Source organism: Enterobacter sp. SGAir0187, from assembly GCF_002952735.2.
GTDB classification, from domain to species: Bacteria; Pseudomonadota; Gammaproteobacteria; order Enterobacterales; family Enterobacteriaceae; genus Enterobacter; species Enterobacter quasiroggenkampii.
The window spans coordinates 3649241-3764583 of sequence record NZ_CP025034.2 but is presented as its reverse complement, the minus strand read 5'-3'; the positions used below and the strand labels follow the sequence as shown (position 1 = coordinate 3764583).

Below are 115343 nucleotides of genomic sequence, written 5' to 3'. Positions count from 1 at the left end.
CCGCCACCGTGCATCTGCGCTTCGATGCGGATACGTGGCTTACGACGCACGTACAGCGCGCCAATCCCTTTCGGGCCATAGATTTTGTGGCCGGAGAAGGACATCAGGTCCACTTTCAGCTGGCTCAGGTCGATAGGCAGTTTGCCCACGCTCTGGGTCGCGTCCACGTGGTAGATGATGCCGCGCGCGCGGCACATTTCGCCGATGGTCGCGATGTCCTGTACCACGCCGATTTCGTTGTTGACGTGCATGATGGAGACCAGAATGGTGTCATCACGCATGGCCGCTTCGAGCTCTTTCAGATCGATAATGCCGTTGCTCTGTGGCGCCAGGTAGGTGACTTCATACCCTTCACGCTCCAGCTGACGGCAGGTGTCCAGCACGGCTTTGTGTTCGGTTTTGCTGGTGATGATGTGCTTGCCTTTTTTCTGATAAAAGTTGGCTGCACCTTTGATCGCCAGGTTGTCGGATTCGGTCGCACCGGAGGTGAAAACAATCTCACGCGGGTCGGCACCCACCAGGTCAGCAATCTGATTACGGGCGATATCGACCGCCTCTTCAGCATGCCAGCCAAAACGGTGTGAACGGGAAGCTGGGTTACCAAAGTTTCCGTCCAGGGTCAGACACTGCATCATTTTCTCGGCAACACGCGGGTCCACCGGCGTGGTTGCGGAGTAGTCGAGATAAATCGGTAATTTCATTGCTCTATAAACTCCGTACATCGCTTCAATGCAAGGAATCAGGCAACCGGCTGGATGTACGACCGAGTACACGGGGCGAGTCTTCGCCCCGGCCTGATTCTGAAATACTTATCGTTTTATTACGCGCGTAATTTGACGTCGATAGCGTCCTGCGCGCGGGTGCTGCGTTGGGAATCATGGCCGTGTTGACGGCCCGATACGTCCAGAACTTCCTGGTTATTCACCAGCTCACCGAGGGTGATGTTGTTCAGGAAGCCGGTCAGACGGTCGCTCAGATCGCGCCACAGCGCGTGGGTCAGGCACTTATCGCCGCCCTGGCAGCCGCCTTTACCCTGGCAACGGGTCGCGTCAACGGATTCGTCAACGGCGCTGATCACTTCGCCAACTGCAATACTGCCCGCGTCTTTACCCAGCAGATAACCGCCGCCTGGGCCACGAACGCTGGAAACCAGTCCATTTTTACGCAGTCTGGAGAACAGCTGTTCCAGATAAGAGAGGGAGATCCCTTGTCGTTCAGAAATATCAGCCAACGGAACCGGGCCCGCTTCGGAGTTGAGCGCAACGTCCAGCATCGCGGTCACGGCATAACGCCCTTTAGATGTCAGTCTCATGTCTTACTTAACCTCAAACTCGCCCCTGCCCGGGGTTTTTTATTGTAAAATGGGGTATTGCATAGCAGGGCCAAGTCTGACATTCCTGACTAAAATGGTCAACTATTTACTTGACTGTTTTAGTCAGGTATTTAACCTTCTGTGCCTTCATAACATAGGTGAGGCCTGATGCCCTCACCCCGACCCTCTCCCACAGGGAGAGGGGGAAATCGGCACTACTCTTTATTCTTCTGCTCAATCGACGCCAGGATCCCGCGCAGGATGTTCAGCTCCTGGCTTTCCGGACGCGCGCGGGTGAACAGACGGCGCAGCTTATTCATCACCTGACCCGGGTGGCCTTCGCGGATAAAGCCGGTTGAGAGCAGCGTCTGCTCCAGGTGACCGTAGAAACGCTCAAGGTCGTCCACCAGCGGGTAAGCCGTCTCTTCTTTAGGCTCAACCGCTTTTTCCTGCGTTGCCAGCCACGCCATACGCACTTCATAGGCGATAACCTGCACCGCCATCGCCAGGTTCAGCGAGCTGTACTCCGGGTTGGCGGCAATCGCCACGTGGTAGTGGCACTTCTGCAGTTCGTCGTTGGTCAGGCCAACGCGCTCGCGGCCAAATACCAGCGCAACCGGTGCCTGTTCTGCTTCCGAGACACTTTTCAGGCCGCATTCACGCGGATCGAGCATTGGCCACGGCAGCGTGCGCGAACGCGCGCTGGTACCGACAACGAGGCTGCAGCCGGCCAGCGCTTCGTCAAGGGTATCGACGATTTGGGCATTGCCGATCACGTCGCTGGCCCCGGCCGCCAGGGCGATGGCCTGCGAGTCTGGCTTCACCAGCGGGTTAACCAGCCACAGGTTCGTTAAGCCCATGGTTTTCATAGCGCGGGCAACGGAGCCCATGTTGCCGGTATGCGATGTTTCGACCAGCACAATTCGAATGTTTTGCAGCATAATTTTTAATGTCTGAATTCAGTGTCTGAAGAATATTCGGGCATATTATCATAAACGGGAGACATAATCCGATCCCGCTGCTATACTCTGCGCCGATTTTCCTGTTCTTTAACATCCAGTGAGAGAGACCGATGCATCCGATGCTGACCATCGCCGTGCGCGCAGCGCGCAAGGCGGGTAATGTAATTGCCAAACACTACGAAACGCCAGACTCCGTAGAAACCAGCCAGAAAGGCAGCAATGATTTCGTGACAAACGTCGATAAAGCCGCAGAAGCGATTATTATCGAAACGATCCGCAAATCTTACCCACAGCACACCATCATCACCGAAGAAAGCGGTGAACATGAAGGTACCGATCAGGATGTTCAATGGGTTATCGATCCACTGGATGGCACCACCAACTTCGTTAAACGCCTGCCACACTTCTCTGTGTCTATCGCAGTACGCATTAAAGGCCGTACTGAAGTCGCCGTTGTGTACGATCCAATGCGTAACGAACTGTTCACCGCGACCCGCGGTCAGGGCGCGCAGCTGAACGGCTACCGTCTGCGCTGCAGCAACGCACGCGATCTGGACGGCACCATCCTGGCGACCGGTTTCCCGTTCAAGGCGAAACAGCACGCGACCACCTATATGAATATCCTGGGCAAACTGTTCACCGAATGCGCAGACTTCCGTCGCACCGGTTCTGCTGCGCTGGATCTGGCCTACGTTGCCACCGGCCGCGTTGACGGTTACTTCGAACTTTCACTGAAGCCATGGGATTTTGCTGCGGGCGAGCTGATCGCGCGTGAAGCAGGCGCCATTGTGTGCGACTTCACCGGCGGCCATAACTATATGTCTACCGGCAACATTGTTGCGGGTAACCCACGCGTTGTTAAAGCCATGCTGGCCAACATGCGTGATGAACTGAGCGATGCGCTGAAGCGTTAATCCAGTTTGTTAAGCCCGGTGGCGCTACGCTTACCGGGCCTACAAAATCCCTCAGTACGCTAGAAAGGTCGCAATCCCCTTCCCACCGGTACCGCACTCATCCACATCGTCACCGCCGCCACCAGCAGAATCACTCCCCCCGCCAGCGCAAGCGTTGTCCACCCTATCTGTCGCCACAGCACCGGCGTTTTACTGCCGCTGAGTTTGACCGCCAGCTGACGGAAGCTGTGAACCAGCAGCGCTAAAGACGAAATGGTGAGGGAGGTTCCTGCCGCCATCGCCAGCGCGGACAGCATGCCCCAGCCGAACACGCCAATCACCTTACTGAACAGCAGCACCATGATGGCACCCGAGCAAGGGCGCATCCCCATCGAGAGAATAATCATCAGCCGGGCGCGCCAGTCGTCGCCGTTTTGTAATTGTTCCTGCGTGGGCAGATGCTGATGACCGCAGCCGCAGTGTTCATCATGAACGTGGTGCGGCGTAAAGGATTTGAACGTGGGCTTTTTCAGCAGCGTGCGCAGTTTTTTCAGCGCCCGCCAGCAGAGGATCAGCCCCAGCACGCCCACCAGCGCATAGCTGCCCTTCTCCAGCCAGAAGCTGCTCATGTGCAGCTGGCGCGCCGGAAGCTGCAAAAGTGAAAGCACAACAGCGACCAGCGCAATCGCCACGCCGCCCTGCAGCAGCGAGGAGGCCAGCGTCAGGCCGATGCTCGATTTCAGCTTTGACGGATGGGTGGCGAGCCAGGTCGTAATCACGATTTTGCCGTGCCCCGGCCCCAGCGCGTGCAGAACGCCATAGACAAAACTGAACGCCAGCAGGGATCCGCCCGCTTTGGTCGGGTTCTCCGCCACCGCCTTCAGCAGTCCGCTCATCTGCTGGTTGACCTCACGCTGCCAGATAATGCTTTTCATCATGACCTGCGGCCAGGCCTGCCATAGCCACAGCGCGCCGCAAACCGCTAACAGCAAAAAGAGCGCCAGCGGCCAGAGATGCAGCCAGCGGCGAGGTTTCCGAAACGGAGAGGAGATCACTGACATTGTAACGTCACCTCCTGTGCGAACTGTTTACCCAATTCCATATCCTCGGGTGGGGCATCGTCCTTGTCGAGTGAGACCGCAAAGTTCAGCATCTCTTCGCTGGGCTTCGGGGTATGAACGCCAATTTTGCAGCTTTTTTGCAGCGCGTCCGGCAGCCGTACGTCGCTGTCTTTGTCATAGCGCATATCAACATAGTAAGTGGGATCAAAAGTGGAAAACGTGTACGTTTGCCCGGCCAGCGGCTGGGGATGCGCCAGCGGAAGCACGAACGTCAGCACCGCCTGGTGCCCTTCACGCGTCATCCCGTATTCCGTTGGTCGGTTCAGAAATTTGACCTTTTGGCCGTTATGCCAGAACTCGGTGAAGTAGTGCTGGCCGAGCACGTTGGCCATCACTTCCGCTGCCAGCTTTTTCCAGATTTCGTCACCGGGCTTCGCGTTTCCCGCGTCATAGAGCAGGTCAGACGAGGTGATTTCATCCATCGTCCAGCGCATTTTCAGGCCGCTCAATTGCGTACCGTCGGTGACCAGCTCGGTTTTGAGGTCAATAAAGCTGTGAGGATGTGCGCTGGCAGCTAAGCTGATAACCGCCAAAAATAACGCCATCGCACATTGTTTAACTGTTTGCATCAATTCCTCACGTCAAAAATTCTGTGATGTTCCCCAGCAATCCTGAGTGAAAGGCCTGCCGGCGCGCTTTTCAGCGCTCATCCTTTAGCTATTCTTATCAAACATTCACACTGGATACCCGACAGATGATGACGACGCTTGAAATTCCATCTGTGCTTTCCAGTTCGCAGCGCCGCTGCCAGGTGCTTTTGATGCTTTACCTGCCCGATGCTGCCGTCACCGCACAGAGCATAATCGCTGCCAACGGCGTGGACGACGCGATGGCACGGCAAGATATAGCCGAGACGCGCGATGAAATCCAGCGCTATCACCGGCTGGATATCGTTACGCACCACGACGGCTGCTACCGGATTGAAGGCACAGCCCTGAATCAGCGTTTATGCCTGCTGCACTGGCTGCGCCGGGCGCTACGGCTTTGCCCGCAGTTCGTCTCGCACCAGTTTACCCCCGCATTAAAAACCGCGCTTAAACAACACGGCATCGCGCGCCCGCTTTACGACGATGCGAACCTGCGGGCGCTGATCGGCTTCTGCTCACGCAAGCTCCAGCGCCAGTTTGAATGCCGCGACGTCCAGTTTTTACAGCTCTATCTGCAATACTGCCTTATTCAGCACCAGCTCGGGAATACGCCGCAGTTTTCCCACGTTCAGCGCAGCTGGACCCAGTCAAGAGGGGAGTATTTTACGGCGCAGGAGATCGTGCGCCACTGGAGACGGCGCGTCCCGCAGGGTGCTCACGGAGATGAACAGCTGTTTCTGGCGCTGCTGTTTATGATGCTCCGCACGCCCGATCCGGTGCTTGATAAGCACCAGCAGGATCAGCGTCTACGCCGGGCCATCGTGCGCATGGTGGCCCGTTTTCGTTCCCAGACGGGGATGAACTTCAGCGATGAGCAAGGGCTGACCGATCAGCTGTATATCCATCTGGCTCAGGCGCTGGACCGTTCGCTGTTTGAGATCGGCATCGACAACAGCCTGCCGGAGGAGATCCACCGCCTTTATCCCCGACTGTTACGCACTACGAAAGAGGCGCTGTTTGAGCTGGAGGCGGAATTTGGGCTACGTTTTTCCGATGAAGAGATGAGCCTCGTGGCGGTGATTTTTGGGGCCTGGCTGATGCAGGAGACCGACCTGCATGAAAAACAGGTGATCCTGCTGACGGGAGAAGACAAAGCCAGTGAGGAGCAGATCGAACAGCAGCTTCGCGAGCTGACGCTGCTGCCGCTCAACATTCGCTATCTGACGCTACAGGCTTTTCAGAAAGAGGGAGCGCCGCGCGAAGCCGCGCTGGTTATCACCCCCTATCCGACTGCCCTGCCGCTGTTCTCGCCGCCGTTGATCCATGCCGTTGAGACACTGAACGCGCAGCAGCAAGAACATATTCGCGCCATGCTGGAATCGTAGTTACGCGCGTGCGGCCACTTTCGGTCGAACAAACATTGCCGGTAGCGCCACCAGAGCCATTACCCAGAACACGCCATGCCCCAGATGCTGGTAGAGGAACCCTGCAAAGACCGTCATGATCGCGATACTGCCCCCCATTGCCACTGCCGAATAGACGGCCTGCAGGCGAATCACGTCCCCGCCCTCGCGCGCAGCGATATAGCGCATGGCCGCCAGATGGCACACGGTAAAGGTGCCGCAGTGAAGAATTTGCGCCACAATCAGCCACGGCAGATCGGTCGTCCAGCCCATAATCCCCCAGCGCGCCACGCCGCACACGGCGGAAAGCAGCAGCAGGTCACGCGCGCCAAAGCGACGGAACAGTTTTTTGCTCAGGGCAAAGATAATGACTTCGGCCACCACGCCCAGCGACCACAGATAGCCCACGGCGGAAGCGGAATATCCAGCGCCTTGCCAGTAGATGGCGCTGAAACCATAGTACGCCGCATGAGCCCCCTGAAGGAGGCACACGCACGCCAGAAAACGCCAGCTCTGTGCGACCAGGCTACGCCATGCGGGCCAGCCAGCGCTCTCCTGATGGCGGCTTTCTCCTTGCGGCATCACCGACGGTCGCAGCAGCATGCCCAGCAGCATCGAGGCAATACCGATGCTCAGCAGGGCAAGAATGGCGCGGTAATCGTAAAGACTGACCAGTTTCCCCACCAGCGCCGAGCCAATCACAAAGGCGATAGAACCCCACAGGCGCACGCGACCGTAGTCCATGGTGATCTGCTTTTGCCAGGTGTTCGCCAGGGCATCCGTCAGCGGCACCAGCGGTGAGAAGAACAGGTTAAAACCAACCATCACCACCATCAGCCAGGCAAACTGGTGGCTGACCCAGAAGCAGACCACAAAGACCAGCGTCAACAGAGCCAGAATACGCACGGCCTTGATCAGTAAGGAGGGATCGCTGACGCGTGGGGCGATCAGCAGGCTGCCGAGGAAACGCGCCACCAGCCCGGCCCCCAGCAGGACGCCGATGGTCTCGGGCGTCAGGCCGATACCCTTGAGCCAGACGCTCCAGAAGGGCAGAAAAATGCCGTAGCTAAAGAAATAGGTGAAATAACTGAGCGCCAGCCAGCGCGTGGAATGCAAGACCATGAATCCCTCCCGAAATCGAGGCCATAGTCTGGCGAGAATATAAAAATTAAGCAAGTAGATAGCCTGCTATAAATTAACGAAAAATTAACATCTTGTGCAGTCGCCTGGCTTATGGCAGGGAATGGAAATATGTATTACGTTTAAATTACTCCACTTGCAGAGGTTTTTCTGCCATGAACTCACTACGTTATCTCGATTTCGGCCAGTCACGTCACCTGCTGCTGCTCATTGGCCGCATCGCACTTGTCGTGCTGTTTATTATCTTTGGTTATCCAAAACTGACGGGGTTTAGCGGCACCGTACAATACATGACCTCGCTGGGAACGCCGATGCCCATGCTGGCGGCCATTATTGCGGTAGTCATGGAAGTGCCTGCCGCTATTCTGATCGTACTGGGGTTTTTCACCCGTCCTCTCGCGGTACTGTTTGTGTTCTACACTCTCGGAACGGCGGTGATTGGGCATCATTACTGGGATATGACCGGTGATGCGGTCGTACCGAATATGATTAACTTCTACAAGAATATCAGTATTGCTGGCGCCTTTATTTTGCTGGCGATTGTGGGGCCAGGCGCCATCTCCCTTGACCGGCGTTAAGTCATAAAAAAAGGCCGCATGCGCGGCCTTTTTTATTTCTGCGAAGCAGAGGAATTATGCGTAAACCGGGAAGCGTGCGCAGATATCCAGAACTTTACCTTTGACGCGCTCGATAACCGCTTCGTCATTGATGTTGTCCAGAACGTCACACATCCAGCCAGCCAGCTCTTTCACTTCTGCTTCTTTGAAGCCGCGGCGCGTCACGGCCGGAGAACCGATACGGATACCGGACGTCACGAACGGGCTCTTCGGATCGTTTGGCACGCTGTTTTTGTTCACGGTGATGTTAGCGCGGCCCAGGGCTGCGTCAGCTTCTTTACCGGTCAGGTTCTTATCAACCAGATCCAGCAGGAAGAGGTGGTTTTCAGTCCCGCCGGAAACCACTTTGTAGCCACGGTTCAGGAACACTTCCACCATCGCTTTGGCGTTCTTAGCCACCTGCTGCTGGTAAACCTTGAACTCTGGCTCCATCGCTTCTTTCAGCGCGACGGCTTTTGCCGCGATAACGTGCATCAGCGGGCCACCCTGCGCGCTTGGGAACACCGCGGAGTTCAGTTTTTTGTACAGCTCTTCGTCACCGCCTTTCGCCAGGATCAGGCCACCGCGTGGACCCGCCAGGGTTTTGTGGGTGGTGGTGGTCACAACGTGAGCGTGTGGAACCGGGTTCGGGTAAACGCCTGCAGCGATCAGACCCGCAACGTGCGCCATGTCAACGAACAGGTAAGCACCGATGCTGTCTGCGATTTCACGCATTTTTGCCCAGTCAACGATACCGGAGTAAGCAGAGAAGCCACCGATGATCATCTTCGGCTTGTGCTCTTTAGCCTGCTTCGCCATGTCTTCGTAATCAATTTTACCGGACTCATCAATACCGTAAGGGATGATGTTGTACAGTTTACCGGAGAAGTTAACCGGGGAGCCGTGAGTCAGGTGGCCGCCCTGCGCCAGGTTCATACCCAGAACGGTATCGCCCGGCTGCAGCAGCGCGGTGTAGACCGCGAAGTTAGCCTGAGAGCCAGAGTGCGGCTGCACGTTTGCGTAGTCAGCGCCAAAGAGTGCTTTCGCACGATCGATAGCCAGCTGCTCAACGATATCAACGTACTCGCAACCGCCGTAATAGCGTTTGCCCGGGTAACCTTCAGCGTATTTGTTGGTCAGCTGAGAACCCTGCGCCTGCATGACGCGCGGGCTGGTGTAGTTTTCGGAGGCGATCAGTTCGATGTGCTCTTCCTGACGTACTTTTTCCTGCTCCATAGCCTGCCACAGTTCGGCATCATAATCGGCAATGTTCATTTCACGCTTTAACATCCGCATCTCCTGACTCAGCTAACAAGTAAATTTTGGCCTGAAAAGGCAGTCCTGTTGGACGACGGGCAACAGTATAACTGATTAGTTCTGTGATAACAGGTCTTGACAAACGATTTTACGCAAACGTTTTCCTACCCGCCACGCAAGGGTTTGAGGAATAAAGCTCTCGCCCTTTCCAGCGGATTTCTTTTCAGGTTTGTGATGCATATTTTTCATCTTGCAAAGAACCATTTACAACGCAGGGGTATTTTTTATAAGATGCATTTAAAATACATCATTAAAGTCACATCAGAAGGATGCGCTCATGCTCGACGCTCAAACCATCGCTACCGTAAAAGCCACCATTCCCCTGCTGGTGCAAACCGGCCCTAAACTCACCGCCCATTTCTACGATCGCATGTTCACGCACAACCCGGAGCTCAAAGAAATTTTCAACATGAGCAACCAGCGTAACGGCGATCAGCGTGAAGCGCTGTTCAACGCCATCGCGGCGTACGCCAGCAATATTGAAAACCTGGCAGCGTTGCTGCCCGCGGTGGAAAAAATCGCGCAGAAACATACCAGCTTCCAGATCCAACCCGAGCAGTACGCCATCGTCGGCACTCACCTGCTGGCAACCCTGGACGAAATGTTCAGCCCGGGCCAGGAGGTGCTGGACGCGTGGGGTAAAGCCTACGGGGTGCTGGCAAACGTGTTTATCAACCGTGAAGCACAGATTTACAGCGAAAACGCCAGCAAGAACGGCGGCTGGGAAGGCACCCGCGCGTTCCGCATCGTTGAGAAAACCCCGCGCAGCGCGTTAATCACCAGCTTCGAGTTTGAGCCGGTGGACGGTCAACCGGTGGCCGGTTACCAGCCAGGGCAGTATCTGGGCGTGTGGCTGAAGCCTGAAGGTTTCCCGCATCAGGAGATCCGTCAGTATTCTCTTACCCGCAAGCCAAACGGTAAAGGCTATCGCATTGCGGTGAAGCGTGAGGACGGCGGTCAGGTTTCCAGCTGGCTGCACAACGAAGCGAACGTGGGCGACGTGGTCCATCTGGCCGCGCCGGCGGGCGACTTCTTCATGGCCGTTGACACGAATACCCCGGTGACGCTGATCTCTGCGGGCGTCGGCCAGACGCCAATGCTGGCGATGCTTGATACGCTGGCAAAATCTCGCCACGGTGCACAGGTTAACTGGTTCCATGCCGCCGAGAACGGCAACGTGCACGCTTTTGCGGATGAGGTGAAAACGCTCGGGGCCTCCCTGCCGCGTTTCACCGCGCACACCTGGTATCGCCTGCCGACGGATGCAGACCGCGCAGCCGCACGGTTTGACAGCGAAGGTCTGATGAATTTAAGCCAGATGGAAGGAGCGTTTAGCGCGCCGGACATGCAGTTCTACGTCTGCGGGCCGGTGGCGTTTATGCAGTATGCCGCGCAGCAGCTGGTGGGGCTGGGTGTGAACAAAGACAGCATTCATTACGAGTGCTTCGGCCCGCATAAGGTACTGTAATCGCCCGGCGGCGCTTCGCTTGCGCGGGCCTACGAAGAGTTTTGTAGGCCGGGTAAGCGCAGCGCCACCCGGCAAGAACGTTAAATCGCGGCGTCGTCTTCTTCGCCGGTACGGATACGGATCACGCGCGCCACGTCAAAGACGAAGATTTTACCGTCGCCAATTTTGCCGGTTTGCGCCGTGCGGATAATGGTGTCCACACAGGTGTCCACGATATCGTCGCTGACCACGATTTCAATTTTCACTTTCGGCAGAAAGTCGACCATGTATTCTGCGCCACGGTAAAGCTCGGTGTGACCTTTCTGACGACCAAAACCTTTCACTTCCGTCACGGTCATCCCGGTGATGCCGACTTCCGCCAGCGCTTCACGCACATCATCCAGTTTGAAAGGTTTAATAATCGCATCAATCTTTTTCATGGTGGGTCCTTAAACTCTTGCCTGTAAGCTGCCTCGTAATCGATTGCTCACAGTACCATATTCAGGCGAATTTTGCGGTACTACTCTTTAAAATCGTTCGCTTCCAGCTCGTGACGCGAGAGCAGCTTGTAAAACTCGGTGCGGTTGCGCCCGGCCATCCGTGCCGCGTGGGTCACGTTGCCTTTGGTGATCTGCAGCAGCTTGCGCAGATAGTTCAGCTCGAACTGGTTACGCGCTTCCGCAAACGTCGGCAAGGCCGTGTTCTCCCCTTCCAGCGCCTGTTCCACCAGCGCGTCGCTGATGACCGGTGAGGAGGTCAGCGCCACGCACTGCTCAATCACGTTGACCAGCTGACGCACGTTACCCGGCCAGCTTGCGGCCATCAGCCGCTTCATCGCATCGGTGGAAAACGCGCGCACGAACGGTTTATGGCGATCGGCAGCCTGACGCAAAAGATGATTCGCCAGCAGCGGGATGTCTTCCGCACGTTCGGCCAGCGCCGGGATCTTCAGGTTGACCACGTTCAGACGGTAGTAGAGATCTTCGCGGAACTCGTTGCGGGCCATCACTTTTGGCAGATCGCGGTGGGTAGCGGAGATAATGCGCACGTTAATATCGATATCGCGGTTGCTGCCCAGCGGGCGCACTTTGCGCTCCTGCAGCACGCGCAGCAGCTTGACCTGCAGCGGCGCGGGCATGTCGCCAATCTCGTCCAGGAACAGCGTGCCGCCTTCCGCCGCCTGGAACAGCCCTTCACGGCTGCTTACCGCGCCGGTGAATGCGCCGCGGGCATGACCAAACAGTTCAGATTCAAGCAGTTGCTCCGGGAGCGCGCCGCAGTTAATCGCAATAAAGGCGTTCTTGCTGCGCGGGCTGGCGTTATGAATTGCCTGCGCGAGGATCTCTTTCCCGGTTCCGCTCTGGCCGTTGATGAGCACGCTGACGTCAGACTGCGCCACCATCCTCGCCTGTTCCAGCAGGCGCAGCATCACGGGGCTACGGGTGACGATAGGCTCCCGCCACGCTTCATCCCCCGCCGGAGCGGCATGTTCCAGCGCGCTGTCGATTGCCTTATACAGCGCGTCTTTATCTACCGGCTTGGTCAGGAAGCTGAATACCCCCTGCTGCGTCGCGGCAACCGCATCCGGGATCGACCCGTGCGCGGTCAGGATAATCACGGGCATCCCCGGCTGCTGCTTCTGGATCTCCGCAAACAGCTGCAGGCCGTCCATTTCATCCATCCGCAGGTCGCTTATCACCAGATCGATTTTCTCGCGGCTGAGAATTTTCAGCCCCTCCAGCCCGCTTTCCGCGGTCACGACGCTGTAGCCTTCACTCACCAGACGCATCCCCAGCAGCTTTAACAGACCGGGATCGTCATCCACCAGTAAGAGATGGGCTGGTTTACGGCTCGTCATGCTTTACATCCTCTTGTTTCGGCGTATCGCTGTCCGGCGCAGCGGATGAACTCCCCGGCTGATATTTACGCGACGAGAGCTGTCTTTCGATATCGGTCAGGTTCTCCAGCTTACGCGTCGTGGTATCCAGCTGCGTACGTAAATGTTGCTGCTGTTGGCGCAGTGTATCCAGCTCGCTATCGGTTGACTGTTGCAGCTTGCTGTAGCGGGAGCGCTCTTCAGAAAGCTGAAGCTGTAGCGTCTGTCCCTCGCGCCAGAGCTGGTATACCGGGCGGATCTGTACCGGAAGGTTGACCACAAACGTGTCCAGTCGGGTCACGTTGGCGCGGCGTTCGACGGGAGTGATTTTCGCATCCGCCAGTAAAATCCCACGCTTGAACGCGTCCTGCCAGGTATCATCATCCAGCATCGCCGCTTTCGCGCGGGCGTCAACCGGCGCCAGACGCTGGGCGCAATCTATCCCGCGCAGCCAGAACAGCGGGTTACTTTCGACGTCATGCCCTGACAGGTTCCAGATGTCGTCACAGCGGGTTGAGAGGAAATCGGCCAGTTGGTTATCGGGCCATTTATCTTCTTGTTTATCGCTAATCGCACTTTGCGGCACATGGGAAACACACCCAGCCAGAAATAAACAGGGCAGGCTCAGGCGAAGCGTGCTGCGGGAAAACACCGCGCGTACGGCGCGGGAAAAGACGTGTGACATACTCACCAGACATAGATTCATTTTATTGATTTTTCCGGCTCAGGGGCAGTTCAATACGGAAGCAAACATCCGAACGTTCGTCCGTGGCAATGTTTAGCTCACCCTGCATGCGTCGTATGCAGTCCCGGGCGATGCTTAAGCCCAGACCACTGCCTTTCACCGCACCTTTCCGCTGATGACTCCCCTGGAAAAAGGGCTCGAAGATCATGGTTTTTTCGTCATCGGGGATCGGGGTGCCGGTGTTAGCGACGTCTATAAACACCCGGGAACCCTTCGTATAGCTTCGGATATAAATGTTACCGGATTCAGTACCATAGTGCACCGCATTGGAATAAAGATTATCCAGCACGCTCATTAGCAGCATGGGTTCAGCGAGACAGGTCGGCGCATTCAGCTCTACACCGGTATGCATCATTTTAGCTCTTGCTGGCAAGCTATGGGCGGAGATCACCATATCCACCAGCGGTTCAATGTCGACGTTTTCCAGTACAACCGCCCCGTCAGCCAGCTTGCGGTTGTAATCCAGCAGTTGCTCAATCAGCTTCTGCAGATTGCGGCTGCTGTTATCCAGGATCTCGACAATTTCTTTCTGTTCGGGCGTAAGCGGCCCTGCCACTTCGTCCGCCAGCAGTTCCGTCCCTTCGCGCATGCTGGCGAGCGGCGTTTTAAGCTCATGGGAGATATGGCGCAGGAACTGATGACGCTGTGATTCAAGCCACGCCAGGCGCTCGGACAGCCAGATAATGCGCTGGCCTACGGATCGCAGCTCGCGCGGACCTTTAAAGGCGACCGTATCCCCGAGCGATTTCCCCTCCCCCAGGCGGTTGATCATCCTCTGGATCCCCTTCACCGGACCGATGATCATGCGGGTAAAGAGCAGAACCAGCCCGAGGCTCACGAGGAACAGCACCAGCGCCTGCCAGCCGAAGAACTGGCCGCGCTCGGCGATCTCCTGCTGAAGCTGCTGGCCGCGAGAGAAAATCACCGTACGGGTTGACTGCACCATCTCGGTGTTAGCGTTGGCGAAGGCTTCCAGGCGCGCGGCGGCGGCGGCATCGGGTCCACTATTGTGGCACTGCAGCTGCGCAAGATCGTTCAGATCCTGACGTAACGCCTGATACAGCTTGTCGTCAGGCAATACGCCCGCGTGGGCGTCCAGCATTTCGCTGTAGCGCTTGCGCTGACTCTGGTACACCTTTTCCAGCGTGCGATCGTCAAGCACGCAATACTGACGATAGCTGCGCTCCATCTCCAGGGCGGCGTTGGTCATGGCCTCACTGCGCCGGGCGTCAATGAGCGTCGTACGGTTGGTTAAAGCCGCCTGCGCGCTCAGCGCGTTCAGGCTTTGCCACGCCTGCCAGGCAAGGATCAGCAACGGCAGCAGGATCAGCAGGAAGGCCATCATGACGAGCTGTCGCAGGGAGCGGGGAAAAACGGGCCAGCGTTTCAACGCATTACTCTCTTAATGGGGGTTTACGCAGAGCGTAACTGAGTCTGCCCTTCAGATACAACAAAGCCGGGTAAAAACCCGGCTTTGTCATGGAATGAGGCGGTGCCTAACTCGACGTTTCGCCCTGGCCTGATAAAGCATCGCTATGATCAGTAGTTGGACGGCAGGCACCTTTTTGTGCGTCATTCGAAGTTTATGTAGCACGTCCCGAAGGGGCTGACATAAGAAGGTGAATGAGCCACTGGTTAATATTATGCAACAGGCGTGCCAGAATGCAAAACAATAAATTAACATGATGAATTAAAAAGGTTTTATATATTCAACCTATTACTTGTTGGCAGAATGATTTCCAGGCTAAGTGTCGCTATTTAACAACACCTTTAGACCACGATTTTTCTACCTATATAAATCAACACGTTAAGTGTCACCTTTTGGAGACACCCGCGAGGCGGGATTGTCGCAATTTTGCGACACGCATAAAAAAGCCCGGTGGCGCTAACGCTTACCGGGCCTACAAGGGTTAGGGTGCTAAAACTTAACCCAGCTGCTTACGCGCGTTGCGGAAGATACGCATCCACGGGCTGTCCTCGCCCCAGTTTTCCGGGTGCCAGGAGTTGCTCACGGTGCGGAACACGCGTTCCGGGTGCGGCATCATGATGGTCGCACGACCGCTTTCGCTGGTCACTGCCGTAATACCGTTGGCGGAGCCGTTCGGGTTGGCCGGATAGGTTTCGGTGACCTTGCCGAAGTTATCGACAAAGCGCAGCGCCACCAGACCTTTGCTCTCCAGCTGAGCCAGATGCGCGGCATCACGCACTTCGACCTGACCTTCACCGTGGGAAACGGCGATTGGCATCTGTGAACCCACCATCCCCTGCAGCAGCAGAGACGGGCTCTGGGTCACTTCCACCAGGCTAAAGCGCGCTTCGAAGCGATCGGACTGGTTACGCACAAAGCGCGGCCAGGCTTCGCTGCCCGGGATCAGCTCGCGCAGGTTAGACATCATCTGACAGCCGTTGCACACGCCCAGTGCCAGGGTCTGCGGACGATGGAAGAAGGTTTCGAACTCGTCACGCACGCGGCTGTTGAACAGGATGGACTTCGCCCAGCCTTCGCCCGCTCCCAGCACGTCACCGTAGGAGAAACCACCGCACGCCACCAGCGCCTGGAAATCTTCCAGACCGGTACGTCCGGCCAGCAGGTCGCTCATGTGAACGTCGATAGCGTCAAAGCCCGCGCGGTGGAAGGCGGCAGCCATCTCAACGTGGGAGTTAACGCCCTGCTCGCGCAGCACGGCCACTTTCGGACGCGCACCGGTCGCAATGTACGGCGCGGCGATGTCGTCGTTGATGTCGAAGGAGAGCTTCACGTTCAGGCCTGGATCCTGGTCATTGGCCTTCGCGTTGTGCTCCTGATCGGCACATTCCGGGTTATCACGCAGGCGCTGCATCTGCCAGGTGGTTTCTGCCCACCACATGCGAAGCCGTGAGCGGCTTTCGCTGAACACGGCGTGACCGTCAGCTTCAATGACGAAGCGATCGCCCTGAACGGCTTTCCCCAGATAGTGCACGCAGTCAGCCAGTCCGTGCTGCGCCAGAATCGCTTCAACCGCGTCGCGATCTGCCGCACGCACCTGAATCACGGCGCCCAGCTCTTCGTTAAACAGCGCCGCCAGACGGTCTTCGCCCAGCGTTGCAATGTTGGCTTCAACCCCACAGTGGCCGGTGAAGGCCATCTCTGCCAGCGTCACCAGCAGGCCGCCGTCGGAACGGTCATGGTAGGCCAGCAGCTTACGCTGCGCCACCAGCGCCTGGATGGCGTCGTAGAAGCCTTTCAGTTGCGCCACGTCGCGCACGTCGGCTGGCTTATCGCCGAGCTGACGGTAAACCTGCGCCAGCGCGGTAGCGCCCAGCGCGTTGTGGCCTTTACCCAGGTCAATCAGCAGCAGGGCGTTATCTTCGGTCGCCAGCTGCGGCGTAACGGTGTGACGCACGTCTTCCACGCGGGCAAACGCGGTGATCACCAGCGACAGCGGGGAGGTCATCTCGCGCTGCTCGTTACCTTCCTGCCAGCGGGTTTTCATCGACATGGAGTCTTTGCCCACCGGAATGGTCAGGCCGAGGGCAGGACACAGCTCCTCACCCACCGCCTTCACGGCTTCATACAGGCCCGCATCTTCGCCTGGGTGACCGGCAGCGGCCATCCAGTTTGCGGAGAGCTTGATACGTTTGATGTCGCCAATCTGCGTGGCGGCGATGTTGGTCAGCGCTTCACCGACCGCCAGACGGGCAGAGGCCGCGAAGTCCAGCAGCGCGACCGGGGTGCGTTCCCCCAGCGCCATCGCTTCGCCGTAATAGCTGTTGAGGCTCGCGGTGGTCACGGCGCAGTTCGCCACCGGGATCTGCCACGGGCCAACCATCTGATCGCGGGATACCATACCGGTCACGGTACGGTCGCCGATGGTCACCAGGAAGGTTTTCTCAGCAACAGCTGGCAGGTGCAGCACGCGATTAACGGCTTCAGCTACGGTAATGCCCTGGCGATCCAGCGCTTTGCCCGCCGCTTTACGGGTCTGCACGTCGCGGGTCATCTTCGGCGTTTTACCGAGCAGGACGTCGAGCGGCAGATCGATCGGCTGGTTGTCGAAATGGGTGTCGCTCAGAGTCAGGTGCTGCTCTTCGGTCGCTTCACCGATGACGGCATACGGCGCGCGCTCGCGGCGGCACAGCTCGTCAAACAGCGGCAGCTGATCCGCCGCAACGGCCAGCACGTAGCGCTCCTGGGATTCGTTACACCAGATTTCCAGTGGGCTCATGCCCGGCTCATCGCTCAGGATATCGCGCAGGTTGAAACGGCCACCGCGGCCGCCGTCGCTCACCAGCTCCGGCATGGCGTTGGACAGACCGCCCGCGCCCACGTCGTGGATAAAGAGAATCGGGTTAGCATCGCCCAGCTGCCAGCAGCGGTCGATCACTTCCTGACAGCGACGCTCCATCTCCGGGTTGTCACGCTGCACGGACGCGAAGTCGAGATCCGCATCAGACTGGCCGGAGGCCATAGACGAGGCCGCGCCGCCGCCCAGACCGATATTCATCGCCGGGCCGCCGAGCACGATCAGCTTCGCGCCGACGACGATCTCGCCTTTTTGCACATGATCGGCACGGATGTTGCCGATCCCGCCCGCCAGCATGATCGGTTTGTGGTAGCCGCGCAGCTCTTCGCCGTTGTGGCTGTCCACTTTCTCTTCATAGGTACGGAAGTAACCGTTCAGCGCCGGACGACCAAATTCGTTGTTAAACGCCGCGCCGCCCAGCGGGCCTTCGGTCATGATATCCAGCGCGGTCACAATGCGCTCTGGCTTGCCGAAATCTTCTTCCCACGGCTGTTCAAAGCCCGGGATACGCAGGTTGGAGACGGAGAAACCGACCAGACCCGCTTTGGGTTTTGCACCACGACCGGTCGCCCCTTCGTCACGGATTTCACCGCCGGAGCCGGTCGCCGCACCCGGCCACGGGGAGATCGCGGTCGGGTGGTTGTGGGTTTCAACCTTCATCAGGATATGCGCGGGCTCCTGATGAAAGTCGTAGCGCCCTGCTTCGCGATCGGCGAAGAAGCGGCCCACCTCGGAACCTTCCATCACCGCGGCGTTGTCTTTATAGGCAGACAGCACGTGGTCAGGGGTTTGCTCCATGGTGTTTTTGATCATTTTGAACAGCGACTTTGGCTGCTGTTCGCCGTCAATAATCCAGTCGGCATTGAAAATCTTGTGGCGGCAGTGCTCAGAGTTCGCCTGCGCGAACATGTAGAGTTCGATGTCGTTCGGGTTACGGTTGAGCTTAACAAACGCATCCTGCAGGTAGTCAATTTCGTCTTCTGCCAGCGCCAGGCCGAGACGCAGGTTGGCGTCAATCAGTGCCTGACGGCCCTGCCCCAGCAGATCCACGCTCTGTACCGGCGCAGGCTGATGGTGGGAGAAAAGCTTCTGCGCGTCATCGAGAGAGGCAAACACGCTCTCCATCATGCGGTCGTGCAGTTCAGCCGCAACCGCCTGCCACTGCGCGTCGCTCAGGGTAGAGGCTTCCACGTAGTACGCCACGCCGCGCTCCAGACGGTTAATCTGGCTCAGGCCACAGTTGTGGGCGATGTCGGTGGCTTTGGAAGACCAGGGGGAGATGGTGCCCGGACGCGGCGTCGCAAGGATCAGTTTGCCGGTTGGCGTATGGCTGCTGAGGCTTGGGCCATACTTGAGCAGGCGTTCCAGCTGTACGCGCTCCTCTGCATTCAGGGGGGCATTCAGGTCAGCAAAATGGACATACTCAGCGTAAATATTGCTTACCGGAAGGTCGGCCGCCTGAAAACGTGCCAGCAGTTTGGTAATACGGAAGGCAGACAGTGCAGGCGAACCACGCAGAATTTCCATCATAAGTCTCTCGTCTTCGAAGCGCCGGGGCGCTTACAGTGTGCGCAAGGGGGGAAAACGGGCGTCATTATAGAGAATCCTGAGCGCCGACGAAACCGTTTGCGTCGAAATAAAATTGACGAAGAGATTTAACAATAGATGTGACCTGTCTCTCTAATTGGTTGCCAAGTGGCGCAAGTTTACGCAAAATGCCGCTCATTCAATGGCAAACCTTATTGTTAACATGGCTACAGCAGACTGAGGCAACCGGCGTCGCAGAGAATTAACTAATTGAAAAAATTAAAGATTAATTATCTGCTCATCGGCATTGTAACGTTGCTGCTGGCAGTGGCCCTCTGGCCTTCCCTCCCCTGGATCGGCAAAGCCGAAAACCGTATCGCCGCCATTCAGGAGCGGGGGGAATTGCGTGTCAGTACCCTTAACTCTCCGCTGATTTACAGCGACATTAACGGCAAAATCATTGGACTGGATTATGAACTGGCACAGCAGTTCGCCGATTACCTTGGCGTAAAGCTGAAAATCACCGTCCGCCAGAATATCAACCAGCTGTTTGATGACCTCGATAATGACGATGCCGATATGCTTGCCGCTGGGCTGGTGTATAACAGCGAGCGCAGCAAAAACTATCAGCCGGGCCCGACCTACTACTCCGTTTCGCAGCAACTGGTTTATCGCGTCGGGAGTCTGCGCCCGCGCTCGCTGGCCTCGATTAACGATCGGCAGCTGACGATTGCCCCCGGTCACGTGGTGATTGACGATCTGCGTGAGCTAAAGGAGAAGAAATATCCGGACCTGAGCTGGACGGTGGATGCGAAACTCGGCACGACGGAGCTGCTGGAGCAGGTAAAAGATCAGAAAGTCCCCTACACCATCGCCGATTCGGTCGCGATCAGCCTGTTCCAGCGGGTGCATCCTGAAATCGCCGTGGCGCTCGACGTCACTGACGAGCAGCCTGTGACCTGGTTTACTCAGCTCGATGACGATCAGACCCTCTCTGCCGCGATGCTTGATTTCTTCAACACCATCAATGAAGACGGTACGCTGGCACGCCTGGAGGAGAAGTACCTCGGGCACGGTGATGACTTTGACTACGTTGACACCCGCAGCTTCCTGCGTGCGGTTGACAGCGTCCTGCCGGACCTGCAGCCGCTGTTCGAAAAATACGCCCAGGAGATTGACTGGAAACTGCTGGCGGCTATTTCGTATCAGGAATCCCACTGGGATACCCAGGCCACGTCTCCGACTGGCGTACGTGGTTTGATGATGTTAACCAAAAATACCGCGCTGAGCTTGGGCGTCAATGACCGTACCGATGCGGAACAGAGCATCAGCGGCGGCGCGCGCTACCTGCAGGATATGATGGCCAAAGTCCCGGAAACGGTGCCGGAAGAGGAGCGGATCTGGTTCGCGCTGGCGGCCTACAATATGGGCTATGCGCATATGCTGGATGCGCGGGCGTTGACGGCCAAAACGAAAGGCAACCCGGACAGCTGGTCAGACGTTAAGCAGCGCCTGCCGCTGCTGAGCCAGAAGCCATGGTATAACAAGCTGACGTACGGCTACGCGCGCGGGCATGAAGCCTACGCCTACGTGGAAAATATCCGTAAATATCAGATTAGCCTGGTCGGGTATCTGCTGGAGAAAGAGAAAGAGGCGACAGAGGCCAAACAGCTGGCCCAAAGTTACCCGGTCGTGGCGCCGGACGAGCTTAATCGTCCGACAGCTTCAATTCTGCCTTTTGCTGCTTTTTCTGCTGACGGCGCATTCGAAAGAAATCGCTTAATAGCCCCGAACACTCTGGTGCAAGCACCCCGCCGATAGTCTTCACCTGGTGGTTCATCCCCGGGTGACCCAGCACGTCCATCAGCGAACCGGCCGCACCGGTTTTTTCATCCCGCGCACCGAAGACCAGAGTCCCGATCCGGCTGTGCACCATCGCCCCGGAGCACATCACGCACGGCTCCAGCGTTACATACAGCGTGGTATCAAGCAGGCGATAGTTTTGCAGCACCAGACCGCCCTGGCGAAGCGCCATGATTTCGGCATGTGCAGTAGGATCGTGGCGGCCAATCGGACGGTTCCATCCTTCACCAATCACCTGGTTATTGTGGACCAGCACGGCGCCCACGGGCACTTCGCCCTCGTCCCAGGCACGCTGAGCCAGCGTCAGCGCATGGCGCATCCAGTATTCATGGTCGAGTTCAGGATTGGACAACGGTTGATACTCCAGTCGAAAAGCGGGGCGCATTATACACGCCGATTATGGATAAGACTATTCGAGTTGCTGGAGTTCACCTGATGGCGTAACGCGCCAGCGATGCTGGCAAAAATAGAGCAGCGGGTTGTCCTGTTTACTGTCGCTGTAGCCGCTGTACAGGCGCAGCGGCGTACCGATGCGTTTCTCCAGCTGGACCACTTTTTCATGCCCCAGGCAGCGCATCGTCAGTACCCAACCGCCGTAGCCGCGGGCAATTTGCGTGGCAATAAGATTCACGCGCGGAAGCCAGGGGGTATCAAAATAGACTTGCTCCACCAGCGTCTGCGGGGAGCCGGTAATCAGCCAGATGTCCGCATCATTCGCATCGAGATAGCCGGTAAGGCGCGCCTGCACCACCGGAAAGGCGGCAACGTGGCCGCGAAACCAGTGCGCAAAATCCTGCTCCAGCTGTTTAAGCCGCGCTTCGCTGTGCCCAAACGTACATCCCCACAGCAGCAGGCTCATCGGCCATCGCGCCGCACGGCCTTTCACCAGCAGCGCGATACCGATCGCCGGTAAGAGCGGTAGCACGAGCAGCGCATTCAGAGGTAGACGCCGCAGCAGGTAACGCATAAACGTACCAAACATATCCTGCTGATGCAGCGTGCCATCCAGGTCGAAAAAGACAACGCGACGCGCGTGATTTGCCAAACCTTACTCCTCTGGGTCGTTGAATCCTAACAGCCAGGTAAACAGGAACCCGGCGATCACCGCTACTAAATAGCCTAACAGATAGAGCATCACTTTTCCGGTCACGATAGTTAATGCCAGCGGTAAACCCGAAATGCCAAAGGTAATAACGGTGGCGACTTTCCAGTAGCTGATCAGCGCCCCGCCTACCGCGCCGCCCAGACAGGCCGCGAGGAACGGTTTACCCAGCGGCAGCGTGACGCCAAAAATCAGCGGCTCGCCAATACCGAGCAGGCCGACCGGGAGTGCGCCTTTAATCACCTTTTTCAGACGCGCGTTGCGGGTTTTCATCAGTACCGCAATCGCCGCACCGACCTGCCCTACCCCCGCCATCGACAGAATTGGCAGAAGCGCGTTATAGCCGTGCGCTTGCACCAGCTCGACGTGGATCGGTACCAGCCCCTGATGCAGGCCGGTCAGCACCAGCGGCAGGAAAGTACCTGACAGCACCGCGCCCACTAACAGGCCTCCGCGGTCAATCGCCAGCGACGCACCGTGGGCGATGGCTTCAGAGATCCACCCGCCTAACGGCTGGAGTGCCACAATCGCTACGCTACCGGTAATCAGCGTAGTCAGTAGCGGGTTGAGAATCAGCTCAATAGAGCCTGGCAGAACCGCGCGCAGCCTTTTCTCGATCCAGCACATCAGGATGACCACCAGCAGCACCGCGATCACCCCGCCGCGGCCGGGCTGGAGCGCCTCACCAAACAGCGTGATCTGCGCCAGCTGCGGGCTGGACAAGATGCCCGCCATCACGCCGCCCATCGCCAGCGATCCGCCAAACACCTTCGCGGTATTGACCCCGACCAGAATGTTCATGATGGCGAACACCGCGCTGCCGAAGATCCCGAGAATCCCCAGCAGGTTCGGATACTGCGTGGCGAAATCCCCCACAATATCCGGGCGCTTGAGGATATTGATGATCCCGGTGATCAGGCCTGAGGCAATAAACGCCGGGATCAGCGGAATAAAGACGTTTGCCAGCTGTCGCAGCGCATCGCTCATGGGGGCTTTGTATTTCGCCTTTGCCTGGGCTTTGGTGCGCTCAGCATCGTCAATCGATACGCTCGCACTCACGCCCATCAGCGCCCGCATGGCATCGACAACCTGCGCCGCTTTCCCCGGGCCGACGATCAGCTGATGCTGCTGGCCCTGCTTCACGTAACCGCTGACGCCGGATAGCTGCTTCAGACGCGGCACGTCAAGCTGGTCGTCGTTATGCACCTCGACGCGCACGCGCGTCATGCAGTTTTCGAGACGCTGAATATTTTTTTCCCCACCGATCCCCTGCAGGATATCGCTGGCGAGCGCTGCTGTTTTGTCCATACACGCCTCTGTTAGTGTTCTAATGCCGCCCGTAAGAAGCCGTTATGCGCATCGAGTTTGGCTCTCGCGCTCGCCGCATCCAACCCGCTTAAGATCATCAGAATGGCCGGTTTAACATCGTGATCGGTCTGTTTGAGCACCGCTTCCGCCTCTTCACGGCCTGCGCCCGTTGCCTCCATCACCATGCGGCAGGCTCTGTCCACCAGCTTGACGTTGGTGGCCTGCATATCCACCATCAGGTTCTGATACACCTTGCCGAACTTCACCATCGCGCCGGTGGAGATCATATTGAGCACCAGCTTTTGCGCGGTCCCGGATTTCAGGCGCGTGGAGCCGGTGAGCGCTTCCGGCCCAACCACCGGAGAGATAGCGATAGCGGCCACCTGTGCAATCGGTGAGCCTGGGTTACAGGAGATGGCGACCGTCGTGCAGCCGGTCTGGTTAGCGTATTCAAGCCCGCCAATGACGTACGGCGTGCGCCCGGATGCCGCCAGCCCGACCACCAGATCCTTCGCCGTCAGATTCAGCGCCTTCAGGTCATCCTCGCCCAGCTGTTTGTTATCTTCCGCCCCTTCAACGGCTTTCAGCAGCGCGCCGGGACCACCGGCAATTAATCCGACGACCAGGCCGTGCGGAACACCAAAGGTGGGCGGACATTCGGAGGCGTCCAGAACCCCAAGACGCCCGCTGGTTCCCGCCCCCATGTAAATAATGCGTCCACCGGCCTTGAGGGATTCCGCCGCCGCATCGACCGCTTTCGCCACCTCAGGTAATGTCTCTTTCACTGCCTGCGCGACCAGCGTATCCTGTTGATTAAAGCGGTTAACCAGTTCCAGGGTGGAGAGCGCATCCAGATCCATGGTTTGCGGGTTACGCGTTTCAGAAACAAGTGAGCCAAGATTCATTTTTGTACCTCAAGAATTTTTAATTCATAATAATCACACTATAATGGAATATAAAATTCATTCAGGCGAGCAAAATCCGTATTTGCGCAGATAATCACATTTTCGCCAGGAGACCGTATGAACTGTTTAATTCGCATTCGCCAGCGCTACGCAGGCTTTGCCCAAAGCGACAAGAAGCTGGCGGATTTTCTGCTTTCTCAGCCCGACCACGCGCGCCATCTCAGCTCGCAGCAGCTGGCGAGTGAGGCCGGCGTGAGCCAGTCCAGCGTGGTGAAATTTGCGCAGAAGATTGGCTTTAAGGGATTCCCCGCCCTCAAGCTGGCGATCAGTGAAGCGCTGATCAGTAACCCCAATCCGCAGTCTATGCCGGTGCATAATCAGATCCGCGGAGACGATCCGATGCGGCTGGTGGGCGAAAAGCTGATCAAAGAGAACGTGGCGGCCATGCATGCGACGCTCGATGTAAATACGGAAGAGAAGCTGCTGGAGAGCGTGGCGATGCTGCGCGGCGCGCGGCGAATCATTCTGACCGGCATCGGCGCGTCCGGACTTGTGGCGCGTAACTTTGGCTGGAAGCTGACAAAAATTGGCCTTAACGCCATCGTCGAGCAGGATATGCACGCCCTGCTGGCGACCGTACAGGCGATGGATCCTGACGATCTGCTGCTGGCGATCTCCTATTCCGGCGAGCGCCGCGAGATCAACCTGGCCACCGATGAAGTGCTGCGCGTCGGCGGTAAAATTCTGGCGATCACCGGTTTTACGCCGAATGCCCTGCAGCAGCGAGCCACGCGCTGTTTATATACCATTGCCGAGGAGCAGGCCACGCGCAGTGCGGCTATTTCGTCCACCAGCGCACAAATGATGCTGACGGACCTGCTGTTTATGGCGCTGGTGCAGCAGGATCTGGAGCGTGCGCCCGAGCGCATTCGCCACAGCGAAGAACTGGTAAAGAAACTGGTTTGACGCGTATAATGCCCGCCCAGTTTGTGTTGTTTCTGAGAATTTCCTGATGGCGCTGTTAATTACCAAAAAATGCATTAATTGCGATATGTGCGAGCCCGAATGCCCGAACCAGGCCATTTCGATGGGCGACAGCATTTATGAGATTAACAGCGACCGCTGCACCGAATGCATCGGCCACTATGAAACACCTACCTGTCAGAAAGTGTGCCCGATCCCCAATACCATCCTGAAAGATCCGGCACACGTCGAGAGCGAAGAGCAGCTGTGGGATAAGTTTGTCCTGATGCACCACGCGGACAAACTTTAACTTTCGATGATCACCGTTGCGCTGGCATAGTGGCGCTCATCGGCGATCGTCACGTGCACGTGATTCACGCCCAGCTTCTCGGCCAGCTTTTCCGCCTCGCCCCATAAGCGCAGGCTTGGCTTACCCAGCTCATCGTTAAACACTTCAAACTGGTTGAACGCCAGACCGTTACGAATCCCGGTCCCGAAGGCTTTGGCGGCAGCCTCTTTTACCGCAAAACGCTTCGCCAGAAAACGCACCGGCTGCTGATGCGCTTCCCAGATGGCCCATTCGTTATCGCTCAGCACGCGTCTTGCGAGGCGATCGCCGCTGCGGGCGATCACCGCTTCAATGCGGGCTATTTCAACGATATCGGTGCCTAAGCCCAGAATGGCCATTACTGACGCGCTTCCTGCATCAGGCGTTTCATCTCTGAGACCGCCTCTTTCAGGCCGCTCATCACCGCGCGGCCAATGATCGCGTGACCGATGTTCAGCTCGTGCATTTCCGGGATGGCGGCAATAGCTTTCACGTTATGGTAGGTCAGGCCGTGACCGGCATTGACCTTCAGACCCAGGCTCGCCGCGTAGGTAGCCGCTTTGGCAATACGCTCCAGCTCTTTCGCCTGCTCTTCATCATTTTTGGCATCGGCATAGCAGCCGGTGTGAATTTCGATATACGGCGCGCCCACGTCGGCTGCCGCTTTAATCTGGGTGAAATCGGCGTCAATAAACAGCGAAACCAGGATACCGGCATCCGCCAGGCGCTTGCAGGCATCGCGCATTTTGTCGAGCTGACCGGCCACGTCCAGACCGCCTTCGGTCGTCACTTCCTGGCGTTTTTCCGGCACCAGGCAGCAGAAGTGCGGCTGGGTCTCGCAGGCAATCGCCAGCATCTCTTCGGTGACTGCCATCTCCAGATTCATTCGGGTATCCAGCGTCTGGCGCAGAATGCGCACGTCGCGGTCGGTGATGTGGCGACGGTCTTCACGCAGGTGAACGGTAATGCCGTCGGCGCCAGCCTGTTCAGCGATAAACGCCGCCTGAACCGGATCGGGATACGCCGTGCCGCGCGCATTACGCAGCGTGGCGATGTGATCGATGTTGACGCCTAACAGTAATTCAGCCATGACAATCCTCGGTTTTCTTTTCGATTCTGTGGTCTAACGTTTCGGCACAAACTGCCTGAATAATTCGCGGCTCTTTAAGGGCTTACCGCCAAGATACGGCTTGAGGGCAATCCGGGTAAAGCGTTTTGCTGCGCGCAGGGTATCCTGATCGGGAAACTCGCGCTCATACAGCGCCCGGAGCTGGCGCCCGGTAAAGGTGCTATTGTCGATCACGATGCTGGCAATAAAGCCCTTTTCTTCTCGGTAGCGGTAGGTCATGGTGTCTTCCACTTCGTCACCGCTGCCCGCACAGTGCAGGAAATCGACCCCGTACCCAAGATGGCCCAGCAGCGCCAGTTCAAAACGCCGCAGCGCAGGCTCGGGCGTGCCGGTTGCGCCAGCCAGCGCCTGGATACAGTGCAGATAATCAAAGAAAAGTTCAGAGAAGCGCGTCTCATGTTCAAGAACGCGTGAGATGAGTTCATTGACATACAGACCGCTGTAAAGCGTGATACCTGAGAGAGGAAGCGCCAGGGAGACGGCTTCGGCACTGCGCAGGGTTTTGACTTCCCCTCGCCCACCAAAACGTACCAGCAGCGGAGTGAAAGGCTGTAGGGCACCTTTCAGATTAGAACGTTTGGAACGTGCGCCTTTTGCAACAAGGCGCACGCGGCCCGACTCTTCCGTGAAGACGTCCAGCATCAGGCTGGTTTCGCTCCAGGGACGACTGTGCAGGACAAAGGCGCGCTGCCATCCATCCATATGCGCGTCGTCTTGAGTTACTGGTCTTCGCCGTAACCGAGGCTGCGCAGAGCACGCTCATCATCGGCCCAGCCAGATTTCACTTTCACCCACAGTTCGAGGTGAACCGGCGCTTCGAACATCTCCTGCATGTCCTTACGGGCTTCGATACCGATGGTTTTGATCTTGGCGCCTTTGTTGCCGATCACCATCTTCTTCTGCCCTTCGCGCTCAACGAGGATCAGGCCGTTGATGTCGTAGCCACCGCGCTCGTTGCTCTGGAAACGCTCGATCTCCACCGTCACAGAGTACGGCAGTTCAGCGCCCAGGAAACGCATCAGCTTTTCACGGATGATTTCAGACGCCATAAAGCGCTGAGAGCGATCGGTGATGTACTCTTCCGGGAAGTGATGAATCGCTTCCGGGAGGTGCTTACGCACGATGCCCGCGATGGTATCCACGTTCAGCCCCGTCTCCGCAGACAGCGGAACGATATCGAGGAAGTTCATCTGGCTGCCCAGCCACTGCAGGTGCGGCAGCAGGTCAGCTTTTTCCTGCACGTTGTCAACTTTGTTGACCGCGAGGATCACCGGCGTTTTGCCGTCACGCAGCTTGTTCAGTACCATTTCGTCGTCCGGCGTCCAGCGGGTGCCTTCCACAACGAAAATCACCAGCTCTACGTCGCCGATGGAGCTGCTCGCCGCCTTGTTCATCAGACGGTTAATGGCGCGCTTCTCTTCCATGTGCAGGCCAGGGGTATCGACGTAGATTGCCTGATACGCGCCTTCAGTATGGATGCCGACGATGCGGTGACGCGTGGTCTGCGCCTTACGCGAGGTGATGGAAATCTTCTGCCCAAGCAGATTATTCAGCAGGGTGGATTTGCCGACGTTCGGACGTCCGACGATGGCAATAAATCCGCAATAGGTCTTTTCTTCGCTCATTCCAGCTCCAGCATTTTTAACGCCTGTTCGGCGGCAGCCTGTTCAGCCTTACGACGGCTTGAACCTGTGCCCACCACCGGTTCACTCAGGCCACTGACCTGGCAATGGATGGTAAATTCCTGATCGTGCGCTTCGCCACGAACCTGCACCACCAGATAAGATGGCAGCGGCAGATGACGACCCTGCAAATATTCCTGCAGACGCGTTTTGGGATCTTTTTGTTTATCGCCCGGGCTGATTTCGTCCAGACGGGTCTGATACCAGTTAAGGATCAGCTTTTCGACGGTCTGGATATCGCTGTCCAGGAACACACCACCAATTAATGCTTCGACCGTATCGGCAAGAATAGATTCACGACGGAAGCCGCCGCTTTTCAGTTCACCCGGCCCAAGACGCAGACATTCGCCCAGCTCAAATTCGCGCGCGATTTCCGCAAGGGTATTACCCCGAACCAGCGTGGCACGCATACGGCTCATATCACCTTCATCCACACGCGGGAAACGATGATAAAGCGCATTCGCAATCACGAAACTTAAAATAGAGTCGCCTAAAAACTCGAGACGCTCATTATGTTTGCTGCTGGCACTGCGGTGGGTTAATGCCTGTTGCAACAACTCCTGATGATGAAAAGTGTAGCCCAGCTTCCGTTGAAGCCGATTAATTACGATGGGGTTCATGCGATACCAATAAATGAATGCGTCAAAAATGCAGCACACGAAACCGACCTGAGAAAACCAACGCGGTTTCGTGTGCCGTGGCACCCTTGCAGGGCCAACCTTAAACTTCGGGGGAATATTCTATACACAACGACAGGGGATGTCGTTAGTTCGAAGAGATTTATCGGTGAAATAATTCGTGTAGCCGCGTTAATTCGCGGCTACACGTTCATTTAGTGAGAATTAATGGATTCCGCCAATACGATTCAGGCGTACGCCGGTCGGCCATTCGCCTTCCTGCTTCTCAAAACTCATCCAGATCGCGGTCGCTTTACCCACCAGATTCGCTTCCGGCACAAAGCCCCAGTAACGGCTGTCCGCAGAATTATCGCGGTTGTCACCCATCATGAAGTAATGGCCCGGCGGTACAATCCAGCTTGCCAGCTGCTGGCCCGGCTGACGATAGTACATACCCAGCTGATCCTGCGCGATTGGCACGGTGAGGATCCGGTGCGTCACGTCGCCCAGCGTCTCTTTGCGCTCAACCAGACGGATACCGTTATCTTTGGTTTCGCCTTTTGGTACCTGGAAGAATCCGCTGGTCGCTTCACCGCCGTTGTGGCGGGCAAAGGTTTGCACAAAATCACTTGGCTCAACGTTTGAGTAGGTGATTGGCAGCGCGTTTTCACATGCGGTACCGGAGCTGCAGCCCGGCTGAACGGTGACTTCTTTCGCAACCGGATCGTAAGTCACTTTGTCACCCGGCAGACCTACCGCGCGCTTGATGTAGTCCAGGCGCGGATCTTCCGGATATTTGAACACCACGATGTCGCCACGTTTCGGATGACCGGTTTCGATCAGCGTTTTCTGGTAGATAGGATCTTTAATGCCGTAGGCAAACTTCTCTACCAGAATAAAATCACCAATCAGCAGCGTTGGCATCATTGAACCTGATGGGATCTGGAACGGTTCGTAAATAAACGAACGTACCACCAGCACAATCGCCAGCACCGGAAACACCGAGGCGCCCGTTTCCAGCCAGCCCGGTTTCGGACCGACTTTCTTCAGGGTTTTCGCATCAATACCATCGCCAGTGGCTGCCTGTGCGGCAGCCTGACGTTCACGACGTTTTGGGGCGAAGATAAACTTATCCAGACACCACAGCAGACCTGTCACCAGGGTAGCAATGACCAGGATCAGGGCAAACATGTTCGCCATGCCAACTCCTTAGGGTTATTTGCCGTCTTTACCAACATGAAGGATGGCAAGGAATGCTTCCTGCGGCAGCTCGACGTTACCGACCTGCTTCATACGCTTCTTACCTTCTTTCTGCTTCTGCAGCAGCTTTTTCTTACGGCTGACGTCACCGCCATAGCACTTCGCCAGAACGTTTTTACGCAGCTGTTTCACGGTGGAACGCGCGATAATGTGGTTGCCAATCGCCGCCTGAATCGCGATATCGAACTGCTGACGCGGGATCAGATCTTTCATCTTCTCAACCAGCTCGCGACCACGGTATGGCGCATTGTCGTTGTGGGTGATCAGCGCCAGCGCATCCACACGCTCGCCGTTGATCAGCACGTCCACACGCACCATGTTGGAGGCCTGGAAGCGTTTGAAGTTGTAATCCAGTGACGCATAGCCACGGGAGGTGGACTTCAGACGGTCGAAGAAGTCGAGTACCACTTCCGCCATCGGGATTTCGTAGGTCAGCGCGACCTGGTTACCGTGGTAAACCATGTTGGTCTGCACGCCGCGCTTCTCAATACACAGCGTAATGACGTTACCGAGGAATTCCTGCGGCAGCAGCATGTGACATTCGGCGATAGGCTCACGCAGTTCGTGAATATTGTTCAGCGGCGGCAGCTTGGACGGGCTGTCGACGTAGATCACTTCTTTCGAGGTGGTTTCAACTTCATACACTACCGTCGGCGCGGTGGTGATCAGGTCCAGATCGTATTCACGCTCCAGACGTTCCTGAATAATCTCCATGTGCAGCAGGCCGAGGAAGCCGCAGCGGAAGCCGAAGCCCAGCGCCGTTGAGCTTTCTGGCTCGTAGAACAGAGAGGCATCGTTCAGGCTCAGTTTGCCAAGCGCATCACGGAAGTTTTCGTAGTCGTCAGAGCTGACCGGGAACAGGCCCGCGTAAACCTGTGGTTTCACCTTTTTAAAGCCTGGCAGCGCTTTTTCTGCCGGGTTACGCGCACCGGTCAGGGTATCGCCCACCGGCGCACCGAGGATGTCTTTGATGGCGCACACCAGCCAGCCTACCTCGCCGCATGTCAGCTCGGTACGGTCAACCTGTTTTGGCGTGAAAATACCCAGACGGTCGGCGTTATAGACCTGTCCGGTACTCATAACCTTGATTTTGTCGCCTTTGCGCATGGTGCCGTTTTTAATACGCACCAGGGAAACAACGCCCAGATAGTTATCGAACCAGGAGTCGATAATCAGCGCCTGCAGCGGGGCATCCGGATCGCCTTCTGGGGCCGGAATATCACGCACCAGGCGTTCCAGCACGTCGGTCACGCCGACACCGGTTTTAGCAGAGCAGCGCACGGCATCGGTCGCGTCAATGCCGACAATATCTTCAATCTCTTCCGCGACGCGCTCAGGATCGGCGGCTGGCAGGTCAATCTTGTTCAGAACCGGCACAACTTCGAGGTCCATTTCCATCGCGGTGTAGCAGTTTGCCAGGGTCTGGGCTTCTACGCCCTGCCCGGCATCGACTACCAGCAGCGCGCCTTCACAGGCCGCGAGCGAGCGTGAAACCTCATAGGAGAAGTCAACGTGGCCTGGGGTGTCGATAAAGTTCAGCTGATAGGTTTCGCCATCAGCCGCCTTGTAATCCAGCGTGACGCTCTGCGCTTTGATGGTGATACCGCGTTCGCGTTCCAGGTCCATGGAGTCCAGAACCTGGGCTTCCATTTCACGATCAGACAGGCCACCGCAAATCTGGATAATACGGTCAGACAGCGTCGACTTACCGTGGTCAATGTGAGCAATGATCGAAAAGTTACGTATGTTCTTCATATAGTTAAATAATTATGCCTTACGAATTCCTGGAGGCCGCTGTTCTTAGCCTGACGTTTTTCAGTGCGAAAACGCAGCATTCTACACTACATCTCCGCTACCTGGAAATGGACTTAGCGCCGGGTATAGCGTGAAGAAAGGACGTTTTCTGTTTTAAGACGTAAAAATGATAAAGCCCGATGAATCACCGGGCCTCAGAAGAGAGCGTCTCGACGCGAAGCTGGTCTGGCGCCAGCCCAACGCTGAGAATGACAGGCTGCCACTCCTCGCGCGCGGCAAGCGTCGGGGAGAGGCCTTTGGCAAGCCAGAATCCCCCCAGCCCCCCTAATGCGGCACCGCACATGGCGGCTCCGTCGGTGCCAAACAGCATCTGGAAAACGCCGCCCATAATAAACAGCCCGATCAGCGGAGAGAGATAGACCAGCATGGCAGAGCTGAGCAGACTGCCTTCCGCGATGCCCAGTTCAACCTTCTGCCCGGCCATCAGCGGCTGTTCGCTTGGCACAGAAATCGTGTGCGATGTTTGCGGCCCGAGCTTATTCAGCACGCGGCTGCCGCAACCGGCTCGGGATGCGCAGCTATTGCACGAGGCTTTTACATCGCAACTCACCAGCGCAATGCCGTTTTGCCATGAGACAACTGTCGCCCACTCTTTGATCATTGTGCGGCCCTGAATTTAATGCTGTCGGAGATGCGCTTCGCCGTTTGCGGAGGAAGTTCCCCCACAATGGTGATCTCTGCGTTATCGCGTACCGTTGTGCTCACCGTACGGCGCCCGGTACGCAGCATTTGTTCGGCGCTGTTTGCCGTTGCGCGATTGATATTCACCGAGAAGCTAAACAAACCATCGGAATAGAGGCGCGATTCCACCGGCGTTTCAATCGTTGGCAGCTGACGACGGCTGCTGGACACTTCGCTAAACCCTTGTGGGATCCAGGCAGGTACCCAGTTGAAATTAACGGAATCGCCTGCCGGAACGGAAAGCAGCGGCGGCAGGCTGGCCTTAGCCAGATTCTGCATGCTGTTGCCAACCTGATTGTTCACGCTGAAGGAGATAACGCGGAACTGTTCCAGCGTTTCACCGTCACGATCAAGCAGGTCTACACGCATGGGGAGTTTGGTGTCCGCGTCGATCCAGACAATATAGCTGTAGCGCGTTCCATCCCGGGCGACAACGCGGATCACCTCACACAGTCTGTCCGCAATACGCGTACGCCCTACCGAGATAAAATCGTAGTAAGGGGCCAGCCGTTTGAAGTCGGTGTAAATGAGTGACGGCAGAGAATCAACGATATAGTCGCCATTCAGCGTGAAAGGCTCCAGGCCTGGCTCGAAATAGCTGATTTCGTTACCACGCTGGACAACTTCCCGACGCGGGCCATCCATCTGTAAAAGCTGGGCGAGCGGCTGGTTATCAAGACGGGCATGGCGATAGCGTAAAGACTCGACGCCCTGCTTATTGATGCTGATAAATGCCAACTCGTAATTGAGTGACTGGCTGGCCAGATTCATTTGCTGCAACAACGCCCCGGATGATACATCAGCCGAGGCGTTGGCAGAGAAGAACAGGCTACCCGCCATCAGAGACATGGCGAACCAAAGTTGCTTCATTACTGCGATTGCGTTCCTAAAGTTTGGTTTCCGGGCACCTGCACAGCAGCTTGCTGTGTCTGCGCCTGCTCAAACTGAAGCTGTTCAGAGTGCAGACGACGCTGCAACTCGTAATCCTGCAACATCGCATTAATGCGACGGCGCTGCTCCTGAACCTGCTGTTGCTGGCCGCCGTTGGCGGAAGCATCAGCCGGTACGCCCAGGCTTACCGGGCTGGCTTTGCCCATCATCGGCAGTGTGTTAAACACTGGCGCTTCTGGCTGCTGATTAGTTTCAGACTGAGTATTATAGTGCTGGACGCCAACGATAACTGCAAGCGATACGCATGCAGCCACACCCATTTGGGTAAGCTGGCTGGCCCACGGACGCACCTTTTGCCAGAATGGCATTTTCTGCCACTGGTGAGGCGCGGGTTGAGCTTCAGGAATCAGCGGAGTGGTCTGATGAACAGGCTCATTCTCAATCGCCGCCATGACGCGGGCTGAGATATCGAAATGGAGAACCTCGCCGGTGTCACCGCGAAGGGTATCACGGATGAGATGGTAACTCTCCCAGGTCTCTTGCATTTCGGGAGAATGAGACAGCTCGTTGAGCAGCTCACTATCCACCGTTTCACCATCCATTAAAGCGGAAAGTTTTTCTTTCTGCATGCCTAATACCTTTTCCAGTATCCCGCTATCGTCAACGCCTGATAAGCGGTTGAACTTTATTATCAATAGCTTCTCGCGCACGGAAAATTCGTGAACGTACCGTGCCGACCGGACAATCCATGATAGCGGCTATCTCTTCATAGCTCAGACCATCCAGCTCCCGTAACGTAATTGCCATGCGTAAATCTTCCGGGAGCGACTCGATCGTGCGAAAAACGATTTGTCTCAGTTCTTCTGACAACATTAAGTTCTCAGGGTTCGAAATTTCTTTCAATGCGCCGCCACTTTCGAAGTTTTCGGCGTCGATTGCGTCCACATCACTAGAAGGCGGACGACGGCCCTGAGCGACCAGATAATTCTTTGCCGTATTGACCGCAATACGGTACAGCCAGGTATAAAAAGCACTATCTCCCCGGAACGAATCCAGCGCGCGATAGGCCTTAATAAAAGACTCTTGCACCACATCAGGCACATCGCCTGACGGTACATAGCGGGAAACCAGGCTCGCCACCTTATGCTGGTAGCGCACCACCAGTAAGTTAAAGGCTTTCTGATCTCCCTTCTGGACCCGTTCAACCAGGACCTGGTCCGTTAACTGCTCGCTCATCCGAGGTAATGTCTCCCCAAACCTAAATTCCACGCGTTATCGAAACGCCACTCTAAAAATACCGCACTTTGAGCAAGCACCGAATTAGAGTGTCTGATCTTCAATAAGTTCCGTAACGCCTTTGTTTTTGTTCATCGCGCCGCAGACTGTTCATTTTCTCTCATTATAAGTCTGTTCACGATACGCACCACTTTCTGACAAGAAACATCTTTTTCCCGCCAGAAGAGTAACGCAACCCAGTCTTTATTTCATCACAAAATCTGACGCTAACGATCTGCTTCGCAAAATAATTTCACTCATTTACCCTCCGTTTACCGCTGCTTACGCGTTTAGTCATTGCAACAGCCATTAAAAAAAACGTGCGATAAATCGCATTCAGGTGCTATTCTGACCTGACACTGTTTAGTAAATTAAACAACAATCATGAACACAACACCTGAACTCCATTGTGATGTACTGATCATCGGCAGCGGCGCTGCCGGTCTCTCTCTGGCGCTACGCCTGGCCGAGCATCAAAACGTTATCGTTCTGAGTAAAGGGCCGATAAGCGAGGGTTCCACGTTTTATGCCCAGGGCGGGATTGCCGCCGTGTTTGATGAGACAGACAGCATTGCTTCCCACGTCGACGATACGCTGATTGCCGGGGCAGGGATCGTGGATGCGCACGCCGCAGAGTTTGTCGCCAGCAATGCCCGCCATTGCGTGCAGTGGCTCATCGACCAGGGCGTCTTATTCGATACGCAGGTTCAACCCAACGGTGAAGAGAGCTACCATCTGACGCGCGAAGGCGGCCATAGCCACCGCCGCATCCTGCACGCAGCGGATGCCACCGGGAAAGAAGTGGAGACCACGCTGGTCGGCAAGGCGCTGAGCCATCCTAATATTCGGGTGCTTGAACGAAGTAACGCCGTTGACCTGATTATCTCCGACAAGATTGGCCTGCCGGGCACGCGTCGCGTGGTGGGCGCCTGGGTCTGGAACCGCAATAAAGAGAAGGTGGAAACTTGCCAGGCGAAAGCTGTAGTGCTGGCCACGGGCGGTGCCTCTAAAGTGTATCAGTACACCACGAACCCGGACATTGCTTCCGGAGACGGTATCGCGATGGCCTGGCGCGCCGGCTGCCGGGTGGCGAACCTTGAGTTCAATCAGTTTCACCCAACCGCCCTGTTCCATCCTCAGGCACGCAACTTCCTGCTGACGGAAGCCCTGCGCGGCGAAGGTGCCTATCTGAAACGCCCTGACGGCACCCGCTTTATGCCGGACTTTGACTCTCGTGGCGAACTGGCCCCACGCGATATCGTTGCCCGCGCCATCGACCATGAAATGAAGCGTCTTGGCGTGGATTGCATGTATCTTGATATCAGCCACAAGCCTGCAGAGTTTATTCGCCAGCACTTCCCGATGATTTACGAAAAACTGCTCAACCTTGGCATCGATTTAACGCGCGATCCGGTGCCGATTGTGCCAGCCGCCCACTATACCTGTGGTGGGGTGATGGTTGACGATCATGGGCGTACCGATGTCGATGGCCTGTATGCTATCGGTGAGGTCAGCTATACCGGGCTTCATGGCGCGAACCGTATGGCGTCTAACTCGCTGCTTGAGTGCCTGGTCTACGGCTGGTCGGCCGCAGAAGACATCACCAAACGCATGCCCTACGCCCGCGAGACAGAGCGCCTGCCTGCCTGGGATGAAAGCCGCGTGGAAAATCCGGACGAGCTGGTCGTGATCCAGCATAACTGGCATGAGCTACGGCTGTTCATGTGGGATTACGTCGGGATTGTGCGCACCACGAAACGTCTTGAGCGCGCGCTGCGCCGCATCACGATGCTGCAGCAGGAAATTGATGAGTATTATGCCAATTTCCGCGTATCGAATAATCTGCTGGAGCTGCGCAATCTGGTGCAGGTTGCCGAGCTGATTGTTCGCTGCGCGATGATGCGTAAAGAGAGCCGCGGGTTGCACTATACGCTGGACTATCCGGATCAGCTTGCGGAATCCGGCCCGTCGATCCTCGCCCCGCAGGTTTACATAAACAGATAAAACGCCTGGGTCAGAGCAGTGTAATCTTCGGAATAACGCTGGTCTGGCCCACGGATCACCATTCGATCGTTAAAGCATTCCCCCTCTTTCGGCGAGAGCGCCAGCAGCACGCGGTGCGGTAGCCGTCCTTCCGTATCCGAAATATCGGTACGCAGACGTAACGTCCAGCCGATCTCCTGCGCGATACCGATGAACGTGTTGCCGGTACTCTCAGGCAGGACCACGCAGAAAAAACCTTCTTCGGAGATGAGTTCCGCCGCACTGGTGAGCAGCGCTTTATGATCGAGGGAGCCGGTATAACGCGCCTGTTCACGCTCGGGTGTCCCGCACTCAACGCCGGGCGCATAGTAGGGAGGGTTGCTGACGATCAGGTCGTAACGCGCGGTTTGTTCAGGCGCCCAGGCGAGCACATCGGCGCAGTCCACTTTCATGCGGGCAGCCCAGGGGGATTCGGCCACGTTTTCACTTGCCTGCTCTGCCGCCTGCGCATCCAGCTCGACGGCATCAATGGTGACATGTTCTTCCGTACGCTGCGCCAGCATTAACGCCACCAGCCCGCTGCCGGTACCGATATCAAGAATACGCTTAACCCCTGCGACAGGTGCCCACGCGCCCAGTAAAATACCGTCTGTACCGACTTTCATGGCACAGCGATCGTGAGCGACAAAAAATTGTTTAAACGTAAAACCATCGCGGCGCAGCTGCGCTTTGAGTTGAGACATGTCGGAGCAACCTTCTAAGTGAAACTGGAGTAGCATAGGGGAAAGCGAAGTGGCCGAAAAGCGATATCCATACAAACAGATGAAGATTACAGCCGTAACGTCTATAATCAGCGCCCCACACAGAGGTAGAACATGACTGTAACGACTTTTTCCGAACTTGAACTCGATGAAAGCCTGCTCAATGCACTTGAGAGCAAAGGCTTTACACGCCCGACCGCCATTCAGGCAGCGGCCATTCCGCCTGCGCTTGAGGGCCGCGATGTGCTCGGTTCTGCGCCAACCGGCACGGGGAAGACAGCAGCCTATTTGCTGCCTGTGTTGCAGCATCTGCTCGATTTTCCACGTAAAAAATCTGGCCCGCCGCGTATTTTAATCCTGACGCCGACGCGTGAACTGGCCATGCAGGTGGCCGATCACGCGCGTGAACTCGCGGCAAATACCCATCTGGATATCGCTACCATCACCGGCGGCGTTGCGTATATGAACCACGCCGAAGTGTTCAGCGAAAACCAGGACATCGTCGTTGCGACGACGGGCCGCCTGCTGCAGTACATTAAAGAAGAGAACTTCGACTGCCGCGCGGTTGAAACGCTGATCCTCGACGAAGCCGACCGTATGCTGGACATGGGCTTCGCACAGGATATCGAGCACATTGCCGGGGAAACGCGCTGGCGTGACCAGACGATGCTGTTCTCTGCCACCCTTGAAGGGGAAGCGATTAAAGACTTCGCAGAGCGTCTGCTGGAAGATCCGGTAGAAGTGTCGGCGACGCCGTCCACCCGTGAGCGTAAGAAGATCCACCAGTGGTACTACCGCGCGGACAACCTTGAGCACAAGGTCGAATTGCTCAAACACCTGCTGAAGCAGGAAGATGCGCTGCGCACAATCGTGTTTGTGCGTAAGCGCGAGCGCGTGCACGAGCTGGCAGAAATGCTGCGTAACGCCGGGATCAACAACTGCTATCTTGAAGGCGAGATGGCGCAGATCAAGCGTACCGAAGGCATTAAGCGCCTGACCGATGGCCGCGTTAACGTGCTGGTTGCCACAGACGTTGCCGCTCGCGGGATCGACATCCCTGACGTCAGCCACGTCATTAACTTCGATATGCCGCGCAGCGGCGATACCTATCTGCACCGTATTGGCCGTACCGGCCGCGCGGGCCGCAAAGGGATTGCTATCTCACTGGTCGAAGCGCATGACTACCTGCTGCTGCAGAAAATTGGCCGCTATGTTGACGAGCCGCTGAAAGCGCGGGTTATTGATGGCTTGCGCCCAACCACACGTGCGCCGAGTGAAAAAATGACGGGTAAACCGTCCAAGAAAGCGCTCGCGAAACGTGCTGAGAGAAAAGAGAAAGAAAAAGAGAAACCACGCGTGAAGCAGCGCCACCGCGACACCAAAAATATTGGTAAGCGCCGTAAGCCAAGCTCTGCCGCACCAGAGACAAAAACGGAAGAGTAAAAAAAAGCCGGGGAAATCCCCGGCTTTTTTATTCCCCCCGTAGCTGAAGCCTTACAGGCTTTCAGTAAAGGTACGCGCGATAACGTCGCGCTGCTGTTCTGGGGTCAGAGAGTTGAAGCGTACCGCATAGCCGGACACGCGAATGGTCAGCTGTGGGTATTTTTCTGGGTGTTCAACCGCGTCCATCAGCGTTTCGCGACGCAGTACGTTTACGTTCAGGTGCTGACCACCTTCCACGCGCACTTCCGGTTTCACTTCCATTGGAATTTCACGGTATTCGATTTCGCCCAGTTTGCTCACCGGCACGATTTCATCTTCAGCAAAACCCGCTTTCGCGACGACACAGCGCGCTTCGTTTTTCTCGCTGTCCAGCAGCCAGAAAGAGTTGAGCAGATCGTCATTTGCAGCTTTAGTAATCTGGATACCTGTAATCATGTGTTGCCTCCCTTAGGCTACATTAACTGATGTCGGCCTCTCGCGGCCAATTGGTAAAACCATTGTTTCTTGTGTGTATATATATCATTCACACCCCGGTGATTTATTGATTTAAATCAACAAAAACACCAACCACATAAAGAGTGTGGTTTGAATTTATTGCTTTAGATCAATTTCACGACCTTACCAATTCAATTTAACCTGCACATTTTCAACATAAATTTAGCCACTTAGCGCGCATTTCAGTGTGCTATTTTGCTCACCGGGCTTTAACAGGTAAGCTAGTCAGAGATTGAAATTCGCAGGAGAGCGAGATGACGACACCTTTAACCTGGCATGACGTGCTGGCAGAAGAAAAGCAGCAGCCCTATTTTATCAATACGCTCAGCACCGTTGCGGCTGAGCGCCAGTCCGGACAGACGATTTACCCGCCGCAGAAAGATGTGTTCAACGCCTTTCGCTACACCGAACTGAGCGATGTGAAAGTGGTCATTCTGGGCCAGGATCCCTATCACGGCCCGGGCCAGGCGCATGGGCTGGCGTTTTCCGTACGTCCCGGCGTGGCGATCCCCCCTTCTCTGCTCAATATGTATAAAGAGCTTGAGGGAACCGTGCCCGGGTTTACCCGGCCAAACCATGGCTACCTGGAAAGCTGGGCGCGTCAGGGCGTGCTGTTATTGAACACGGTACTCACCGTTCGGGCCGGCCAGGCGCACTCGCACGCCAGCCTGGGCTGGGAGACGTTCACCGATAAAGTCATCAGCCTGATCAACGAACACCGTGAAGGGGTCGTGTTTTTACTTTGGGGATCGCACGCGCAGAAGAAAGGGGCGATTATTGACCGTCAGCGTCATCACGTGTTGAAAGCGCCGCACCCGTCACCGCTGTCTGCACATCGCGGTTTCTTTGGCAGTAATCATTTTGTTCTGGCGAACGAATGGCTGGAAAAACGTGGCGAAACGCCCATTGACTGGATGCCTGTGTTACCGGCAGAGAGCGAATAGTATTTGAATGTGCCGGGTCGGCCCCGGCACATGAAGAGGCTTATGCCTTATTCTGACGCCACCACTCGGCCAGCAGTACACCGGTCGCAACGGATACGTTCAGACTTTCCACATTGCCTGTCCCATCAATAGAGACGCTCAGATCCGCACTGGAGAGCGCCGCATCAGACAGACCATCGCGTTCCTGACCCAGCACCAGCACCATTTTGCGTGGCAGCGTCGCTTTAAACAGCGGCGTACCGGCATGGCTCGAGGTGGTCACGATGGAATAACCCGCTTTACGGAACTGCTCAAGGGCATCCAGCACGCTGTCGCCGGTGATCGGCTGTACGTGTTCGGCTCCGCCTTCCGCAGTACGGATCGCGGCACCGGATTCCAGCAGCGCGGCATCCTGCAACAGCACGCCTTTCACGCCAAAGTGCGCGCAGCTGCGCATCATTGCGCCCAGGTTATGCGGGTTACCCACGTCCTCCAGCGCCAGCACGCAGTCATCGGCATCCGCCTGACTGACCCACTGCTGAACGGTCGTACCGTTACGTTTTTTGATCAGGAAGCAGACGCCGCCGTGGTGTTCGGTACCTGATGCTTTGGTCAGCTCGGCATCATCAACCACGTGGTAGGCTTTGCGGTTTGCCGCCATCCAGCGTAGCGCTTCTTTAAAGCGCGGGGTTACGCTCTGAATAAACCAGGCGCGGACGATACATTCAGGACGGCTCTGGAACAGCGCCTGGCAGGCGTTCTCACCATACACGCGAGTCTCTTCCGCACGCTGACGGCGCAGCACTTCCGGGTCGATAAAGCTTTTACCGCTAATACCGCCGTGATCGGCCTTTTCTGGCGTTTCGTCGCCAGGGGCACGAGAAACGGTGCGCCACGGGGAGGCGTTATCACGTGAGAAGTCATCCCGCGGACGGTCATCGCGTTTGCGATCGTCACGCTTGCGGTCATCACGTTTGCGGTCATCACGTTTGCGGTCATCACCGCGGTTGTTTCTGTCATCGCGGGCGGGGCGACGGCCACCGTCTGCACGAGAAGACGCCGGACGCCCGCCACCTTTTCCGGTACGCGGATTTTGGGTGCGTTTATCAGAGTCATCATCACTGCGGACATACATCACTTTGACCTTGCCGCTTTTATTTTTCATTTCGTCGTTCATGCTTTTCTCCACCAGCGCTGCGCGAAGCGCGCAGATTACCCGATGTGCCAGCGCATAGCCATAATTTCGTACAAAAGCCTGTGACTATTGTTCTTATTGAATAAAACGCATTGTTGTTTCAAACAGGCTCATTGATAATATGTAACATATTAGAAACATTATCGGCGTTTTGCCGCTGTCCCACGGCTCTATCAGAGGTTAGTTATGAATACCGTATGTGCCAACTGTCAGGCTCTTAACCGCATTCCGGACGATCGGATTGAAGATGGTGCGAAATGCGGACGCTGCGGCCATGAATTGTTTGATGGCGAGGTCATTAACGCGACGGGTGCTACGCTGGACAAACTCCTCAAGGACGATCTTCCTGTTGTGGTTGATTTCTGGGCGCCCTGGTGCGGCCCATGCCGGAGCTTCGCGCCGATCTTCGAAGACGTGGCCGAAGAGCGCAGCGGAAAAATACGTTTCGTGAAGGTCAATACAGAAGCTGAGCCCGAACTGAGCGCCCGTTTTCGCATTCGCAGCATCCCGACCATTATGATTTTCAAAAATGGTGAAGTGCTCGATATGCTCAACGGTGCGGTGCCTAAAGCGCCTTTTGAAAGCTGGTTAAACGAGTCGCTGTAACATTCTCAGGGCACATCTTGTGCCCCGTTCTCGCCTCTGCGAAAATAGGGTTTTTCCTGCATTTCGCCCATGACTGATAACGCTGTTCTTCAATTACGCGCCGAACGCCTTGCGCGCGCTACCCGCCCCTTCCTCGCGCGCGGAAACCGTATTCGCCGCTGTCAGCGCTGCCTGCTGCCGCTGAAGGTTTGCCTGTGCGAGACGCTGGCGCCGAGTACGGCCCAGAGCCGTTTTTGTCTGGTCATGTTTGATACCGAGCCAATGAAGCCCAGCAATACAGGTCGCCTCATTGCCGATATTCTGCCGGATACCGCGGCATTTCAGTGGTCCCGCACGGAGCCCCCTCAGGCGCTGCTCGACTTAGTGGCAAGCCCGGACTATCAGCCGATGGTCGTTTTCCCTGCGTCATACGCAGGTGTCGATCGCCAGGTGCTTTCGACGCCGCCAGCCGGTAAACCACCGCTGTTTATTATGCTGGACGGCACCTGGACCGAAGCGCGAAAAATGTTCCGTAAAAGCCCGTATCTCGACGCACTGCCGGTGATGTCTGTCGATCTTTCCCGCGTCTCCGCCTATCGCCTGCGTGAAGCGCATGCTGACGGGCAATACTGCACCGCCGAAGTGGCCATTGCGCTTCTGGATCTGGCGGGTGATACCGCTGCGGCTGGCGCCCTGGGCAACCATTTCTCCTGTTTCCGGGAACGCTATCTGGCAGGAAAAACCGTTCATAAGGGCAGCGTCACAGCAGCCGAGGCGGAAAGCGTTTAAAATCATCAGGTCGCTTGCATTCACAGGAGGCCTGCATGAGCCAGCGAGGGTTAGAAGCGCTACTTCGTCCTAAATCCATTGCCGTCATCGGCGCATCAATGAAACCGGATCGTGCTGGCTATCTGATGATGCGCAACCTGCTGGCCGGGGGATTTAATGGCCCCGTCATGCCCGTCACACCGGCGTATAAGGCGGTTCAGGGAGTGCTTGCATGGCCTGATGTACAGAGCCTGCCTTTCGTACCGGATCTGGCCGTACTGTGTACAAACGCGAAACGGAATCCGGAACTGCTGGAATCACTCGGCAAGAAAGGCTGTAAAACTTGCATTATTCTCTCGTCTCCGCCTGAACAGAAAGCCGAGCTTCTGGCCTGCGCCAGCCGCTATCAAATGCGCATTCTTGGGCCAAACAGTCTCGGCCTGCTCGCCCCCTGGCAGGGCTTAAATGCCAGCTTCTCTCCAGTTCCAATCCGCAAAGGCAAGCTCGCGTTTATCTCGCAGTCGGCTGCGGTATCGAACACCATCCTCGACTGGGCGCAGCAGCGTGAAATGGGATTCTCCTACTTCATTGCGCTCGGCGACAGTCTGGATATCGACGTTGATGAGCTGCTGGATTTTCTGGCGCGCGACGGTAAAACCAGTGCGATCCTGCTTTATCTTGAGCACCTCAGCGACGCGCGTCGTTTTGTCTCGGCGTCGCGAAGCGCGTCGCGCAATAAGCCGATCCTGGTGATCAAAAGCGGGCGCAGCCCTGCGGCTCAGCGTCTGCTGCAGTCGCATTCCGGCATGGATCCCGCCTGGGACGCCGCCATTCAGCGCGCGGGTTTGCTGCGGGTACAGGATACGCACGAGCTTTTTTCCGCCGTTGAGACGTTAAGCCATATGCGCCCGTTACGCGGTGAGAAGTTAATGATTGTCAGTAACGGTGCCGCCCCTGCGGCACTCGCCCTGGATGAGCTGTGGCGGCGTTTCGGCAAGCTGGCCACGCTGAGTGAAGAGACGCTGCAGCGCCTGAAAGACGCGCTTCCGACCAGCGTGACGCCCGGCAATCCACTTGATTTGCGCGATGACGCCAGCAGTGACCGCTATATCAGGGCAATTTCCATTTTGCTGGATAGCCAGGATTTCGATGCGCTGATGATTATCCACTCCCCCAGCGCGGTCGCGCCGGGCAGCGAAAGCGCGCGCGCACTCATTGAGGCCGTGCGCAATCATCCGCGAGGCAAATATGTCACCCTGCTGACCAACTGGTGCGGTGAGTTTTCTTCGCAGGAGGCCCGGCGCCTGTTCAGCGAAGCCGGACTGCCAACCTACCGCACGCCGGAAGGCACCATTACCGCGTTCATGCACATGGTGGAATATCGCCGCAACCAGAAACAGCTCCGCGAGACGCCGGCGTTGCCCGGTAATCTGACGGCCAATACCGTCGACGTTCACCGGCTGTTGCAGCAGGCAATCGAAGAAGGCGCAACGTCGCTGGATACGCATGAAGTCCAGCCCATTCTGGGCAGCTACGGGATGCAGACCCTGCCGACCTGGATCGCCAGCGACAGCGCTGAGGCCGTGCATATTGCCGAGCAGATTGGCTATCCGGTTGCCCTGAAGCTGCGCTCCCCGGATATCCCGCATAAGTCTGACGTTCAGGGGGTGATGCTCTACCTACGAACGGCGACAGAGGTGCAGCAGGCCGCAGATGCCATTTTTGATCGGGTCAAAATGGCGTGGCCACAGGCCAGGATCCACGGCTTGCTTGTACAAAGCATGGCTAACCGCGCAGGCGCTCAGGAGTTACGCGTGGTGGTTGAACACGATCCCGTCTTCGGCCCGCTCATCATGCTGGGTGAAGGTGGTGTGGAGTGGCGCCCGGAGGAACAGGCCGTGGTGGCGTTACCGCCGCTGAACATGAACCTGGCGCGTTATCTGATTATCCAGGCGATCAAAAGCAAAAAGATCCGCGGCCGGAGCGCGCTGCGTCCGCTTGATATTGCCGGGCTAAGTCAGTTCCTGGTGCAGGTCTCTAACCTGATTGTGGATTGTGCCGAGATCCAGCGGCTGGATATTCATCCGCTGCTCGCCTCGGGCAATGAGTTTACGGCGCTGGACGTGACCCTGGATATCGCGCCCTTTGAAGGAGACAGAGAGAGCCGTCTTGCGATCCGCCCGTATCCCCTGCAGCTGGAAGAGTGGGTTGAGATGAAAAATGGGGAACGGGCCTTGTTCCGCCCTATTCTGCCGGAAGATGAGCCCCAGTTGCGGGCCTTTATCTCTCAGGTCACGAAAGAGGATCTTTATTATCGCTATTTTAGCGAAATCAACGAATTTACCCACGATGATTTAGCCAATATGACCCAGATCGACTACGATCGAGAAATGGCGTTTGTTGCCGTTCGTCGCGCCGATAAGGGTGATGAGATCCTCGGCGTCACGCGTGCGATTTCTGACCCAGATAACGTCGATGCGGAGTTTGCCGTGCTGGTACGCTCCGATCTAAAAGGTCTGGGCCTGGGAAGACGACTGCTGGAAAAACTCATCAGTTATACGCGAGATCACGGATTGTTACGCCTTAATGGCATTACTATGCCTAACAATCGCGGTATGGTGACCCTGGCGCGAAAACTTGGTTTTGACGTTGATATTCAGCTGGACGAAGGTATTGTTGCCTTGTCCCTCAGTCTGACATCAGCAGACAAACGCGAGTAAGCTACTGGAAATGTTACCCACTTTGGACGGGACTGGTGGTATCATTGTCCGCTTATGTTGTTTGCATAGTACAGACAACCCTTCAATGAACAGAGAAGAAACGCACTGTGATGTTGTCAAAATTTAAGCGTAATAAACATCAACAACACCTTGCTCAACTACCGAAGATTTCTCAGTCAGTTGATGATGTAGAGTTCTTTTACGCTCCCGCTCATTTTCGGGAGACGCTTCTGGAAAAGATTGCCAGCGCCACGCGACGCATTTGCATTGTGGCACTGTATCTTGAACAGGATGAAGGCGGGCGCGCGATCCTGAACGCGCTCTATGAAGCCAAACGTCAGCGTCCGGAACTGGATGTTCGCGTGCTGGTAGACTGGCATCGCGCTCAGCGTGGCCGAATTGGCGCTGCAGCGTCAAACACCAATGCTGACTGGTATTGCCGCACGGCGCAGGAAAATCCTGGCGTTGACGTGCCTGTTTATGGCGTCCCGGTGAATACCCGTGAAGCACTCGGCGTTCTTCATTTCAAGGGGTTCATCATCGATGACAGCGTGCTTTACAGCGGCGCCAGTCTCAATGATGTCTACCTTCATCAGCTCGATAAATATCGCTACGACCGTTACCATCTGATCCGTAATCCGCAGATGGCCGATATCATGTTCAACTGGGTTGATAAAAATCTGGTTCATGGCCGTGGTGTTAATCGTCTTGACGATCCCGAGCGCCCTAAAAGCCCGGAAATCAAAAATGATGTTCGCGCCTTCCGCCAGGAGCTGCGCGATGCGGTCTATCATTTCCAGGGCGATGCGAACAACGAAGAGTTATCCGTTACCCCGCTGGTAGGGCTCGGCAAATCAAGCCTGCTGAACAAAACGATTTTCCATCTGATGCCGTGCGCGGAGCAGAAACTCACTATCTGCACGCCGTATTTCAACCTTCCTGCCGTGCTGGTGCGTAATATCATTCAGCTGCTGCGCGACGGTAAAAAGGTGGAAATCATCGTGGGTGATAAAACCGCAAACGACTTCTTCATACCTGAAGATCAGCCGTTCAAAATCATCGGTGCATTGCCTTATCTCTATGAGATTAACCTGCGCCGTTTCCTGAGCCGCTTACAGTATTACGTCAACACTGACCAGCTGGTTGTGCGTCTCTGGAAAGATGAAGACAATAGTTACCATCTGAAAGGCATGTGGGTCGACGATGAATGGATGCTGCTGACCGGTAACAACCTGAACCCGCGCGCGTGGCGACTGGATCTGGAAAACGCTATCCTGATCCATGATCCGCAGCATGAGTTAGCCGCCCAACGTGAACGCGAGCTGGAGCTGATTCGCACCCATACAACCGTGGTGAATCACTACCGCGAACTGCAGAGCATTGCCGATTATCCGGTGAAAGTTCGCAAGCTTATTCGCCGCTTACGTCGTATCCGTATCGACCGACTTATCAGCCGTATTCTGTAATGTCCAGGCCCTGTCACCCGCAGGGCTTTTTTATGGGGCCCGTTGATGCGTATTCCTCTGTTACTGAGTGTCATTTTCCTGAGTGGCTGTAGCCATATGGCCAACGATAGCTGGTCCGGACAGGATAAAGCACAGCATTTTCTCGCTTCCGCGATGTTGTCCGCAGCCGGGAATGAATATGCCCAGCATCAGGGATACAGCCGGGACCGTAGCGCGGCGATCGGGCTGATGTTCTCAGTAAGTCTTGGGGCATCAAAAGAACTGTGGGATAGCCGCCCCGCAGGGAGCGGCTGGAGCTGGAAAGATTTCGCCTGGGATGTTGCCGGTGCAACGACCGGCTATGCCGTATGGCAGATGGCGCGGTATTAAAGTCGAATGCCTTTCCCTTTGCGATGCAGCATCAGCGAGACAACAAACGCCAGTGCCCCCATTCCCGTTACGTACCAGAAGAATGTCGTTTCACTTCCCCATGATTTAAGCGACAGCGCTACGTACTCCGCCGATCCGCCAAACACCGCGTTGGCGACCGCATAAGAGAGCCCTACCCCTAACGCACGGACCTGCGCCGGGAACATCTCGGCTTTCAGTATCCCGCTGATGGAGGTGTAGAAACTGACAATCACCATCGCCACCATCACCAGCGCAAAGGCAGCATACGGTGAAGAGACATGCTGAAGCGCAGTCAGAATGGGGACGGTACATAATGCCGACAATCCGCCAAAAATGAGCATCGACGTACGTCGGCCAATTTTATCCGAGAGCGCGCCGACGATCGGCTGTATGAGCATAAAGACAAACAGCGCCACGGTCATGACCACGCTGGCGACGTTTGCGTGCATGCCGGTGGTGTTTACCAGGTATTTTTGCATATAGGTGGTGAACGTATAAAAACTGAGAGAGCCGCCTGCAGTGAAGCCCAGCACCATCAGGAAAGCTTTACGGTTACGCCATAACCCTTTGAATGTTCCCGCCTCCTTCAGCATCCTGACCTCTTTCTGAGAGGTTTCATCTAGCTGACGGCGTAGCCAAAGTGCAACGACCGCCAGTACAGCGCCCATTGCGAAAGGGATCCGCCATCCCCAGACGTGAAGTTGTTCGTCCGTCAGAATTTGCTGCAGGATCACCACCACAAGAATGGCCAGCAGTTGACCGCCAATCAGTGTGACGTACTGGAATGAGGCGTAAAAACCTTTACGGCCTTCCAGTGCAATTTCACTCATGTAGGTTGCACTGGTACCGTATTCACCACCCACCGATAATCCCTGGAATAAGCGGGCCAGCAAAAGTAGTGCCGGTGCCCAGGTACCAATCGATGCATATCCCGGTAAGCAGGCGATCACCAGCGAGCCAAAGCACATCATGCACACCGAGATCAGCATAGAGGCCTTACGCCCGCGACGATCCGCAATACGGCCGAACAGCCAGCCCCCGATGGGTCGCATCAAGAAGCCTGCGGCGAAGACGCCTGCCGTTTGTAGCAACTGCGTGGTGGTGTTGCCGGAGGGGAAAAAAATATGTGCGAAGTAGAGTGAACAGAATGAGTAGACGTAAAAGTCGAACCATTCAACCAGATTCCCTGAAGAGGCGCTGATGATTGCCCATACCCTTCTTCGGGTATCACTGTGAGCCAGCGTCCCGTTTGATGTCATGCTTTCTGTCATTGTAATTATGCTCCTGCCATAAACTGCGGCGTATTGAGCCAGGAGACTCAATAACCTCGTAAATGAAATGTTATAATTTTGTTATAAATGACATTGAGACCGAGATCACACATTCCATTAGCAGGATAAGGGATTAAGACAAAAGCCAGAGTGGGAAAACAAAAGCAAAAAACCCCGCACCTTACGGTACGGGGTTCTTCTAATTGATGCCTGGCAGTTCCCTACTCTCACATGGGGAGACCCCACACTACCATCGGCGCTACGGCGTTTCACTTCTGAGTTCGGCATGGGGTCAGGTGGGACCACCGCGCTAAAGCCGCCAGGCAAATTCTGTTTAATCTGTATCAGGCTGAAAATCGTGTCTGTCTCTTCGCCAAAACACCTTCGGCGTTGTAAGGTTAAGCCTCACGGTTCATTAGTATCGGTTAGCTCAACGCATCGCTGCGCTTACACACCCGACCTATCAACGTCGTCGTCTTCAACGTTCCTTCAGGACTCTCAAGGAGTCAGGGAGAACTCATCTCGGGGCAAGTTTCGTGCTTAGATGCTTTCAGCACTTATCTTTTCCGCATTTAGCTACCGGGCAGTGCCATTGGCATGACAACCCGAACACCAGTGATGCGTCCACTCCGGTCCTCTCGTACTAGGAGCAGCCCCCCTCAATTCTCCAGCGCCCACGGCAGATAGGGACCGAACTGTCTCACGACGTTCTAAACCCAGCTCGCGTACCACTTTAAATGGCGAACAGCCATACCCTTGGGACCTACTTCAGCCCCAGGATGTGATGAGCCGACATCGAGGTGCCAAACACCGCCGTCGATATGAACTCTTGGGCGGTATCAGCCTGTTATCCCCGGAGTACCTTTTATCCGTTGAGCGATGGCCCTTCCATTCAGAACCACCGGATCACTATGACCTGCTTTCGCACCTGCTCGAGCCGTCACTCTCGCAGTCAAGCTAGCTTATGCCATTGCACTAACCTCCTGATGTCCGACCAGGATTAGCTAACCTTCGTGCTCCTCCGTTACTCTTTGGGAGGAGACCGCCCCAGTCAAACTACCCACCAGACACTGTCCGCAACCCGGATCACGGGTCTACGTTAGAACACCAGCCATTAAAGGGTGGTATTTCAAGGACGGCTCCACGCAGACTGGCGTCCACGCTTCAAAGCCTCCCACCTATCCTACACATCAAGGACCAGTGTTCAGTGTCAAGCTATAGTAAAGGTTCACGGGGTCTTTCCGTCTTGCCGCGGGTACACTGCATCTTCACAGCGAGTTCAATTTCACTGAGTCTCGGGTGGAGACAGCCTGGCCATCATTACGCCATTCGTGCAGGTCGGAACTTACCCGACAAGGAATTTCGCTACCTTAGGACCGTTATAGTTACGGCCGCCGTTTACCGGGGCTTCGATCAAGAGCTTCGCGTTACCGCTAACCCCATCAATTAACCTTCCGGCACCGGGCAGGCGTCACACCGTATACGTCCACTTTCGTGTTTGCACAGTGCTGTGTTTTTAATAAACAGTTGCAGCCAGCTGGTATCTTCGACTGATTTCAGCTCCACCCGCAGGGGCTTCACCTACATATCAGCGTGCCTTCTCCCGAAGTTACGGCACCATTTTGCCTAGTTCCTTCACCCGAGTTCTCTCAAGCGCCTTGGTATTCTCTACCTGACCACCTGTGTCGGTTTGGGGTACGATTTGATGTTACCTGATGCTTAGAGGCTTTTCCTGGAAGCAGGGCATTTGTTACTTCAGCACCGTAGTGCCTCGTCATCACACCTCAGCGTTAAAAGGTACCGGATTTACCTGGAACCTCCGCCTACATGCTTAAACCGGGACAACCGTCGCCCGGCTAACATAGCCTTCTCCGTCCCCCCTTCGCAGTAACACCAAGTACAGGAATATTAACCTGTTTCCCATCGACTACGCCTTTCGGCCTCGCCTTAGGGGTCGACTCACCCTGCCCCGATTAACGTTGGACAGGAACCCTTGGTCTTCCGGCGAGCGGGCTTTTCACCCGCTTTATCGTTACTTATGTCAGCATTCGCACTTCTGATACCTCCAGCATGCCTCACAGCACACCTTCAACGGCTTACAGAACGCTCCCCTACCCAACAACACATAGTGTCGCTGCCGCAGCTTCGGTGCATGGTTTAGCCCCGTTACATCTTCCGCGCAGGCCGACTCGACCAGTGAGCTATTACGCTTTCTTTAAATGATGGCTGCTTCTAAGCCAACATCCTGGCTGTCTGTGCCTTCCCACATCGTTTCCCACTTAACCATGACTTTGGGACCTTAGCTGGCGGTCTGGGTTGTTTCCCTCTTCACGACGGACGTTAGCACCCGCCGTGTGTCTCCCGTGATAACATTCTTCGGTATTCGTAGTTTGCATCGGGTTGGTAAGCCGGGATGGCCCCCTAGCCGAAACAGTGCTCTACCCCGAAGATGAATTCACGAGGCGCTACCTAAATAGCTTTCGGGGAGAACCAGCTATCTCCCGGTTTGATTGGCCTTTCACCCCCAGCCACAAGTCATCCGCTAATTTTTCAACATTAGTCGGTTCGGTCCTCCAGTTAGTGTTACCCAACCTTCAACCTGCCCATGGCTAGATCACCGGGTTTCGGGTCTATACCCTGCAACTTAACGCCCAGTTAAGACTCGGTTTCCCTTCGGCTCCCCTATACGGTTAACCTTGCTACAGAATATAAGTCGCTGACCCATTATACAAAAGGTACGCAGTCACACCACGAAGGTGCTCCCACTGCTTGTACGTACACGGTTTCAGGTTCTTTTTCACTCCCCTCGCCGGGGTTCTTTTCGCCTTTCCCTCACGGTACTGGTTCACTATCGGTCAGTCAGGAGTATTTAGCCTTGGAGGATGGTCCCCCCATATTCAGACAGGATACCACGTGTCCCGCCCTACTCTTCGAGTTCACAGCAAGTGTGCTTTCGTGTACGGGACTGTCACCCTGTACCGTGCGACTTTCCAGACGCTTCCACTAACACACAAGCTGATTCAGACTCTGGGCTGCTCCCCGTTCGCTCGCCGCTACTGGGGGAATCTCGGTTGATTTCTTTTCCTCGGGGTACTTAGATGTTTCAGTTCCCCCGGTTCGCCTCGTTAACCTATGTATTCAGTTAACGATAGTGCAACGAATTGCACTGGGTTTCCCCATTCGGACATCGCCGGGTCAAAGGTTCATATCACCTCGCCGGCGCTTTTCGCAGATTAGCACGTCCTTCATCGCCTCTGACTGCCAGGGCATCCACCGTGTACGCTTAGTCGCTTAACCTCACAACCCGAAGATGTTTCACTTCTGATTGCGAAAATTTGAGAGACTCGAACACACCATTAAAGATGTGTCGTTTCAATTTTCAGCTTGATCCAGATTTTTAAAGAGCAAATATCTCAAACGTGACTCGCAAGTCAGTTTTGAGATATGACGGCAGGTGACTTTCACTCACGAACCAGCAAGTGGCGTCCCCTAGGGGATTCGAACCCCTGTTACCGCCGTGAAAGGGCGGTGTCCTGGGCCTCTAGACGAAGGGGACACTGAAGTCTCAATCGCAAGACGCCTTGCTATTTACTTTTCATCAGACAATCTGTGTGAGCACTGCAAAGGCAGGTTCTTTAAGGTAAGGAGGTGATCCAACCGCAGGTTCCCCTACGGTTACCTTGTTACGACTTCACCCCAGTCATGAATCACAAAGTGGTAAGCGCCCTCCCGAAGGTTAAGCTACCTACTTCTTTTGCAACCCACTCCCATGGTGTGACGGGCGGTGTGTACAAGGCCCGGGAACGTATTCACCGTAGCATTCTGATCTACGATTACTAGCGATTCCGACTTCATGGAGTCGAGTTGCAGACTCCAATCCGGACTACGACGCACTTTATGAGGTCCGCTTGCTCTCGCGAGGTCGCTTCTCTTTGTATGCGCCATTGTAGCACGTGTGTAGCCCTACTCGTAAGGGCCATGATGACTTGACGTCATCCCCACCTTCCTCCAGTTTATCACTGGCAGTCTCCTTTGAGTTCCCGGCCTAACCGCTGGCAACAAAGGATAAGGGTTGCGCTCGTTGCGGGACTTAACCCAACATTTCACAACACGAGCTGACGACAGCCATGCAGCACCTGTCTCAGAGTTCCCGAAGGCACCAATCCATCTCTGGAAAGTTCTCTGGATGTCAAGAGTAGGTAAGGTTCTTCGCGTTGCATCGAATTAAACCACATGCTCCACCGCTTGTGCGGGCCCCCGTCAATTCATTTGAGTTTTAACCTTGCGGCCGTACTCCCCAGGCGGTCGACTTAACGCGTTAGCTCCGGAAGCCACGCCTCAAGGGCACAACCTCCAAGTCGACATCGTTTACGGCGTGGACTACCAGGGTATCTAATCCTGTTTGCTCCCCACGCTTTCGCACCTGAGCGTCAGTCTTTGTCCAGGGGGCCGCCTTCGCCACCGGTATTCCTCCAGATCTCTACGCATTTCACCGCTACACCTGGAATTCTACCCCCCTCTACAAGACTCTAGCCTGCCAGTTTCGAATGCAGTTCCCAGGTTGAGCCCGGGGATTTCACATCCGACTTGACAGACCGCCTGCGTGCGCTTTACGCCCAGTAATTCCGATTAACGCTTGCACCCTCCGTATTACCGCGGCTGCTGGCACGGAGTTAGCCGGTGCTTCTTCTGCGGGTAACGTCAATCGGTGAGGTTATTAACCTCACCGCCTTCCTCCCCGCTGAAAGTACTTTACAACCCGAAGGCCTTCTTCATACACGCGGCATGGCTGCATCAGGCTTGCGCCCATTGTGCAATATTCCCCACTGCTGCCTCCCGTAGGAGTCTGGACCGTGTCTCAGTTCCAGTGTGGCTGGTCATCCTCTCAGACCAGCTAGGGATCGTCGCCTAGGTGAGCCGTTACCCCACCTACTAGCTAATCCCATCTGGGCACATCTGATGGCAAGAGGCCCGAAGGTCCCCCTCTTTGGTCTTGCGACGTTATGCGGTATTAGCTACCGTTTCCAGTAGTTATCCCCCTCCATCAGGCAGTTTCCCAGACATTACTCACCCGTCCGCCGCTCGCCGGCAAAGTAGCAAGCTACTTTCCGCTGCCGCTCGACTTGCATGTGTTAGGCCTGCCGCCAGCGTTCAATCTGAGCCATGATCAAACTCTTCAATTTAAGTTTGATGCTCGTGAATTAAACTTCGTAATGAATTACGCATGTTCACTCAGAGACTTGGTATTCATTTATTGTCCGAAGACATTAAGAATCCATGTCACTTTGAGTGCCCACACAGATTGTCTGATAAATTGTTAAAGAGCAGTGCCGCTTCGTTTTCGCTGCGGCGCGGGGTGTGCATATTACGCCTTCCCGCTTCAGAGTCAAGCGTTTATTTTCGCTTTTCTCTGCTGACCCGGCGGCGTGTGTGCCGTTGTTCCGTGTCAGTGGAGGCGCATTATAGGGAGTAATTCTGAACCTGCAAGGATAAAGTGAAATTTATTTACTGACTGTTCACTTTCCAGGCAAAACCAACTCCAGACCTCAATTTTCGCCTGGTTTTTAAACAAAAACGAGCCGCAAGCGGCTCGTTTTTGCGTTTTGTGACTTACTGCACTGCCACAATGCGGTCGTCGTTGGCTTCCAGACGGATAACTTTGCCAGGAACCAGCTCCCCGGAGAGGATCTGTTGCGCCAGCGGGTTTTCGATATGCTGCTGGATAGCGCGTTTCAATGGACGCGCACCGTACACCGGATCGTAACCATTCTTACTCAGCAGCTTCAGCGCATCGTCGGAGATGTGAATTTCATATCCACGCTCTTCCAGACGTTTGTACAGACGCTGCAGCTGGATCTGCGCAATCGACGCAATGTGTTTCTCACCCAGAGGATGGAATACCACCACTTCATCAATACGGTTGATGAACTCCGGACGGAAGTTATGGCTTACCACACCCAGCACCAAATCCTTCATATGGCTGTAGTCCAGTTCACCGAAACGTTCCTGAATCAAATCGGAACCCAGGTTCGAGGTCATAATGACAACCGTATTACGGAAGTCGACCGTTCTCCCCTGCCCGTCGGTCAGACGACCATCATCCAGCACCTGAAGCAGGATGTTGAACACATCCGGATGCGCTTTTTCCACCTCATCCAGCAGGATGACGGAATAAGGACGACGACGCACCGCTTCTGTCAGGTATCCACCTTCTTCATAGCCCACATATCCTGGAGGCGCCCCGACCAGACGCGAGACGGAGTGTTTCTCCATAAACTCGGACATGTCGATACGCACCATCGCATCGTCGCTGTCGAACATAAAGTTAGCCAGCGCTTTGCACAGCTCGGTTTTACCGACACCGGTCGGCCCCAGGAACAGGAACGAACCAATCGGACGGTTTGGATCAGACAGCCCTGCACGGCTACGACGAATAGCATTCGATACCGCTTCAACCGCTTCGTTTTGACCAATCACGCGATTGTGGAGATCGTTCTCCATGCGCAGCAGTTTTTCACGCTCGCCTTCCAGCATGCGCGCCACCGGAATACCGGTCCATCGGGCAAGCACTTCCGCGATCTCGGCATCCGTCACTTTATTACGCAACAGACGCATCGTTTTACCTTCTGACTGCGTCGCTATCTCAAGCTGTTTTTCCAGCTCAGGAATTTTGCCGTACTGCAGCTCTGACATTCGCGCCAGGTCGCCCACGCGTCGCGCCTGCTCAATGGCAATTTTTGCCTGTTCGAGTTCAGCTTTAATGGTCTGCGTACCAGAAAGGGAGGCTTTCTCGGCTTTCCACTCTTCTTCCAGCTCAGAGTACTGGCGCTCTTTATCGTCCAGTTCTTCATTGAGCATATCGAGACGTTTCTTACTGGCTTCATCAGACTCTTTCTTCAGCGCCTGCTGTTCCAGCTTGAGCTGAATGATGCGTCGGTCGAGTCGGTCCAGCTCTTCCGGCTTCGAGTCAATTTGCATACGAATGCTCGACGCCGCTTCATCAATCAGGTCGATCGCTTTATCCGGCAGCTGACGGTCAGCAATATAACGATGCGAAAGCGTCGCCGCCGCAACGATGGCCGGGTCAGTGATCTGCACATGATGGTGCAGTTCATAGCGCTCTTTCAGACCACGCAGGATCGCGATGGTATCTTCAACGCTTGGCTCGGCAACAAACACTTTCTGGAAACGACGTTCCAGCGCAGCATCTTTCTCAATGTACTGACGGTACTCATCCAGCGTGGTGGCACCGACGCAGTGAAGTTCACCGCGCGCCAGCGCAGGTTTCAGCATGTTCCCGGCATCCATCGCGCCGTCTGCCTTGCCGGCACCGACCATGGTGTGCAGCTCATCGATAAACAGGATAACGTTGCCTTCCTGCTTCGCCAGGTCGTTAAGCACGCCTTTAAGGCGCTCTTCGAACTCGCCGCGGTATTTCGCACCGGCCACCAGCGCGCCCATATCCAGCGCCAGTACGCGACGGCCTTTCAGCCCTTCCGGCACTTCCCCGTTGACAATACGCTGCGCCAGCCCTTCAACGATGGCGGTTTTACCGACCCCCGGTTCACCTATCAGTACCGGGTTGTTCTTGGTACGACGCTGCAGTACCTGAATGGTACGGCGGATTTCTTCATCACGGCCGATCACCGGGTCAAGTTTGCCCTGTTCAGCACGCTCGGTCAGATCGACCGTAAATTTCTTCAAAGCCTGACGTTGGTCTTCGGCTCCCTGATCGTTCACGCTTTCACCTCCGCGCATATTCTCAATCGCCTGAGTCACATTGGCGGTGGTCGCACCGGCAGATTTCAGCAGGTCGGTCAAGGTACCGCGTGATTCAAGCGCCGCCAGAACAAACAGCTCTGACGAAATAAAATTGTCCCCACGTTTTTGCGCCAGCTTGTCGCAAAGGTTCAGGACGCGCACCAGATCCTGCGACGGCTGAACGTCGCCGCCGGTCCCTTCAACCTGCGGTAAACGGCTCAGCGCCTGATCGATAGCGGTGCGTAACTGGCCAGCATTAATGCCAGCGGACGTTAATAAAGGACGTACCGATCCCCCTTCCTGATTCAGCAAGGCGCTCATTAAATGAAGAGGTTCGATAAATTGGTTGTCGTGCCCCAGTGCGAGGGACTGGGCATCGGCGAGAGCAAGCTGGAATTTATTAGTAAGACGATCCAGACGCATAACTCCTCCCATAACAGGTCAAATTTGCTACTGGAGATTAAATGAGGTCATCCCTCAATTATTCAAGGTTAATGACCTGAATTATGTGAAAAGAAAACGGCACGTGCCGGATCGTCTTGATTCTTTAGGTTATATCAGCCAAATGAAACTTGCCATACGCCCCGTCGTCTTGTCGCGGCGATAAGAGAAAAAATCACCCTTTTCGCTGAATGTACAGCGATCGCCGCCGAAGATCTGCGTTATGCCGACGCTGTTCAGGCGCTGACGAGCAAGCTGGTAAATATCGGCCAGATATTTATCACCAGAAGGCAGGAAGGCATCCACCGCTTGCGGATCTTTATCCATAAAGGCTTCGCGGACCTCTGGACCCACTTCAAAAGCGCGAGGACCAATGGCCGGGCCAAGCCAGGCCATGATATTGGCGGGCGCATCGCTAAAGCAGGCGACGGTTTCTTCCAGCACGCCTTCACACAGTCCACGCCAGCCCGCGTGTGCTGCAGCCACCTCGGTGCCTGCGCGGTTGCAGAATAGCACCGGCAGACAATCGGCGGCCATTACGGCACAAACGGTTCCCGGAGTATTGCTGTAAGAGGCATCAGCACGTTTAGAAGCATAGGGTTCCCCCGTCAGCTTCAGCACCGCGTTACCGTGAACCTGTTCCAGCCAGACCGGCTTCGACGGCAAGTTCCCCGCAGCAAACAGACGCCTGCGGTTCTCTTCCACGTGTTCCAGGTTATCGCCACAGTGTGCGCCGAGGTTCAACGACGCCCACGCGCCCTGGCTAACACCGCCAGTGCGGGTTGAACTGCAGGCAGCCACGCCGGCAGGCAATGGCCACTCCGGGACAATCAGTTTGGTCATAACCAGTCCACTTGATCCTTATGTTCTTCGAAATCAGCACGCATGGCGTCAATAAGGTCCACCATATCCTGCGGGATAGGCGCATGCCACTCCATCTGAATGCCGGTGATAGGATGGTAAAGACGCAGCATGGTCGCGTGCAGCGCCTGACGATCGAATTTACGCAATACGCTGATGAACTCATCCGATGCGCCTTTAGGCGGACGCGGACGGCCACCGTAGACCTGATCGCCGACCAGCGGATGGGTAATGTGGGCCATATGCACGCGGATCTGGTGAGTACGCCCGGTTTCCAGACGCAGACGCAGGCGCGTATGAATACGGAAGTGTTCCATAATACGATAGTGCGTCACCGCCGGTTTACCCATCGGATGCACCGACATATGGGTACGCTTGGTCGGGTGACGGCTGATGGGCTCTTCCACCGTTCCGCCAGAGGTCATATGCCCAATGGCTACCGCCTCATACTCACGGGTGATTTCGCGCAGCTGCAGCGACTCCACCAGACGGGTCTGAGCAGGAACGGTCTTCGCCACCACCATCAGACCGGTAGTGTCTTTATCCAGACGGTGCACGATGCCCGCGCGCGGAACATCCGCGATCGGCGGATAATAATGGAGAAGTGCGTTAAGTACCGTTCCGTCAGGGTTTCCCGCACCCGGGTGAACAACCAGGTCGCGCGGCTTGTTGATCACCAGAATGTCATCATCTTCATAGACGATGTCCAGTGGGATATCCTGCGGCTCGAAGCGGATTTCCTCTTCGATTTCAGCATTGATGGCGACAGCTTCCCCACCTAACACTTTCTCTTTTGGTTTGTCCCAGATCTTGCCGTTTACCATCACGCGCTGGTCAAGGATCCATTCTTTTATGCGTGAACGCGAATAATCAGGGAACAATTCGGCCAAAGCCTGATCTAAGCGTTGACCGAGCTGATTTTCGGAGACTGTTGCGGTGAGTTCTACTCGTTGTGCCATAAACTGCTTCTTCGTTTAACGTTGGGTTTTACGGCTTTGCCGTTTAATATAGTGTGCTATTGTAGCTGGTCTTAATCGGGAGCAGGAACAGAGTTTCTCCCGGACAAACATTTGAGGAAAGTCAAAACGTCATGACGCGCATGAAATATCTGGTGGCAGCGGCCACGTTGAGCCTGGCTTTGGTGGGCTGCTCCGGTTCAAATGAACAGGTCCCTGACAATCCGCCGAATGAAATCTATGCGACTGCACAACAAAAGTTGCAGGACGGTAACTGGAAACAGGCGATAACGCAACTGGAAGCGTTGGATAATCGCTATCCATTTGGTCCGTATTCGCAGCAGGTACAGTTAGATCTCATCTACGCATACTATAAAAACGCCGATCTGCCGCTGGCTCAGGCAACCATCGATCGTTTCATGCGTCTGAACCCGACTCATCCTAACATCGACTACGTAATGTACATGCGCGGCCTCACCAACATGGCGCTGGACGACAGTGCGCTGCAGGGCTTCTTCGGCGTGGATCGTTCCGACCGTGACCCGCAGCATGCGCGTGATGCCTTCAATGACTTCTCCAAGCTGGTGCGCGGCTATCCGAACAGCCAGTACGTGACCGACGCCACCAAACGTCTGGTGTTCCTGAAAGATCGTCTGGCGAAATATGAATACTCCGTGGCGGAATACTATACCCGCCGTGGCGCATGGGTTGCCGTGGTTAACCGCGTAGAAGGTATGCTGCGCGATTACCCGGATACTCAGGCAACGCGCGACGGCCTGAAGCTGATGGAAAATGCTTACCGTCAGATGCAGATGACCGCTCAGGCTGAAAAAGTGGCGAAAATCATCGCCGCGAACAGCAGCAACACCTGATTTTGCCTCAATGCAAAACGGCAGCCCGAAGGCTGCCGTTTTTTTATTCGTTTCTGAGCATCGCTGAAGCGCGTTAGCCTCAACACATCCTGTCAACTATGGCCCCAATTTTTGCCTTCGACAAGGTAAATCTCACCTCTTCCTGCCCTGCCTCACAAAAAAGATTCCCTGACAAAAACCGACAAAATAGCGTGATCTAAATCACACATTTTGACATTAGGTCGGGTATGCTGGAATCACCAAGACGGAAAGACAAGAGGTAAAATTTATGACAATGAACATTACCAGTAAACAAATGGAAATTACTCCGGCAATTCGCCAGCACGTCGCAGACCGTCTCGCCAAACTGGATAAATGGCAAACACATTTGATTAATCCACATATCATCCTGTCCAAGGAGCCGCAGGGTTTCATCGCTGACGCAACTATCAATACTCCAAACGGCCATCTGGTCGCCAGCGCAAAACATGAGGATATGTACACCGCTATTAACGATTTGATCAACAAGCTGGAACGGCAGCTCAATAAAGTGCAACACAAAGGTGAAGCCCGTCGCGCCACAACGTCGGTGAAAGACGCCAGCTTCGCGGAAGAAGTTGAAGAAGAGTAATCCTTTAAATTGAGTGTACCGCCAACGCGCCTTCGGGCGCGTTTTTTGTTTTTTATTGACAGGGTGAAAACAGTACGGGTACTTTAACGGTATCACTCACAGGATGACTTTATGAAACTTACGCCGTTCTTCTTCGCATTCTTTTTTACCTTCCCCTGAACGGGAGGCGTTTCGTCGTGTGATAAAGAATGCGAAGACGAACATCAAGGCCTCCCACACCGGGGGGCCTTTTTTATTGATAACGATAAGATGAGACAGGCAACACTATGACACCGGAAAACCCGTTACTGGATCTGCGCGTAAAAATCAGCGCGCTGGATGAGAAACTGCTGGCGCTGCTGGCCGAACGCCGCGCCCTTGCCGTTGAAGTGGGTAAAGCCAAGCTGGACTCGCATCGTCCGGTCCGTGATATCGACCGCGAGCGGGATCTGCTGGAACATCTCATTCAGCTCGGCAAAGCGCATCACCTCGATGCCCACTACATCACCCGGTTGTTCCAGCTCATCATTGAAGATTCCGTTCTGACCCAGCAAGCGCTACTCCAGCAGCATCTCAATAAAACCAATCCGCACTCTGCGCGTATCGCTTTCCTCGGGCCAAAGGGCTCCTATTCTCACCTGGCCGCACGTCAGTATGCCGCTCGCCATTTCGAAGAATTTATTGAAAGCGGCTGCGCGAAGTTTGCCGACATTTTTAACCAGGTCGAGACCGGCCAGGCGGATTACGCCGTGGTGCCGATTGAAAACACCAGCTCCGGCGCCATCAACGATGTCTACGACTTGCTGCAGCACACCAGCCTGTCGCTGGTCGGCGAGCTGACGATCCCTATCGATCACTGCGTGCTGGTCTCCGGCTCAACGGACCTGAACACGATCGAAACGGTTTACAGTCATCCGCAGCCGTTCCAGCAGTGCAGCCAGTTCCTGAACCGCTATCCGAACTGGAAAATTGAGTACACCGAAAGTACCTCGGCGGCGATGGAAAAAGTGGCGCAGGCTAATTCCCCCACCGTCGCGGCGCTCGGCAGCGAAGCGGGCGGCGCGCTGTATGGTTTACAGGTGCTGGAACGCAACCTGGCAAACCAGACGCAAAACATTACCCGCTTCGTGGTGTTGGCCCGCAAGGCAATCAATGTGTCTGACCAGGTACCGGCCAAAACCACGCTGCTGATGGCCACCGGCCAACAGGCCGGTGCGCTGGTTGAAGCCCTGCTGGTACTGCGTAATCACAACCTGATCATGACCCGGCTGGAATCGCGCCCAATCCACGGTAACCCGTGGGAAGAGATGTTCTACCTCGATATCCAGGCCAACCTCGAGTCTGCTGCCATGCAGAAAGCCCTGCGCGAGCTGGGCGAGATCACGCGTTCCATGAAAGTGCTGGGCTGCTATCCGAGCGAAAACGTCGTCCCGGTCGATCCAATCTAACGTTCGATAAAGCGGCTTTTCTTCATCCCTGCCACGCTCACCGGCAGGGTGAAGATGGCCCCGGAGAGCGGATACTTCGCCACCTCCTCCGAATCCATATTTTCCCGCGTGGTGGTAATAAACAGCGTTTTCATATCATCGCCGCCAAAGCAAACCATCGTCGGGCAACGTACCGGCATGCGATACTCTTCCAGCTGCTCCCCTTGCGGTGAAAAACGCGCGATGCGCCAGCCGTCAAACAGCGCGCTCCAGTAGCAACCTTCCACATCCATCGCCGCGCCGTCCGGTATCCCCTCGCCCTCTTTAAACTGACGAAACATCTCTCGCTTACCCGGTTCGCCCTGCTCATCAAGCGGGGTACGGTAGATCACACCGTTTGGCGTGTCTGAGGTAAACATCCACTGCTTGTCCGGGCTAAACGCTAAGCCGTTGTGCCCGTGGATATCGCACTGGATCACCTTCGGCGTCAGGTCGTTGTCGATGCGCATCAGCAGGGCGCCGTTGTAATCTCCCGGCCCCCAGAACGTGCCCGCATAGAAGCGGCCCTGGTGATCAGTGCCCCCATCGTTAAAACGCGCCAGCTGCGGGTTAGAGGGGTTGTCGCACACCTTGCGCTGCAGAAGGCCATGCTTATCGGCAAGCCAGATGCCATTGCGCATGGCGACAATAAACCCGCCGCGCTCGCGCAGCGCGAAACAGCCCACCTCCTCGTGGAAAGAAAGCACGGTGTGTTCCGCCGTCGGCAGATGGTAGCGGTGGATCTCTCCTTCCAGAATATCGGCCCAGTAGAGCGCGTGCTCGTCGGCGCTCCACGTCGGGCATTCAGGCAAATGCCCGGTGTAATTCAACAGCAGCTGCGGTTCGGCCATGACAGTTCCCCAAAATGAAAAAAGCCAGCAATGCTGGCTTTCAGTATATACATCATCGCATTACTGGCGACTGTCATTTGCCTGGCGCAACAACGTCCGGCTCTCATTCTGGAAACGCTGCGCGTAATCGCCAAACCAGTGCTCGACCTTGCGGAAGCTGTCGATAAACGCCTGCTTGTCTCCGTGCTCCAGCAGCGTAATGGCTTCACCAAAGCGCTGATAGTAGCGCTTGATGAGCGCCAGATTGTTCTCGGAAGACATAATAATGTCCGCGTAAAGCTGCGGATCCTGCGCGAACAGGCGCCCGACCATCGCCAGCTCCAGACGATAGATAGGTGAAGAGAGTGCCAGCAGTTGTTCAAGCTGCACGTTCTCTTCCGCCAGATGCAGACCGTAGGCAAACGTCGCAAAGTGGCGCAGCGCCTGAATGAATGCCATGTTCTGATCGTGCTCGACCGCGCTGATGCGGTGCAGTCGCGCCCCCCATACCTGAATCTGTTCCAGGAACCACTGATAGGCTTCCGGCTGACGACCGTCGCAGTAAACCACCACCTGCTTTGCCAGGCTGCCGCTGTCCGGGCCAAACATCGGGTGCAGACCCAGCACCGGACCCGTATGCGCAGCCAGCATGGCCTGCAGCGGACCATTTTTGACGGAGGCCAGATCCACCAGGATGCAGTCTTTCGGTAAAGGAGGCAGCTTTTCGATGATCTGCTCCGTCACGTGGATCGGCACGCTGACGATAACCATTCCGGCATCTTTCATGAGTTCCGGCGCCTGGGCCCAGTCCTCTTTTTCCAGAATGCGCACCTGATAGCCAGAAAGCGTCAGCATTTTTTCAAACAGACGCCCCATCTGCCCTGCACCGCCGACAATCACCACCGGACGTAACGACGGACAAAGGGTTTTGAAGCCTTTGTCGTTTTCGCTGGAATAGGATTCCCGCATCACACGACGCAGAACATCCTCAATCAGGTCTGGCGATACGCCCAGCGCCTGCGCCTCTTTACGGCGGGAGGCCAGCATAGAGGCCTCGCGCTCCGGGACGTAGATCGGCAGGCCGTATTTGCTTTTCACCTCACCGACTTCGGCAACCAGGGCCATGCGGCGCGCCAGCAGATCCAGCAGCTCCTTATCCACTTCATCAATTTGATCGCGCAGTGCGGTCAATTCAGCAACCATAACTACCCTCTTAAGCCAGACGCGTCGCCAGATGGCCGTTTAAATCTTTATGGATCTCACGCAGCAGCGCATCGGTCGTCTCCCAGCTGATGCAGGCATCCGTCACGGAGACGCCGTGCTTCATTGCACTGCGCGGTTGTTCAGATGATTGATTGCCTTCATGAATATTGCTCTCAATCATCAGACCGATAATCGAACGATTGCCATCTTTGATCTGTGCGACCACGGACTCCGCAACCGCAGGCTGGCGACGGTAATCTTTATTCGAATTACCATGACTGCAATCTACCATCAGTGCCGGGCGTAGTCCCGCCTGCTCCATCTCTTTTTCACACTGCGCCACGTCCGCCGGACTGTAGTTCGGGGCTTTCCCGCCGCGCAGGATCACGTGACCGTCCGGGTTACCCTGCGTTTGCAGGAGGCAGACCTGGCCCGCCTGATTGATTCCGACGAAACGGTGCGGCATGGCGGCAGCGCGCATAGCGTTGATCGCCGTCGCCAGGCTGCCATCGGTACCGTTTTTAAAACCAACCGGCATCGACAGGCCAGACGCCATCTCGCGGTGGGTTTGTGATTCCGTGGTACGCGCGCCAATCGCGGACCAGCTGAACAGATCGCCAAGGTATTGCGGGCTGTTCGGGTCCAGCGCCTCGGTTGCCAGCGGCAGCCCCATGCTGACCAGCTCCACCAGCAGGCGACGCGCAATCTTCAGGCCTGCTTCCACATCAAACGAGCCATCCATGTGCGGATCGTTAATCAACCCTTTCCAGCCGACGGTGGTACGTGGCTTCTCAAAATAGACGCGCATCACCAGATAGAGGCTATCGCTGACCTCCTCCGCTAATGCTTTAAATCGACGAGCGTACTCAATGGCGGTTTCAGGATCGTGAATGGAGCAAGGACCACACACCACCAGCAGGCGGGGATCGCGGCCGGCGATGATATTTGAAATGGTCTGACGCGAGTGCTCAATCTGAGCCTCCTGCGCGACGCTCAGCGGAAACTCCGCTTTCAGTTGATCCGGAGTAATTAAAACCTGTTCGTCAGTGATATGTACGTTGTTCAGCGCGTCTTTTTGCATGATGGCGATCCTGTAAAGCTCGTTTGCGATAGTTGTTTTCCTCGATGAGGTGAGACCACGATACCATAAAAAGTAAACATTTCAATCCAAAATACGTACAAATTAGTTTACACAAGCCAATTTATTGCAAAAATCAGCCGATAAAAACGTAAAGTTTAAATTACAGACATATTTTCTCAAGCCAGGCTATGCTGAAGAAAAAAGGAGAATGGCTATGCGTTCAATTGCTCTCACGCTGTTGTCGCTGTTTTTAACGGGTTGCCAGATCAATCCTTACACCTTCCAGCCCGACTGGACCAGTCCATCCTGGTTTGATGCCGGTAAAGAAGACGCCATGAATGGCCTGCCGGTTAAAGATAACCAGACCCTGGCCGATAGTTTTAACGACACCCACGTTGATCGTAGCGAATATCTTCGCGGCTATGCCGATGGTCAGAAGAGAGTCTGTGAAGAAGGGTTTATTCACGCCTGGGGATTAGCGGGCAAATCTTTCCCTGCCAGTTGCGATACTGTCGAAAACGCGACAAAACTGCGTGCGTCATGGCAAAAAGGAATGGATGAAGGTATGCGTTCCAGCAGACTCAATTAAGTCTGCTTTTAACCACCGGAAAATAAACAACAGTAGGATTTAGCTTAGGTTGGCCTGATGCTATTTCTGACATAATGACGGCTCTGATAAACAATGGTATTCTGCCCGCAACTCTTAAGGACATCTATTTCCGGAGCGATGTGGCGGATTCTGGTGAGAAATTTATTCTTGATCTCTTTTTTCCGACTCACTCTGGTGTTAATGCTGTTCATTACGGTGGGCCCAGCGACGGCAGGCACGCTCACGGAAACGGATAAATCGGTACGTTCGATTGTCTCAGGCATTGTGAGCTATACGCGATGGCCGTCACTATCCGGGCAGCCCAGACTTTGCGTCTATGCCACTTCTCACTATACACACGCGCTCAGCGGCGACGAAGGGCACAACGAGTTACCCTATACTCCCGTTATTGTACGTAACGATCGGGAAGCCCTGGCCGCGACGTGCGATGCGATATATTTCGGGTCTGAATCACCGGCAAAACAACTTGAATTAATAAGTCAATATCAGGGCAGAGCGTTGCTATTAATCTCAGAGCAAAATCCGGAATGTGTAATTGGCAGTGCCTTTTGCCTGATGATCGATCGCGGCCAGGTACGGTTTTCCGTCAACCTGGATGCATTGACGCGCAGTGGCGTAAGAGTCAATCCGGATGTATTAATGCTGGCACGGAATAAGCAGCATGGATAAAGATTTCACTTCAACGCCACGGCCGACGTTTAAAAGAACGTTGAGGCGAAACAGCATGATAAGCGTCATTATCACGATGACGTTAATATGGCTGTTGCTCTGTTTTGCTTCCGTCGTGACGTTAAAACAATACGCGCAAAAGAATCTTGAATTAACCGGCGCCACGATGAGCCACAGCCTGGAAGCCTCGCTGGTTTTCAACGACTCGCTGGCGGCCAACGAAACGCTTGCCGCCCTGGGCAAACAGGGGCAGTTTGCCGCAGCGGAGGTGATTAACGCGCATAAAAAGCGGTTCGCCTACTGGTCCTGGAACCCGGAGGATAACAACGACACGCTGGGCGCGCTGGTCAGTCGCTGGCTTTTCCCCGTACCGGTTGCGCAGCCCATCATGCATAACGGCTTAATGATCGGCGAAATCCGCCTTACCGCACGCGACAGTTTGATCAGCCATTTCATCTGGACATCGTTTGCCGTACTGACCGGCTGCATTCTCTTTGCCGCCGTCGTCGCGCTCATCATTACCCAGTCTTTGCATCGTGGAATGGTCACGGCCCTGCAAAACATTACCGACGTCGTGCATGACGTACGCACGAACCGCAACTTCTCCCGCCGGGTGAAAGACGGCCGTATCGAAGAATTTCACCAGTTTGGCGAGGACTTCAACAGTCTTCTGGATGAAATGGAAGAGTGGCAGCTGAAGCTTCAGGCGAAAAACGCTCAGCTGTTGCGGACCGCCATGCACGACCCGCTTACCGGTCTTGCCAACCGTGCGGCGTTTCGTAACAGCATTGCGGCATTGATGAACGACCCTTCAGCCAGAACAAACTCGGCCCTGCTCTTCCTCGACGGTGATAATTTTAAGTTTATTAACGACACCTGGGGACACGCGGCAGGAGACTGCGTGCTGATCGAAGTCGCCAGCAGGATGATGGAGTTTGGCGACAAACGTCATCAGTCTTACCGTCTTGGCGGAGACGAATTTGCCATGGTGCTGTACGGCGTTCACTCCGAGCTTGAGGTTCAACACATTTGTTCTGCGCTTTCGCAGCAGTTTATCCGTCCGTTTGATCTTCATAACGGACAAAAAGCATCGATGTCACTCAGCATTGGCTTTGCTCTGGCGTGGGAAAATGCTTCCGTGGAAGCATTACTGGAGAGGGCTGACCGCAACATGTACCAGGTTAAAAACCAGCGTACGAAAACAATAAGTTAGAAAGGATACACTATGTTAAAACGTTACTTCGCGCCGATAGTACTGGCCTCACTGGTTCTGGCAGGCTGTCAGTCGCCGCCGGAAGGTAAATTCACTCCTGAGCAAATTGCGGCGATGAAGTCTTACGGTTTTAACGAACTGAACGGTGACTGGTCGCTTGGCATGTCGGACACCATCCTGTTTGATAAAAATGACGCCCGACTGCGCCCGGAAAGTGAAACGCAGATCCAGTCCATGGCCTCTCGCCTGGCGGAAACCGGCCTGAACCACGCGCGAATGGACGGTCACACGGATAACTACGGGGAAGAAAGCTACAACGAAGCGCTGTCGTTAAAACGCGCCAATGCCGTGGCCGACGCCTGGGCGAAGGGGGCAAATATCCCGCGCAGCAATCTCACCACGCGGGGATTAGGTCAAAAATACCCGGTTGCGAGCAACAGTACCTCGCAAGGTCGCGCTGAAAACCGCCGCGTCGCAGTGGTGATCAGCACGCCATAGGGTTATTTAGCGGATGATTCGGCGAGCGTCACCCTGGTTGCCGCTCGCCAGCGCAGCCAGTCCACCAGAACAAACAGCGCCAGACTCACGCCCATGATCGGCAGGGCCAGCCCCAACAGTACGCTGGTTATCACCGTAACGCCTCTTCCCCATCCTGACAGCGCCAGCCAGCTCTGACAAAGCGTCTGTACCGGACTCACAGTCGATTGCGCAGGACGACGCATCCACCACATCCGGTATCCCCAGATGATGAGCACGCACAGGGCGAGGCCGAACGCCACGAGCAGCAGCTGATTTGCCAGGCCGAATAAGATCCCCATATGGAAATCCACGCCCCAGCGGGTCAGTTTTGCCATTAACGGAAAATCCTCGAATCGGGTTCTGTCCAGGATCTGCATCGTATGGGGATCTACCGCCACGGCGTCCACCTGGGTCGGCCAGCTGCGATCGATTTCCGTCACGGTCCAGGCGCGATCCCTCGTTTTCGCCGGGCGGATCTCCAGCTTGCTGGCATCAATCCCCGCGTGACGCGCCGCGCTTAACACGCCGTCAAACAGCGTCAAATCCATCGCCATTTCCGGCATCATCATCCCGCCGTGATGACCACGGTGTTCGGCATGTTCATCCACGACCTCATGCTGGCCGGATAGCGTCGTGTTCACCTGCGGGGTGAGCCAGTTCATCTCTGCACGCAGCTTATCCACGTTCCCGCCAGCCCACTGGGACCAGGTCAGGCCGGTTGCGGAGAACAGCAGCATTCCTCCCAGCAGAACCCAGCCCAGCGTCACGTGCACCCGACGCCGGTTCTGGAAGCGATTGTTGATCCGTCGTTTGGGTCGGGTATAAAACCACAGGGCAATACCGCCCAGCGCGGCAACCCACATCCACGAGGCCGCAAACTCGCTGTAGAGTCTCCCCACGTCGCCCAGCATCAGAGAGGTATGCAGGTAATCAATGGTCTGACGCAGCGGTAAAATCCCGCTGGTGCCGTATACCGTCATATCCCCCAGCACCGCCAGGCTCACCGGATCGATAAAGATAGCCCGGTTCTCCGATGGCCCAAGTTTTGGGTCAGCGAACATCACGCGGGTGGTTTCCCCTTCCGCCAGCCCCGGACGAACGGCGTGCAAACGTAAATCTGATCCAACGGTTTTTTCCGCCACGGCGATTTGTTCCGCCAGAGGCTGCAGCTCGCCCACGGAATCCGCGTGGAGCGCGTGCCGGTAGAGTGCGTTTTCCAGCTGTGGGGTCGCCACATACAGCGTACCGGTCAGCGCGGCAAAGAAGATAAACGGGCCGACAAACAGCCCAACGTAGAAATGAAGGCGACGCAGCAGGTTTCCCCATGCCGCGCGCGAGGTGCAGGTAGTCATACTTTTCCTTTTTAAGGCAAAAAGTTATCGATATTTTTTTATTGGGAAAAAGCAGACTGCCGCGGCGGCGCGCGGGTATCAGGGTAAAGCCAGGGGAAGAAGTGCCAGTGGTTGACCGCCTGACGCGGCGGCTTAACGCGAAGCCTCTGCAGCACCACGCTGAGCAGGACGATGAGCGCCAGCATCACGCCAGGGACATGCGCTAACAGCACGCAGTAGCCGCACGCTTCCGCATGGTCGACAGGCATCGTGTGCGGCATATCGCCGTGATGCTCGTCCATCGACATCATGCTCATGTCATGATGCATGCCCGGCATGGCGCTCATGGGATCTTTCTGCAATGAGACGGAGATAAGGGGTGCTACCACGATCAGCAGGATCGCAAACAGCGCGGTCAAAGCCGCTGCGCGTTTCCGGTCAGGCTGATGCAGTACGTTATCCACTTCCCCTCCATTCAAGAGGCAAGCATTGTAAATGATTTATGACGAAAGGGTTAACGCGAGAGATGCGATGGGATAAAAAAAGGGCCAGCCTTTCGGCCAGCCCTTTCTAACAGGATGTCGCTTAAGCGAATCTTAGTTCAGACGCTTTTATTCCAACATATTGAAAAAATACGTATTTAAAAAAAGAATGTTAGATGTATCACAAGTGCAACACGAGGCCATCGAGAACATACTGCATGGACATATAATGGACACTAACACTCAATGATATAGACACTCAGCTAAACATTTTCTCCATCTGTTCATGGAGCTCATGAATCTCATGACTAGTTGGCAAATCCTGTTTTGTTAGTTTTTCGAGCTTCTTACGTGATTCCTCATCTAAGGAGCTCTGGTCTATAGCTGGTGCTTTTTGCTTGAACTTTCTTAATTTTCTTAGAAGAATGTGTTTCGAGCAACATTCATGCATCCAAGTAATGAGTAATGGTAAACTTAACGAGATAAATACAATACCTTGATAATAAATAGTTGGAGATAAGGATAGGATAAGAAAATCTTTATATTTATAACCAATAAAGAATGTAATTATCATATTAATGAATAATGTTATGAGATAAATTCTCAAAGATGTATTACTCTTCATATTCACTCATCCCTTCAGTACGAGCATTTTTGATAAATGGCTCGGGATCTACTTTAAACTCTTTTAGTTCTCTTGACAGCTTTCTCATTGCAAGCATGACGCAAATCAACATTGAAGAAACAGCACCTTCAATATATTTAGAAGCATTAGTCTTCATCCCAACTGGCTGAGTAAAAAATATTTTATGTTTTACCGACACTTCATATACATCAACAAACTCTCTATATAAAACAAGCGCTGGGATTTCCAAGTCAACATTGACTTTATTAGCAATAATATATTTATTAAAAATCATTTGCTCAGACTTATCTTCAAATTTAGGTTGAAGCAATGAACTTATGGAAAAATCTGTCGCGCCAAAGCGTTCAACCAATTCATCATCTTCTGTCTTATCAGCAAGTTCCTTTTCATCATTAAATGAAATAAAAAAACGTTTACCTTTCCATTCAACAGTAAAGGTTCTACTTGAAATAGGATCATCAACAAATTTAAAAACTGAAGATTGCGACACGGCATCGATTACTTGTTGTTTTGTGACTTTCATTTTTTCACTATCCCCACACCCATTTTACAAAATACAATTAACAGACCTGAATCATTTGTTAAATAAAATACGATTAAACTTAAATTTTCAATATTATTTAATGAATTCAGTGCAACAACCTCCTCCAAATGTTCTGGAGCGAAATGTGCATAGCGCATAGTTTCACGAATATTAGAATGCCCGAGTATTCTTTGAAATACTAGTATATTTCCACCGTTAATCATAAAATGGCTGGCGAAGGTATGTCGGAGCGCATGTGTTTTTTGGCCATCTGCAAGCTCGATGGCTGTGAGCTTAAGCATTTTATGAATTCCTGATAGCAAGGATGAAGGCGCAAGCGTGGTTTTATCTATGTGGCCGATATAAATAACGACGACAGCATCGACTTCAGCATCAGCCTGTTGCTGACAGAGCGAACTCTCGTCAAAGAAGTCGGCACCGAACTGTAGGTCGAACATGCACCAGAGCCGCCGGAGCGGGTGACCCGTCCGATGCAGCTCTATGTTCACGGTGAGCTTGTGAGCGAATGGCATGAATGCCTTTAAGCCTTTGATGACTGGCTAGCCGGATTGATCGCAGCACAGTCACCGGCGAGCCGCCGACGAATGACCGCAGAGATCGCGAAAACACTGCGTACCCGACAGCAACGCCGCATTAACACGCAGAAAGCGCCGGACGGCACATCCTACGCAGCCAGAAAGCGCCAGCCGGTCAGGGTAAAAATGTCAGGGTTAATCGTGATATATTCGAAAGGCTTCGCACCAATCGCTTTATGGAAGCTACCGGGCAGGATGATGCGGCCGTGGTGGAGTTTACTGGCAAGGTGCAACGTATGGCTCAGGTGCACCAGCTTGGGCTTAAAGACCGAACGAGCCAAAATAGTCGAGTTGTGCTCTACGAGGCTCGCCCATTACTTGGTTTAAATCTTGATGATAGGTATTTTCTTGAAAAGATAATTATTAAGCATTTGAGGTTATAGCTAGTTATTCTTGGTTAGAACCTGAATCAACCTAGTAGGACTCAAACATTGACACCGACTCCAACTAGGTTGATTGTTTTTATTTTAATGATGGGAAAAATAATTCTTCCAAAATGGTTAGCGATTTACTTTCTCCATGAAATCTAACAAATCCATTTTGAATTTCCCATAAATAATTTCGTATGGTAGTTTAGCTCTGTCATAATCAACTATATCAACTAGGAATTCTTCATAGGTCATAGTGGCGTTCCACTTCGCATAATAACTATTAAAAAGTGACATAATTCTAAGTATCTGACGTTTAGTCTCTCTTTTATTATACACACCTAATAGTTTGAATAACTTAATATTATTGTCAACATTAGTGTTTGTTGCAATGAATCTCACTCTCGATCCTGATTCTTTTTTATAAAGCATAGCCAGAGCTAATGCTTCGATGTCGAAAATAACATGCTCATCTGAACCTTGAACATAAGGGTTTGCATGGGGAGGAGACAAAGTATCTTTGTCTCTCTTGAATAAAGAGTTACATGTATTGCAACAAGGGATAAGGTTATAAATGCTTAATGAAAAAATTGGATATTTTGATTTTGGAAGAAAATGATCAAGAGCCTGCCTATAAACTCTACTCTCATCAGTTATATTTCCCACTTGAGATTCGTTACACATCGGGCAATAATCCAATGCAAGCTCATCACCAACTTTACGAAGTACTTCACTAGGTATGGATTCATAGGACATTATATTTTTTAACTGCCTAACCCATTCAGGAGCTACTTCTAGGTCTATATTCCCATCATTTAAAGTTGCATAGATTTTTTTGCAACATGATTTTATTGAGTGTGCATCATTAGAGTTATTTAGTTCTGAGATATAAAAATCAACGTAATGACTTTGTAGTCTTCTATTGATAATTGAGATTTCATTTATTGCATCGCTCTTGAGTGCGCATATTCTATTAAGATTTGCATCGCCTCTTAGATGTATCCTCATTATTTCAAGTATCGAAGATATCTCGTTCAGGTCAGTTCCTTTGAAAAACTTTTGGGGGTTGTAGCATTCAGAAATAATAGGATATAGGTTGTTTACTTCTGTTAAAACATCTAACAAGTCATTAAAACTCGCAGTTATTATTTTGAGAAAATTTTGGCTCAAGTAATATTTAAATTCACGGTATTCCGCTGTTTCATCATTGTACTCATTTATCTTATTGAGAAACACCATATCAGAAACAATATTATAGTACTCTTCAATGAACTCTGGAGAGAAATTAGTAGGAACTTTAATCATTTTTCACCCCCAAAATATATGTAAGGAATTTATTTTTTATCAGAGATGTTATATATTCATTGTCGTTAATAAATGATCTGTCATTCTTCCTTTTAACTAACTCTTCCACCTTCTTCAAAACTCTCTCACCAACTGTTGCTTTTAAGAAAAAACCTTGGCTCATGGTTTTTTCAATTGATTCCCCAAAGCCAATTGACTCAAGTGTGCCTGTAACTATTTCTCTATTGTGGCCTCGAGTCAAGGATATTATATCTACAGGTAAGAAATCAGAAGCAATTATAGGTGAGTGCGATGACATTAGTATTTGAAAACTTATGGTTTCATTAAATTCATTTAACATATCTAATATGTCTGAAAATATTTTCCGTTGCCACTCTGGATGCAAGTACAGATCTATCTCATCAAGAAGTAATAGTATTTTTCTTTTATTTCTCGAGGAGTTTATTTTATCAATTGAATTATATAGGCTCGAGAAAAGATGTAACAATGAAACTTCCCCACTACTCAACCCATTCCATTCGATGCTAAATAGCGCATCAAATTCTTTAGGCAATGCATTTGACATGCTTATTAAATCCGCGGCGGTTCCGGGTGAGTTTATATAAAAATTCAACTCTAATTCATTTGTTCTTATTTTGTCATTACTGCTAAATAACTTGTATATTATTTCTTGGACGAGGTTAACATCCTTTTTGAGTTTTATGAGCTCTTTAATTACTTTATCTTCATCGGCGACCAATGCGTGATCTTTAATTGTAAATTCTATTTCATTTATATAATTCCGATCATTGGAGAAGAATAATGCCACTACAAATTTTAAATATAAAAAGTCAGCATTGTGCTTGTCGCTTGTTAATTTTTTAGAAAATGAATAAAGAATGGATGTTAGCGTAAAGAAAATTACATCTGATACTGAGTGAGCTAATTCACGATCGCTTGAAAGCTTACTGAAAATAAAAGAAAAAAATGTTAACCCCCAATTGTTATTTTTGAAATTAGTATAGGACATAAAATCATTATACTTGATAAATTGATATTCTTTTGAAGGGTATCCATATGGGGTTGGTGTGTTATTGTATTTTCCGTAATAATGATTAAAAAGAGAAATAAGCATATCGCCATACTTATTTCTAAAGTCAGAGTCTTTTAGTATGGCCTTTGTTCGCTCCGCGCCAGAGAGTGAAAGTCTTGCTAAAATTGATATTTTGTCCTGATTTATAGTATCCGGTAGCGATCTACCAGCATTGATAAATTTGGCAATCTTAGCTATTTCTTGTTTTTTATTAGATTTGCCTCTACCTGTATTTGATAATGATATGTCGATAAAGTTTTTAGCTGTGCCCTTTCTACTACCGAATAAATATGAATTAAAATCAACAGTGTTGTTGGATTTAATCGTGAATATATCATTTTCAGTAAAGAAATCGACGGCGTTATAAATTATCTTGGTGGAGTAATGTGTGCTGATATGAGATGGTTGGATTCCTTTGCAAGTTACATATATTTTGTCATTAGAATGCCATACCATAAACCCAGTGTTTTCATTTTCATAATGAAAGTCCTCAATAAAGGTTAAAATGGTGGTTTTGCCCGTGCCATTTTGTCCAATTAATAGAGTTGAAGGAATATCATCATAATATATGTCACGGTCAATGCCTTTGCGGATGGTCAAGCTTTTATGATCATATTTGATTGAAAACTTACTACTTAATTTGATGAAACTATCAAGGACACCGTTATAATCCTCGATGTAAAGAGCTATTAATTCCATAGTGCAACCATTCTTAATTGAGTTTTTATATATAATACCCTTTTGATAGGGCTTGTCCAAATTCTGACATAGATAGAGTGATCAGCTTCCCATTGAATCAATAATGGTATGTTTGAAAACGCGCATCTGGCGAATAGCTAGCCGCTTTATTTAAATATTATAGAAATCGCCCCTGCCTTGCAATAAGGGGATCAGATTTGCGCACTAACTTACTGACTGGCTGTTGTCTCATCCAGCATCAAACTCCATTGAATTGCCGACATGCCCTCTTGGCGGCATCCTCTCCCGCATGAAAACTTAAACCATCCTTCAGGACATTCTGCGCCTACTGCACAATCTGATCCGCACTGGTGTCATCATCGATGATCGACCTCGATTCCGGTCGCTGCCGCGTGCAAACCGGCGGCATTGTCACCGACTGGCTCCAATGGCTGACCTCCCGTGCCGGACGTGGGCACCTTCTGTGGGCAAGCAGGTGCTCATTCTGGCCATGGGCGGTGAACTCGATACGGCGTTTGTGCTGCCTGCCATTTTCTCTGATGAGCAACCCGCGCCCTCGACCTCTGTCGATACTTTTCACATTGTCTTTCCCGACGGTGCGGTTATCGAGTACGAACCCGAAACCAGTGCCTTAACCATGAGTGGCATTAAAACTGCCGACGTTATGGCATCTGACACCATCACCGCCACAGTATCCGTCGTGCTGGTTAAGGCCGATACTCGCGTCACGCTCGATACGCCCGAAGTCGTGTGCACCGACAAGCTCATCACCAGTACGCTCGAAGTGCTGAAAGGCGGGAAGATGAGCGGTGACATCAAGCACGCAGGCGGGAAATTTACCTCCAACGGCGTGCAGGTGGATGACCACGACCACGGCGGCGTGGAGCGCGGCAACAGCAGAACGGAGGGCACCCAATGATGAGCCGTTATATCGGTATGCATCGCGATACCGTCCGGGCCATTACTGACGCTGACCATATTCGCCAGAGCATGAGCGACATTCTGCGCACGCCGGTCGGATCGTGGGTGATGCGACGTGATTACGGTTCACCACTGCCGGGGCAGCGAAATTTGCGGCCGCACTGACGCCGGGTGGCAAAAAGGTCAACATCATGACGATGGCTGTCGGTGATGGTGGCGGTTCATTTCCTGAGCCTCATGCCGCCCAGACAAAACTCATTAATGAGGTCTGGTGCCATGAGTTGAATAAAATCAGCTAGGAAAAAAAACACAAAAATTATGTGTTCGCCGAGCTGGTGATCCCGCTGAAAAGGGCGGCTTCTGGCTGCGTAAGATGGGGCTTTATGACGACACCGGCACGCTGGCCGCCGTTGGTAGCATGGCGGAAAGCTACAAGCCGAAACTGGAGGAAGGTTCCGGGCGTGCGCAAACCCTACGCACGATTATTATCCTGTCAGACTTTGAGTCCGTCGAGCTCGCTATCGATTCATCCATGGAGATGACAACCCTGGATTCGGCAGTTTTTTTATTGCCTGTGGCTAATGATCACTCATGGACATTACGCGATCTGCGTGGACATTCCGTGGACACTAAAATGAAAAAGGGGTTAGCATTAGGCTAACCCCTTGTTTTCTACAAGCTTTCGGATGTTGCGAAAGCGCGTTATTAGTTCAGACGCTCTTTAATACGAGCAGACTTACCAGTACGCTCACGCAGGTAGTACAGTTTAGCTTTACGTACAGCACCACGACGTTTAACAGCAATGCTGTCAACTACCGGAGAGTGAGTCTGGAAGACACGCTCAACGCCTTCGCCGTTGGAAATTTTACGAACAGTGAATGCAGAGTGCAGACCGCGGTTACGAATAGCGATAACCACGCCCTCGAATGCCTGCAGACGTTTTTTGGAACCTTCAACAACCCATACTTTCACTTCCACGGTGTCACCTGGACGGAAGGAAGGTACGTCCTGCTTCATCTGCTCTTGTTCAAGTTGCTTAATAATGTTGCTCATAATTTAATCTCTTATCCTGGGTAAACTGATATTCGGGAGCGTATTACGCATTCCCATCATGTTCATGCTGCTGTTGCGCGTGTTCAGTTTTGAACTCGGCCAGCAACTTTGCTTGCTCTTCAGTCAGAGCCAGGTTTTCCAGAAGTTCAGGTCTTCTAAGCCAGGTTCGGCCCAGCGACTGCTTCAAACGCCAGCGACGTATCTCGGCATGGTTTCCAGACAGTAACACTGCCGGGACCTCCATCCCTTCTAACACTTCAGGACGAGTATAGTGTGGACAGTCCAGCAACCCGTCGGCAAAGGAATCTTCCGTTGCCGATGCTTCATGGCCCAGAACACCCGGAATGAACCGGGCGACGGAGTCAATCAGCGTCATTGCCGGTAACTCACCACCGCTGAGTACGTAATCGCCGATAGACCATTCTTCGTCAATCTCGGTTTGAATTACGCGCTCATCTATCCCTTCGTAGCGCCCACAGACCAGAATCAGCTTTTGATTCGTCGCCAGTTCGCTCACGCCCGCTTGATCAAGCTTGCGTCCCTGAGGTGACAGATAAATCACCTTTGCGCCTTCACCTGCCGCGGCTTTTGCTGTGTGAATGGCGTCCCGTAAGGGTTGCACCATCATTAGCATCCCCGGTCCGCCGCCGTAAGGACGATCGTCCACGGTACGGTGCCGGTCATGAGTAAAGTCACGAGGACTCCAGCTCTGGATGCTCAGCAGGCCATTCTTTACTGCCCGGCCAGTTACCCCGTAATCGGTAATCGCGCGGAACATTTCAGGAAACAGGCTAATTATGCCAATCCACATAGCGCCGTCTTTTACCGTTTATCCGGAGAATTTAAAAACCAGGATCCCAATCTACTTCAATGGTTTGAGTAGTGAGATCGACTTTCTTGATAACCTGTCCATCGAGGAACGGGACCAACCGCTCCTTGATGCCAAATGCATCTTTCAGGTTTGCCTTAATGACGAGAACGTCATTTGACCCGGTTTCCATCATATCGATGACTTTCCCCAGGCTGTAGCCTTCGGTAGTGACCACCTGGCAACCCATAAGGTCTTTCCAGTAGTAGTCGCCCTCTTCCAGCTGTGGCAACTGCGACGAATCCACGACAATTTCACAATTAGTCAGCGCATTCGCGGCATCACGATCGTCAATGCCTTTCAGCTTGATGATGATGTCCTGATTGTGGTGACGCCAGCTTTCCAGCTCGACCTCTTCCCACTTACCGCCTTTCTGGATAAACCAGGGCTGGTAATCAAAAATGCTATCAGCGTCTTCAGTGGAGGAAAACACTCTGAGCCAACCACGGATACCGTAGCAAGAACCCATTTTTCCCAATACGATCGGTTCAACAGGTGCTTTATTGCTCATCATGACCACCGTGACAGATTAAGCTGCTTTGTTTGCTGCTTTGATCAGCGTAGCAACGCGATCGGAAACAGTAGCGCCCTGGCCAACCCAGTGAGCGATACGATCCAGATCCAAACGAGTTTCTTCTTCTGCGCCAGCGGCCAGTGGGTTGAAGAAACCAACGCGCTCGATGAAGCGACCGTTGCGTGCATTACGGCTGTCAGTCACAACAACCTGGTAGAACGGACGCTTTTTAGCGCCGTGACGTGCTAAACGAATAGTTACCATAACATCCTCTTGTGTGAATAAAACAACCGGGCCCCATCGAGGAACGGAGCCCGGGTGTCATATTAAAAGCCCGAAAATTTTACTCATTTTCGGGCAAAAAGCAATCTCAAAAGCGATTAACGCCCTGGAAAACCGGGAGGCATCATCCCTTTCATGCCGCGCATCATCTTCGCCATGCCGCCTTTCTTCATTTTCTTCATCATGCGCTGCATGTCGTCGAACTGTTTCAGAAGGCGGTTAACGTCCTGCACCTGCATGCCGCAACCGGCTGCGATACGGCGTTTACGGGAACCTTTGATGATGTCCGGGTTAGCGCGTTCTTTCAGCGTCATCGAGTTGATGATCGCCTCCATACGCACCAGCACCTTGTCATCCATCTGCGCTTTCACGTTGTCAGGGATCTGGCCCATGCCCGGCAGTTTGCCCATCAGGCTGGCCATGCCGCCCATGTTTTTCATCTGACGCAGCTGCTCAAGGAAGTCGGTGAGATCGAAACCGTCGCCTTTTTTCAGCTTGCTGGCCAGCTTCTCGGCCTGCGCGCGGTCAACCTTGCTCTCGATATCTTCGATCAGCGACAACACGTCGCCCATGCCGAGGATACGCGAGGCAATACGATCCGGGTGGAACGGCTCCAGCGCTTCGGTTTTCTCGCCCACGCCGAGGAATTTAATCGGCTTGCCGGTGATATGACGAATCGAAAGCGCCGCACCGCCGCGGGCGTCACCGTCCACTTTGGTCAGCACCACGCCGGTTAACGGCAGCGCTTCGTTAAACGCTTTCGCGGTGTTCGCTGCGTCCTGACCGGTCATGGCGTCGACAACAAACAGGGTCTCTACCGGGTTGATAGAGGCATGCACCTGCTTGATCTCGTCCATCATCGCTTCGTCAACGTGCAGACGACCGGCGGTATCCACCAGCAGCACGTCGTAGAATTTCAGCTTCGCCTCTTTCAGCGCGGCGTTAACGATGTCGACAGGCTTCTGCGCCACGTCGGACGGGAAGAAATCCACGCCGACCTGCTCGGCCAGGGTTTCCAGCTGCTTGATCGCCGCCGGGCGATAGACGTCCGCAGAGACCACCAGCACTTTTTTCTTGTGCTTTTCGCGCAGGAATTTACCCAGCTTACCGACGCTGGTGGTTTTACCCGCACCCTGCAGGCCCGCCATCAGCACCACGGCCGGAGGCTGAGCGGCCAGGTTAAGCACCTGGTTCTCTTCGCCCATCGCCGAAACCAGTTCGTTACGAACGATTTTGACGAACTCCTGACCCGGGGTCAGGCTCTTGTTAACTTCATGACCAACCGCCTTCTCTTTTACGCGGTTGATAAAATCACGAACAACCGGCAACGCCACGTCTGCTTCCAGCAGCGCCATGCGCACTTCGCGCAGCGTTTCCTTGATGTTCTCTTCAGTAAGGCGTCCGCGGCCGCTGATGTTGCGCAGCGTGCGCGACAAACGATCGGTTAAATTATCAAACATTGTCTCTCGCCTGAGTAGAAACGTTGGGCCGCCATGAGCGACACATACACAGAATTTTGCCGGAGTATAACATGAAGGCGCCTTTGTTGTTATGCAACGGTTGGAGCAGGCGTCACGTAACGTTATACTGCTTCTCTTTCTTATTAAGACAACTGTCGATGCCTATATGCCTGTTTTCGCACTGATCGCCCTTGTTGCCTACTCTGTCAGCCTCGCGCTGATTATTCCCGGACTGCTGCAAAAAAACAGCGGCTGGCGGCGCATGGCTATTCTTTCGGCGGTCATCGCACTGATTAGCCACGCCTTTGCGCTGGAATCACGCATCATCCCCGGCGACGGCAGCGTGCAAAACCTGAGCGTGCTGAACGTCGGCTCGCTGGTCAGCCTGATGATCTGTACGGTAATGACCATCGTCGCGTCTAAAAATCGCGGCTGGCTGCTGCTGCCGATTGTCTACACCTTCGCGCTGATCAATCTGGCCCTCGCCACCTTTATGCCTAATGAGTTCATTACGCATCTGGAGGCGACCCCGGGGATGCTGGTGCATATCGGCCTGTCGCTCTTTGCCTACGCGACGCTGATTATCGCCGCGCTTTACGCCATGCAGCTCGCCTGGATTGACTACCAGCTGAAAAACAAAAAGCTGGCCTTTAACCATGAAATGCCGCCGCTGATGGTCATTGAGCGTAAGATGTTCCACATCACCCAGGTGGGCGTGGTGCTGCTGACGCTGACGCTCTGCACCGGGCTGTTTTACATGAAGAACCTGTTCAGCGTGGAGAATATCGATAAAGCGGTGCTCTCCATCATCGCGTGGTTTGTCTATATTGTCCTGTTATGGGGCCATTATCATGAAGGCTGGCGCGGTCGTCGCGTGGTCTGGTTCAACGTCGCGGGTGCGGGCATTCTCACCCTTGCCTATTTTGGCAGCCGCTTCATACAGCAATTTGCTGGCTAAGAAACAAAGGAGTTCCCCCTGGAACACATCTCAACCACCACGCTGATCGTTACGCTGATCGTCATGGTGGTCATCTCCGCCTATTTCTCCGGCTCGGAAACCGGCATGATGACCTTAAACCGCTATCGGTTACGTCATCGTGCTAAACAGGGTAACCGCGCCGCCCGTCGCGTTGAAAAGCTGCTCCGCAAGCCGGATCGCCTGATAAGCCTGGTGCTCATCGGCAACAACCTCGTCAACATTCTGGCCTCCGCCCTCGGCACCATCGTCGGGATGCGCCTGTACGGTAACGCCGGGGTGGCGATTGCCACCGGCGTGCTGACGTTCGTGGTGCTGGTGTTTGCCGAAGTGCTGCCGAAAACCATCGCCGCGCTTTACCCGGAGAAGGTCGCCTACCCGAGCAGCTTCCTGCTGGCACCGCTGCAGATCCTGATGATGCCGCTGGTCTGGCTGCTGAACATGGTGACGCGCGTCCTGATGCGGATGGTGGGAATCAAAGCCGACGTCACCATCAGCAGCGCACTCAGCAAAGAGGAATTGCGCACCATCGTGAACGAATCCCGCTCGCAGATCTCCCGGCGCAATCAGGACATGCTCCTGTCGGTGCTGGATCTGGAAAAGGTGAGCGTGAACGACATCATGGTGCCGCGTAACGAAATCGTCGGTATCGACATCAATGACGACTGGAAAGCCATCGTTCGCCAGTTGACGCACTCACCGCACGGGCGCATTGTGCTGTACCGCGACTCGCTGGATGATGCCATCAGCATGCTGCGCGTGCGCGAAGCCTACCGTCTGATGACCGAGAAAAAAGAGTTCACCAAAGAGGTGATGCTGCGCGCCGCCGACGAGATTTACTACGTGCCGGAAGGAACCCCCCTCAGCACGCAGCTGGTGAAATTCCAGCGCAACAAGAAGAAGGTCGGCCTGGTGGTCAACGAGTACGGCGATATCCAGGGGCTGGTGACGGTCGAAGATATTCTGGAAGAGATTGTCGGGGACTTTACCACCTCAATGTCGCCTTCCCTCGCGGAAGAGGTCACCCCGCAAAACGACGGCTCGGTGCTGATTGACGGAAGCGCAAACATTCGTGAACTCAACAAAGCCTTTAACTGGCATTTGCCGGAAGATGAGGCTCGGACCATTAACGGGATGATTCTGGAAGCGCTGGAAGAGATCCCGGCGGCGGGCACGCGGGTGCGCATTGAGCAGTACGATATTGATATCCTGGACGTGCAGGACAATATGATCAAGCAGGTGAAAGTCCTGCCCGTTAAACCCCTGCGCGAAAGTATTGCGGAGTAAGGTTGTAGGCCGGGTAAGGCGAACGCCGCTACCCGGCACTACGGATAGCGAATTACGCTTTCGCTTTCGCCACGGTCACCATCGCTGCGCGAATGGTACGGCCGTTCAGGGTGTAACCTTTCTGCATTACGCCCAGCACTTTACCGGCTTCAATCTCTTCAGATTCAACCATCGCAATCGCCTGGTGAACGTTTGGATCCAGCGGAACGTCGGTATCGGCAATCACTTCCACGCCAAATTTACGCACCACGTCGAGCATGGATTTCAGCGTCAGTTCGATACCTTCGATCATTGCGGCGTTGTCCGGATTCGCTTTGTCAGCCACTTCCAGCGCACGATCGAGGCTATCGATCACCGGCAGCAGTTCGTTGACGAATTTCTCCAGCGCAAATTTATGCGCCTTCTCAACGTCCTGCTCGGTACGGCGACGCAGGTTTTCCATTTCCGCCTTGATGCGCAGAATACCATCGCGTTCGCGATTCTGTGCTTCTACCAGCTGGGCTTCCAGATTCGCAATTTTTTCATCGCGCGGGTCCACCTGCTCAGCAGATGTGTCTGGCTCTACAGCCTCAACTTCATCGTGCTGTTCCGTGATAATTTCTTCAGGGGCTTGCCCCTCAGGCGTTTTCTGTTCTTTACTACTCATGAATTTCTCCGCGTTTTTCTGCATTCATCTCGCTAACTTCGCTTATTATGGGGATCAGTTTCCGGGATTCAAGGGAACAAGACAGATTGTCATCATTCATCAGGCACAAGGACCTCCAGAAAATGAATAATCATTTCAGGTGTATTGGGATCGTCGGGCATCCGCGTCACCCTACCGCACTAACGACACATGAAATGTTGTATCGCTGGTTGTGTAGCAAAGGCTATGAAGTGATGGTCGAGCAGCAGATTGCTCAGGAGCTGCAGCTGAAGAGCGTCAAAACCGGCACGCTGGCGGAAATTGGCCAACAGGCCGATCTCGCCGTGGTGGTGGGCGGCGACGGCAACATGCTAGGCGCGGCACGCACGCTGGCGCGTTATGACATCAAGGTCATAGGCATCAACCGTGGCAATCTCGGTTTTTTAACCGATCTCGACCCGGACAATGCCCAGCAGCAGCTGGCCGACGTGCTGGAAGGCCACTATATCAGTGAAAAACGCTTTTTACTGGAGGCGCAGGTGTGCCAGCAGGACTGTCAGAAGCGCATCAGCACCGCGATTAACGAGGTGGTTCTTCACCCCGGAAAAGTGGCGCACATGATCGAGTTCGAAGTCTATATCGACGAAATCTTTGCCTTCTCCCAGCGTTCTGACGGGCTGATTATCTCGACACCGACCGGCTCAACCGCCTACTCGCTGTCTGCCGGCGGCCCGATCCTGACGCCCTCACTGGATGCCATTACCCTGGTGCCGATGTTCCCGCACACGCTTTCCGCCCGCCCGCTGGTCATCAACGGCGACAGCACGATCCGTCTGCGCTTCTCGCACCGCCGAAACGACCTGGAGATCAGCTGCGACAGCCAGATAGCGCTGCCGATCCAGGAAGGTGAAGATGTCCTCATTCGCCGGTGTGATTACCACCTGAATCTGATTCATCCGAAAGATTACAGCTATTTCAATACATTAAGTTCGAAGCTTGGCTGGTCAAAAAAATTGTTCTGATTTTGCATCCAGGACTTTACTGTATATAAAACCAGTTTATACTGTATGAAAACACAGTCATGGTTTTTCATACAGGAAAACAATTATGCTGGCACAACTGACCATCAGCAACTTTGCCATTGTTCGTGAGCTTGAGATCGATTTCCACAGCGGCATGACGGCGATCACCGGGGAAACCGGTGCAGGTAAATCCATTGCCATTGATGCCCTCGGCTTGTGCCTTGGCGGCCGCGCAGAGGGCGATATGGTGCGCATGGGCGCCAACCGTGCCGACCTGTGCGCCCGTTTCTCCCTGAAAGACACCCCTGCCGCCCAGCGCTGGCTGGAGCAGAACCAGCTTGAAGATGGACGTGAGTGTTTACTTCGCCGCGTCATCAGCAGCGACGGTCGTTCACGTGGCTTTATCAACGGCACGGCGGTTCCGCTTTCCCAGCTTCGTGAACTCGGCCAGCTGCTTATCCAGATCCACGGTCAGCATGCGCACCAGCAACTCGTCAAACCCGAACAGCAGAAAGCGCTGCTGGATGGCTATGCGGGTGAGTACGCGCTTACTCAGCTTATGGCGGAACACTATCGCCAGTGGCATCAAAGCTGCCGCGAGCTCGCGCAACACCAGCAGCAAAGCCAGGAACGCGCCGCCCGTGCGGAGCTGCTGGAATACCAGCTCAAAGAGCTGAACGAATTTAACCCGCAGGCGGGTGAGTTTGAGCAAATCGACGAAGAGTACAAGCGCCTGGCGAACAGCGGGCATCTGCTCTCAACCAGTCAGAATGCGCTCAACCTGCTGGCGGATGGCGAAGACGTGAACCTGCAGAGCCAGCTGTATAACGTCCGTCAGCTGCTTACCGAACTGGTCGGCATGGACAGCAAACTTTCTGGCGTCCTGGACATGCTGGAAGAGGCGGCCATTCAGATCTCTGAAGCCGGTGACGAACTGCGCCACTACTGTGAGCGTCTGGATCTCGACCCGAACCGTCTGTTTGAGCTGGAGCAGCGCATTTCCCGTCAGATTTCACTGGCGCGCAAGCACCACGTCACGCCGGAAGAGCTGCCGGGCTACTATCAGTCTCTGCTGGAAGAGCAGCAGCAGCTTGACGATCAGGCTGACTCGCTGGAAACCCTCTCTCTGGCGGTGAGCCTGCACCATGAACAGGCGCTGGCGACGGCGCAAAAGCTGCATGAAATTCGTCAGCACTATGCTCAGGAGTTAAGCCAGCACATTACCGACAGCATGCACACGCTGGCGATGCCGCACGGCGTCTTCACCATTGACGTTCGCTTTGAAGAGAATCACCTGACGGCGGAAGGTGCGGATCGCATCGAATTCCGCGTCACCACCAACCCGGGGCAGCCGCTGCAGGCGATTTCCAAAGTGGCCTCCGGCGGTGAACTGTCACGTATTGCGCTGGCGATTCAGGTGATCACCGCGCGTAAAATGGAGACCCCGGCGCTGATTTTCGATGAAGTGGATGTCGGCATCAGCGGCCCGACGGCGGCGGTGGTGGGTAAACTGCTGCGCCAGCTCGGTGAATCCACGCAGGTGATGTGTGTCACCCACCTGCCGCAGGTCGCGGGCTGCGGTCATCATCACTTTATCGTCAGCAAAGAAACCGACGGCGAAATGACCGAAACGCACATGAGGCCGCTGGATAAACGTGCGCGTCTGCAGGAGCTGGCACGCCTGCTCGGCGGCAGCGAAGTCACGCGTAACACGCTCGCGAACGCGAAAGAACTGCTGGCGGCATAAACTTTTTCGGGATCTCAGGGTCATACAGAACAACAAAAACGCCGCCAGACCGGTTTCAAAGTGGGGCAAGGTCTATTATCATCGGCATATTACATATGAGCCGCGTTCTGCTCGGGCCCGAAAAGGAATCAAATCACTATGCGTTGTAAAATGCTGACCGCTGCCGCAGCGGTTCTTCTGATGTTGACCGCAGGCTGTTCCACTCTGGAGAAAGTGGTTTACCGTCCTGACATCAACCAGGGGAACTACCTTACCCCTAACGATGTGTCCAAAATCCGCGTGGGGATGACACAACAGCAGGTCGCTTATGCACTGGGAACCCCGATGATGTCCGATCCGTTCGGCACTAACACCTGGTTCTATGTATTCCGTCAGAAGCCAGGCCATGAAGATGCGACCCAGCAGACCCTGACGCTGACCTTCAGCAGCGCCGGTGTGTTGACCAACATCGACAACAAGCCTGCCCTGACCAAATAATCCGGTGTCAGAAAAGCAAAAAGGTGCTCATTGAGCACCTTTTTTGTATCTGAGTTCTTACGAAGAATCGTAGCCCCGGTAAGCGCAGCGCCACCGGGGAAGAAAGCGCTACTTACTGGCCTTCTCCGCGCGCTGACGACGCAGCTCTTTCGGGTCGGCAATCAGCGGACGATAAATCTCCACCCGGTCGCCCTCTTTCAGCACATCGCCGAGCTTCACCGGACGGCTGTAAATCCCGACCTTGTTCTTCGCCAGGTCGATATCGCTGCGAAGCTCAAGTATGCCGGAAGCACGGATGGCCGCCTCAACGGTCGCCCCCTCTTCCAGCGTCACGCGCTGCAGATACTGCTTCTCCGGCAGCGCGTACACCACTTCTACAGCAATCTTATGCGACACTGTAAACCTCTTTGGCGCGGGTGGTGAACGCCTGAACCATATTGGAAGCCAGCTCTTTAAAGATGCGGCCAAACGCCAGCTCAATCAGCTTATTGGTAAACTCGAAGTCCAGATGGAACTCAATGCGGCAGGCGTCAGCGCTCAGCGGCGTAAACTTCCAGCCTCCCATCAGGGTCTTGAAGGGACCATCCACCAGATGCATCAAAATACTCTGATTGCTGGTCAGCGTATTGCGGGTGGTGAACGTCTTGCTGATCCCCGCTTTGGAGACATCCACCGCCGCGGTCATCTGCGTCGGGCCGGACTCCAGAACGCGGCTCCCGGTGCATCCCGGAATAAATTCTGGATAAGACTGAACATCGTTCACTAACTGATACATTTGTTCCGCGCTGTAAGGCACAAGCGCAGTACGGCTAATCTGAGGCATAGCATTTCCCATGGTCACACAACGGACAAATAATAACATTTATCACCTGTTAAAAAAACGCTAAGCCTCATCTCGTGCTAAGATAGCGCGTTAGACCTCACAGGACGCAATGAGGTGACTTTTTGAAATCAGATTACCGACGGCTTTACGACACTTATGACGAAGAAAAAAGCACATAAACCAGGCTCGGCGACCATTGCGCTCAACAAGCGTGCTCGCCACGAGTATTTCATTGAAGAAGAATTCGAGGCTGGCCTTGCGTTGCAGGGCTGGGAAGTAAAATCGCTGCGCGCCGGGAAAGCCAACATCGGCGATAGCTACGTGATTCTGAAAGATGGCGAAGCCTTCCTGTTCGGCGCGAACTTTACGCCGCTGACCGTCGCCTCTTCACACTACGTGTGTGACCCAACGCGCACGCGCAAATTGCTGCTGAACAAGCGTGAGCTGGAATCCCTCTACGGACGAATCAACCGTGAAGGTTTCACCGTGGTCGCCCTGTCGCTGTACTGGAAAAACGCCTGGTGCAAAGTGAAAGTTGGCGTCGCGAAGGGTAAAAAACAGCACGACAAACGTACTGACCTGAAAGAGCGCGAATGGCAGCTGGACAAAGCGCGCATTATGAAAAACGCAGGACGTTGATTCTGCACACTTATTGTACTATTCAATAAGTTAGCGTTCCGGGCTGGTATCCAGGAAGTGAAATCTGGTATACTCAGTTCAACACTATTGGGGCTGATTCTGGATTCGACGGGATTTGCGAAACCCAAGGTGCATGCCGAGGGGCGGTTTGCCTCGTTAAAAGCCGCAAAAAAATAGTCGCAAACGACGAAAACTACGCTTTAGCAGCTTAATAACCTGCTCTGAGCCCTCTCTCCCTAGCTTCCGCTCTTAAGACGGGGATCAAAGAGAGGTCAAACCCAAAAGAGATCGCGTGGAAGCCCTGCCTGGGGTTGAAGCGTTAAAACTAATCAGGCTAGTTCGTTAGTGGCGTGTCTGTCCGCAGCTGGCGTGCGAATGTAAAGACAAACTAAGCATGTAGTACCGAGGATGTAGAAATTTCGGACGCGGGTTCAACTCCCGCCAGCTCCACCAAAATTCTCCATCGGTGATCACCAGAGTCGACTGATGAAGTCCTGAAAGCCCGCACGGCGCAAGCCCTGCGGGCTTTTTTGTACCCTCAACATGTCCCGCGAAGTCCGTAAAATTTCCCGGCGACACAGAAACATCACGCCATTAAACATTATTTCTCTCATGCTCAATGAGCCATTCTTTGCGTGAAATCCCCCCTCCATAACCTGTCATCGTGCCATCTTTTCCAATTATCCTGTGACAGGGGATCACAATCGCAATCCGGTTGGCACCGTTAGCGGCAGCGACGGCGCGCACAGCATTGGGCTTATTAAGCCGTAGTGAAATGGCCTGATAGTGTGAGGTCTGTCCATAGGGAACCGCACGCAACGCATGCCAGACGGATTGTTGAAAATCACTGCCCGGAGCATCTAAAGCGAGATCAAACTGTCGGCGCGTTCCGGCAAAATACTCGCCGATCTCTTTTACTGTCTGCCGGGTATGGCTGTTTTCGCCGGTGACGATTCTGGCGTTAAATAAACGCTGGATATCGCGGAATTCTGTTTCCAACATCCGGCGATCGGTAAACTCCAGCAGACAGACTCCCCGGTCAGTCGCGCAGACAAACATCGGTCCAAGCGTCGTGGTAAACCGGTGAATGACTATCACCTGGGTTGCCTGAGTCGGCGCTGCGCCAGTAAGCCGCTTATAGGTATAACCAAAGCCGCTCAGCGATTCATAGCCATTGTCCAGCGCAACGTCAGTCGCCGTTCGTCCACTTTTCAGCTCCTGCAGGGCAACGTTCACCCGCTGCATTCGCTGGAAAGCCTGAAAAGTGATGCCGTGATGTTGCAGGAACCAGCGTCTTACCCGCTCCGGGCTGATGCCATGCTGACGAAGCTCCGCGTCTGCTACACGGGATTTAATATCGCGCCTGACAAGCGCAAGCGCCTGCTCAACGAATAATGGCGCGCTGTGCGCATTTTCAGCGGGCCTGCAGACCTTACAGGGACGAAAGCCAGCCGCCAGGGCAGATTTGGCATCTTTATAAAATTCGACATTTTCGCGTTTGGGCTTTCGCGCCCGGCATACCGAAATGCAGAATACGCCAGTGGTTTTGACGCCAACAAAAAACACGCCAGTGTAGTCTGAAGCACGTTCAAGTAATGCCTGATACCAGATATCACACAGATTTTTATCGGTTATTTTCATCACCAAAAAGTCCTTCAAACGTCTGACGAGATCGGATCGCATGCATGACATCAGTCAGCGTTGACTGCATCGCTGAATGAACAAAATTGCCCATTGAAATGCGGCTTACCCCTGCCCGTTTCAGCCTGTCAAATGACGGAAGATCGGGCATACACATGACATTCAAAGGCAACCCCGTTGCCTCTGCAATGAGGCTGATGTCTTTCTCTGACGTCAGGCAGGGAACAAAAAGGCCGTCAGCACCTGCAGCTTTGTAGCGTTGACCCCGTAATATCGTCTCCTGCAACGCGTCTTCATGCCCGAGCAGGTAAGTGTCAGTCCGGATGTTCAGAAAAAGGCTGTAATTTTCGCTTCTCAGCGTATCGCATACTGTTCTCAGGTTACGGGAAAAATCAGAGGCATCGTCAAGCTGACGAACCCCGTTTATGACTCGGCTGTCTTCGAGGTTAACGCCTGCGACGCCTGTCTGAGCAAGGCGCCGCAGATTGTCTTCTATCTCTTCGGCTGAATCACCATACCCTGCTTCCATGTCAACGCTCAATGGCAGGCTGCTGGCAGCCCGGATCCGGGTGACCATATAAAATAACTCATCAAACGGCACTCCCTGCCCGTCGTCATATCCCAGTGTGGACGCTATAGCTGCACTGGACGTTCCCAGAACCTGGTAGCCTGCTTTGTGCGCTGCGACAGCACTGGCGGCATCCCAGACGTTGGCGATAAGAAGAGGCTCATGCTGATAGTGGCGTTCTGCAAAGTTCATATTCATATCCTCTCGATTGATTGAAAATGAATCTAAGCACTCAGGAAGAACCTCACAACCGAAATTCAGACGACCATTTTTTAGCAAACGTCGTCTGAACATGAGGGACGAAACAGACCAAACCTTTTAAGGTCAGGTTCTGCCTTCGAGCATGGCAAGAACCGCCCAACGGGCCGCATCGTCTGCGATATTTTCCGGCAGCGCATCAGCCCGCAGCGTGACATAAGCATCAACAGCCGTTCTGATGGCCATGCTGACGGAATCACGTTCGTGCGTTGCCAGCGTGGAAGTCAGCAGGTCATCAGGATCGATGCTGAGGAATTCGATGCGGCGAACCCCACGTTGCGGTAGATTTGCTCGACGGTACAGCATAGGTCCCAGCACTTGCTCCCGGAAGAATGCCAGCATGCCTATCGCTTCAAAGAGTTCTCCCCTTCCCAGTTTCACCACCGCGTAATGAAGCCAGATCCAGGCTCGGGACTCAAACCACTCCGGCGTCACATCAGGCCAGTGAGCGCTAAATTTTGCCAGTTGGCGCTCCAGAGCGGTGTTATCACGGGTAAATAACACCACGGGCTCCTCAACGCGCTGAGTGAGCATTTCCAGGGTGACAAATTTCAGATCGACATGAAGGAGTTCGGGACCATACAGGCAGATAAGCAGACGAGGCTCTCCCACATGTTCCCCGGTGAAAGCATGGAGCAGGTGACCCAGTGTTCCGGCGAACACAATACGCTGTGCCATGATTTCGTCATAGTAGAGAGGCTCTACCACAACGACAAAATCAAGATCGGAATATTTATCAAACCCGCCATGAACAAGCGAGCCGCCGGCGAGAAGGGAGTGAATCCGCGAATCAGCCTGAAATTTAAGCTTAAGTTGCTCTGCAAAACTTCTGTGTAAATCGGGTAACGTACTAAGCATACTTTTTCCTGTTCACAAAAAAGACAAAGCATTACAGGGTATCGCGCAGTGAACAGGCAGGCCAGATATTTTTTGCAGGTACAATAATGTCCTAAGAGGGTTCTCCCGATGCGTTATATTGCCCTGTAAATTCGGAGAAATTTCTGACCATCGTCGATTACTCGGATATCTGACTAACATAGTCGTACCAGTAAAGGCAACAAAGCAGTCCTTATGAGATTATGATACGGCCCTCTGCGTAGCCCTTGCTCTGCAAGAACATATGCAAACGAGTAAACATTGTTATATGCTTTTGGCCGGTGCTGGTATAACGCGTTCATGAGGATATATATGGACATTTCACTGCTTACAGGACAACAGACAAACGCATGGTCAGCGACCATGATTAATCTGGAAGCACGTAAACTCATTAATACTGCAAATAGGGTAGCTGCTGACCATCTCAAAGATGGGCTCACCAGAATTCAGTTTATGGAAGACATTAAGTCTTTTATCACTGAGCAATTTTCTCTTGCCCGCAGAGCGAAATCCGACGAAGAAGGGATTTCTTATATAAAAAATCTCAGGGCAGAGAACGAAAATCTTCTTGAACAAGATCGCCTGCTCAGAACGAAAGCAGCGCAGCTTTATGCAAGGGTTGAGTTCATTAAGGAAAACAATAAAGTTGTTGGCTATGTCATTTCCGCTGTACAGGTAGTTTTTGCTGGGTTACAAGCCGCAGGTGGATTACTCCTTGCGAGCTCGATGACGCCTGTCGGTGTGTTGTTAGGTGCCACACTGGTGATTGATGCGGCTAATACCGTATCCAGAGAAGTGAATAATCAATTGCTGAACAAACCTGATTCGCAGGGATTTGTCGCTGACACAGCAATGTCGGTTGCAGAGTTTATGGGATTTCGCGATGAGACTGGTCTGGCTGCGTATAAAACGGTAAGCCTTGCTGCAAATGCATACAGCGTATTCGGCTTACTTCGCAAACCGGGTTCCTGGCGTCTTTTTTATTTTATGCGCTCAGATTTTTACAGAAAAATGGACTCTATGAGTCGGCCAAAACTCACCATGAAAATCATCGGATATGGCATAAACGCAAAAATTGTTTTTGACTTGCTGTCTATTGATAATAATCCTGCTTAAAACGCCAGGCTTTATACGTTAATTTGAGGGGAGTCATCCAACAGAAGATACCAAAGATAAACATTACAGCAATGCCTGATGAGATGATATTTTCTCGGGAAGCAAAGCATACCGCCAGGATGAACAGAACCGTAAGTACGACGGAAAGAATGATTGTCCCTTTAAACCGATTTGAAAGCGCAGGAAGCAAAATATCCAGCGTCGAATGCTGAGTATCCACATAACGTTTAAGCTTTTGCAGCTCTTCTTTTGTGAAACCCGACCTAAGCAACGCTTCTTCTGTTATCGCCATGACATTCCTCTCCTTCTAATCAGAGCCAGTATACCGTGATCTTTGCAAAAAAGAACCGACCAACGGGCCAGTAGTTGATATTGTTAACCCCCTGACATTGACAAATATCAACACCCTCTCTCTCCCTCCTGTGCAAAATTACCCACACCACCCAGCGCTACGGAATAGCCGCTCAACCCGGAAGGAACTCCGCCATGTACAGACCTATAACCGTCATAATATTCATTCTCCTGACGCTCGCCGCCCTCGCGGAAATAGGCTTTTTATCCTTTGGATAATCCTCAGGCGAAATCCCCCTCATCAGGGCACATTGATCTCATTACAGTTTTTTCCTAAAGCCATCCCGTTTCGCCTGTGCCATGCTGAATCACGCTCATAACCGATAACGTTAAATGAGGATATTATGAAAAAAACAATTATCGCATTATCTGCCGTTCTGCTGGCTTCCCCAGTATTTGCTGCGACCACACATGCAACTGACGATACCGTCGCGGCGGCGAACGCAAACGCCAACGAGGCGAAGCAAAAACTGCACGAAGAGCAGAACAAAGGTGAAGAGCTGAAGCTGCAACAGAAGCATGCTGCGGAAGGCAAGAGCGAGAGCCTGGGCAGCAAGGTCAGCGAAGATTCCCAGAAAGCCTGGCATAAAACCAAAGAAGGCACCGAGAAAGGGTGGGATGCCACCAAAGAAGGCGCTGAGAAAGGCTGGAACAAAACCAAAGAAGGTGCCAGCGAGCTGGAAAAGAAAGTCACTGAGTAATCCCTTCGAAAGGCCGCATACGCGGCCTTTTTTATTCCCTCCCACCCTGCTTCCTGAAGGCTAAACTTGTTTCAGGAGGGCACCGTCATGAGCCACAAAGAAATCGCACCAGAAACCCAGGGCGTTACCGTTGAACTGCTTTCCATCATCGATCTGGGCCCGGAGATCGCAGGCATGGACGGTCGACAGCTTCGCATGCGCAGGGTGACGCTCGCCCCCGGCGCGGTCTTTGGTCCGGTGCACGATCATATCGATCGCCCCGGTACCGTTTTTATCCTTGAGGGGAGCATCACCGATCATCGTAACGGTATCGCCACCGATTACGGTCCCGGCGTCGGGTGGCCGGAAGACCATAATACGGTCCACTGGCTGGAAAATCGGGGCCCGATCGCCGCCGTCGAAATCTCGGTGGATATCGTTAAAACACCCTGACGCACAAAAGTCGAATAGATCCCGGGGGTGACGCGTTTACTCCCTGCCCCCTTAAAAGAGATCCTGAGATGCTGCGACGCCTGGTGATAGTGCTGATTTTGTTTTGTCCGTGGGCAATAGCTGCCCCAAAAAGCTACCTTATCGATACCGATAACACCGCCATTCGGCTATCGTGGCATGCCTTCGGCGGCATCCTCTCCTGGGCGACGTTCAGCGGCGTGACGGGCGCCGTAACCCTCAACCCGGAAAACGACGTTGACGACCACATCCACGTCACCATTCCCGTAGCAACTCTGGTGGCCTCAAACACGCTGCTCACCTGGCAATTAAAAAGCGACATGTTTTTTGATGCGGAGCACTACCCGACCATCGAGTTCATCAGCTCTCGCGTGGTCGCCCTGGGCGCCGGACGGTTCAGGGTGTTCGGCACGCTGACCGTACGAAACATTGCCCGGCCGGTGATCCTGGAGGCCGTGGTGAAAGACCCGCACGCGCAGGCCCCCACGCTGGACGCCACCACGGCGATCTCGCGCGCGTCCTATGGGATGGATAAGTTTGCCCTGGTTGTGGACGATCGTATTGCCATCGCCATTGCGATTCAGACGAACAAGGTGCCGTCATCCTGAGGTCACGCGCTGTAGCTGCTCCGCGTGTTCCCGCAGATAGGATGGCGGGTTGCGGCCAATCAGGACAAACTGGTAGCCCGCCTCCAGCCACCACGCCAGGTTCATGCTGTGCCGCTGTTCTTCACGAAGCGAGGCCGTCGCCTTCTCATCAACGGGCGAAATACAGAGGGCCATCGGGCCGTAATCGGCGTTGATCCAGGCAATCTGCGCGATAGACGTCGTTTCATAGCGCAGCATGCGCACCATTTTAAGCTCTGCTCCCTGCAGGGTAAGCTGCGACAGGTTTAGCGTCATGCCGATGTCCTGCGCGGCCCGTTCCAGCCCGCGCTGCAGAACCGGCGTTGCGCTGTCCATATCCAGCAGCGTCTCGACGCTGTACAGGGACATATATTGCGCTTCGAGGTCGCGGATATGGGCGTTCTCATCCTCTGGGGCAGCAGCAGGCCGCAGCAGGTAGCCCAGCCCGGAGCCGACCAGCAAGAAACTGACCGAGGCGGCGATCAGCGCCCGTCGGCTGACGCCAGTCGGCGTGGCGGACTGCGGGTCGGGAAGTGCCGCAAGACGCGCCTGCATCGTCTCAAGAGGCGCGTCATCCAGCAGGGGAGCAAACGCCCCGGCGTAATCCTGGCTGCTTTTCATCAGTTCGTTGGTTCGCCCGGCGAGGCGTTCGTCACGCTTTAACTGTTCTTCAAAATGCTGCGCGTCGGCGCGGCACATTTCGCCATCTATCCATGCCACGATAGAGTCGTCGTTATAGGGCGGTGTAAAACGGTGCGCGTTCAAGAGCGTTTCTCCTTTACCGGAGGGAGTGCGTCAGCGGATCTGGCAAGCTGAGCCCGTGCCGTCGCCAGCCGGCTCATCACGGTACCGATCGGCACCGCCAGGGTCTCCGCCGCCTCCTGGTAGGTAAAGCCTTCAACATAAACCAAAAATACCGCGTTGCGCTGGGCTTCAGGCAGCGCGTTAACGCGCTGCATTACCTTCAGGTAATGCAGGCGCGTCTCATTCTGTTCGTGGGTGTCCGGCGCCGGCAGCTCGTCGCTGGGAACAAATCCCTGCCCCTGTCGAACGTGTCGTGCCCGAAGCTCAGAGATCCAGATGGAGTGCAGGATCGCGAACAGCCACCTGTCGATGCGCGTGCCAGGCGTATACTGGCTGCTTCTTTCAAGCGCACGCACGCAAGTGGACTGAACCAGCTCTTCGGCGATATCCCTGTTTCGCGACAGCACCAGCCCATAGCGCCAGAGACGCGGCAGGAGTGCGGCGAGCTGTTGACGAACCTCACGGGTTGCGATGGTTTTTCCCTCCACGAGATAATCAGGATTCCGGATGTCCATTGATGGCGGCCTGCAGGTCACGGTACTCCTCGCAGGACTGGCCACAGATACCGGCAATCACCTTCAGCTGTTCTTTCGCGAGGTCCGGGCGTCCTTTCACCATCCATGCTTCACCGAGATACTCCCGGGCTTTGGCATAATCCGGCGCGATAGCCAGCGCACGCTGGTAGTAACCAATCCCTTCGTCCGTGCGGCCCAGTTTGCGCGTGGCGAACCCGCGATAGTTCCACGCTTCAGCCGTATTGCCATTTTTCAGCGAATCAAGCAGATTCAGCGCCGCCTGGTACTCCCCTTTCTTCGCAAGATGGTACGCGTAGTTGGTTTTGTCCTGGTCGCTGAGGCTGCTGCTCTTGTCCGGCACGCATTTCTGCGTGGCGCTGTCATACACCTGTCCGGCAGGACAGTCAGGCGTATTGCTCTCGGTACTATTATTGCCCATGGCCAGCGCCAGTGGAGACAGCAGGGAAAAAATCAGCACCGGAATCAAACGAAACGAGGTCTTGTTCATACAAAACTCCAGGGTAAGTAGGGAGTGACGTCAGTAAACGTCCGGCTGGCGATTTTTATTCATTCTCCTCGTGATTTTTTTCTGTCGCAAAATCATGCTGACGTCGTAGCCCCAATGAGAATGAATCAGGTTATTTTACCCTTGCCTTAACGTTATTATTTTCGTGTGATAGCAGAATTTTAACCCGGCATAAGAATATATTTCATTGCGCAGGCGATATAATATATCTTATATCAAAAATGTTAACCTAACTTAAATGGATATTAAGCGCAATTAAACAATAACGTTTTATATTATATTAAAACCACCTCCTACTAATTATCACACCGCGTAACCCACATTAATAAACAACATTGCAGCGTAAAATTAAAATCATATAAAACAAAATGTTGTACCAATAAGGCCATTAAAAATATCAATATATCAATGCCGCCCTCACTGTTTCCGCATTTATTTACGAAAGCTTAAGTTGCACAAGCCGTGTTTTCTGTCTATATCATTTTTATATCCTAAAATAATTCCTCTATTAATTACAGGGTTTTATAAGACACAAAGTACCAATAAAAACGGTTCTCTTTCATCAGTAATTAGATTCGCTCTGATGTTGCCACTCTGAATCCTGGCGGGCATCGTGCGCGCTAAAAACAACGGTCAGTGCTGCGTTATAACAGCGACTGCGCCGGGGGCGCCCTTTACCTTCTGCAGAGATGGCTCGTCTTGCTCGCCGTTCATGACACATCTGCTGGAGTAATATTTAAATGAGCCAAATCTCTGTTATATCGAAACTTACTGGCGTGGAAACAACCACGGAAGGCACCCAGGTTACCCTGAGCCATTCCTCTATCGTTGAGCTTCATGTCGAGCGAGCCGATGTCTCCCACTTCGCGCGAAGCGGTAACGATCTGGTTATCACACTCCACTCCGGCGAGGTGATAACCCTTAAAAATTTCTACGTCGCTGATGCGCAGGGCGTAAGCCAGCTGGTTCTGCAGGACAGCGAAGGTGCATTATGGTGGATTGAAGATCCTACCGGGGCCGCCGCCTATGAATCTATCGCCTCGACGGATGTGCTGCTTGCCTCATCAGGAAGTGATACCGGTGGCGCCGCCATCTGGCCGTGGGCGCTGGGCGGCATTGTCGCCGCGGGCGGCATCGCGGCGGCGGCAAGTGGTAGTGGCGGCGGAGGCGGAGGCGATAACGGCAACACCACGAACCCCGGCACGCCGACAAACCCTTCCGATCCGGACAGGACACCGCCGAATGCCCCAACCGGCCTTCAGTTCTCGGCGGATGGTAAAACCGTCTCCGGTACCGCCGAACCCGGCAGCACCATTACGCTGAAAGATGCCGACGGCAATGTGGTTGGTACGGGTAAAACCGGCAGCGACGGTAAATTCACCATCGATCTGGGGACGCCGCTGACCAACGGCGAACAGCTTACCGCCACCGCCACGGATCCATCGGGGAATACCAGCCCGGGCGCGACTGTGACTGCCCCGGACACCACCGCGCCGGATGCCCCGGATATCCTGTTAGTGAATGATGATGCGGGCGACAAGGCTGGCCCGCTGGAAAACGGCCAGCGTACTGATGATGCCCGTCCGACCTTAAGCGGTATCGGCGAGCCCGGCAGCACCATTACGGTTTACGATAACGGCCAGAAGATAGGTACCACGCAGGTAGATGCTAAAGGTAGCTGGAGCTTTACCCCCACAACCGATCTCGCCAACGGCAGCCACACCATTACCACGACGGCTACCGATGCAGCAGGCAACACCAGCCCGGCATCGGGCGCCGTGAACTTTATCGTTGATACGCTCGCACCAGCCGCTCCGGTTATCACCAGCGCAACCGACGATGTCGATCCGGTGACAGGAACAATCAGTAACGGTGGCAGTACCAACGATCGGCGTCCACAAATCAGCGGCACTGCAGAAGCGGGCGCCACCATTACTATTTTTGACGGCTCTATCGCTATTGGCACTGCAGTCGCCAATAGCAACGGCACATGGACTTTCACCCCGTCGGTGAATCTCAGTGAAGGCAGCCACTCTCTCACCGTCACGGCCACGGATGTGGCAGGTAATACCAGCCCCCCATCGCCCGCATTCTCCATTAACGTGGATCTGACCGCCCCGGTCACCCCCAGTGCCATCGTGATCAACGATGATACCGGCTCGCTGAAAGGCGCCCTCGCTGCGGGGCAGATTACCGACTCTACTCAGCCGCGGCTGACGGGCCGGGGAGAACCCGGAAGCACTATTTCCGTTTATGATAATGGCAAGCTCGTAGGCGAGGCGATCGTAAAGTCAGATGGCACCTGGACCCTTACACCAACCAGCCCGATAGCGGAAGGTTCTCACTCCATTACCGTCCAGAGCACCGATGGCGCCGGCAACCAGAGCGCCATGTCGCAGCCAATCACCTTCATCGTGGATACCACGCCGCCGGACAAACCGGTTATTACCCTAAACCAGGCAGGCACGCAGATTACTGGTACCGCCGAACCTAACAGCAGCATCGTGATTACCAACAATAACGGGGAGATCGTCGGCCGTACGACAACCGACGGCAATGGTAATTTTGTCGCCACTCTCTCGCCTGCGCAAACAAACGGTCAGATCATTTCAGTCGTGGCCTCTGACGCCGCGGGCAACCAGAGCCCGGCGGCGACCGTCAACGCCGCAGACACCACGCCACCTCAGGCCCCTGGCAACCTTCAGGTCGCTGACGATGGACAAAGCATCAGCGGCACGGCGGAGCCGGGCAGCACTGTCACTATTAAAGGGGCCGATGGCACGGTTATCGGTGAAACCACAGCCAACGGCGACGGCACCTTCGGTGCGCCGTTAAGCCCGGCCCAGACCAACGGTGAAGTGCTGACCGTCGTCGCGACCGATGGATCCGGCAATATTAGCCTGCCGAATACGGCCACGGCACCGGACAGCACTGCGCCGCTTGCGCCGGACAATGTGGTCGTTTCCGGGGATGGCACCACCGTCACCGGTACCGCAGAGGCGGGCAGCACCGTGACCATCCGCGAAGGCGGCGTCACTGTAGGTCAGACAGTCGCCGATGACCAGGGCAATTTTAGCGTGACGCTGAATCCGCCAAAAGCCAACGGTGAAGCTCTGACGGCAGATGCGACCGACCCAGCCGGTAATACAGGTCCAACAACGCCGGCTCTTGCACCGGACATTACCCCGGCACAAACCCCGGTGATTGTCTCGGTGGTCGATGACTTCGCTCCCACCACGGGACCCATCGCCCAGGGCGGGCTCACCAACGATGCAACCCCGACCATCAGCGGTACCGGTGAAGCAGGCACAACGCTCTTTATCTACAGCGGCAGCGCTCAAATCGGCACGCTGGTTATCCCTCCTTCCGGGCAGTGGAGCTTTACCCCGAGCGTAGTTCTGCAAGAAGGTGGACATGTACTGAGCGCGAAAGCCATCGACGCGGCAGGCAACGCCAGCGCAACCTCTAACACCTGGAGCATAACGGTCGACAGCGTCGCCCCTGGCACGCCGGTCATTACTCAGGTGGTGGATAATGTTGAAGGCCGTACCGGTCCGCTCGATACCGGTGAAATCACCAACGATCCGACCCCGACGCTCAACGGTACCGCCGAACCGGGCGCGACGATCACCATCCGTCTGGACGGTAACAGCATTGGCACTGCCGTCGCTGACAGCAACGGCGCGTGGACCTTCACCTCCACCACACCGATTGGCAACGGACAACATACCGTGACCGTTGTTGCAACCGATGCGGCAGGTAACAGTAGCGCACCTTCAGGCGGCTTTACCTTTACGGTCGATATCACTCCGCCACCTGCCGCGACCATTGCCAGCGTGACCGATGACGCTGGCGACGTGCAGGGCCCGCTCAGCAGCGGCGATACCACGGACGACACCCAGCCCCTGCTGCAAGGCAGCGCGCCGGCGGACACCATTATCACCCTCTATGACGGCGATACCCTGCTCGGCACCGCCACCCTCGACGGCAACGGCGGCTGGAGCTTTACGCCAACCACCCCGCTCACCGATGGCCCGCATTCGATCACCGTCCATGCCACAGATGTCGCCGGCAACACCAGCATCTCCGATCCGTTCGACCTGGTAGTGGACACCGTCGCCCCTGCCATACCGGACACTCCGGCCGTTACCGTCAACCCGGATGGCGGCACAACCGAGGTCGCGCTGAAGCCGGGAGAAGTTACCCGCGATACCACCCCGACGCTGAGCGGCACCGGGGAGGCGGGCGATACCGTCACGATTTATATCGGCGGCGTTAAAGTTGACGAGGTCCCGGTAGGCAGCGACGGCAACTGGAGCTGGACGCCAACGACTCCACTGAACAATGGCACCTATGACATCACCCTCACCGTCACCAACAAGGATGGCGCGGGCAACGAAAGCGCACCGTCCCAGCCGGTGACCATCACCATTGATACCGACCCACCGACCACGCCTGCAGCCCCTACCGTGACCGACAGCGTGAGCCAGATAACCGGTCCGGTTGCCGATGGCGGAACCACTAACGATCCGCGCCCGGTACTCAGCGGCACCGGTACGGCAAACGACGTGATTATTATTTATGACAGCATTAATAATCAGCCTGCCACCGAAGTGGGTCGCGTCACCGTAGACAGCAATGGCAACTGGAGCTGGCGTCCTGAGAGCGATATTGACGAGGGAAGCCACCAGTTTACCGCCACGGCGACAGATGAGGCGGGCAACGTTTCGGCCACCTCACCCGGCATTACGATTACCGTTGATACCGTGGCACCGGACGTTCCGGTCATTGGTGCCGTCGGCGGCGGAGCAAATGGCAGTACGATCACGGACGCCACTCCTACCGTCGGCGGAACCGGCGTCAACGGCGAGAAGGTGATCGTCTATAACAACGGCGTCGAGGTGGGACGTGTTGACGTAACCAATGGCGAATGGTCCTTCACCCTGCCGGCCCAGACCGACGGTCCGCTGAACATCACCGTGGCGGGCGTTGACGCGGCGGGTAACGTCAGCGCCACCAGCCCGGTCTTTACCGTCACGCTGGATACCGTTGCGCCTGAAATACCGCAGATTAACGCGATCTCAGACAGCCAGTTCGCAAACGACACGCTTTACACCCGCGACAGCACGCCAACCCTCACCGGTACAGGCGAACCGAACAGTACGGTGATCGTCTCCGTGGACGGCGTACCATCACCTGTAGTGGTGACGGTACAGCCGGATGGCAGCTGGAGCTGGACCGCGGGCAGCACGCTGTCGGATACCCCCCACACCTTTACCGTCTCTGCGGTTGACCCGGCAGGTAACGCCTCCGGCAGTTCTGCCCCGCTTAGCGTAACGGTGGATACCGTCGCGCCGGCAGACCCGATCAATATCAACGTGGCCGCGCAGGGCACGCCACTGACGGGTACGGCGGAAGAAGGTGCCACCATCACCGTAAAAGACGGTAATGTGGTCATTGGTACCGGTGTCGCCGCCGCTGACGGCAGCTTCTCCATCGCACTCAGCCCGGCCCAGCAGGACGGTAAAACGCTGACCGTGATCGCCACCGATGAGGCAGGCAATGGCAGCCCCGGCGCGAGCTATACCGTCACCGGTACGTTGCCGGGCCTGCCGGATGTACCGATCATCACCGACATCACTGACAATATCGGGGACGTAACGGGCAACGTACTGGGTAAAACCTCGGACGATACCGCCCCGGTCATCAGCGGAACGGCCCCTGCAGGCAGTCTCGTCACGCTCTACCTGGACGGCAGTTTGATCCCGCTGACCACAATTTTGGTGGGGTCAGGCGGCACATGGAGCTATCAGCTGCTCGTACCGCTGAGCGCTGGCGATCACTTCTTTGAAGCGACTACCACGGCCAACTTAATCACCAGTGGCCGTTCCCCGGCCGCCACGGTGACCATCGACCTCACCGCCCCAGACACCCCAACCATTGGCGCAGTGATTGATGACGTCGGTCCTGGCACTGGCCCATTGACCAACGGTCAGGCCACTAACGACAACCAACCAACTCTTACCGGTACCGGCGCGGTTGGCGACACCATCTCCGTCTACAACAACGGCACGCTGCTGGGAACCACACAGGTCGGCAGCACAGGCACCTGGAGTTATACGACACCTGTGCTGGCAGACGGCAATAATGTCCTGACCATCCGCGAGACCGATCCCGCCGGAAACCAGAGCGGGCCTTCGGCGGGCTTTACCGTTGTGGTTGATACGATCTCCACCACACCGGTGATTACCAACGTCACCGACAATGTCGGCAACGCTGCCACTACGGTCGTCAGCGGCAATCCGACTAACGACGCAACGCCAACCCTCACCGGTACGGCAGATGCGAACAGCGTAGTGACGATCTCAGACAACGGGACGCAGATTGCCGTAGTCACAGCGGATAGCACAGGTGCATGGACGTTTACCCCTGACACCGCCCTCGGTGAAGGCCTGCATAGCTTTACCGTCATCGCCACCGATCCGCAGGGGAACGTCAGCCAGATCTCCAATACCTGGGGCGTAGTAGTCGACCTGACGCCTCCCGCAGTTCCTGCGCTTGATACCGTCAGCGACAACGTGGCGGGCGGGATCGTCGGTAATCTTACGACCGGCCAGGTCACCAATGACGCTACGCCAACGCTCACCGGGAGAGGTGACGCCGGCAGCACAATCCACATCCTGAACAATGGCGTGGAGATTGGCACCGCCCCGGTAGACGTTAACGGCAACTGGAGCTTTACCCCTGGCACCGCGCTGGGGGATGGCAGCTATAACATACGCATCAACGCCAGCGATGCCGCCGGTAACGTCTCCGCCAACTCGCCGGTCTTCGTCTTCACCGTCGATACCACGGGCCCTGCTGCGCCAGCGATCGTCAGCGTGATTGACGATGTCGGCCCGGTCACCGGTACTCTCACAACTGGCAACAGCACCAATGACGCACGTCCGACCTTCAACGGCACGGGCGAAATCGGTGCCACGGTGCACATCATTGTGGATGGCAGCGAGATTGGCACCGCGGTCGTCAACGCTCAGGGGAACTGGACCTTTACCCCGGACACCGCGCTCGCCGAAGGGCCGCACGCCATTACCTTCAACGCCACCGACGCGGCAGGCAACACGGGCGCCACCACGGCACCGTTTAACCTGACGGTGGACACTATCGCGCCGTCAGCGCCGGTTATCTCGACCGCGGCGGACAATGCAGGCAGCGTACAGGCCCCGCTCACCTCCGGACAGAGTACCGACGACACCACGCCAACGCTGACGGGCACGGCGGCGGCCAATGCCACCATTACGATTTACGAGAATGGTCAGCAGGTCGGCACCGCCACGGCGAACGGCAGCGGCGCATGGAGCTTTACGCCGTCCACGCCGCTGGCGAACGGCAGCCATACCTGGACCGCCACGGCCACCGATGCGGCCGGCAACGTCAGCCCGGCATCGCCTGGCTTTACGCTGGTGGTGGATACTACCGCTCCCACCGCGCCGGTTATCAGCCAGGCGATTGACGATGTGGGTTCCGTCACCGGCGCGATCAGTTCCGGGCAGACCACCGACGACACCGTTCCGCGTCTCATCGGGACCAGCGAGCCGTTTGCCACCGTCAACATCTATGAAGGTGCAACGCTTGTGGGAACCGGCACCGCGGATGCCAGCGGAAGCTGGAGTATTCTGCTTAACACCACGCTGGCTACGGGCACGCACAGCTTCACGGCCCGCGCGACGGATGCGGCTGGCAACACCAGCGATCCGTCAACAACCTTCAGCCTGACTATCGACACCACGCCACCTGCGCAGCCGGTGCTGAGCAGCATTGTGGATGACGTCGGTAATGCCGCCACGCCGATCGGCGACGGCGGGTTAACCAACGACGCGCAGCCAACCCTCACCGGTACGGCGGAAGCGGGCGCGACGGTGAAAATCTTCGATAACGGCGTGCAGATTGGCAGCGTGACCGCCACCGGCGGGGCGTGGAGCTTTACGCCGACCACGCCGCTCGCTAACGGGCAGCACAGCCTTACCTTCACCGCGACGGATGCGGCCGGCAACGCCAGCGCGCCTACCACCGGGTATGTGATTAACGTGGATGCCACCGCGCCAGTTGCCCCGGTCATCAGCTCGGTGGTGGATGATGTGGGCAGCATCACCGGACCAATAATCGGCGGCAACCCGACCAACGACGCGCGCCCAACGCTGAACGGTACCGCAGAAGCCAACGCCACCGTGCGCATCTACGACGGTGGCACCCTGGTTGGCACGGTCACCGCCGATGCCAACGGCAACTGGACGCTGCCGCAAACCACCACCACGCTGACGGAAGGCTCGCATACCTTCACCGCCACCGCCACGGATGCGGCGGGCAATACCAGCGTGGCATCGGCCCCAACCACCATAACGGTGGATCTGACTGCACCTGGCGCACCGGGCAGCCTTGCGGTAATCACCAACGGGACGCACGTCACCGGTACCGCCGAAGCGGGCAGTACCGTCACCATCACCACCAGTACCGGGACGGTTCTCGGTACCGCAACGGCGGACGGTAGCGGGAACTTTAACGCGACCATCACCCCGGCGCAGACAGACGGTGGTTCCCTGCTGGTCTACGCCACCGACAAGGCCGGTAACGCCGGCGTCAGCGCCTCGGTGATTGCGCCCGTCACGCCAATCCCGAACGCGCCAGTTATCGCCACCATCAACGATAACGTGGGCACCGTGACCGGCAATCTGACCAACGGCAAAACCACCGACGATACCACCCCAACCCTGAGCGGGACCGCCCTGGCGGGTTCCACCGTCACGCTGTATAACAACGGCGTGTCGATGGGCACCGTAGTTGCGGACGGTTCAGGCAACTGGAGCTTCACCACTCCGGCGTTAGGCGAAGGCGCTCACGCCTTTACCGCCACCGCGAGCAACAGTTCGGGTACCAGCCCGGTTTCTGGTGCGACCACCGTGATTGTCGATCTCACCGCGCCAACGGCACCGACCGGCACCATTAATGCCGACGGCAGCGTGTTGACCGGGAATGCAGAGGCCGGCAGCACCGTCTCCATCCGTCTTGCCGACGGCACCACGGTGACGACCACCGCAGGAAGCAACGGGACCTACAGCTACACCTTCCTCAACAAACAGACGGAAGGTCAGACGCTGCAGATCACCGCCACCGACGCCGCGGGCAATACCTCGCTGCCGGGTTCAGCCCTTGCACCGGTGGTGCCACTCTCCGCCAGCAACAACGTCGAAGAGCTGGATCTCAGCACAACCGCCACCGTCACCAACAGCCAGTACAGCGATTACGGCTTCCTGCTGGTGGGGGCTGTGGGAAATGTTCTGACGCTACTGGGGAATGACACCGCGCAGGTGGACTTCACCGTAGGTAGCGGCGGCAGTGCCGATATCGTGGTGAATGCCAACGCCACCGGCGCCGTGCTTTCTCTGCTCAATACCCTTGAGCTGGTGGTGCAGCGTTTCGACAGCGTCAACGGCACCTGGACCACGGTTATCGATACCGGACAACCGCAGTTTGCCGACCTGCTGACGCTGGGGGCCACCGGCGTATCGCTCAACCTGACCGGGCTGGCGAACGGCGATTATCGCGTGCTCAGCTATAACACCAACCTGCTGGCCACCGGCTCCTACACCAGCCTCGACGTGGCGGTGAAAGAGACCGGCCCGGGTACGGTCACAGGTGATACCAGCCTGAACGGCAACGTGATCCTCGATACCGACCCGACCGCGGGCAGCGACAACGCACCGGCCGGGACCACCGTTTCCGCCGTCACCAACGCCCTGGGAGTAACCACCAGCGTGAACGCCGACGGCACGGTGATCCAGGGGCAGTACGGTACGCTGACCATTAACCGCGACGGCAGCTACACCTACAACCTCACCGACACCAGCGCCGCGGTGATTGGCCGCACGGAGAGCTTCACCTACACCATCACCCATAACGGCGTCAGCGCGTCGGCGAACCTCGTGCTGTCGCTCGGTGCGGGCAGCGTAACGAACGGCATTGTCGCCGTTGACGACACGGCCTCGCTGACCTTCGACACCACCGTGAGCGAGGTTAATAACGGTACGTCATCTCAGAGCGGCTTTACCCTGGTGGGCATCAATCTCGGCAACACGCTGGGGCTGAACCTTCTGGACGACATGACCAACCCCATTATCTATAACGTGGAGGAAGGGACGACACGCACCATGACCATCCAGGCCTCCGTTGGCGGCGTAGCGCTGGCGTCGGTGTTCGATCTGTACGTCTATAAGTTCAACAACGCGACCCAGACCTTCGAGCAGGTTCGCGTCGAGTCGGGCTGGCTGCGCGCCCCACTGCTGGGAGGCACCTCGCCTCAGCTGACGCTGAACCTGCCCGCCGGGGAGTACCTGTTCCTGCTGAACACCGCGGCGGGGATCACCGCCCTGACGGCCTACACGCTGAGCGTCCTGCAGGATCATGTCTACAGCGTGGCGAGCATCAGCGAGACAACCACCGGCGACGTGCTGACAAATGACCCTGTTCCGGCGGGAACGGTAGTCTCGGATGTAAACGGCGTGACGGTCAACAGCAGTGGAACAACCACCATTCAGGGGGAATATGGCACGCTGACCATTAATTCGTCCGGCCAGTACACCTATACCCTGAAAAGCGGCGTGGGCGCTGACCATATCCGCACCCCGGATACGTTTGTCTATACCATCACCGCGCCAGACGGCACGAAAGACACGGCGACGCTCAACATCACCCCAACTGCACGGGCGATGGATGCGGTTAACGATGTCAGTGCCGTAATGGACGTCACCTCGGTACACCACACGTCGACCTACTCCGATACCACCGTCGGCAGCGCCAGCTGGACGACCGCGCTGCTTTCATCAACCCAGGGCAGCGGCAGCGGAACCTTCGTAGTCGACCCAAACACCGCGCTGCACAACGCGTCGCTGCACTTTAGCGTGGCCTCGCTGCTGGCGCTGGGCGGGCTGACGGTGAACTGGACAATTAGCGATGCCAACGGCGTGATCCGCAGCGGCTCCTTCAGCGGCGGCTCGCTGCTCGGCGGCAGCATCGACGTTCCGCTGACCGGGCTGGATCTGAACGCCGGGACCTATACGCTGAGCTATACCGGCAGCGTACCGGGGCTGAGCGTAGGTAACATCACCATTACCCCAAGCGTCAACGGCACCACCTACTCGCTCAGCCAGTTCGACACGACCAGCGGGCACTTCGTTAACGGCAACATCTTCGACGGCACGGATTCCGCAGGGGCGATGGATCAGCTCCACTCGGTGGATACCCGTTTGAGCGTGACCGGCTACAACGGCGTGACCACCACGCTGGATCCGTATAACGGCAGCGCCACGGTGAACATCACCGGCCATTACGGCACGCTGGCGATCGGCGCGGACGGTCACTACACCTACACCCTCAATACCGGGGTGTCGCTCTCAACCATCACTTCGAAGGAGACCTTCAACTACACCCTGACCGACTCTACCGGGAAAACGGACAGCGCCACGCTGACCATCAACATGGCGCCACAGTTCATCAGCTCTGAACATAACGATGTGATTAGCGGCACGGCCTACGGCGATACGCTGATTTACCAGGTGCTGAACAGTACCGCAGGCAACGCCACGGGGGGGAACGTCAGCAGCGCGACGGGGGATCACTGGACCGGCTTCTCGCTGGCGCAGGGAGACAAGATCGACATCGGCGATCTGCTGGTCGGCTGGAACGGTAGCGCCTCGACGCTCGGGAATTATCTCCATGTCACTAATAGTAATGGCAATACCGTGATCTCCATCGACCGTGATGGTGCAGGGTCCACCTACACTAATACCACGCTCGTTACGCTTGATGGCGTTCAAACCACCTACGACGAGCTCGTTAACCAGCAACACATCATTACCTGATAGCACCTGCAAGAGATGACCCGGGCGCACAGCGCCCGGGCATTAATAATAAAGCTGTACTTTTTTATTAGGGACATGACATGGGAATGAAGATGCCTTACTGGTGGCTCTCGTGCTGCCTGATATCTGTGCCCGCTTTCTGCGCAAATCCGGCGGCAACCATCAATACCGGACAGCTCCGCGAAACGCAGGAACTCCCCTCACTGAATGGCCGCGTGGCCCCGGTGGCAGGCAACGCCGCTCCCGGTTCACTACAGCTTGGTGAGGCCGTTAATCGCGCCGTCACCTGGCACCCGGCCATCAGCGAAGCCGTGGGCAAACTCTACCAGCAGAGCGAAGAGGTGGATGTCGCGAAGTCAAAATACTATCCGCAGATTAATGCCGGCGTGGACAACGGGTATTCGCACGACGGCGACCAGAACGGCTTTACGCCGTCGCTGGTGCTTTCTCTCTCTCAAATGCTCTACGACTTCGGCAAAGTGGCCAGCCAGGTGCGCGCCGAGAGCGCTGGCGTTGCCCAGCAGCAGGCCAACGTGCTGGTGAGTATCGACACCATCGCCCACGATACCGCCGTCGCCATGGTACAGGTGCAGACCTGGCAGCAGATGGTCGACACCGCCAAAGAGCAGCTTGAGGCCCTCTCCTCCATCGGCACGCTGACCCGCCAGCGTAACGACGAGGGCGCCACGTCGCTCTCTGACGTGGTGCAGACCGATGCCCGTATCGAAGGCGCTCGCGCCCAGCTGATGCAGTACCAGGCCAGCCTGGAGAGCGCCCGCGCGACGCTGATGAGCTTTCTCGGCTGGAACAGCCTGAACGCGATCAGCAACGACTTTCCGCAAAAGCTGGCCCGCAGCTGCGATGTCGCCGAGCCGGACGACCGCCTGGTTCCTGCGGTGCTCGCCGCCTGGGCGCAGGCCAACGTTGCCCAGGCTAACCTCGACTACGCCGACGCGCAGATGACGCCAACCGTCTCGCTGGAGCCGGAGGTGCGCCACTACATGAACGATCGCTACGCGGGCAGCGACACGCGGGATCGCACCCAGTATTCCGCATGGGTGAAAGTACAGATGCCGCTCTATCAGGGCGGCGGCCTCACCGCCCGGCGTAACGCCGCCGGACACGCGGTGGAAGCGGCACAGTCCACCATTCAGCGCACGCGTCTTGATGTCCGCCAGAAACTGCTGGAAGCCCGCAGTCAGGTGATGAGCCTGCAAAGCACGCTGCAAATCCAGGGCCGCCAGGAGGCGCTCAGCGCCCGCACCCGTGAGCTGTACCAGCAGCAGTATCTTGACCTCGGCTCGCGCCCGCTGCTCGACGTGCTCAACGCCGAACAGGAGGTTTATCAGGCGCGGTTCACCCAGCAGCAGACCCTCGCTCAGCTGCACCAGCTGCAGCTCAACTGCCTGTATAACACCGGGCAATTGCGTCATGCGTTCGACCTTGATAACCGCACCATCCAGACCGTGGAGATCCAGCCATGAAGCAGCGTGATATCCCCCAAGGTGAAAACATGACGGATGAGGCGCTGGCGCAGTGGGCGCAGGCCTTTGGCTTTATCGCCACCCGCTACCGCGTCGCCTGCTCGCCTGGCGCGCTGATTGCAGGCGCACCGTGGCTGAAAGGCAAACCGATGGTGCCCGCCCTCACCCAGCTGGCGCGTGAGGCGGGGCTGTCGTTTCAACTGCTCACCGCTGACCAGCAGTCAATCAACAGCTGGCGTCTGCCGGTGGTGGTGGCGCTGAATGACGGCCGTGTCGGCGCGATCGAACACTTCGACGGCGACGACACGCTCGAAGTCAGCTTCTTCGATGATGAGACCTACACTAACCGGCTGTCGATGACGGCCATGCTGCCCGCCATCCGCCACGTCATTGCCCTGCGTCCTCTTGCCGCGCTGAAGGACAGCCGCGTGGATGCTTATATCTCAAAATATCGACCGGACTGGCTCTACCGGCTGGTGATGCGCGATCTCCGCCCCTACAGCTGGGTAATGCTGGCCGCGCTGTTTATCAACGTGCTGTCGCTTTCCGGGATTGTCTTTTCCATGCAGGTGTATGACCGGGTGATCCCCGCCCAGTCCTACCCGACGCTGTACGTCCTGACCATCGGGGTGCTGATCGCCACCCTGTTTGGCTTCGTGCTGCGCGTGGCGCGCGGCCACATTATGGATCTGCTCGGCAAGCGCTCGGATATGCGCGTCTCGGATCGCGTATTTGGTCACGCGCTGCGGCTGCGCAACAGCGCGATTCCCCGCTCCACCGGCAGCTTTATCTCACAGCTGCGCGAGCTGGAGCAGATCCGCGAGATGGTCACCTCGTCCACCATCTCGACGATTGTCGACCTGCCCTTCTTTTTACTGTTCGTGGTAGTGCTGGCGATCATCGCCCCGCAGCTGGCGTGGATCGCCCCGGTCGCGGCGGTGATCATGGTCCTGCCCGGCCTGCTGCTGCAGAAAAAGCTGGCGGAGCTGGCAAAGCAGTCGGCCCATGAATCAACCCTGCGCAATGCGGTGCTGGTGGAGAGCGTGCAGGGGCTGGAGGACATCAAGCTGATGCAGGCGGAAAACCGCTTTTTGCAGCAGTGGAACAGCTATATCCAGATCACCGCCGAATCCGGCCTGCGCACCCGCGAGCTGACGCAGAACCTGATCAGCTGGGGGATGACCATTCAGAGTCTGGTTTACGCCGCCGTGATTGTGGTCGGCGCGCCGATGGTGATCGACGGCACCCTGACCACCGGCTCGGTGGTCGCCGCCTCGATGCTGGCCTCCCGCATGATCGCCCCGATGGCGACGCTGTGCGGCGTGCTGGCGCGCTGGCAGCAGGTCAAAGCGGCAAAAGAGGGGCTGGACAGCATCATGCAGCTTCCCACCGAAAACCAGCGCGAGGAGACGCCGATCCGCCAGGACGTGCTGCGCGGTCACTACCTCTTCGAGCAGGCGCAGTTCCGCTATCAGCCGGACGATCCGCGTATGGCGCTGCGCATTAACCGGCTGGAGATCCGTCCGGGTGAGAAAGTGGCGATCCTCGGGCGCAACGGCGCGGGCAAATCGACCCTGCTGCAGGCCATGGCGGGCGGGATGGATCTGGCAGCCGGTGAGCTGCGACTTGATAACTTCAGCCTGCCGCATCTCGACGTGGCGGACGTGCGGCGCAACGTCGGCTTTATGACCCAGAACGCGCGGCTGTTTTACGGCACCCTGCGCGAAAACATTACCCTCGGCATGCCGCGCGCCACCGACGAAGAGATCTTTGAGGCGCTGGAACTGACCGGCGCGGCAAGTTTCGTGCAGAAGCTGCCCAAGGGGCTGGACTACCCGATCATGGAAAACGGCGTGGGGCTCTCCGGCGGACAGCGTCAGTCGATTCTGTTGGCGCGAATGCTGCTGCGCGATCCGAATATCGTGCTGATGGATGAACCCACCGCCTCACTGGACGAGCACACCGAGCGGGAATTTATCCAGCGTCTGGGAGACTGGCTCGGGCAGCGCACCCTGATTGTCGCCACGCATCGCGTACCGGTGCTGGAGCTGGTGGAGCGCGTGGTCGTGTTGAAAGAGGGGATGCTGGTGATGGACGCGCCAAAAGCCCAGGCGCTGAACAACAGCCGTATGCAGCAGCAACAGCAGCAGGCAGCAACCGGACGGGAGTGGAAAAATGAAAATCAGTCAGCGTGACGTGGCGGCAATGGACGATCTGGATAACGCCCTCGACTCCGAAAGCAGCTACACCGGCGCGCGTCGGATCGTGATCTTCTCGCTGCTGATGTTTGTGGTGCTGGGCATCTGGGCGTGGTTTGGCGTGCTGGACGAGGTGTCAACCGGATCGGGGAAAGTGATCCCCAGCTCGCGCGAGCAGGTCTTACAGTCGCTGGACGGGGGGATCCTCACCGAGCTGAACGTCCACGAGGGGGATCAGGTGCAGGCCGGACAGGTGCTGGCGCGGCTTGACCCTACTCGTTCCGAGTCAAACGTCGGCGAAAGTGCGGCGCGCTACCGCGCGTCTCTGGCCTCCAGCGCCCGCCTGTATGCCGAGGTGAACGATCTGCCATTGAAGTTCCCTCCTTCACTGGCGAAATGGCCGGATCTGATTGCCGACGAAACGCGGCTCTACAACTCGCGCCGCGCGCAGCTGGAGGATACCCAGCGGGAGCTTCGCGCCGCGTTAGATCTGGCGAATAAAGAGCTGGCCATTACCCAGCGGCTGGTGAAAACCGGGGCCGCCAGCCACGTGGAGGTGCTGCGCCTGCAGCGGCAGAAAAGCGATCTGGAGCTGAAGCTCACCGACGTGCGTTCGCAGTATTACGTCCAGGCGCGCGAGGCGCTCTCCAAGGCCAATGCGGAGGTGGATATGGTTTCGGCGATCCTCAAGGGCCGTCAGGATTCCGTCACCCGTCTGACGGTAAAATCCCCGGTGCGCGGGATCGTCAAAAACATCAAGGTCACCACCATCGGCGGCGTGATCCCGCCCAACGGCGAGCTGATGGAGATTGTGCCGGTGGACGATCACCTGCTGATTGAAACCCGCCTGTCGCCGCGTGATATCGCCTTTATCCACCCGAATCAGGAGGCGCTGGTGAAGATCACCGCCTACGATTACGCCATTTACGGCGGGCTGCACGGGGTGGTGGAGACGATTTCGCCGGACACCATTCAGGACGAGGCCAAGCCGGAGGTGTTCTATTACCGGGTGTTCATTCGCACCAGCCAGGATTACCTGGTGAATAAGGCGGGCAGGCACTTCTCGATTGTGCCGGGGATGATTGCCACGGTGGACATTAAGACCGGGGAGAAAACGGTGCTGGATTACCTGATCAAACCGTTTAACCGGGCGAAAGAGGCGCTGAGGGAGCGGTGATGAAACGTCTTACATCATTTTCTGAAGCCGCCTCGCAGGATTTAACTTCTTCTGGATAACCTGCTTCTTTTTAGGGGTAATCGGGCGTATGTTCCTCCCACGCCAGCAAACTCTGGCGTCGGGATTGGCATCCCGGTTATGATTGGAGACGGCGTAAGTCCTTGTTACGCTGCACGTCTGGCTACGCTTCAATGGCGGGCTGGGCGGGGGCGTCGCAAGACGCGCCGGTACACTCCAAGCCGGTAATGCCAACTCCGTTCAGACCTGCCACCCGGAAATTGGCATTTCCGCGGCCGGGTTAATCACCTGATTGGAGAAAAATCATGACCACCAGTAACGCACTTTTCACGACCCCTTTCGACCATCATACCGACTTCACAGAACTTGCCGATAACTGCCAACGCTACTGCGAAGCGCTGGTGGAAGAGACCGATCCTGCAAGAAAAATAGCGCTCTGCGGTCGTCTTGCCTCGACCCTCACCCTGCTCCGCCCGATGCTGCTGGAGCCGGTCCCTGAGCACTTACAGGAGCACCTTACCGTCGACGTGTTTCCTGAACGTGAACCCGCATTCCACGCCGAGCCCGATCAGCTCTGTCGCTACTGCGAGGAAATCACACAACTGTTGATGAGTGGCGCGCTCGCCCCTGAATCCGCCCGCGTAATGGGGGATTTACTCTTTGAACTGACGGGCTATTTTGCCGACCAGCTCAACGCCCCGCGCTGGCTGAGAACGGAGGCTGGCGTCGCGTTGCTGGGTTGACGTGTTTTTCTCCCTCTCCCTGTGGGGTGAGGGATCCCCAGTAATTTTTTTCCTGAAGCGATGCATGTGACTTCAGGAAAATAAATGGCTTACAGCGATGCCCTGGTCCGGCTGTAAATCGCTGAGGCGTTTCCTGTAGGCCGGGGCGAGGCGCATGGATGCGCCGAGAGGGCGGGCTTTACAGGGATGTTACCTCCGCCCGTCGCCGACAAGCCGGAAGGAATAAGCCGAAGGCACCGCGAAGCGGCGATTTACCGCCGGGAGCCCGGGTCGCCAGGGCGGTGGCGATTGAGCCGCCCTGGCACGTTCACCGGCCATGTCCTTACAGAGTAGCAAGGAACATAAAGTGAACGGAATGACCACTTCAGCCGTATGTTCCCCCTCACCCCAGCCCTCTCCCTCAAGGGAGAGGGGGTTGTCCGTGCAGGTATTATTTTGTGGGGATCCCTCTCCCTGTTGGAGAGGGCCGGGGTGAGGGCATCAAACCGCACTCATTTTATATTTATAAACAGGGAGAGAGGATAAACATCGATCGCACCTCTGCTAGCGCGCAGGTAAACAATTAAAGCGCTTGATCTCAACGAAGCCACGCGCATTACCTTCGCCCAAAAGGGGCTTCTTTCGTCGCCCACTGCCCCGGCGTTTTATCGGTCCATGCTCTGAAAACCTCAATAAATGCGCTGACGCTGCTGTAGCCGCAGGACAGCGCAATCCACCCTACCGGCTTCCCCGCCGCCAGCCACTCCATTGCCTGCATGACGCGCGCCAGCTGCCGCCAGTTAACAAAGTTCATTCCGGTCTGGGCACTAAACCGACGATTGAACGTACGTACGCTCATCCCGGCATGAATAGCATGACTCTCGACCGTCTGGTTATCATCGACAAACTGCAGCAAATGGCTGACCACGTTCTTCAGACGCGGATCCGTCGGCACGGGCAGAGAAAAGTGAACCTGGGGCGTCAGGGCAAGCTCATCCAGCAGCAAAGTCAGCTTTCGCGGATCGTACTCGTTCTCTGCACCACATAAACGGGAAAACAGTGCATGAGTGAGATCGTCGGGCTCGAACAGCGCGGACGCATCGGGAAGCCCTGCACAGCAGGCGGGGTCAAGATAGATGGCGCAGCCTTCTATTGCGCTTTCAGAAAAGGCGGCATGCTGCTGACCTGGCGGGATCCAGCCGATGTGTTTTGCCGGTACGACCGAGCGCGCCTGCTGGGTCTCAATGACCAGCAGACCCGTTGCAATGCGCCACAGCTGGCCGGTGCGATGACTGTGCCACCGTGTTCGATATCCGCCGGCATGACGGAGCGTTTCAAAACTGACCATCTCATTTTGACCGAAAATCGTTATTCATCGACCTATTACAGAAACCACGTCTTCGGCTGTCAAGGATAATGGGGACTCAACCACATAAGGAGCCCGTATGAGCATTATCACGTCCCTGATAGCCGACACCGACAACGCCGCGCAGCGCGAAAAGATGGCGTGCCTGTTAACCCGCTTATTCAACGGCGATATCGATCCGGCAGAGGTATTTACGCCCGATTACCAGCAGTTTAC

98 protein-coding genes, 1 tRNA gene, 3 rRNA genes, 1 other RNA gene, 6 pseudogenes and 1 other annotated feature (2 of these 110 running past the window's edge) are annotated in these 115343 nt (G+C 55.2%); of the genes and pseudogenes, 45 read left to right on the top strand and 64 right to left on the bottom strand.

The features are described 5' to 3' along the window. The 3 genes from iscS to trmJ form a co-directional block, all read right to left on the bottom strand. Nucleotides 1-701 carry the 5' portion of a cysteine desulfurase gene (iscS, locus tag CWR52_RS18205; protein ID WP_008502157.1) on the bottom strand. It extends 514 nt beyond the left edge of the window, so only the first 701 of its 1215 coding nucleotides appear in the window; its start codon is at nt 699-701; its stop codon lies off the left edge, out of view. Nucleotides 702-820: 119 nt separating this feature from the next. Further along, nucleotides 821-1312, bottom strand: coding sequence for a Fe-S cluster assembly transcriptional regulator IscR (gene iscR, locus CWR52_RS18200; RefSeq protein ID WP_045399615.1), 492 nt, complete (start codon nt 1310-1312; stop codon nt 821-823). 215 nt (nt 1313-1527) lie between these two features. Continuing rightward, nucleotides 1528-2253, bottom strand: a complete 726-nt coding sequence (trmJ, locus tag CWR52_RS18195) for a tRNA (cytosine(32)/uridine(32)-2'-O)-methyltransferase TrmJ (protein WP_104950333.1) — start codon at nt 2251-2253, stop codon at nt 1528-1530. Between the two features lie 131 nt (nt 2254-2384). Between trmJ and suhB the strand changes: the two genes are divergently transcribed. Further along, nucleotides 2385-3188, top strand: coding sequence for an inositol-1-monophosphatase (gene suhB, locus CWR52_RS18190; RefSeq protein ID WP_003860668.1), 804 nt, complete (start codon nt 2385-2387; stop codon nt 3186-3188). 59 nt (nt 3189-3247) lie between these two features. On the opposite strand, the gene CWR52_RS18185 is transcribed toward suhB, so the two are convergent. Beyond that, nucleotides 3248-4228: a nickel/cobalt transporter gene (locus CWR52_RS18185; protein ID WP_104950332.1), complete on the bottom strand. Its 981-nt coding sequence runs from the start codon at nt 4226-4228 to the stop codon at nt 3248-3250. After that, a complete protein-coding gene (locus CWR52_RS18180) occupies nt 4219-4857 on the bottom strand; it encodes a DUF1007 family protein (RefSeq protein ID WP_104950331.1) in 639 nt (212 codons plus the stop codon). The genes CWR52_RS18185 and CWR52_RS18180 overlap by 10 nt, the downstream gene beginning before the upstream one ends. A gap of 125 nt (nt 4858-4982) precedes the next feature. Here CWR52_RS18180 and csiE point away from each other — a divergent pair, with 125 nt between their 5' ends. Then, nucleotides 4983-6260: a stationary phase inducible protein CsiE gene (gene csiE / locus CWR52_RS18175; protein WP_045908545.1), complete on the top strand. Its 1278-nt coding sequence runs from the start codon at nt 4983-4985 to the stop codon at nt 6258-6260. On the opposite strand, the gene CWR52_RS18170 is transcribed toward csiE, so the two are convergent. Beyond that, nucleotides 6261-7400, bottom strand: a complete 1140-nt coding sequence (locus CWR52_RS18170) for a 3-phenylpropionate MFS transporter (protein WP_104950330.1) — start codon at nt 7398-7400, stop codon at nt 6261-6263. Between the two features lie 173 nt (nt 7401-7573). Here CWR52_RS18170 and CWR52_RS18165 point away from each other — a divergent pair, with 173 nt between their 5' ends. Further along, entirely contained in the window at nt 7574-7996 is a 423-nt protein-coding gene (locus CWR52_RS18165; RefSeq protein WP_024908634.1) for a DoxX family protein, read from the top strand. A 54-nt stretch (nt 7997-8050) separates the two neighbouring features. Here CWR52_RS18165 and glyA read toward each other — a convergent pair whose 3' ends face one another. Further along, a complete protein-coding gene (gene glyA, locus CWR52_RS18160) occupies nt 8051-9304 on the bottom strand; it encodes a serine hydroxymethyltransferase (protein WP_025757663.1) in 1254 nt (417 codons plus the stop codon). A gap of 304 nt (nt 9305-9608) precedes the next feature. Between glyA and hmpA the strand changes: the two genes are divergently transcribed. Then, a complete protein-coding gene (hmpA, locus tag CWR52_RS18155) occupies nt 9609-10799 on the top strand; it encodes an NO-inducible flavohemoprotein (RefSeq protein ID WP_104950329.1) in 1191 nt (396 codons plus the stop codon). Nucleotides 10800-10879: 80 nt separating this feature from the next. Here hmpA and glnB read toward each other — a convergent pair whose 3' ends face one another. From glnB to purL, 5 genes are all read right to left on the bottom strand, one after another. Beyond that, on the bottom strand, nt 10880-11218 hold the full coding sequence (gene glnB, locus CWR52_RS18150; RefSeq protein WP_003860685.1) for a nitrogen regulatory protein P-II: 339 nt from the start codon (nt 11216-11218) through the stop codon (nt 10880-10882). An 80-nt stretch (nt 11219-11298) separates the two neighbouring features. After that, nucleotides 11299-12636: a two-component system response regulator GlrR gene (gene glrR / locus CWR52_RS18145; protein ID WP_045908542.1), complete on the bottom strand. Its 1338-nt coding sequence runs from the start codon at nt 12634-12636 to the stop codon at nt 11299-11301. Further along, entirely contained in the window at nt 12623-13360 is a 738-nt protein-coding gene (gene qseG, locus CWR52_RS18140) for a two-component system QseEF-associated lipoprotein QseG (protein WP_023325881.1), read from the bottom strand. Before qseG ends, glrR begins: the two co-directional genes overlap by 14 nt. A gap of 1 nt (nt 13361) precedes the next feature. After that, nucleotides 13362-14789 carry a two component system sensor histidine kinase QseE/GlrK gene (gene qseE / locus CWR52_RS18135; protein WP_021241873.1) on the bottom strand — a complete coding sequence of 476 codons (1428 nt, stop codon included), beginning with the start codon at nt 14787-14789 and terminating at the stop codon, nt 13362-13364. Between the two features lie 535 nt (nt 14790-15324). Continuing rightward, nucleotides 15325-19212, bottom strand: coding sequence for a phosphoribosylformylglycinamidine synthase (gene purL, locus CWR52_RS18130; RefSeq protein WP_104950328.1), 3888 nt, complete (start codon nt 19210-19212; stop codon nt 15325-15327). Nucleotides 19213-19479: 267 nt separating this feature from the next. Between purL and mltF the strand changes: the two genes are divergently transcribed. Further along, entirely contained in the window at nt 19480-21030 is a 1551-nt protein-coding gene (gene mltF / locus CWR52_RS18120; protein WP_104950327.1) for a membrane-bound lytic murein transglycosylase MltF, read from the top strand. On the opposite strand, the gene tadA is transcribed toward mltF, so the two are convergent. From tadA to murQ, 4 genes are read right to left on the bottom strand one after another with little or no spacing between them, the layout of a single operon-like run. Beyond that, on the bottom strand, nt 20918-21424 hold the full coding sequence (gene tadA, locus CWR52_RS18115) for a tRNA adenosine(34) deaminase TadA (protein WP_213014345.1): 507 nt from the start codon (nt 21422-21424) through the stop codon (nt 20918-20920). The two genes, mltF and tadA, sit on opposite strands and share 113 nt — an antisense overlap. 57 nt (nt 21425-21481) lie before the next feature. Continuing rightward, the gene (yfhb, locus tag CWR52_RS18110) at nt 21482-22117 is read right to left on the bottom strand and encodes a phosphatidylglycerophosphatase C (RefSeq protein WP_045908537.1); all 636 of its coding nucleotides are present in this window, start codon (nt 22115-22117) and stop codon (nt 21482-21484) included. 3 nt (nt 22118-22120) lie between these two features. Then, complete coding sequence (locus CWR52_RS18105; protein WP_104950325.1) at nt 22121-23482, bottom strand: PTS transporter subunit EIIC; 1362 nt, start codon at nt 23480-23482, stop codon at nt 22121-22123. Between the two features lie 11 nt (nt 23483-23493). Beyond that, the gene (gene murQ / locus CWR52_RS18100; protein ID WP_104950324.1) at nt 23494-24387 is read right to left on the bottom strand and encodes an N-acetylmuramic acid 6-phosphate etherase; all 894 of its coding nucleotides are present in this window, start codon (nt 24385-24387) and stop codon (nt 23494-23496) included. A gap of 117 nt (nt 24388-24504) precedes the next feature. On the opposite strand from murQ, the gene CWR52_RS18095 reads away from it, so the two are divergent. Both CWR52_RS18095 and CWR52_RS18090 read left to right on the top strand, forming a co-directional pair. Further along, entirely contained in the window at nt 24505-25353 is an 849-nt protein-coding gene (locus tag CWR52_RS18095) for a MurR/RpiR family transcriptional regulator (protein ID WP_104950323.1), read from the top strand. 46 nt (nt 25354-25399) lie between these two features. Further along, nucleotides 25400-25660: a YfhL family 4Fe-4S dicluster ferredoxin gene (locus CWR52_RS18090; protein WP_008502177.1), complete on the top strand. Its 261-nt coding sequence runs from the start codon at nt 25400-25402 to the stop codon at nt 25658-25660. On the opposite strand, the gene acpS is transcribed toward CWR52_RS18090, so the two are convergent. The 12 genes from acpS to rseD form a co-directional block, all read right to left on the bottom strand. Continuing rightward, nucleotides 25657-26037, bottom strand: coding sequence for a holo-ACP synthase (gene acpS, locus CWR52_RS18085; RefSeq protein WP_104950322.1), 381 nt, complete (start codon nt 26035-26037; stop codon nt 25657-25659). The genes CWR52_RS18090 and acpS overlap by 4 nt on opposite strands. After that, nucleotides 26037-26768, bottom strand: coding sequence for a pyridoxine 5'-phosphate synthase (gene pdxJ / locus CWR52_RS18080; protein ID WP_069719827.1), 732 nt, complete (start codon nt 26766-26768; stop codon nt 26037-26039). The genes acpS and pdxJ overlap by 1 nt, the downstream gene beginning before the upstream one ends. A gap of 33 nt (nt 26769-26801) precedes the next feature. Beyond that, nucleotides 26802-27509, bottom strand: coding sequence for a DNA repair protein RecO (gene recO, locus CWR52_RS18075; RefSeq protein ID WP_023333058.1), 708 nt, complete (start codon nt 27507-27509; stop codon nt 26802-26804). 17 nt (nt 27510-27526) lie between these two features. Further along, a complete protein-coding gene (era, locus tag CWR52_RS18070) occupies nt 27527-28432 on the bottom strand; it encodes a GTPase Era (protein ID WP_008502181.1) in 906 nt (301 codons plus the stop codon). Then, nucleotides 28429-29109 carry a ribonuclease III gene (rnc, locus tag CWR52_RS18065; RefSeq protein ID WP_003860711.1) on the bottom strand — a complete coding sequence of 227 codons (681 nt, stop codon included), beginning with the start codon at nt 29107-29109 and terminating at the stop codon, nt 28429-28431. The genes era and rnc overlap by 4 nt, the downstream gene beginning before the upstream one ends. 222 nt (nt 29110-29331) lie before the next feature. Then, the gene (gene lepB, locus CWR52_RS18060) at nt 29332-30306 is read right to left on the bottom strand and encodes a signal peptidase I (protein WP_045908532.1); all 975 of its coding nucleotides are present in this window, start codon (nt 30304-30306) and stop codon (nt 29332-29334) included. Between the two features lie 15 nt (nt 30307-30321). Beyond that, nucleotides 30322-32121: a translation elongation factor 4 gene (gene lepA, locus CWR52_RS18055; protein WP_008502183.1), complete on the bottom strand. Its 1800-nt coding sequence runs from the start codon at nt 32119-32121 to the stop codon at nt 30322-30324. Nucleotides 32122-32305: 184 nt separating this feature from the next. Beyond that, complete coding sequence (gene rseC, locus CWR52_RS18050; protein WP_032653064.1) at nt 32306-32782, bottom strand: SoxR-reducing system protein RseC; 477 nt, start codon at nt 32780-32782, stop codon at nt 32306-32308. Then, nucleotides 32779-33732, bottom strand: coding sequence for a sigma-E factor regulatory protein RseB (gene rseB / locus CWR52_RS18045; protein WP_104950321.1), 954 nt, complete (start codon nt 33730-33732; stop codon nt 32779-32781). Before rseB ends, rseC begins: the two co-directional genes overlap by 4 nt. After that, nucleotides 33732-34382, bottom strand: a complete 651-nt coding sequence (gene rseA, locus CWR52_RS18040) for an anti-sigma-E factor RseA (RefSeq protein ID WP_104950320.1) — start codon at nt 34380-34382, stop codon at nt 33732-33734. The genes rseB and rseA overlap by 1 nt, the downstream gene beginning before the upstream one ends. Before the next feature lie 31 nt (nt 34383-34413). After that, nucleotides 34414-34989: an RNA polymerase sigma factor RpoE gene (gene rpoE, locus CWR52_RS18035; protein WP_006176728.1), complete on the bottom strand. Its 576-nt coding sequence runs from the start codon at nt 34987-34989 to the stop codon at nt 34414-34416. Continuing rightward, nucleotides 34986-35069, bottom strand: coding sequence for a rpoE leader peptide RseD (rseD, locus tag CWR52_RS23600; RefSeq protein WP_223605340.1), 84 nt, complete (start codon nt 35067-35069; stop codon nt 34986-34988). The genes rpoE and rseD overlap by 4 nt, the downstream gene beginning before the upstream one ends. Nucleotides 35070-35412: 343 nt before the next feature. Here rseD and nadB point away from each other — a divergent pair, with 343 nt between their 5' ends. Further along, complete coding sequence (gene nadB / locus CWR52_RS18025) at nt 35413-37032, top strand: L-aspartate oxidase (RefSeq protein WP_045908531.1); 1620 nt, start codon at nt 35413-35415, stop codon at nt 37030-37032. Here nadB and trmN read toward each other — a convergent pair. After that, nucleotides 37017-37754: a tRNA(1)(Val) (adenine(37)-N(6))-methyltransferase TrmN gene (gene trmN / locus CWR52_RS18020; protein WP_104950319.1), complete on the bottom strand. Its 738-nt coding sequence runs from the start codon at nt 37752-37754 to the stop codon at nt 37017-37019. The two genes, nadB and trmN, sit on opposite strands and share 16 nt — an antisense overlap. A gap of 132 nt (nt 37755-37886) precedes the next feature. On the opposite strand from trmN, the gene srmB reads away from it, so the two are divergent. Then, nucleotides 37887-39215 carry an ATP-dependent RNA helicase SrmB gene (gene srmB / locus CWR52_RS18015; RefSeq protein ID WP_104950318.1) on the top strand — a complete coding sequence of 443 codons (1329 nt, stop codon included), beginning with the start codon at nt 37887-37889 and terminating at the stop codon, nt 39213-39215. 51 nt (nt 39216-39266) lie between these two features. Here srmB and grcA read toward each other — a convergent pair whose 3' ends face one another. Next, complete coding sequence (gene grcA / locus CWR52_RS18010; RefSeq protein WP_008502190.1) at nt 39267-39650, bottom strand: autonomous glycyl radical cofactor GrcA; 384 nt, start codon at nt 39648-39650, stop codon at nt 39267-39269. 314 nt (nt 39651-39964) lie between these two features. Here grcA and ung point away from each other — a divergent pair, with 314 nt between their 5' ends. Continuing rightward, nucleotides 39965-40654, top strand: a complete 690-nt coding sequence (gene ung, locus CWR52_RS18005) for a uracil-DNA glycosylase (RefSeq protein ID WP_023333064.1) — start codon at nt 39965-39967, stop codon at nt 40652-40654. A 40-nt stretch (nt 40655-40694) separates the two neighbouring features. Here ung and CWR52_RS18000 read toward each other — a convergent pair whose 3' ends face one another. Further along, nucleotides 40695-41810: a tRNA/rRNA methyltransferase gene (locus CWR52_RS18000; protein WP_100121722.1), complete on the bottom strand. Its 1116-nt coding sequence runs from the start codon at nt 41808-41810 to the stop codon at nt 40695-40697. 204 nt (nt 41811-42014) lie between these two features. Here CWR52_RS18000 and trxC point away from each other — a divergent pair, with 204 nt between their 5' ends. From trxC to CWR52_RS17975, 5 genes are all read left to right on the top strand, one after another. Beyond that, on the top strand, nt 42015-42434 hold the full coding sequence (trxC, locus tag CWR52_RS17995) for a thioredoxin TrxC (RefSeq protein WP_045908528.1): 420 nt from the start codon (nt 42015-42017) through the stop codon (nt 42432-42434). Between the two features lie 69 nt (nt 42435-42503). Continuing rightward, nucleotides 42504-43202, top strand: coding sequence for a tRNA-uridine aminocarboxypropyltransferase (gene tapT / locus CWR52_RS17990; protein ID WP_104950317.1), 699 nt, complete (start codon nt 42504-42506; stop codon nt 43200-43202). 35 nt (nt 43203-43237) lie between these two features. Beyond that, nucleotides 43238-45901, top strand: coding sequence for a bifunctional acetate--CoA ligase family protein/GNAT family N-acetyltransferase (locus CWR52_RS17985; RefSeq protein WP_104950316.1), 2664 nt, complete (start codon nt 43238-43240; stop codon nt 45899-45901). 110 nt (nt 45902-46011) lie between these two features. After that, nucleotides 46012-47367 carry a CDP-diacylglycerol--serine O-phosphatidyltransferase gene (pssA, locus tag CWR52_RS17980; protein WP_023331103.1) on the top strand — a complete coding sequence of 452 codons (1356 nt, stop codon included), beginning with the start codon at nt 46012-46014 and terminating at the stop codon, nt 47365-47367. Between the two features lie 45 nt (nt 47368-47412). Next, complete coding sequence (locus tag CWR52_RS17975; protein WP_045908525.1) at nt 47413-47736, top strand: YfiM family lipoprotein; 324 nt, start codon at nt 47413-47415, stop codon at nt 47734-47736. Here CWR52_RS17975 and CWR52_RS17970 read toward each other — a convergent pair. The 8 genes from CWR52_RS17970 to rluD all read right to left on the bottom strand — a co-directional run bounded on the left by CWR52_RS17970 (nt 47733) and on the right by rluD (nt 59050). Further along, the gene (locus CWR52_RS17970) at nt 47733-49028 is read right to left on the bottom strand and encodes an MFS transporter (protein WP_104950315.1); all 1296 of its coding nucleotides are present in this window, start codon (nt 49026-49028) and stop codon (nt 47733-47735) included. The two genes, CWR52_RS17975 and CWR52_RS17970, sit on opposite strands and share 4 nt — an antisense overlap. Before the next feature lie 208 nt (nt 49029-49236). Beyond that, nucleotides 49237-49352 (bottom strand): 5S ribosomal RNA (rrf, locus tag CWR52_RS17965). A 70-nt stretch (nt 49353-49422) separates the two neighbouring features. Further along, nucleotides 49423-52325: ribosomal RNA gene (locus CWR52_RS17960) — 23S ribosomal RNA — on the bottom strand. A 183-nt stretch (nt 52326-52508) separates the two neighbouring features. Beyond that, nucleotides 52509-52584 (bottom strand) — tRNA-Glu (locus CWR52_RS17955). A gap of 85 nt (nt 52585-52669) precedes the next feature. Next, nucleotides 52670-54211: ribosomal RNA gene (locus tag CWR52_RS17950) — 16S ribosomal RNA — on the bottom strand. The 16S, 23S and 5S rRNA genes sit together here with 1 tRNA gene alongside, the layout of an rRNA operon. Nucleotides 54212-54638: 427 nt before the next feature. Next, nucleotides 54639-57212 carry an ATP-dependent chaperone ClpB gene (gene clpB, locus CWR52_RS17945; RefSeq protein WP_104950314.1) on the bottom strand — a complete coding sequence of 858 codons (2574 nt, stop codon included), beginning with the start codon at nt 57210-57212 and terminating at the stop codon, nt 54639-54641. A gap of 129 nt (nt 57213-57341) precedes the next feature. After that, on the bottom strand, nt 57342-58073 hold the full coding sequence (gene yfiH / locus CWR52_RS17940) for a purine nucleoside phosphorylase YfiH (RefSeq protein ID WP_104950313.1): 732 nt from the start codon (nt 58071-58073) through the stop codon (nt 57342-57344). Continuing rightward, nucleotides 58070-59050, bottom strand: coding sequence for a 23S rRNA pseudouridine(1911/1915/1917) synthase RluD (gene rluD, locus CWR52_RS17935; RefSeq protein ID WP_008502468.1), 981 nt, complete (start codon nt 59048-59050; stop codon nt 58070-58072). The genes yfiH and rluD overlap by 4 nt, the downstream gene beginning before the upstream one ends. A 131-nt stretch (nt 59051-59181) precedes the next feature. Here rluD and bamD point away from each other — a divergent pair, with 131 nt between their 5' ends. From bamD to pheA, 4 genes are all read left to right on the top strand, one after another. Then, nucleotides 59182-59919: an outer membrane protein assembly factor BamD gene (bamD, locus tag CWR52_RS17930; RefSeq protein ID WP_023308867.1), complete on the top strand. Its 738-nt coding sequence runs from the start codon at nt 59182-59184 to the stop codon at nt 59917-59919. Between the two features lie 268 nt (nt 59920-60187). Further along, entirely contained in the window at nt 60188-60529 is a 342-nt protein-coding gene (raiA, locus tag CWR52_RS17925) for a ribosome-associated translation inhibitor RaiA (protein ID WP_008502470.1), read from the top strand. Between the two features lie 110 nt (nt 60530-60639). Further along, nucleotides 60640-60765 (top strand) — a sequence feature (Phe leader region). Further along, nucleotides 60641-60688, top strand: a complete 48-nt coding sequence (gene pheL, locus CWR52_RS17920) for a pheA operon leader peptide PheL (protein WP_100249759.1) — start codon at nt 60641-60643, stop codon at nt 60686-60688. Its footprint overlaps the feature before it by 48 nt. A 30-nt stretch (nt 60766-60795) precedes the next feature. Continuing rightward, entirely contained in the window at nt 60796-61956 is a 1161-nt protein-coding gene (pheA, locus tag CWR52_RS17915; protein WP_104950312.1) for a bifunctional chorismate mutase/prephenate dehydratase, read from the top strand. Here the strand turns inward: pheA and CWR52_RS17910 are convergent. Genes CWR52_RS17910 through aroF form a run of 3 tightly spaced genes read right to left on the bottom strand, consistent with a single transcriptional unit; the run spans nt 61953 to nt 65088 of the window. Continuing rightward, nucleotides 61953-62825, bottom strand: coding sequence for an SMP-30/gluconolactonase/LRE family protein (locus CWR52_RS17910; protein ID WP_104950311.1), 873 nt, complete (start codon nt 62823-62825; stop codon nt 61953-61955). The two genes, pheA and CWR52_RS17910, sit on opposite strands and share 4 nt — an antisense overlap. A gap of 60 nt (nt 62826-62885) precedes the next feature. Further along, on the bottom strand, nt 62886-64007 hold the full coding sequence (gene tyrA, locus CWR52_RS17905) for a bifunctional chorismate mutase/prephenate dehydrogenase (RefSeq protein WP_104950310.1): 1122 nt from the start codon (nt 64005-64007) through the stop codon (nt 62886-62888). A 10-nt stretch (nt 64008-64017) separates the two neighbouring features. Next, on the bottom strand, nt 64018-65088 hold the full coding sequence (gene aroF, locus CWR52_RS17900; protein WP_045909256.1) for a 3-deoxy-7-phosphoheptulonate synthase AroF: 1071 nt from the start codon (nt 65086-65088) through the stop codon (nt 64018-64020). 214 nt (nt 65089-65302) lie between these two features. On the opposite strand from aroF, the gene CWR52_RS17895 reads away from it, so the two are divergent. The 4 genes from CWR52_RS17895 to CWR52_RS17880 all read left to right on the top strand — a co-directional run bounded on the left by CWR52_RS17895 (nt 65303) and on the right by CWR52_RS17880 (nt 68078). Further along, nucleotides 65303-65677 carry a DUF2799 domain-containing protein gene (locus tag CWR52_RS17895; protein WP_045909257.1) on the top strand — a complete coding sequence of 125 codons (375 nt, stop codon included), beginning with the start codon at nt 65303-65305 and terminating at the stop codon, nt 65675-65677. Nucleotides 65678-65815: 138 nt separating this feature from the next. After that, on the top strand, nt 65816-66367 hold the full coding sequence (locus tag CWR52_RS17890) for a YfiR family protein (RefSeq protein ID WP_414650394.1): 552 nt from the start codon (nt 65816-65818) through the stop codon (nt 66365-66367). After that, complete coding sequence (dgcN, locus tag CWR52_RS17885; protein ID WP_104950308.1) at nt 66360-67580, top strand: diguanylate cyclase DgcN; 1221 nt, start codon at nt 66360-66362, stop codon at nt 67578-67580. Before CWR52_RS17890 ends, dgcN begins: the two co-directional genes overlap by 8 nt. Nucleotides 67581-67592: 12 nt before the next feature. Further along, nucleotides 67593-68078 (top strand): OmpA family protein, encoded by a 486-nt coding sequence (locus CWR52_RS17880; RefSeq protein WP_104950307.1) that lies wholly within the window; start codon nt 67593-67595, stop codon nt 68076-68078. Between the two features lie 2 nt (nt 68079-68080). On the opposite strand, the gene CWR52_RS17875 is transcribed toward CWR52_RS17880, so the two are convergent. The 4 genes and pseudogenes from CWR52_RS17875 to CWR52_RS17860 all read right to left on the bottom strand — a co-directional run. Further along, entirely contained in the window at nt 68081-69451 is a 1371-nt protein-coding gene (locus CWR52_RS17875) for a PepSY-associated TM helix domain-containing protein (protein WP_104950306.1), read from the bottom strand. 38 nt (nt 69452-69489) lie between these two features. Further along, nucleotides 69490-69894 (bottom strand): DUF2946 domain-containing protein, encoded by a 405-nt coding sequence (locus tag CWR52_RS17870; protein ID WP_045909262.1) that lies wholly within the window; start codon nt 69892-69894, stop codon nt 69490-69492. A 632-nt stretch (nt 69895-70526) separates the two neighbouring features. Then, on the bottom strand, nt 70527-71081 hold the full coding sequence (locus CWR52_RS17865; RefSeq protein WP_104950304.1) for a hypothetical protein: 555 nt from the start codon (nt 71079-71081) through the stop codon (nt 70527-70529). Next, nucleotides 71078-71406 (bottom strand): annotated as a pseudogene (locus CWR52_RS17860) (tyrosine-type recombinase/integrase); the annotation flags it as partial. The pseudogene CWR52_RS17860 and the gene CWR52_RS17865, both read right to left, overlap by 4 nt. A 7-nt stretch (nt 71407-71413) precedes the next feature. Here CWR52_RS17860 and CWR52_RS23455 point away from each other — a divergent pair. Further along, a pseudogene (locus CWR52_RS23455) lies at nt 71414-71626 on the top strand (phage tail protein); the annotation flags it as partial. 60 nt (nt 71627-71686) lie between these two features. Beyond that, nucleotides 71687-72060, top strand: a pseudogene (locus CWR52_RS17855) (phage virion morphogenesis protein). Nucleotides 72061-72177: 117 nt separating this feature from the next. Here CWR52_RS17855 and CWR52_RS17850 read toward each other — a convergent pair. Together CWR52_RS17850 and CWR52_RS17845 are read right to left on the bottom strand one after the other, a co-directional pair. Then, nucleotides 72178-73350 (bottom strand): hypothetical protein, encoded by a 1173-nt coding sequence (locus tag CWR52_RS17850; protein WP_104950302.1) that lies wholly within the window; start codon nt 73348-73350, stop codon nt 72178-72180. After that, nucleotides 73343-75121 carry an AAA family ATPase gene (locus CWR52_RS17845; RefSeq protein WP_104950301.1) on the bottom strand — a complete coding sequence of 593 codons (1779 nt, stop codon included), beginning with the start codon at nt 75119-75121 and terminating at the stop codon, nt 73343-73345. The genes CWR52_RS17850 and CWR52_RS17845 overlap by 8 nt, the downstream gene beginning before the upstream one ends. A 337-nt stretch (nt 75122-75458) precedes the next feature. Here CWR52_RS17845 and CWR52_RS17840 point away from each other — a divergent pair. From CWR52_RS17840 to CWR52_RS17830, 3 pseudogenes are all read left to right on the top strand, one after another. Further along, nucleotides 75459-76040, top strand: a pseudogene (locus CWR52_RS17840) (phage baseplate assembly protein V). Beyond that, nucleotides 76037-76177: pseudogene (locus tag CWR52_RS17835) on the top strand (baseplate assembly protein); the annotation flags it as partial. The pseudogenes CWR52_RS17840 and CWR52_RS17835, both read left to right, overlap by 4 nt. Before the next feature lie 26 nt (nt 76178-76203). Then, nucleotides 76204-76595: pseudogene (locus CWR52_RS17830) on the top strand (phage tail protein); the annotation flags it as partial. 152 nt (nt 76596-76747) lie between these two features. Here CWR52_RS17830 and rplS read toward each other — a convergent pair. The 5 genes from rplS to ffh form a co-directional block, all read right to left on the bottom strand. Further along, nucleotides 76748-77095 carry a 50S ribosomal protein L19 gene (rplS, locus tag CWR52_RS17825; RefSeq protein ID WP_002914145.1) on the bottom strand — a complete coding sequence of 116 codons (348 nt, stop codon included), beginning with the start codon at nt 77093-77095 and terminating at the stop codon, nt 76748-76750. Between the two features lie 43 nt (nt 77096-77138). After that, nucleotides 77139-77906: a tRNA (guanosine(37)-N1)-methyltransferase TrmD gene (gene trmD, locus CWR52_RS17820; protein ID WP_008502493.1), complete on the bottom strand. Its 768-nt coding sequence runs from the start codon at nt 77904-77906 to the stop codon at nt 77139-77141. Between the two features lie 31 nt (nt 77907-77937). Continuing rightward, the gene (gene rimM / locus CWR52_RS17815) at nt 77938-78477 is read right to left on the bottom strand and encodes a ribosome maturation factor RimM (protein WP_032640972.1); all 540 of its coding nucleotides are present in this window, start codon (nt 78475-78477) and stop codon (nt 77938-77940) included. A 15-nt stretch (nt 78478-78492) separates the two neighbouring features. Further along, a complete protein-coding gene (gene rpsP, locus CWR52_RS17810) occupies nt 78493-78741 on the bottom strand; it encodes a 30S ribosomal protein S16 (protein ID WP_003863133.1) in 249 nt (82 codons plus the stop codon). Nucleotides 78742-78857: 116 nt separating this feature from the next. Continuing rightward, nucleotides 78858-80219 (bottom strand): signal recognition particle protein, encoded by a 1362-nt coding sequence (ffh, locus tag CWR52_RS17805; RefSeq protein ID WP_014884878.1) that lies wholly within the window; start codon nt 80217-80219, stop codon nt 78858-78860. Between the two features lie 166 nt (nt 80220-80385). On the opposite strand from ffh, the gene CWR52_RS17800 reads away from it, so the two are divergent. Both CWR52_RS17800 and CWR52_RS17795 read left to right on the top strand, forming a co-directional pair. Further along, nucleotides 80386-81177 carry a cytochrome C assembly family protein gene (locus tag CWR52_RS17800; protein ID WP_032623031.1) on the top strand — a complete coding sequence of 264 codons (792 nt, stop codon included), beginning with the start codon at nt 80386-80388 and terminating at the stop codon, nt 81175-81177. 18 nt (nt 81178-81195) lie between these two features. After that, nucleotides 81196-82482, top strand: a complete 1287-nt coding sequence (locus CWR52_RS17795; RefSeq protein WP_045909263.1) for an HlyC/CorC family transporter — start codon at nt 81196-81198, stop codon at nt 82480-82482. Between the two features lie 52 nt (nt 82483-82534). Here the strand turns inward: CWR52_RS17795 and grpE are convergent, their stop codons facing one another. Next, nucleotides 82535-83128, bottom strand: a complete 594-nt coding sequence (grpE, locus tag CWR52_RS17790; protein ID WP_152034558.1) for a nucleotide exchange factor GrpE — start codon at nt 83126-83128, stop codon at nt 82535-82537. Nucleotides 83129-83250: 122 nt separating this feature from the next. On the opposite strand from grpE, the gene nadK reads away from it, so the two are divergent. The 3 genes from nadK (at nt 83251) to bamE (ending at nt 86353) form a co-directional block, all read left to right on the top strand. Further along, nucleotides 83251-84129 carry an NAD(+) kinase gene (nadK, locus tag CWR52_RS17785; protein WP_008502500.1) on the top strand — a complete coding sequence of 293 codons (879 nt, stop codon included), beginning with the start codon at nt 83251-83253 and terminating at the stop codon, nt 84127-84129. A gap of 85 nt (nt 84130-84214) precedes the next feature. Further along, nucleotides 84215-85876: a DNA repair protein RecN gene (recN, locus tag CWR52_RS17780; RefSeq protein ID WP_104950299.1), complete on the top strand. Its 1662-nt coding sequence runs from the start codon at nt 84215-84217 to the stop codon at nt 85874-85876. A gap of 138 nt (nt 85877-86014) precedes the next feature. Further along, nucleotides 86015-86353: an outer membrane protein assembly factor BamE gene (bamE, locus tag CWR52_RS17770; RefSeq protein WP_008502502.1), complete on the top strand. Its 339-nt coding sequence runs from the start codon at nt 86015-86017 to the stop codon at nt 86351-86353. Between the two features lie 108 nt (nt 86354-86461). Here bamE and CWR52_RS17765 read toward each other — a convergent pair whose 3' ends face one another. Both CWR52_RS17765 and CWR52_RS17760 read right to left on the bottom strand, forming a co-directional pair. Continuing rightward, a complete protein-coding gene (locus CWR52_RS17765; RefSeq protein ID WP_008502503.1) occupies nt 86462-86749 on the bottom strand; it encodes an RnfH family protein in 288 nt (95 codons plus the stop codon). Beyond that, complete coding sequence (locus tag CWR52_RS17760; RefSeq protein WP_014832955.1) at nt 86739-87176, bottom strand: type II toxin-antitoxin system RatA family toxin; 438 nt, start codon at nt 87174-87176, stop codon at nt 86739-86741. The genes CWR52_RS17765 and CWR52_RS17760 overlap by 11 nt, the downstream gene beginning before the upstream one ends. 156 nt (nt 87177-87332) lie before the next feature. Here CWR52_RS17760 and smpB point away from each other — a divergent pair, with 156 nt between their 5' ends. Then, a complete protein-coding gene (gene smpB, locus CWR52_RS17755) occupies nt 87333-87815 on the top strand; it encodes an SsrA-binding protein SmpB (protein WP_008502505.1) in 483 nt (160 codons plus the stop codon). A gap of 89 nt (nt 87816-87904) precedes the next feature. Then, nucleotides 87905-88268: a transfer-messenger RNA gene (gene ssrA / locus CWR52_RS17750) on the top strand. Between the two features lie 141 nt (nt 88269-88409). Here the strand turns inward: ssrA and CWR52_RS17745 are convergent. From CWR52_RS17745 to CWR52_RS17735, 3 genes are all read right to left on the bottom strand, one after another. Beyond that, nucleotides 88410-89456 (bottom strand): bifunctional transcriptional activator/DNA repair enzyme AdaA, encoded by a 1047-nt coding sequence (locus CWR52_RS17745; RefSeq protein ID WP_104950298.1) that lies wholly within the window; start codon nt 89454-89456, stop codon nt 88410-88412. Beyond that, complete coding sequence (locus tag CWR52_RS17740; protein WP_104950297.1) at nt 89440-90216, bottom strand: isocitrate lyase/PEP mutase family protein; 777 nt, start codon at nt 90214-90216, stop codon at nt 89440-89442. Before CWR52_RS17740 ends, CWR52_RS17745 begins: the two co-directional genes overlap by 17 nt. A 132-nt stretch (nt 90217-90348) precedes the next feature. After that, nucleotides 90349-91140 (bottom strand): hypothetical protein, encoded by a 792-nt coding sequence (locus tag CWR52_RS17735; protein ID WP_104950296.1) that lies wholly within the window; start codon nt 91138-91140, stop codon nt 90349-90351. Nucleotides 91141-91470: 330 nt separating this feature from the next. Here CWR52_RS17735 and CWR52_RS17730 point away from each other — a divergent pair, with 330 nt between their 5' ends. Then, nucleotides 91471-92274: a DUF4225 domain-containing protein gene (locus tag CWR52_RS17730; protein WP_104950295.1), complete on the top strand. Its 804-nt coding sequence runs from the start codon at nt 91471-91473 to the stop codon at nt 92272-92274. Here the strand turns inward: CWR52_RS17730 and CWR52_RS17725 are convergent. Further along, on the bottom strand, nt 92252-92566 hold the full coding sequence (locus tag CWR52_RS17725) for a hypothetical protein (protein ID WP_104950294.1): 315 nt from the start codon (nt 92564-92566) through the stop codon (nt 92252-92254). The two genes, CWR52_RS17730 and CWR52_RS17725, sit on opposite strands and share 23 nt — an antisense overlap. A gap of 403 nt (nt 92567-92969) precedes the next feature. Here CWR52_RS17725 and CWR52_RS17720 point away from each other — a divergent pair, with 403 nt between their 5' ends. From CWR52_RS17720 to CWR52_RS17710, 3 genes are all read left to right on the top strand, one after another. Then, nucleotides 92970-93326, top strand: coding sequence for a hypothetical protein (locus CWR52_RS17720; protein ID WP_104950293.1), 357 nt, complete (start codon nt 92970-92972; stop codon nt 93324-93326). A gap of 87 nt (nt 93327-93413) precedes the next feature. Next, nucleotides 93414-93758, top strand: coding sequence for a cupin (locus CWR52_RS17715; RefSeq protein ID WP_104950292.1), 345 nt, complete (start codon nt 93414-93416; stop codon nt 93756-93758). A gap of 68 nt (nt 93759-93826) precedes the next feature. Next, on the top strand, nt 93827-94384 hold the full coding sequence (locus CWR52_RS17710; protein WP_104950291.1) for a YceI family protein: 558 nt from the start codon (nt 93827-93829) through the stop codon (nt 94382-94384). Here CWR52_RS17710 and CWR52_RS17705 read toward each other — a convergent pair. The 3 genes from CWR52_RS17705 to CWR52_RS17695 are packed head-to-tail and all read right to left on the bottom strand — an operon-like array spanning nt 94376 to nt 96229. After that, a complete protein-coding gene (locus CWR52_RS17705) occupies nt 94376-95167 on the bottom strand; it encodes an anti-sigma factor family protein (protein WP_104950290.1) in 792 nt (263 codons plus the stop codon). The two genes, CWR52_RS17710 and CWR52_RS17705, sit on opposite strands and share 9 nt — an antisense overlap. Next, nucleotides 95164-95721: a sigma-70 family RNA polymerase sigma factor gene (locus CWR52_RS17700; RefSeq protein WP_104950289.1), complete on the bottom strand. Its 558-nt coding sequence runs from the start codon at nt 95719-95721 to the stop codon at nt 95164-95166. Before CWR52_RS17700 ends, CWR52_RS17705 begins: the two co-directional genes overlap by 4 nt. Next, entirely contained in the window at nt 95702-96229 is a 528-nt protein-coding gene (locus CWR52_RS17695) for a tetratricopeptide repeat protein (RefSeq protein ID WP_104950288.1), read from the bottom strand. The genes CWR52_RS17700 and CWR52_RS17695 overlap by 20 nt, the downstream gene beginning before the upstream one ends. Before the next feature lie 758 nt (nt 96230-96987). Here CWR52_RS17695 and CWR52_RS17690 point away from each other — a divergent pair. From CWR52_RS17690 to CWR52_RS17670, 5 genes are all read left to right on the top strand, one after another. Further along, nucleotides 96988-108162 (top strand): BapA/Bap/LapF family large adhesin, encoded by an 11175-nt coding sequence (locus tag CWR52_RS17690; RefSeq protein WP_104950287.1) that lies wholly within the window; start codon nt 96988-96990, stop codon nt 108160-108162. An 80-nt stretch (nt 108163-108242) separates the two neighbouring features. Continuing rightward, nucleotides 108243-109646, top strand: coding sequence for a TolC family outer membrane protein (locus CWR52_RS17685; RefSeq protein WP_104950286.1), 1404 nt, complete (start codon nt 108243-108245; stop codon nt 109644-109646). Then, nucleotides 109643-111841 carry a type I secretion system permease/ATPase gene (locus CWR52_RS17680; RefSeq protein WP_104950285.1) on the top strand — a complete coding sequence of 733 codons (2199 nt, stop codon included), beginning with the start codon at nt 109643-109645 and terminating at the stop codon, nt 111839-111841. Before CWR52_RS17685 ends, CWR52_RS17680 begins: the two co-directional genes overlap by 4 nt. A 10-nt stretch (nt 111842-111851) precedes the next feature. Then, nucleotides 111852-113021 carry an HlyD family efflux transporter periplasmic adaptor subunit gene (locus CWR52_RS17675; RefSeq protein WP_104950944.1) on the top strand — a complete coding sequence of 390 codons (1170 nt, stop codon included), beginning with the start codon at nt 111852-111854 and terminating at the stop codon, nt 113019-113021. Nucleotides 113022-113344: 323 nt separating this feature from the next. Next, nucleotides 113345-113782, top strand: coding sequence for a hypothetical protein (locus CWR52_RS17670; protein WP_104950284.1), 438 nt, complete (start codon nt 113345-113347; stop codon nt 113780-113782). Nucleotides 113783-114377: 595 nt separating this feature from the next. Here CWR52_RS17670 and CWR52_RS17660 read toward each other — a convergent pair. Further along, nucleotides 114378-115109, bottom strand: coding sequence for an AraC family transcriptional regulator (locus CWR52_RS17660; protein ID WP_104950283.1), 732 nt, complete (start codon nt 115107-115109; stop codon nt 114378-114380). Between the two features lie 97 nt (nt 115110-115206). On the opposite strand from CWR52_RS17660, the gene CWR52_RS17655 reads away from it, so the two are divergent. Then, nucleotides 115207-115343: the 5' end (the start) of a nuclear transport factor 2 family protein gene (locus CWR52_RS17655; protein ID WP_104950282.1), read on the top strand. Its footprint extends 283 nt past the window's final position; 137 of the gene's 420 nt are visible here — the first part of the coding sequence; its start codon is at nt 115207-115209; its stop codon lies off the right edge, out of view.

What these genes read in the sequence shown, in the direction of transcription:
- iscR (WP_045399615.1), bottom strand. Translation starts at nt 1,312, where the DNA reads ATGAGACTGACATCTAAAGGGCGTTATGCCGTGACCGCGATGCTGGAC.
- trmJ (WP_104950333.1), bottom strand. Translation starts at nt 2,253, where the DNA reads ATGCTGCAAAACATTCGAATTGTGCTGGTCGAAACATCGCATACCGGC.
- suhB (WP_003860668.1), top strand. Translation starts at nt 2,385, where the DNA reads ATGCATCCGATGCTGACCATCGCCGTGCGCGCAGCGCGCAAGGCGGGT.
- CWR52_RS18185 (WP_104950332.1), bottom strand. Translation starts at nt 4,228, where the DNA reads ATGTCAGTGATCTCCTCTCCGTTTCGGAAACCTCGCCGCTGGCTGCAT.
- CWR52_RS18180 (WP_104950331.1), bottom strand. Translation starts at nt 4,857, where the DNA reads ATGCAAACAGTTAAACAATGTGCGATGGCGTTATTTTTGGCGGTTATC.
- csiE (WP_045908545.1), top strand. Translation starts at nt 4,983, where the DNA reads ATGATGACGACGCTTGAAATTCCATCTGTGCTTTCCAGTTCGCAGCGC.
- CWR52_RS18170 (WP_104950330.1), bottom strand. Translation starts at nt 7,400, where the DNA reads ATGGTCTTGCATTCCACGCGCTGGCTGGCGCTCAGTTATTTCACCTAT.
- CWR52_RS18165 (WP_024908634.1), top strand. Translation starts at nt 7,574, where the DNA reads ATGAACTCACTACGTTATCTCGATTTCGGCCAGTCACGTCACCTGCTG.
- glyA (WP_025757663.1), bottom strand. Translation starts at nt 9,304, where the DNA reads ATGTTAAAGCGTGAAATGAACATTGCCGATTATGATGCCGAACTGTGG.
- hmpA (WP_104950329.1), top strand. Translation starts at nt 9,609, where the DNA reads ATGCTCGACGCTCAAACCATCGCTACCGTAAAAGCCACCATTCCCCTG.
- glnB (WP_003860685.1), bottom strand. Translation starts at nt 11,218, where the DNA reads ATGAAAAAGATTGATGCGATTATTAAACCTTTCAAACTGGATGATGTG.
- glrR (WP_045908542.1), bottom strand. Translation starts at nt 12,636, where the DNA reads ATGACGAGCCGTAAACCAGCCCATCTCTTACTGGTGGATGACGATCCC.
- qseG (WP_023325881.1), bottom strand. Translation starts at nt 13,360, where the DNA reads ATGAATCTATGTCTGGTGAGTATGTCACACGTCTTTTCCCGCGCCGTA.
- purL (WP_104950328.1), bottom strand. Translation starts at nt 19,212, where the DNA reads ATGATGGAAATTCTGCGTGGTTCGCCTGCACTGTCTGCCTTCCGTATT.
- CWR52_RS18105 (WP_104950325.1), bottom strand. Translation starts at nt 23,482, where the DNA reads ATGGACAAAACAGCAGCGCTCGCCAGCGATATCCTGCAGGGGATCGGT.
- murQ (WP_104950324.1), bottom strand. Translation starts at nt 24,387, where the DNA reads ATGAATCTTGGCTCACTTGTTTCTGAAACGCGTAACCCGCAAACCATG.
- CWR52_RS18095 (WP_104950323.1), top strand. Translation starts at nt 24,505, where the DNA reads ATGAACTGTTTAATTCGCATTCGCCAGCGCTACGCAGGCTTTGCCCAA.
- CWR52_RS18090 (WP_008502177.1), top strand. Translation starts at nt 25,400, where the DNA reads ATGGCGCTGTTAATTACCAAAAAATGCATTAATTGCGATATGTGCGAG.
- acpS (WP_104950322.1), bottom strand. Translation starts at nt 26,037, where the DNA reads ATGGCCATTCTGGGCTTAGGCACCGATATCGTTGAAATAGCCCGCATT.
- pdxJ (WP_069719827.1), bottom strand. Translation starts at nt 26,768, where the DNA reads ATGGCTGAATTACTGTTAGGCGTCAACATCGATCACATCGCCACGCTG.
- recO (WP_023333058.1), bottom strand. Translation starts at nt 27,509, where the DNA reads ATGGATGGATGGCAGCGCGCCTTTGTCCTGCACAGTCGTCCCTGGAGC.
- era (WP_008502181.1), bottom strand. Translation starts at nt 28,432, where the DNA reads ATGAGCGAAGAAAAGACCTATTGCGGATTTATTGCCATCGTCGGACGT.
- rnc (WP_003860711.1), bottom strand. Translation starts at nt 29,109, where the DNA reads ATGAACCCCATCGTAATTAATCGGCTTCAACGGAAGCTGGGCTACACT.
- lepB (WP_045908532.1), bottom strand. Translation starts at nt 30,306, where the DNA reads ATGGCGAACATGTTTGCCCTGATCCTGGTCATTGCTACCCTGGTGACA.
- lepA (WP_008502183.1), bottom strand. Translation starts at nt 32,121, where the DNA reads ATGAAGAACATACGTAACTTTTCGATCATTGCTCACATTGACCACGGT.
- rseC (WP_032653064.1), bottom strand. Translation starts at nt 32,782, where the DNA reads ATGATCAAAGAGTGGGCGACAGTTGTCTCATGGCAAAACGGCATTGCG.
- rseB (WP_104950321.1), bottom strand. Translation starts at nt 33,732, where the DNA reads ATGAAGCAACTTTGGTTCGCCATGTCTCTGATGGCGGGTAGCCTGTTC.
- rseA (WP_104950320.1), bottom strand. Translation starts at nt 34,382, where the DNA reads ATGCAGAAAGAAAAACTTTCCGCTTTAATGGATGGTGAAACGGTGGAT.
- rpoE (WP_006176728.1), bottom strand. Translation starts at nt 34,989, where the DNA reads ATGAGCGAGCAGTTAACGGACCAGGTCCTGGTTGAACGGGTCCAGAAG.
- nadB (WP_045908531.1), top strand. Translation starts at nt 35,413, where the DNA reads ATGAACACAACACCTGAACTCCATTGTGATGTACTGATCATCGGCAGC.
- trmN (WP_104950319.1), bottom strand. Translation starts at nt 37,754, where the DNA reads ATGTCTCAACTCAAAGCGCAGCTGCGCCGCGATGGTTTTACGTTTAAA.
- srmB (WP_104950318.1), top strand. Translation starts at nt 37,887, where the DNA reads ATGACTGTAACGACTTTTTCCGAACTTGAACTCGATGAAAGCCTGCTC.
- grcA (WP_008502190.1), bottom strand. Translation starts at nt 39,650, where the DNA reads ATGATTACAGGTATCCAGATTACTAAAGCTGCAAATGACGATCTGCTC.
- ung (WP_023333064.1), top strand. Translation starts at nt 39,965, where the DNA reads ATGACGACACCTTTAACCTGGCATGACGTGCTGGCAGAAGAAAAGCAG.
- CWR52_RS18000 (WP_100121722.1), bottom strand. Translation starts at nt 41,810, where the DNA reads ATGAACGACGAAATGAAAAATAAAAGCGGCAAGGTCAAAGTGATGTAT.
- trxC (WP_045908528.1), top strand. Translation starts at nt 42,015, where the DNA reads ATGAATACCGTATGTGCCAACTGTCAGGCTCTTAACCGCATTCCGGAC.
- tapT (WP_104950317.1), top strand. Translation starts at nt 42,504, where the DNA reads ATGACTGATAACGCTGTTCTTCAATTACGCGCCGAACGCCTTGCGCGC.
- CWR52_RS17985 (WP_104950316.1), top strand. Translation starts at nt 43,238, where the DNA reads ATGAGCCAGCGAGGGTTAGAAGCGCTACTTCGTCCTAAATCCATTGCC.
- pssA (WP_023331103.1), top strand. Translation starts at nt 46,012, where the DNA reads ATGTTGTCAAAATTTAAGCGTAATAAACATCAACAACACCTTGCTCAA.
- CWR52_RS17975 (WP_045908525.1), top strand. Translation starts at nt 47,413, where the DNA reads ATGCGTATTCCTCTGTTACTGAGTGTCATTTTCCTGAGTGGCTGTAGC.
- CWR52_RS17970 (WP_104950315.1), bottom strand. Translation starts at nt 49,028, where the DNA reads ATGACAGAAAGCATGACATCAAACGGGACGCTGGCTCACAGTGATACC.
- clpB (WP_104950314.1), bottom strand. Translation starts at nt 57,212, where the DNA reads ATGCGTCTGGATCGTCTTACTAATAAATTCCAGCTTGCTCTCGCCGAT.
- yfiH (WP_104950313.1), bottom strand. Translation starts at nt 58,073, where the DNA reads ATGACCAAACTGATTGTCCCGGAGTGGCCATTGCCTGCCGGCGTGGCT.
- rluD (WP_008502468.1), bottom strand. Translation starts at nt 59,050, where the DNA reads ATGGCACAACGAGTAGAACTCACCGCAACAGTCTCCGAAAATCAGCTC.
- bamD (WP_023308867.1), top strand. Translation starts at nt 59,182, where the DNA reads ATGACGCGCATGAAATATCTGGTGGCAGCGGCCACGTTGAGCCTGGCT.
- raiA (WP_008502470.1), top strand. Translation starts at nt 60,188, where the DNA reads ATGACAATGAACATTACCAGTAAACAAATGGAAATTACTCCGGCAATT.
- pheA (WP_104950312.1), top strand. Translation starts at nt 60,796, where the DNA reads ATGACACCGGAAAACCCGTTACTGGATCTGCGCGTAAAAATCAGCGCG.
- CWR52_RS17910 (WP_104950311.1), bottom strand. Translation starts at nt 62,825, where the DNA reads ATGGCCGAACCGCAGCTGCTGTTGAATTACACCGGGCATTTGCCTGAA.
- tyrA (WP_104950310.1), bottom strand. Translation starts at nt 64,007, where the DNA reads ATGGTTGCTGAATTGACCGCACTGCGCGATCAAATTGATGAAGTGGAT.
- aroF (WP_045909256.1), bottom strand. Translation starts at nt 65,088, where the DNA reads ATGCAAAAAGACGCGCTGAACAACGTACATATCACTGACGAACAGGTT.
- CWR52_RS17895 (WP_045909257.1), top strand. Translation starts at nt 65,303, where the DNA reads ATGCGTTCAATTGCTCTCACGCTGTTGTCGCTGTTTTTAACGGGTTGC.
- CWR52_RS17890 (WP_414650394.1), top strand. Translation starts at nt 65,816, where the DNA reads ATGTGGCGGATTCTGGTGAGAAATTTATTCTTGATCTCTTTTTTCCGA.
- dgcN (WP_104950308.1), top strand. Translation starts at nt 66,360, where the DNA reads ATGGATAAAGATTTCACTTCAACGCCACGGCCGACGTTTAAAAGAACG.
- CWR52_RS17880 (WP_104950307.1), top strand. Translation starts at nt 67,593, where the DNA reads ATGTTAAAACGTTACTTCGCGCCGATAGTACTGGCCTCACTGGTTCTG.
- CWR52_RS17875 (WP_104950306.1), bottom strand. Translation starts at nt 69,451, where the DNA reads ATGACTACCTGCACCTCGCGCGCGGCATGGGGAAACCTGCTGCGTCGC.
- CWR52_RS17865 (WP_104950304.1), bottom strand. Translation starts at nt 71,081, where the DNA reads ATGAAAGTCACAAAACAACAAGTAATCGATGCCGTGTCGCAATCTTCA.
- CWR52_RS17850 (WP_104950302.1), bottom strand. Translation starts at nt 73,350, where the DNA reads ATGATTAAAGTTCCTACTAATTTCTCTCCAGAGTTCATTGAAGAGTAC.
- CWR52_RS17845 (WP_104950301.1), bottom strand. Translation starts at nt 75,121, where the DNA reads ATGGAATTAATAGCTCTTTACATCGAGGATTATAACGGTGTCCTTGAT.
- rplS (WP_002914145.1), bottom strand. Translation starts at nt 77,095, where the DNA reads ATGAGCAACATTATTAAGCAACTTGAACAAGAGCAGATGAAGCAGGAC.
- trmD (WP_008502493.1), bottom strand. Translation starts at nt 77,906, where the DNA reads ATGTGGATTGGCATAATTAGCCTGTTTCCTGAAATGTTCCGCGCGATT.
- rimM (WP_032640972.1), bottom strand. Translation starts at nt 78,477, where the DNA reads ATGATGAGCAATAAAGCACCTGTTGAACCGATCGTATTGGGAAAAATG.
- rpsP (WP_003863133.1), bottom strand. Translation starts at nt 78,741, where the DNA reads ATGGTAACTATTCGTTTAGCACGTCACGGCGCTAAAAAGCGTCCGTTC.
- ffh (WP_014884878.1), bottom strand. Translation starts at nt 80,219, where the DNA reads ATGTTTGATAATTTAACCGATCGTTTGTCGCGCACGCTGCGCAACATC.
- CWR52_RS17800 (WP_032623031.1), top strand. Translation starts at nt 80,386, where the DNA reads ATGCCTGTTTTCGCACTGATCGCCCTTGTTGCCTACTCTGTCAGCCTC.
- grpE (WP_152034558.1), bottom strand. Translation starts at nt 83,128, where the DNA reads ATGAGTAGTAAAGAACAGAAAACGCCTGAGGGGCAAGCCCCTGAAGAA.
- nadK (WP_008502500.1), top strand. Translation starts at nt 83,251, where the DNA reads ATGAATAATCATTTCAGGTGTATTGGGATCGTCGGGCATCCGCGTCAC.
- recN (WP_104950299.1), top strand. Translation starts at nt 84,215, where the DNA reads ATGCTGGCACAACTGACCATCAGCAACTTTGCCATTGTTCGTGAGCTT.
- bamE (WP_008502502.1), top strand. Translation starts at nt 86,015, where the DNA reads ATGCGTTGTAAAATGCTGACCGCTGCCGCAGCGGTTCTTCTGATGTTG.
- CWR52_RS17760 (WP_014832955.1), bottom strand. Translation starts at nt 87,176, where the DNA reads ATGCCTCAGATTAGCCGTACTGCGCTTGTGCCTTACAGCGCGGAACAA.
- smpB (WP_008502505.1), top strand. Translation starts at nt 87,333, where the DNA reads ATGACGAAGAAAAAAGCACATAAACCAGGCTCGGCGACCATTGCGCTC.
- CWR52_RS17745 (WP_104950298.1), bottom strand. Translation starts at nt 89,456, where the DNA reads ATGAAAATAACCGATAAAAATCTGTGTGATATCTGGTATCAGGCATTA.
- CWR52_RS17740 (WP_104950297.1), bottom strand. Translation starts at nt 90,216, where the DNA reads ATGAACTTTGCAGAACGCCACTATCAGCATGAGCCTCTTCTTATCGCC.
- CWR52_RS17735 (WP_104950296.1), bottom strand. Translation starts at nt 91,140, where the DNA reads ATGCTTAGTACGTTACCCGATTTACACAGAAGTTTTGCAGAGCAACTT.
- CWR52_RS17730 (WP_104950295.1), top strand. Translation starts at nt 91,471, where the DNA reads ATGGACATTTCACTGCTTACAGGACAACAGACAAACGCATGGTCAGCG.
- CWR52_RS17725 (WP_104950294.1), bottom strand. Translation starts at nt 92,566, where the DNA reads ATGGCGATAACAGAAGAAGCGTTGCTTAGGTCGGGTTTCACAAAAGAA.
- CWR52_RS17720 (WP_104950293.1), top strand. Translation starts at nt 92,970, where the DNA reads ATGAAAAAAACAATTATCGCATTATCTGCCGTTCTGCTGGCTTCCCCA.
- CWR52_RS17715 (WP_104950292.1), top strand. Translation starts at nt 93,414, where the DNA reads ATGAGCCACAAAGAAATCGCACCAGAAACCCAGGGCGTTACCGTTGAA.
- CWR52_RS17710 (WP_104950291.1), top strand. Translation starts at nt 93,827, where the DNA reads ATGCTGCGACGCCTGGTGATAGTGCTGATTTTGTTTTGTCCGTGGGCA.
- CWR52_RS17700 (WP_104950289.1), bottom strand. Translation starts at nt 95,721, where the DNA reads ATGGACATCCGGAATCCTGATTATCTCGTGGAGGGAAAAACCATCGCA.
- CWR52_RS17695 (WP_104950288.1), bottom strand. Translation starts at nt 96,229, where the DNA reads ATGAACAAGACCTCGTTTCGTTTGATTCCGGTGCTGATTTTTTCCCTG.
- CWR52_RS17690 (WP_104950287.1), top strand. Translation starts at nt 96,988, where the DNA reads ATGAGCCAAATCTCTGTTATATCGAAACTTACTGGCGTGGAAACAACC.
- CWR52_RS17685 (WP_104950286.1), top strand. Translation starts at nt 108,243, where the DNA reads ATGGGAATGAAGATGCCTTACTGGTGGCTCTCGTGCTGCCTGATATCT.
- CWR52_RS17680 (WP_104950285.1), top strand. Translation starts at nt 109,643, where the DNA reads ATGAAGCAGCGTGATATCCCCCAAGGTGAAAACATGACGGATGAGGCG.
- CWR52_RS17675 (WP_104950944.1), top strand. Translation starts at nt 111,852, where the DNA reads ATGGACGATCTGGATAACGCCCTCGACTCCGAAAGCAGCTACACCGGC.
- CWR52_RS17670 (WP_104950284.1), top strand. Translation starts at nt 113,345, where the DNA reads ATGACCACCAGTAACGCACTTTTCACGACCCCTTTCGACCATCATACC.
- CWR52_RS17660 (WP_104950283.1), bottom strand. Translation starts at nt 115,109, where the DNA reads ATGGTCAGTTTTGAAACGCTCCGTCATGCCGGCGGATATCGAACACGG.